The sequence below is a fragment of the Salinirussus salinus genome, from assembly GCF_009831455.1.
Lineage (GTDB): Archaea > Halobacteriota > Halobacteria > Halobacteriales > Haloarculaceae > Salinirussus > Salinirussus salinus.
The window spans coordinates 275,828-386,176 of sequence record NZ_WOWO01000004.1 but is presented as its reverse complement, the minus strand read 5'-3'; the positions used below and the strand labels follow the sequence as shown (position 1 = coordinate 386,176).

The following is a 110,349-nucleotide window of genomic DNA, read 5'->3' as shown; positions in this document are numbered from 1 at the left end:
ATGAAGCAGTGGACGAACCTCGGGCTGACGGGCCAGGAGATGGCCCGCGACCTCACCGCCCGGGTCTGGGCCTCCGAGGAGTTCCGCGAGCGCGCCGACACCTTCCTCGCCCGGGAGGCGTTCGAGCCCCGCCCGTTCCAGGGGACGCGGCCGCGTGACCCGCAAGCGGGGGGCGAATCCGAGGACTGAGCACCTCCGCGCCACGGCTACGGAGTGGGAGTCGAGCGACCCGAGACCGCCGGCTTCTATACCGTGCCGACCGGCGATAGGATATGGGACGCGGCGAGCAGCGGCCGGGGGACAACCCCTACGTCGAGGCGCCGGACACCGACTTCGCGCCGGCCGCCGAACTGAACGAGGAGCAGGCCCGCGAGCAGGCGGAGTTGCTCCGGGAAGCTATCCGGTACCACGACCACCGCTACTACGTCGAGGCCGACCCGGTCATCGGCGACCGGACCTACGACGCCCTCTTCGCCCGCCTGCGGGAGCTGGAGGAGGCCTTCGACCTCGATCGAGAGGGAAGCCCAACCCAGCGGGTCGGCGGCGAGCCGGTCGACGAACTCGACACGGTGGAACACGTCGCGCCGATGCTGTCGGTCGACCAGAGCGGCGATGCCGCGGACGTCCGCGCCTTCGACGAGCGGGTCCGGGGGGAGGTGGGCGAGGTGGAGTACTTCTGTGAGCCCAAGTTCGACGGGCTCTCCGTCGAGGTGGTCTACGAGGACGGCCGCTACGAGCGGGCGGCAACCCGCGGGGACGGCGAGGTCGGCGACGACGTGACAGCACAGGTCCGGACGATCCCCTCGGTGCCCGAGCGGCTGCGCGGGGACTACCCCGACCGGCTCGCCGTCCGCGGGGAGGTCTACATGCCCCGCGAGGCCTTCCAAGAGTACAACCGCGAGCGCGTCGAGCGCGGCGAGGACCCCTTCGCCAACCCCAGAAACGCCGCCGCCGGGACGCTCCGGCAGCTCGACCCGACAGTCGTGGCCGACCGTCCGCTCGCGGTCTTCTTCTTCTCGGTGCTGGCGTCGACGGCCGACTTCGCCACCAGCGCCGGGGTCTACGAGCGCCTGCCGGCGTGGGGGCTGCGCACGACCGACCGCGCGGAGCTCGTCAGCGACGTGGAGGCGGCCATCGACTACCGCGACCGGCTGCTGGCGGCCCGCGACGAACTGGATTTCGAAGTCGACGGCGTCGTCCTCAAGGTCAACGACCGGGCGGCCTGCGAGCGGCTGGGGACGACCTCCCGGGCGCCGCGCTGGGCTTTCGCCTACAAGTTTCCCGCCCGCAGCGGCGAGACCACGGTGAGAGACATCGTCGTCCAGGTCGGCCGGACGGGCCGGCTTACCCCCGTCGCGCTGCTGGACCCGGTGGAGGTCAGCGGCGTCGAGGTCTCGCGGGCCAGCCTCCACAACCCCGAGGAGATACGCCGGCTGGGCGTCGGCGTCGGCGACGAGGTCCGCGTCGAGCGGGCCGGGGACGTCATCCCCGACGTGGTCGAGGTGCTCGACGGCGGGAACGGCCACTTCGAGTTTCCCGAGACCTGCCCGGCCTGTGGCTCGCCTGTCGAGCGCGAGGGGCCGCTGGCCTTCTGTACCGGCGGGCTGGCCTGTCCCGCACAGCTCGAGCGGGCGGTCGAGTACTACGCCAGCCGGGAGGCGCTGGACATCGAGGGGCTGGGCGAAAAGGCCGTCGAGCAGCTCGTCGACGCCGGACTGGTCGAGTCGCTGCCGGACCTCTACGAGCTGACCGTCGGGGACCTGCAGGAGCTGGAGGGGTGGGGCGAGACCAGCGCCGAAAACCTCGTCCGCGAGATAGCGGCGACGACCGAGCCCGCGCTCGCGGACTTCCTGACGGCACTGGGCATCCCGGAGGTGGGTGACACGACCGCGCGTGCGCTCGCACGAGCCTTCGGCACCTTCGGGGCCGTCAGGGAGGCGAGCGAGGACCAGTTACGGGACGTGGAGGACGTCGGCCCGACGGTCGCGGCCGAGATCCGGGACTTTTTCGACAGCGAGCGAAACGCCGCGGTCATCGACGGCCTGCTGGAGCACGTCGACCCACGGCCCGCCGACACCGGTGACGGGGAGGCACTCGCCGGGGAGACGTTCGTGTTCACGGGGGCGCTGGAGCGGTTCACCAGGGACGACGCCCAGGAGCTGGTGGAGCGCCACGGCGGGTCGGCGACGGGTAGCGTCTCGGGCAACACCGACTACCTCGTGGTCGGCGAGGATCCCGGCCGGACCAAGCAGGAGGACGCCGAGGCCGAAGGGGTCCCGCAGCTGGACGAGGCGGCGTTTCTGGAGCTGCTGGCCGAGCGCGGGGTCGAAGTGGACGGCTGAACCGCGGGGGTCAGCCGCTTCAGAGGTCGTCGTCCCGGAACCGCAGGTAGCCCGCAAGCGGCGGGAGCGTTGCCCAGCCGGCGAGGACGGCGGCGGCGAGCGACGGCGAGTCGACGGCGCCGCCGATGAGCCCGGCGCCGACGCTGTCGGCGGCGAGCGAGTTACCGAGGACGCCGTAGGCCGCGACGGGGTTCAGCGACCGGAAGACCGGTGCCCACGCGGGCGGCTCCGGCGGAGCGGCGAAGCCGTTGAACACGTACGCGACCAGCCCGGGCACCTGCCACCAGAAAAAGAAAAACAGCAAGAAGAGCCCGAACGCGAGGATGGCGGCGGCCTGTGTCGAGCGGACGGCCGCCGAGAGGCCGACGCCGATGGCGACGAATGCGAGCCCCAGCGCTGCGGCGGTCGCGAGCGAGCCGGCGGCGGCAGCCGGCGAGACGACGACACCACGGAGCAGCGCCGCCAGCGCGAGCGCGACGAAGCCAGCGAGCACGGAGACCCAGACGATGGCCAGCCGGCCGGCATAGGTACCGAGGAGAACGTCCCAGCGGTTGAAGGGCAGCCCGAGCAGGAACTGGAGGCTCCCTCGCTCGCGTGGAGAGACGACGGCCTCGTAGCTGAACCCCAGCGCGACCACGGGGACGAAGAAGGTCAGCAGGCCGAGGGCGGCGGTGGGGAGCGCTCGCGCGGCGCCCCCGGTTGCGCCGCCGAAGTAGCCGGTGGCGCCACCGAGGATAGCGAACAGCGCGGTGGCGACGAACAGCGACCGGGTGCGGGCTGCGTCCCGGAATTCCTTCCGGGCGATGCGTGGCCACCTCATGTGTAGCGGGCGAACAGTTCGTCCAGCGAGGTCTCGCTGGTCTCGAAGCCGAGCACGGTCGCGCCGTCGGCCCGGAGCTCGTCGACGACGGCGGCTTTCGCCCGATTCTCGCAGGCGACCGTGACCGTCGTGCCCGCGGCGGTGGCCTCCGAGACGCCGTTGAGGCCGCGGACGGCGTCGAGCCGGGCCGGGGAGGGGTCGGCGTCGAGCGTGACCTCCAGCCGGGAGCCACCCCCGGCGGCGGCCCGGAGGCCGTCGATGGAGTCGACGGCGACGAGTTCGCCGCCACGGAGGATCCCCACCCGGTCGGCGACGGCCTCAACCTGGTCGAGGATGTGACTGGAGAAGAACACGGCCGTGCCGTCGTCGCGCAGGCTGGAGACGGTGTCGCGGATGAACCGTGCGCCGTTGGGGTCGAGACCGGTCGTCGGCTCGTCGAGCACGAGCAGGTCGGGGTCCCCGACGATGGCCATCCCGAAGGCCAGCCGCTGGCGCATCCCCTTCGAGTAGTCGGCGGCCCGGCGGTCGGCGACGGGTGCGAGCCCGACGAGGTCGAGTACGTCTGCAGGGTCCTCGCTGCCGCCTTTCGACTCGACGGCGAACGCGACGTGCTCGCGGCCCGTGAGTTCGCCGAGGACGCTGTACCCCTCGGGGAGAACACCGACGCGCTCCCGGACGGCGACCGGGTCGGCCTGTGCGTCGACCCCGAACACCTCGACGGAGCCGGTGTCGGGAGTGAGGTAGTCAAGCACGACGTTGATCGCGGTCGACTTCCCGGCGCCGTTCGGGCCGAGAAAGCCGAAGACCTCTCCCTCGTGTACCGTGAGGTCGAGGTCGCGGAGGGCGGTGACGCCACCGAAGGTCTTGGTGACGCCGGAGATCGTCAGGGCTGACATACGCCAGCCTGGGAGCGTGTCGATCAAGTGCATTGCGGTCGCCGGAGAGGACCCGACTGGAGCCCTCAGAGGTCCGCGCGGGCGAAGCGGCGGTAACCGAGCGCCAGGGGGACGACGACCCAGAACAGGAGCACGGCGAGCCCGAGCCAGGGCGTCCCGAAGAACGCCTCGACCTGACCGGCACCGGGGCCGGGGCCGGCCGCCGCGCCGGGTGCGTCTGGGATGACCGCCGAGAGGCTCGTCACGAAGGCGTTGCTCGGGGGGAGCTGGACGAGCGGGTAGGTCCACTCCGGCAGCGCGCCCGGACCCGATGGGAAGACGAACCCGTTGGCGACGAACACGAGCGCGATGACGACGGTGTCCCAGAGCAGCTCGAAGACGAGAAAGAAGCCGATCGCGAGCGCGGCCGCGCGGCCGGTCGAGCCGGTCGTCGCGGAGATCCCGACGACCAGCGCGGCGTAGGTGAGCGCGAACAGGAGGCCGACGAGCCCGAACAGCACCGTCGCGAGGGGGGCGACCTCGCCCAGAAGCGCCGTGCCGAGCCCGGCGCCCACGAGTAACGCGGCGACGATCGGGACCGCGAGCACGCCCGTCCGGCCGGCCACCTTCCCGAGCACGACGTCACGGCGGGTGTGTGGCAGGGCGAGCAACAGCTTCATGCTGCCGCTCTCGCGCTCGCCGGCGACGGACTTGTAGCAGGTGAGGATCGCCGCGATGGAGACGAACACGCCGATCGCGGTGGCGACGAAGAAGACGAGCCCCAGGGCCGAGGGGTCGCCGCCGGAGACCTCGTCGACCTGGGCGTAGGCGACCGACAGGCTGACCACGAGCAACAGGAAGAGCACGGAGACACCCCAGAAGGCCCGCGAGCGCAGCGCGTCCCGGAAGTCCTTCCGGGCGACGACAGTCCAGCTCATCGCCTCCCTCCTTCCCCGTCGCGCCCGACCGCTGTCCCCGTCGCCTCCCGCTCGCCGTCGCCGGTGTAGGACAGGAACAGCTCCTCCAGGGAGGACTCGGCGGTCTCGAAGTCCTCGACGTCGGCGCCCGCATCCTCCAGCGCCGAGAGGACGGCCGTCTTGGCGTCGTCCTCGACGTCGACGACCAGCCGGGAGCCGTCGACGGACACCGAGGCGACGCCGGGCGTCTCGCGGACCGCCTCGACGGCCCCGTCGGCCAGCGCCGCGACGGTGACCGTCAGCGTCGCCCGCGTCCCGGCGGCCTCGCGCAGCCCCTCGATGGTGTCGACGGCGACGAGCTCGCCGGCCCGGAGGATGCCCACCCGGTCACAGACTGCCTCGACCTGGCTGAGGATGTGACTGGAGAAAAAGACCGTCGTCCCGGCGGCGCTCTCCTCGCGGATGAGCTCGCGGATCTCGCGGGCGCCCGCCGGGTCCAGCCCCGTCGAGGGCTCGTCGAGCACGAGCAGGTCGGGGTCCCCGACCAGCGCCATCGCGAGCGCGAGGCGCTGTTTCATCCCCTTGGAGTAGCCCCCGGCAGCGCGGTCGGCGGCGTCGGCGAGGCCGACCCGCTCGAGGAGGCCGTCGGGGTCCTCGCTGGCAGCCTTCGATTCGACGGCGAACTCGACGTGTTCGCGCCCCGAGAGGCGGTCGTAGACGTGGTACCCCTCGGGGAGCACGCCCGTGCGTTCGCGGATCGCCAGCGACTGGGCCTGGGCGTCCATGCCGAACACGCGGGCCTCGCCGGCGGTCGGCCGGACGAAATCAAGCAGGATGCCGATCGCCGTGGACTTGCCGGCGCCGTTGGGCCCGAGAAAGCCGAAGATCTCTCCCTCCGGAACCGACAGGTCGACACCGGACAGCGCGGTCACGTCGCCGTAGGTCTTGGTCAGACCGCTGAGTTCGATCGTCGCCATACCGGCGGGTCGACCGGAGTGGGGATAAAAACGGGTGCGGAGGTGCAGGACCTGCAACTACGACGGAGGAACGCGACTACCGGAGCTCAGGCAGCTGGTGGCTGTTCGACACGCATTTGGGATGTATCGACCAGTGGTGGCATCAAATGGTATCAAATGGTAGTAAACGGAATATTTATGTGCCGCGGGGGTGTACGTGGTGGTACGATGACAGAGTACACCAGTCCCGTCACGACCGTCTTCGAACTGCAGCGCCGGAGCATCGAGCAGAGCCAGCGGGCCATGGAGCAGACCGTCGAGTTCCAGCACCGCGCCGGCCAGGCAATGCTCGACAGCATGGAGAGCACGGAGTCCGCCCAGCGCTCGACCGTCGAACTCCAGCAGCGCGCCACCCACAGCCTGCTGGACGCCCTCGAGGCCAACGTCCCCGGCATGGAAGACGCCGTCGCGGACGTTCGCGAGGCCGTCGACGAGGGGTACGAGACGCTGCTCGACAACCACGCCGAGGCCTTCGACCAGGTCACCGCCGAGTTCGAGCAGAGCATCGAGGCCGGCGAGGAGATGACCCAGGACTACCTCGACGCGCTCGACGAGCAGCTCGACCTCCTGCTCGAGGCCCACAGCGAACTCGAGGGCCAGTCCGTCGAGGCCGTCGAGGGCGTCTCCGAGCAGGTCGAGCACCTCCGCGAGCAGGTCACCGAGGCCCAGGAAGAGGTCGCCCAGCAGGTCGAGGAGATCTCCGAGCAGGCCGCCGACGCCGTCGAAGCGTAGCGCCGCTCCGCTGCCGACTGGAGACCCCTTTTTCTTTCGAAGGAACTGATTCGGTAGCCGCCGGTCCCGGACAGTCAGACCGGGTCGTCGGGGTCGTGGCGGTCGGCCATCCGTCCCGCCTCGGCGGCGTAGCGCTCCCGGTCGGTCCCGGGGGTCGGTTCGAGCCGGTCTGCCGAGACTACCCGGGCGGCCGTCACGGTGGTCCGCTGGAGCATCTGCCGGGAGAGTTCCCGCGTGAGGTGGCGGTCGCCGCCGGGCGTGGCGTAGACGAGCCTGACCAGCCCCTTCTGGTCGTAATCGCGTTCCACCAGCCAGACGCGCTCCTCGTCGTCGGCGTCGCCGCTCATACCGGAGGCTCGGACGGGAGCCTGTTGTATCTGCCGCGTCGGTCGGGAGCGTGGGCCAACTCTCGGGCTGAAATCCCCGGTCCGTCGGTCCGTTCTCGCATCAGACTCGACTATCCAGAGTAACTACCGGAGGCCACACACCTCCCCAGCCGACTGCGGTACTCACTCGCTGCGCTCGTTGCGTTCCTCATCCACCGGAAGACTCGCTTCGCTCGCCTTCCGAGCCTTCCTTCGTTGCACTCGGGAAGACCTCGCACGGCGCTCGTCGCGCGAGGATACGCGCGACAGCGCGCGCCGACCGGGATCAGTGGAGCGTCCAGGCTGCCAGTCACGCCGGCCGCAGCGTGAACGCCTTCTCCGCTCGGGGCGACTCGTAGTAGCGCCGCCGGAGGTCGGCCTCGGAGTCGAAGTCGTCCGTGACCGTTCGGACCGGGACGGTCACCCGGAGCGGCGCGGCCTCGAAGGGGTACGGGCCGAGGCGGTACTCGCCATCCCCGGAGCCGTCACGTTCGACCCGAACGGTCGTCTCCGCGTTCGGACCGGTCGGGACCCGCTCCAGGTCGGTCGCCCCCGGGGTGACCGCGGTGCAGAAAAACAGCGAGAGCGCGTCCCAGGCCTGCAGCCGCTGGTAGTTGCGCCACAGCCGGCTGTCCGGGTCGGCGGGCGGTCCGCCGGCCGCGTGGAGCGCGTCGAGCAGACCCAGGTCGGCATCGTCGAGCCGGCCGGCAGCCCGGAGGTCCTCGGCGAGGCGGGCCTGCCGGTCCTCCTCGCGGGCGACGTACGCTTCGAAGGCCGGCGGGGTGTCGGGCCAGGACGGCGAGAGCCCGTAGCGCCGGCGCCGAAGTCCGGCCCCGTGCAGCGAGCACAGCAGGCCGGCGTGGGCGTCGGCTGCGGCGACGGCGTCGACCCCCTCCCCGTAGAGGTCGACCCACACGTCGTCCGGAACGGAGCGGAAGTCGACGACCCGCCCGTCGTCGTGGAGGTGCGGGACCCGGTCGTAGGCGAGCCAGCCGTCGTCGTGGGCGTAGGCGGCGTGGACCGCGGGCGCCCGGGGCGACGGCGCCTCGACGGCCCCGCCCCAGCGGTCGGCGAACTGCCCCGCTAGAGCGGCGTGGGCCGGCTGCGTGACGAACTGGACCGTCCCGTCGGCCTCGGCGACGATCATACCGGAGGTTGGACGACCGGACACATAGCCGTCGGGGGTCGGCGCCACAGACACCGCCCAGGAGGACGGAGAGCGTGAGGCTGATTGCCGGCGGCACCCAACCGTCTCTATGGACCGGGAGGCGGTCCTGGAGCGAGCGGCCGGACTCCCCGACGAGCCCGGCGTCTACCAGTTCCTCGCCGGTGACCGCGTCCTGTACGTCGGCAAGGCCGTCTCGGTTCGCGACCGGGTGCGCTCCTACGCCGAGCCGAGAAGCGAGCGGATCGCCCGGATGGTCGCGGAGGCCGAGCGGATCGAGCCCGCCGTCACCGACACCGAGACCCAGGCGCTGCTGCTCGAGGCGAACCTGATCAAACGCCATCGGCCCCGGTACAACGTCCGGCTGAAAGACGACAAGTCCTACCCCCTCGTGCAGCTGACCGACCACGACGCCCCTCGGATCGAGGTGACACGCGACCCCGAGGAGGGCGCGACGGTCTTCGGCCCCTTCACCGACAAGGGCAGAGTCGAAACCGTCGTGAAGGCCCTGCGGGAGGTCTACGGCGTTCGCGGGTGTTCGGACCACAAGTACCGCAACCGGGACCGGCCCTGTCTGGATTACGAGGTCGGGCTGTGTACGGCCCCCTGTACCGGCGAGATCAGCGGCGAAGACTACCTCGCGGACGTCGAGGCCGTCGAGCGCTTCCTCGAGGGCGAGACCGGCGTCCTCGCCGGGCCGCTGCGCCGGGAGATGGAGGGGGCCGCACAGGACCAGGCATACGAGCGGGCCGCGAACCTCCGGGACCGGCTGGCAGCCGTCGAGTCCTTCCACGGCGAGGGCGGCGGCGCCGTGGCCGCCCGCGAGAGCGAGGGCCGGACCGTCGACGTGCTCGGAGTTTCCCTCGAAGGTAGCGGCGCCACGGTCGCGCGCCTCCGCGCGGAGGACGGCAAGCTCGTCGAGCGCGACCGGTACCCCCTGGACGCGCCCGAGAGCGCGGGGGCGGCGGACGTGCTTGGCGCCTTTATCACCCAGTACTACGCCGAGCGGGAACTGCCGGCGGCGGTGCTCTGTCCCGAGTACCCGCGGGCGAGCGATGACGCCGAGAAAGCAGGCGACGGCGCGGGCGAGGACATCGAGGCCTGGCTGGCCGGCGCCGGGACCGACCTCCGGGTGCCGGGCGCCGGTCGGGAGGCGACGCTGGTCGACCTCGCGACGAAGAACGCCCGCCGGGGTCACCCGACCCGGGACGGGACGGAGGCCCTGGCCGGGGCGCTGGGACTGGACGCCGCCGCGCGGGTCGAGGGCTTCGACGTGAGCCACGCGCAGGGCCGGGCGGTCGTGGGCAGCAACGTCTGCTTCGTCGGCGGCGAGCCCGCCAAGGAGGGGTACCGCCGCAAGAAGCTGGCGGAGCGAAACGACGACTACGCCAACATGCGGGCGCTGGTGCGGTGGCGCGCCGAGCGGGCCCGCGAGGGACGGGACGACCGCCCGGACCCGGACCTGCTTCTGGTCGACGGCGGCGAGGGACAGCTCGGCGCGGCCCGGGATGCGCTCCGCGAGGTCGGCTGGGACGTGCCGGTCGTCGCCCTCGCGAAGAGCGAGGAGCGGGTCGTCACCCCGGACGGCGTCGAGGACTGGCCCGACGACGCCCCCCACCTGCATCTCCTCCAGCGGGTCCGCGACGAGGCCCACCGCTTCGCCCGCCAGTACCACGAGACGGTTCGCGACGAGGTCTCGACCCCGCTCGACGGCGTGCCCGGCGTCGGCCCGGAGACCCGCAGGCGGCTGCTCGGCCGCTTCGGTAGCGTCGCGGGAGTCCGTGAGGCCTCGCTCGAGGAACTCCGGGACGTCGAGGGCGTGGGTGAGCAGACCGCCGCCCGGATCGACGACCACCTCTGATTCGATATCGCGACATGCGGTATATTTTGTGAGCCCGGCGGACCGCGTCGTCCGCCGGGAAGCGGCGCGTGAACTGTTGAAGCCGGAAGATGCGGGCCATTCGGTGGATGGACGACACAGGGGTAGGCTGTGCCGTGGACGATGGCCGGCTACCGGTAGCGGGAGGACCTCTGGGCGCCACCGCGCGAGTGCGTGCACACGCTCTCGCGAGCGCGGGACCGTCCTGGCGGGCGCCGCCGTCGGACCGGGGGAGGGTGGCGACCACGAGCCCCGGAGCCTCCGGAGTTCCGACGGCCGGCCGCGAGACTCCGGGCGCGAAGGGATGGCACTGGCCGGCGGGCCGCAGCGAGTGTCGGACCCCACGCCGCCGCCCCGGTGAAACCGGAGCCACGGGCCGCGTCTGGAGCGAGCCAGGCGATCGTAAATCGCATTTCGCGATATAGAATACGCGAGCGCTCTCACATCGAGTCGGGGCGGAAAGAAGATCCGACAGGAGGTGAGGGTCGACAGACGGGGCTCAGAGCACTTCACGGAGCAGTTCGCGGGACCGCTCGGGAAGCTCCAGCGGCGGGATGTGGCCACACTCCTCGAGCACGAACAGTTCGGAGTCGGGAACCCGCTCGTGGGCGCGCTCGGAGACCGCAAGCGGGATCAGGTCGTCCTCGCGGCCGTGGACGAACCGCGCGGGCACCGCAAGCTCCCCCAGCCGGGGAGAGTAGTCCGTCCGGTAGCCCTCGCGTGTGACCTCGTAGTCGCGGAGCTTCCGGAAGGCTGCACCCGCGTTCGGCCGCTGGACCTCCTGGAAGACCCGGTCGACCGTGACGTCGCTGACCTCGTTTCCCTCGTAACAGAGCCCGTTGACGGAACGCTCCACGAACCCCCGGCTCCGACGCATCAGGGCGACCGCGGCGTGGTTGGTGACCTGTACCTTCGCCAGCAGCCAGGACAGACGGCCGTTCGGCAGCCCGCCGCCGAGCGCGAAGGGGTCGAACGCCACCAGCCGGTCGACGCGCGCGGGAGCCGCAAGCCCGACCCCGACCGCGACGCCGCCACCCATCGAGACGCCCGCGAGCACCGCGTCGTCGACGTCCAGCTCATCGAGCATGGCCGCGACGGTGTCGACGTGGTGGGGGACCGACCACTCGCCGTCGGGCAGCGGGCTCGCGCCGTAGCCCGGCAGGTCCGGCGCAACCACGGTGGCGTGCTCGGCCAGCGGCCCGACCTGCTCGCCCCAGGTGACGTGGGCGGCGTCGATGATCCCGCCGTGGAGCAGGAGGAGTGTCGGGTCGCCATCGCCGGCGGTCAGGTAGTGGACCTGCTGGCCGTTGGCGGTGACGGTCCGCTCGGTGGCGGCGTCCGGAATGTCGACGCCGGCGTCCGTCTCGGTGGCTGCCATATCCGGATGTCAGGCCCCGTGACAAAGAAGTCTGCCGCCGGAAAACGGCGAGCCGGCTACTCGAAGTCGGGTTCCGGAGCCGGAACCCCGTCGTCCTCGCTGGTCCCGTTGAGGTCGTGTTCCTGCCGGAGGTCGCGGATCCGGTCGCGGATGTCGGCGGCGAGTTCGAACTCGAGGTTGTCGGCAGCCTCCTGCATCCGGGCCTCCAGTTCGTCGATGGCCCGGGCCGCCTCCTCGGCGTCCTTGGGGTCGAGGCTGGCGGCCTCGCCGGTGTCGGTCTCGGCGCCGGGGAGGTTCGTCTCGCCGACCGGCTTGTCGATAGTCGTCGGCTCGTAGCCGTGTTTCTCGTTGTACTCCCGCTGGATCTCCCGGCGCCGCCGCGTCTCTTCGATGGCCGATTCCATGGCGTCGCTGGGGTCGTCGGCGTACAGCACCACCTCGCCGTTGACATTGCGAGCTGCTCGCCCCATCGTCTGGACGAGCATGGTCTCCGACCGGAGAAAGCCCTCCTGGTCGGCGTCCAGGATCGCAACGAGGGAGACCTCCGGGATGTCGAGCCCCTCGCGCAGGAGGTTGATCCCGACGATACAGTCCAGCTCCCCGAGCCGGAGCTTCCGGATGAGTTCGTGGCGCTGGAGGGTGTCGGTCTCGTCGTGCATGTACTCGACGTCGATGCCCGCCTCCCCGAGATACTCGGTGAGGTCCTCGGCCATCCGCTTTGTCAGGGTGGTCACGAGCGCCCGCTCGTCGTCGGGCAGCGCCTGGAGCCGCTCGATGACGTCGCTGACCTGTCCCTCGGCGGGGGAGACCTCGACCGCGGGGTCGACGAGGTGGGTCGGCCGGACGATCTGCTCGACGACCTGGGCGCTCGTCTCGCGCTCGTAGTCGGCCGGCGTCGCCGAGACGTACAGCGTCTGGCCGGTCTTCGCCTCGAACTCCTCGAAGGTCAGCGGGCGGTTGTCGTACGCGGTCGGCAACCGAAACCCGTTCTCGACCAGCGAGTCTTTCCGTGACTTGTCACCCTCGAACTGCCCGCGGATCTGGGGCAGCGTCTGGTGGGACTCGTCGACGACCGTCAGGAAGTCGTCGGGAAAGTAATCAAGCAGCGTGTAGGGGGCCTCGCCGGGCTCGCGGTCCGAGAGGTGGACCGAGTAGTTCTCGATGCCCGAGCAGTAGCCCGTCTCCTCCAGCATCTCGAGGTCGAAGGTGGTGCGCTCCTCGATACGCTGGGCGGCGACCATGTCGCCCTGGCGCTCGAAGTGGCGCACGCGGTCCTTCTTGAGGTCGCGGATCTCCTCGATGGCCTGCTCGAGCCGGTCCTCGGGGATCGAGTAGTGCTCGGCGGGGTGCAGCAGGACGGCGGGTTCCTCGCTCACCACCTCCCCCTCCAGGGGGTCGACCTTCCGGAGGCGGTCGACCTCGTCACCCCAGAACTCCACCCGGACGGCGTAGCGGCCGTACATCGGGTAGATTTCGACGGTGTCGCCGCGCACCCGGAAGGTACCCTGCGTGAAGTCGACGTCGTTGCGCTCGTAGTTGAGGTCGACCAGCCGTCCCAGCAGCTCCTCGCGGTCCAGCTGCTGGCCGCTCTCGACGCGCAGGGACATGTCGACGTAGTTGCGCGGGTCGCCGAGCCCGTAGATCGCCGACACCGAGGCGACGACGATGACGTCCTCCCGTGTCAGCAGCGACCGGGTCGCGGAGTGGCGCAGCCGGTCGATCTCGTCGTTGATCGAGGCGTCCTTGTCGATGTACGTGTCTGTTTGCTCGACGTAGGCCTCGGGCTGGTAGTAGTCGTAGTAGGAGACGAAGTACTCGACGGCGTTGTCCGGAAAGAGCTCGCGGAACTCCTCGTAGAGCTGGGCCGCCAGCGTCTTGTTGTGGGCGATCACCAGCGTCGGCTTCTGGATCTCCTCGACCACCCACGAGACGGTGTTGGTCTTGCCCGAGCCCGTCACCCCGAGCAGCGTCTGCTCGTCCATCCCCTGCCGGAACCCCGCGGCCAGTTGCTCGATAGCCTCTGGCTGGTCGCCGGCGGGCTCGAAGGGGGCGTCGACGCGGAAGGCCTGCTCGGCGTCCGGGCGGTCGGGCGAGAGAGGGCCGGACTGTGAGTCGCTCATCGGGAGAACGGTGGGGCCGGACGGACTTGAGCCGTGCGCTCTACCGGTTGGCCGGCGCGAGCGCCTCGACGGTCGAGTCGGCCACCTCGTCGCTCGCTCCGCCGGGAATCACCACGATCGGTTCGTCGATGATGTCGCGGCCCGCGACCTCGGCCAGCTGCTCGCGGGCTTCCTCTGGCGTGCCGGCGACGGTCAGCCCCTGGAGCATGTCGTCGGTCACGGCCTCGCGTGCGCCCTCGCGGTCGCCCTCCCGCCAGGCTTCCGCGACCGCGTCCGCGCCGTCGTAATGGGCGGCGACGGCCGCCCGATAGCCCTCGCCGCTGCCCACGTAGTAGGCGACGTGGCCCCGGGCCGTTCGGAGGGCCGCCTCGCGGTCCTCGCTGACCGCCGAGGGGACGTAGGGCGCGACCGTGATCGAGCCGGGGTCGCGGTCCGCCTCCCGGGCCGTCTCGGCGATGGTCTCGAAGGCGTTCGCGAGGTCGTGGAAGGGGATGTTGTGGGGCAGCCACCCGTCGGCGACGCGGCCGGTCACGCGCCGCATCGCGGGCCCGAGCGCGGCCGTGTACACCGGCACGTCCGTACCCAGAGAGGGGAAGTCGGCGACCGAGAACAGCTCGCCGTCGTAGGAGACCCGGCCCTCGGCGGTGAGGAACTCCCCGGCGAGTTCGGCGGTCTCGTGGGTCCGCCGGGGCGGGTTCTCGAAGGACATCGAGTGCAGGTCCTCGACGACCTTCGCGGTGCTCGTTCCGAGCCCCAGCCGGAAGCGCCCGCCGGAGGCGTTGTCGAGGGTCGCGGCCGCCTGCGCGAGCGTCGCAGGGGTGCGCCCGTAGACGTTGACGATCGCAGTCCCGAGGCCGAGGTCGTCGGTCGCTTCGGCGGCCCGGGTCAGCGCCACGAAGGAGTCCCGGCCCCAGAGTTCGCCGGTCCACAGGGAATCGTACTCGAGTCGTTCGACCCGCTGTGCGAACGTCGCCACGTCGTCGGTCGGCTCCAGCGCGAGGATGCCTGTCATACGCCCACAACCGACGACTAGGATAAAAAACAGGGGGACAAACCCGCGGCGGGTCGACACAACGGCTTTGCCGTCGGCCACCCGACCCCCGGTATGGAGCTGACCGACCGGGAGTGGCGGCTCGTCCCCGAGGAGACGCGACCGGGGCCGGTGCAGATGGCCCTGGAGGAGGTCGCCGCCGAGACGGTCGCGGCGGGCGGGCCGGCGACGGTGCGGGTCTTCCGGTGGGAGCCGAGCACGCTCTCGCTTGGCTACGGCCAGGACTCCGCCACCGTCGACTGGGAGTTCTGTGCGCGCAACGGTATCGACGTGACTCGGCGGCAGACCGGCGGCGGCGGCATCTACCACGACCACGCTGGCGACATCTCCTACTCGGTCATCGCACCGGCCGAGGCGCTCCCGGGCGAGCTGGAAGCCGCGTACAACCGGCTCTGTGAGCCGGTACTGGCGGGGCTGGACCGGCTCGGCGTCGGCGCCGGCTTTCTCGACGAGCCCGCGCCGGCCGTCCACCGGCCGGCCTGCTACCTGCGCGCACTCGACCCCGCTCACGACATCGGAGTTGACGGGAAGAAGATCAGCGGCAACGCCCAGTACCGCCAGCGCGAGGCCGTGATCCAGCATGGGTCGGTCACGCACAGCCGGGCGGTCGAACCACACCTCGGCGTCTTCGCGGCCGACCTCTCGCCCGACCGGTTTCGCGAGCGCGTCACCTCCGTCCGCGCGGAGTGTGGCGCCGACCGCGAGGAGACCGTCGCGGCGCTCGAGGCGGCGCTGGTCGAGTGGTGCGGGGCCGAGGAGGGGGGGTGGACCGATGGGGAGCTGGCGCGGGCACGGGAGCTTGCAGCGCGGAAGTACGCGAGCGACGCCTGGGTCCACGAACGAACCACCCCGGAAGCGTGAGTGGTACCGTCAGGGATTTGACGACCCTGCCGGCCACGAGTCACAGCCGCTAAGAGCCGGCGGGCCCGACGGGCCGGTATGACACTCCGCGTCGGTGCGCACGCCTCGGTCGCCGGCGGCGTCCACAACGCCGTCGACGAACAGCGGGAGTTCGGCGGCAACTGCGGGCAGATCTTCTCACACTCCCCGCAGGTCTGGCAGGACCCGGACATCGACCCCGACAACGCCGCGCAGTTCCGCGACATCTCCGAAGAGGACGACATCGGCCCATGGGTCATCCACGCCTCCTACCTCGTGAATCTCGCGACGCCCAAGGACGACCTCCGGGAGAAGTCCGTCGCGTCGATGCAACGGGAGGTCGACGCGGCCGAGACCCTTGGGGTCGAGTACGTCAACGTCCACCTCGGCGCGCACACGGGTGCGGGCGTCGAGGGTGGGCTGAACAACGCAGCGAGCGCACTCGACGATCTGGACGTTCCCGAGGGCGTGACTGTCCTCGTCGAGTCGGACGCCGGCAGCGGGACGAAACTCGGCGGCGACTTCGACCACCTGCGGGCGGTGCTCAACCGCTCGGCGCAGGACCTGGAGGTCTGTCTCGACACCGCCCACGCGTTCGCGGCGGGGTACGACCTCTCGACGCCGGAAGCGGTGGAGGAGACCATCGCGGAGTTCGACGACGTGGTCGGGCTGGAGAACCTGGCCTGTGTCCATCTCAACGACTCGAAACACGAGTGTGGCACCAACAAGGACGAACACGCGCACGTCGGCGAGGGACTGATCGGCGAGGACGGGATGCGCGCGTTCGTCAATCACGGGGCTATCCGTGAAGTCCCGCTAGTGCTAGAGACTCCGACAGAAGACGGCAAGGACTTCGCCTGGAACATCCGGCGGGTGCGGGAGCTGCGGGAGTGAGTGCAGGGAATTTTACCGCAGAAGCCAGTAGCGAACGTGTGCGCGAGTTCACCGCCGAGTATCTGACTGCCACCCGCGAGGGGATGTGGGCAGACTCCCGGGAAGCGCTGGAACCACTGGGCCTAGAGCGGTGCGAGTACGCCCTCGACGTGGGCGCAGGGACCGGCGAGTTGACCCGCGTCTTGCGCGAGGAGAGCCCCGGCGAGGTGGTCGCGGTCGACGCGGACGCCGACCTGCTGGCTCACGCCGGCGGCCCCAGCGTCGTCGGCGATGCCGTCAGTCTCCCGTTCGTCGACGACAGCGTCGGCCTGGTGGTCTGCCAGGCGCTACTGGTGAACCTCCCGGACCCAGAGCGCGCCGTCCGGGAATTCGCTCGCGTCGCCAGCGAGCGCGTGGCCGTCATCGAACCGGACAACAGCGCCGTCACCGTCGACTCGACGGTCGAGACGGAGGTGCCCCTGGCGCGCCGAGCGCGGGAGCTGTACCTCGCTGGCGTCGGGACCGAGGCGAGTTTCGGCGCGGCCCGCGGGCTGTTCGAGCGGGTCGGCCTGTCCGAGGTCAAGGTTCGACAGTACGACCACGAGCGAACGGTGAGCCCGCCGTACACCGAGCGGGACATCGAGAGCGCGCGGCGGAAGGCCAGCGGCGAGGGGTTGAGTGGAGACCGTGCCGAAGTGCTGGCCGGCGGCGCGACCCCGGAGGAGTTCGACGACCTCAGAGCGGAGTGGCGGGCGATGGGGAGAGAGGTCGTGGCACAGATGCAAGCGGGGGAGTATCGCCACCGTGAGACCGTCCCCTTCTTCGTGACTGTCGGACAGGTATAGCGAGCAGGTGACCCGACAGGGCCGGCGGCGGACCCCGTAGCGCGGAGCGGTCGGTCACGCTATCGCGGGCCGCTCCGCAGTAGCTCGTCAGGACATACCCGGGAGTGGTCCCGCCCTCCGGTTTCAAACTACGTCCCCCCGCACTGAGGGGCCGTCCTGCTGCTTCCGGTACTGCTCGACGGCCTCGGCAGCCTCCCGAGATTCGTCGGCCTCGAGTCCGAGCATCTCCAGGGCGTCGGACAGAGTGGGAAAGACGAAGTCGCCGGCCCGGAGCTTCTCGAAGGCTTCCTCGGAGCGGTGACCGTCGACCCACAGACACGCCCCGCGGGGGTCGAGGATCTCGCCGTAGTTCTCCCGGGCCATCGCGCCCTCCAGGCGCTGGCGGACGTTGTCCTCGAAGCTCGCGTTGCAGACCTCCAGGTGGACGGGCTCGTCGTCGGCCAGGAGGTGGGCAGCGAGACACTTCTCCGGGGCGGCGTGCCCGCTGGCGTTCGCCCGGAGATACTCCGGGAATTCGTCGGCCCACTCGGCCCGGACGGTCTTGCCGACGCCCTCGACCCCGTGGGAGTCGATGAACTCCGCCTCCCGGTCCTCCTCCCCGTGAAAGAGGATGTCCTTGGTGAGGTAGATGTCGAGGCGTTCGACGGGGTCGAGGCCGAGCGCGGCGTCGCCGTAGACCCACACCTCGCGGACCGGGACCGGCATGAGCTCCTCCTCGATGCGGGCGACGACCTCCTCGACACGGGCGACGGCTTCGCTGCGAGGCCAGTCGGTCATCGCCGTCGGGTATGACGGGAGCAGACAAACGGCTTGCGCTCCGTGGAACCGGCAGCCGGGCCGAGCCACATCGGGAGCGAAACGGTCAACGGCGTGGGACGCCGAGCCGACGGTAATGGACTGCGACAAGTGCGGCGCCGACGCCGTGTTGCACGCCGCCTACTCCGGGCTTCACCTCTGTGAGGACCATCTCTGCCAGTCCGTCGAGAAGCGGGTCCGCAGGCGGGTCCGCGAGGACAACCTCCTGCCCGACGACGCCACCGCCGGGGACCCGGAGACGTGGGTCGTCGGCCTCTCCGGCGGCAAGGACAGCGTCGTCCTCACGCAGATCCTCGCGGAGACGTTCGGCCGTGACCCCCGGGTCGAGCTGGTCGCGCTCTCGGTCCACGAGGGGATCGACGGCTACCGCGACGAGTCGCTCGCGGCCTGCCGGGAACTGACCGCCGACCTCGGGGTCGCTCACGAGGTCGTCTCCTACGACGAGGAGTTCGACGTCCGGATGGACGAGGTGGTCGAGGAGGACCCACACGACATGTCGGCCTGTGCGTACTGCGGGGTGTTCCGCCGGGACGTGCTGAGCCGGTACGCGGCCGACCTCGGTGCTGACAAGCTTCTGACTGGTCATAATCTCGATGATGAGGCCGAGACCGCGCTGATGAATTTTCTGGAGGGCGATATCAGAAAACTGTCACAGCAGTTCGACGCCAGCCTCGGCCCCTTCGAGGGGGCCGACGCGGAGCGCACCCGCGAGGGGGGCGAGGAGTTCGTCCCGCGGGCGAAGCCGCTGCGGGACGTCCCCGAGCGGGAGGTCGCCCTGTACGCCCGCGTCCGCGACCTGCCGGCCCACATCACCGAGTGCCCCCACGCCGAGGAAGCCTACCGCGGGGAGATCCAGCAGCTGCTCTACGACCTGGAGGAGCGACACCCCGGGACGCGCCACTCCATCATGGCGGGCTACGAGGAGCTGGCGGCGCTGGCCGCGGGCGAGTACGACGCATCGGACGGCGACGGCGACCTCGGCGAGTGTGCGGAGTGTGGGTCGCCGACCGCCAGAGAGGTCTGCCGGAAGTGTGGCCTGCTGGACGCGCTCACCTGAAACGCGGAAGTGGGGGGGTAACCGGGTCGCCGGACTCAGTCGTTAGTGCGGACGACGTCGAGTCCGTTGTTGGTCTCGACGCTGCTGCGGCCGCCGTCGGTCTCGCCGAACTCGCGACTTTCGGCCACGTTCGTCGCGGCGTCGAAGGCTTCGTCGTCGACGCCCTCAATGGCCTGGCGGGACTTGTCGGCCTGCTTCTGGGTCGTCGGGCCGAGCACCTGGGCGCTCTGGACGCCGGTCATGATCGCCATCACGCGGACCTTCCCCTTGTACTGCTCCTGGATGCGCGCGCCCCAGATGACGTTGGCGTCGGCCTCCAGGCGGTCGGTGATGTTCTGGGCGATCCCCTCGGCCTCCTTCAGCGTGAGGTCGGGGCCGCCGGTGATGTGGACCAGCCCGCCGGAGGCGCCGCGGTAGTCGACGTCCAAAAGCGGGTGGTTCATCGCGTCCTTGACGACCTCATCGGTCTTGTTCTTGTCCTGGGTCTCGCCGACCAGCATGACCGCCACGCCACCCTTGTTCATGATCGAGGTCATGTCGGCGTAATCGAGGTTGATCAGCGAGGGCTGGGTGATGGTCTCGCTGATCCCCTTGACCGTCTCGGCGATGATCTGGTCCATCACCGAGAACGCCTTGCCGATCGGGAGGTTCGGGACGTAGTCGAGCAGCCGGTTGTTGTCGAGCACGATGATGGAGTCGGCCTCGTCGCGGAGCCGCTCGAGGCCCTCCTCGGCTTTGACCGTGCGCGCGCGCTCGACGTTGAACGGCGTCGACACCATGCCGACGACGATAGCGCCCTGCTCTTTGGCGATCTTCGAGACGACCGGCGCCGCGCCGGTCCCCGTGCCACCACCCATGCCGGCGGTGACGAAGACGAGGTCGGCGTCACCGAGCACCTCCTTGATGGTCCCCTGAGCCATCTCGGTGGCGCGCTCGCCCATCGAGGGGTCGCCGCCCGCGCCGAGCCCGTTGGTGAGGGACTTGCCGACCAGGATCTTCGTGTCGGCCTCGATCATCTGCAGGTGCTGTTTGTCGGTGTTCAGCGCGATGGTCTCCGCGCCGTCGACGCCGATGTTGTAGAGGCGGTTGACCGTGTTGTTGCCGGCGCCGCCACAGCCGACGATCACGATCCGCGGATCGCCAAAGCCGTCGACGTCGTCCATCTGTTTCTGTTCCTGCTCGTCGCGTTCGAGGGCCTCGTTGACGATATCCTGCATAGTTACACCTTGGCCCACGAGCGCTTGCGGCGCTGGCGTTTCTCGGAGGGACGCTCCTTGCCGGCGTCCTGCTCGTCGAGCATCTCCCGAACGGCGGCCCGGATCGCCTCGCTCCGGTTGGGGTACTCCCCCGTCTCGACCATCCGTTCGACCTCTTCGACCTGCTGTTTCGGAATCCGTAGTGTCACACGCTCCATGTTGTGTTCCCCTTTGTGGGTAAGACGGGGACCGGGACACCCCCGGCCCGCACGTTTTACACACCGAAACCGCACGACAGCGGCGGAATGCGTGCCGCGCGTCGCGGTGTGTAAGACGGCCGTCTTACGCACAACATACCACAGACTGGTATGTAATAAAGGTTGGGGGTTGCGTAAGACATCAGGGCGTTTACCGGAGTAAACCCACTGAGATGGCTGTTTACGGGCGGTTAGCCCTGGTCGAGAACGTCCGCTGCGGGGGTGCGGCGGCCACAGCCGGGACAGAATCCCCAGTCAGAGCGGAGTTCGTCCCCGCAGTCACAGAACACCCGCCGCGCCGTCTTCTCCCCACAGTTCGGACAGTAAACGTGGGACGGCGACACGGTTTCCCCGCACTGCGAGCACGTCTTACTCTCGTTTGCAGCCGCGTTTTCGTCGCCCCCGTCACCCGTCTTACGCGTTTCCGGCGTGTGTGACGCATCGGCCGGCGAGTCGTGTGACGCGCCCGCGGTGGTGTTTACTGAGCCGGCCTGTTCGTCGCTGACGGCCGCAGAATCGCCGTCGAGCGTGATGTTTACGTTGACGTCGCGGGGCTGGCGTGGCGTAAACGCCTCCTCGAGCCGGTCGGCGATGAGCGCGTCCACGCGGTCGGCGACGGCCTCGTCGAGGGTCTCGGGTTCGGGGTCGGCACTGGGCCGCGTGTCGGACGTCGAGGCGGTGGCGCCGTCGAGATACTCGCGCAGGGCCTCCCGCATCACCTCGCTTTTCGAGGCGTCGAACTCCTCGAGTCGCCTGATGAGCTCGTCGTCGGCGCGGAACGTGATCTTGCTCATCGCGGTCGTCATACACGTTGTCTGTCGGGGTATATCAATCTTCCCGAGGTGTCTGACGCCCGTCTGTCGGGCGTCGGTCGCTCTCCGAATGATAATGGTTAAGTCCGGCTCGTGTCCTATCACCGGACGCCCGCCCTTAGCTCAGACTGGTAGAGCAGTCGACTGTAGATCGACTTGTCCCCCGTTCAAATCGGGGAGGGCGGACTTTTCCTGCGAACGATAGTGAGCAGTGAAAAGGTCCATCCTGACACGGTTTGAACGCGGGGAGAGTCCCGCGTGCGCGGGCGGGGCGGGACCGCCCCCGTAGGTATATGAGACCCGGGATGCACGCTAGAGACACCCATGAGCGAGAGCATCAATCTCCCCGGGTCGGACGGGGAGTCGACATCGGAGGCGACATACGCCGACCGCATCGACGACCTCGAGGGCAAGACCCTCGCCTACGTCGACTGGGGCAAGCCCAACGGCGAGGAACTGTACGACTGCTTCGAGCGCCGCTTCACCGAGGAGTTCGGCATCGAGGAGCTGCTGTACTACCGGAAGCCGACGCCGTCGAGCCCGGTCCCGGGCGACCTGATGGAGGAGATCATGGCGGCGGATCCCGACGGGGTCATTCTCGCGATCGCCGACTGCGGGTCCTGTAACTCCTCGGTCGTCGTCGACGCGAAGACCTTCGAGGAGAAGGGAGTCCCGACCGTCCAGGTCATCACCGACAAGTTCCTCGACCTGAACACCAGGATCTCGGAGAGTTACGGCTACGAGAAGCTCCCGCTCATCACGGTCGACCACCCGACCCGCTACCTCGACAGCGAGGAGGTCGACGCGCTGGCCGAACGGATCCAGTGGAGCGTCCACACCCAGCTCACCTGCGAGGAGTGTCTGCTCGCTGGCGACGATGGATAACGTCCCGACCGAGCCCGAGGAGCTCTTCGAGTACCTCCACGAGAACGAACTCTCGGACGGGCTACCCGTGATCCCGCCGACCGACGAGCGCGTCGCGGACACGCTGGCCACCGTCGACCGGCCGGGCGGCGAGACCCTCATGCAGATCCCCACGAGCTTCGACGAACTCACCGTCGAGTCGCTTGCCAGCTGCGCGGTCATGGCCGGCTGCCGGCCGGAGTATTTCCCTGCCGTGCTCGCCGCGATGGAGGGGCTGGCGGAGTGGCCGAACCTCCGGGCCGTGATGGCCACCACCAGCGGCTTCTGCCCGGCCGTCATCGTCAACGGCCCCGCGAGAAACGACCTCGACGTGAACTGCGGGACGGGGCTGTTCGGCCCCGGCTACCGCGCCAACGCGACCATCGGCCGGGCGGTCAGCCTCGCGTTCATCACGGTCGGCCGGGTCTACCCCGGAACCGGGACGAAGGCGACACACGCGCACCCGGGGCGGTACACCTACTGTTTCGGCGAGTTCGAGGAGGAGAGTCCCTGGGACCCGCTGCACACGGACACCGCGGACCTGGACCCCGACACCAGTGCCGTCACCGTCTACCCCGCCCACTCGCCACACCTGCTCGACGAGGGGATCGGACCGGACCCCGACGACGAGGACATCCTCGAAGGGCTGGCCCACGGCGCCACCGAGTCAGCGATGGGCCCGTCCACGATGCCCGGCCCGATGCTGTTCGTCCTGGGCCAGGACCACGCGGGGCGTCTGGGGCAGGACTACGAGAAACAGGAGGTCAAGGAGTACCTCCACGACCACTGCCGGTGGGGCGACGACAACCCGCTGTTGCGCTCGCCCGACGACGCTCTCGTCATGGTCGCCGGCGGGATCGGGAACTACTCCTCGGTGATCCACTCGATGACGGCCGCCGGCAACGACGCGGTCACGACGCCGATACCGGAGTGAGAAGCCGGGCCACACCACCCCGCGTGTCGGCTCACGGACCGGGATGACGGCCGCTCGTCTGGACGACCGTCCGAGCACCGAAATAAACATATCCAGACAGGTATAGAATGTTTAGTTATATATCATATATATTCGTATACATACATAGGTGACAGTCGCGGATCGGGCTATCCCGAACGATCAAATCATCGAAGAGATATGTCCCGTCCGGGACACGGGCAGTCCGCGGGTCAGTCGGTCGGCTCTCGGGGTGGGTCGTCCACATGATACCGAAACAGAACGAGATGCCAAACCGCAAAAGGGAGGCAGGAAAAAATGGGATAAACTATCGGTCCTCTTTTTGTCGCTCCCGTCCGACCGGGCAGGTGTGGTCGCGATGGGTGTCCTCGACAGGGCCAAGGAAGTGTCAGGTATCTCGGACGGGGGTGGGGAGCCGATGCCCTATGTCTGTCTCGCCTGCGAGACGCCGTTCGAGGTCCAGCACCACAGCTGTCCTGTCTGCGGGAGTTTCGATGTCCGCCGGTCGAAGTGGGTCACGGAGTGAGGGTCCACGCGGCCCCGCCGTGTCCCACCGGCCCGCAGCCGCGGGTGTGGACCGGTCAGCCCTCAGCCAACGATTCAAGTGAGCCCCTGGCAAGAGGGAGGTAGTGGCAGTCTCGTTCGACCTCTTCGGCACGCTGGTCACGCAGGAGCGACCGGACGACCCGTGGGACGCTGTCGCCGCGGAGCTGCGGGCGCGCGGGGTTCCCGTCCCCGACGACTGGGAGGCCGCCTACCGCGAGTCCCACGCGGACCTGGAGCCCGGCCGCGAGCAGTCGCTGGTCGACCACTCCCGCGCCGCGCTCGCGAGCCGCGGGGTCGAGGCGGAGGTGGACGTCGTCCGCGACGCGCTGCTGGCCGCCTTCGACGTTCCTGTGGAGGTACGACCGGGCGCACCCGAGGCGCTCGCGGCCGCACGCGAGCGCGGGCCCGTCGGGGTGCTCTCGAACTGCAGCCTGCCCGGGCTCGTCGACCGGACGCTCTCGCGGGCCGATGTCGGAGTGGACACCGTCGTCACCAGCGTGGGCTGTGGCTGGCGCAAGCCCCACGACCGGGCCTTCGAGGCGGTAGCCGACGAGCTGGGCGTCGGCGTCGGGGAGCTGGTCCACGTCGGAGACGACCCCCGGGCCGACGGCGGCGGACGGACCACCGGGGTGACGGTCGTCCTGACCGAGGACGTCCCGCTGTCGGCGTTCCCCGGGTGGCTGGGGGAACGGTGATGGCTCTGGGCGCGCTGGCCGTCGGAGGGGCACTCGTTCTCGACGGCGCCGTCGGCGAGCCGCCCGACCGCCTGCACCCGGTCGCCTGGTTCGGGCGGGCGGTTCCCGACCGGGCGTTCCGGCGGCCGGTGCTCGCGGGGGGAGTGCTGGCGCTCCTGTGGCCGCTGGCTGCCGCGCTGGCAGTCGGTGGGGCGGTGGCGCTCGCGGGGCTGGTCGACCCGCTGGCGGCCGCCGCTGTCGGCGCGCTGGCGCTGTTCGTGACGACCAGCCTGCGCCGGCTGCTCGCGACGGTCCGCCGCGTCGTCGCGCTCACCGAGTCGGACCTCGCGAGCGCGAGAGCCGAACTCCGGGCGCTGGCCGGCCGCGACGCCGCGGCACTCTCGCCCGGCCAGGTGCGGAGTGCGGCCGTCGAGAGCCTCGCGGAGAACCTCGCGGACGGGCTGGTCGCGCCGCTTCTGTGGTACGGCGTCTGTGCGGCCGCGGCGGGGCTGGCGGGCGTCGGGGCTGTCGGGGCGCTGGCCGTCGGCTGTGGCGCGGCCGCGTGGGTGAAGGCGGTGAACACGCTCGACTCCATGCTCGGATACCGGGGACGGCCGGTCGGGCGCATCCCCGCGCGGCTGGACGACGCGGTCATGTGGGTGCCCGCCCGCGCGAGCGCGCTCCTGCTCGCGGCCGCGACCGGCCGACCGGGGGCGCTCCTGCGCGCGCGGTCGTGGCTCTCCGCGGTCCCCTCGCCGAACTCCGGGTGGCCGATGGGGACGCTGGCGGCGGCCCTGGACGTCCGCCTGGAGAAGCCCGGGGTCTACACCCTCAACCCCGAGGGGCGATTCCCGGACGCCGCGGCGACCCGGACGGCGCTGGTCCGGACCGGCGTGGCCGGCCTGCTGGCCTACGGGCTCGCGGCGGTGGTAACGTGGTCCTGAGCGGGCTGCGCGGCGCGGTCGGCTTTCTGACTCGCGTTCCGGTCGGCCACGACGAGCGCGCCTGGGAGGGGCTTGCCGGCCGGCCGGCGCTGTTCGTCCCCGTCGGCTACGCCGTCGGGGCGGTCGCGGGGCTGGCACTCGCCGCTCCGCTCCCGACGCCGACCGCCGCCCTCCTCTACCCTCTCGCGCTGGTCGCGCTCACCGGCATCAACCACGCCGACGGGCTCGCGGACCTCGGCGACGCCGCCGTCGTCCACGGCGGCCCCGGGCGCCGCCGCGAGGTCATGGCCGACACGACCGTCGGGGTCGGCGCGGCCGTCGCCGTCGGGCTCGCGCTCCTGGGGCTCGGGCTCGGCGCGCTCGCGGCTGCGAGCCTCTCCTGGCGGGTCGCGCTCGGGCTGGCTATCGCGAGCGAAGTGGCCGCGAAGCTCGCGATGGCGGTGCTGGCCGCCGCCGGCGAGGCTAGCCACGAGGGGCTCGGCTCGGCCTTCACCGGTGCGAGCGCCGGGTCGGTGTTCGTCGCGCTCGGGCTCGCGGCCCCGGCCGCGGCGGCGACCTGGCCCTCGCCCGCGGCCGCGGCGGCGGTCGCAGCCGGTCCGGTCGTGGCTCTTCTCCTGCTCGCGTGGGCGCGCCGGAACCTCGGCGGCGTCAACGGCGACGTCTTCGGCGCTGCCAACGAACTCGCCCGGGTCGCGGCGCTGCACGCGGGGGTGGTCGCGTGGACGCTCTCCTGATGTGTGGCGGCCGGGGGACCCGGCTGGACAGGGGCGAAAAGCCGCTGGTCGAGGTCGGCGGCGTCCCGATGGTCGAACGCGTCCGGCGGGTGCTGGCGGCCAGCCGGGTCGAGCGGGTCTACGCCGTCACCGCCCCCCACGCGCCCAGAACGGCGGGGTTGCTCGACTGCCCGCGGATCGAGGCACCTGGGGAAGGGTACGTCCCGGACCTCCAGCACGCGCTGGCCGACGACCGGGTCGCGGAGCCCGTGCTGACCGTGGCCGCCGACGTCCCGCTGCTGACCCCCGGGACTGTCGACCGCGCGCTCGACGCGGCTGAGGGTGCAACCACGGTCGCGGTGCCGGTCGGGCGCAAGCGCGCGCTCGGGGTGACCGTCGACACCGCGTTCCGGGCCGGCGGCCGGCTGCTCGCGCCCTCGGGACTGAACGTCGTCGGCGACGGGGAGGGACTCGCGGTCGCGACCGACCGGGGGCTGGCGGTCAACGTCAACCGTCGCCGCGACCTCCGGCGGGCCAGGTGGCTCGCCGGCGCGCCCGCCGCAAGCGATTAGTCCGCCGGGGCGCTCGTACGGACGATGGACAGCGAGGCCCTCGCGCGCCTGGAGGCGGGCGTCCACCACGGGAGTCGCGACGACCCCGAGCTGCTGGATTTCAGCGCCAACACCAATCCCCGAGTGCCAGAGGGTACCGAGCGCGTCTACGGGCGCGCGCTCGCCGCCGCCGGCTCCTACCCCGACGACGGCTACCCGGAGTACCGCCACGCGGCCGCCGAGGCCGTCGACTGTGCTCCCGGGGATGTCGTGCCGACGCCGGGCGGGCTGGCGGCCATCCGGCTGGCGGTGGCGGCCGCGGTCTCCCCGGGCGACACCGCGCTCGTCCCCGCACCGTCCTTCGCGGAGTACGCCCGCGAAGTCCGCCTCCAGGGCGGCGAGCCCGTCTTCCGCCCCCACGACAAACTTCCCGACGCCGACCCCGAGGGCCACGCGCTCGCGGTCGTCTGCACCCCCAACAACCCCACCGGCGAAGCCTACGCCACGGAGCGGCTCCGCGCGTTCGCCGACCGCTGCCGGGAGGTGGGGACGGTTCCGCTCGTCGACGAGGCTTTCCTGGGGTTCACCGACCGGCCCTCGCTTGCGGGTCGGGAGGGTGTGGTGGTGGCCCGCTCGCTCACCAAACTGTACGGGCTGCCGGGGCTGCGTGCGGGCTACGCGGTCGCGACCGGCGACCTCGGCGACCGGCTGAGAACCGCCCGGCCGACGTGGGCCCTGGGGACGCCCGCGGCGGCCGTCGGCGCCCACTGCATGCGCCAGCGGGAGTTCGTCGCCGCGACCCGCGAGCGCGTCCGCGAGGAGCGCGTCCGGATGCGCGAGCGCCTCTCGGCGCGGTTCGAGGTCCACCCCTCCGATGCCCCCTTCCTCCTGCTCGCGGTGCCGGACGTGGAGGCCATCCAGCGCGAGGTGGAGGCCGCGGAGATCGCCGTCCGGGACGCCCGCACGTTCCGGGACCTGGACAGCCACGTCCGCGTCGCCGTCCGGACGCCCGCGGAGAACGACCGGCTGCTGGAGGCGCTGGATGTTTGAGGCCGAGCGCAGGGAGGAGGTCTGCCGGCTCAGGTCGCCGGGCGCGCGGTGGCTTGTCACCGGACCCGAAGGTGGCTACCGCCGGGCCGACGCGGCCTACAACGTCTCGGTCCCGGAGGGGTTCGACCGCGAGGACCCCGCGGCCTACGCCGCCGAGCGCCGGCGGGCGGCCGGCTTCGAGGCGCCCGGCCCCGGACTCCTGACCGGCGTGGACATGCGCCACGCCCGCGGGGCCCGAGCCGGGGGAGTCTGCGTGGTCGCCACCGCGGGGCTCTCGAACCCCGTCGCCCTGGCCGGCAGCGAGGCCGCCGGCGGAGCGTCGGGGGAACGCACACGCGAGTCGGACGCGGGCCCTGGGACGGTCAACCTGCTGGTCGGGACCGACCGGGCGCTGGCCGACGGGACGCTCGCGACGCTTCTGGCGACCGTCGTGGAGACGAAAGCGGCGACCCTCCAGGCTGCGACCGGGTTCACCGGCACCACGACGGACGCGGTCGCGGTCGGCTGTGAGCCCGGCGGCGACCCGGCCCCCTTCGCGGGGAGCGCGACTCCGGTCGGGCGGGCGGCCCGGGCCTGCGTGCGCCGGGCCGTCGAGGCCGCGGTGGCGGCGCGCGGGTCGGTCCCCGACACCGTGGCCGGCGCCGAACACGGCGCGGTGCCGGCGGCGGAGCCGGACGTCTTCCGCGTCTGACGAAAGTGTCTTTTAGCTACCGCAACGTGAGTTGGTATGGCACGCACAGTCGACCCCCAGCCGATCGCGCCCGCGGCCCCCGAGGAGTTCGGTCTGGTGCAGGTCTGGTGGGGTACGGGCAAGGGGAAGACGACAGCGGCGCTGGGGATGGGGATGCGGGCGGCCGGCCACGGCTACCGCGTCCACGTCCTCCAGTTCATGAAAGCCGGGACGGGAACCGTCGAGGACACCCGCGGGGAGTACAACGCCATCGCGGCCCTGCCGGGGATGAGCTACGAGAACGCCGGCCACTACGGCTGGCACGGGATGCTCGACGGCTCCGACGACGAGGCCCACCAGGCCCGCGCCGAGGCGGCGCTGGCCCGGGCCCGGGACCTGCTCGAGGCCTCGACCCGGGCCGACCTCACCGAGCCCCTCGCGCTGGACGGACCACCCGAGGACGGCCTCCACATGCTCGTGCTCGACGAGGTGCTGTACGCCGCCAACCGCGGGCTCATCGCCGAGGAGGAGGTCCAGGGACTGGTCGACGGCAAGCCCGCCGACCTCGAACTCGTCCTGACGGGCGGCCACGAGCGCCCCGAGTACGCCACGGACGTCGCGGACCTGGTGACGAACGTCGACAAGGAGGTCCACCCGATGGAGGCCGGCCAGGGCGCGCGGAAGGGGACCGAATTCTAGAGGAGGTCGATGAGCCACTTCGCCAGGTTTGCGGCCACGAGCGCACCACCCTCGGCCCGCGAGATGCGCCGTCCGGTCGCCAGGAGCCCGACCGCGACGACTGTCAGGCCGACCAGCCAGAGGAGGGCCAGCGACGCCTCGCCGCCGACGGGAAGCGGGACGAGCACCGCCGCCAGCCCGAGCACCCCCAGGGCGTTGAAGATGCAACTCCCCACGAGGTTGCCCGCGGCGATGTCCGCCAGCCCCTCGCGCGCGGCGGCAGCCGCCGCGGCGACTTCGGGCGCCGACGTGCCGACGGCGACGACCGTCTCGCCGACCAGCCACTCGGAGGCCCCGAGCAGCCGGGCCAGGTCGGCCGCGGAGGAGACCAGGAGGTTCGCACCCCCGACCACAAGCGCCAGCCCGACGACCACCCAGACGGCGGCCGGCAGCCGCTGGGGTCCGGGGTCCGGGGCCGGGGTCGGGACCGCTGTCCGGTCGGCACCGCGAAAGAGGAGGCCGAGATACGCGAGAAACGCGCCCAGGAGAAGCGCCCCCTCGGCGCGGCCCACGGTCCCGCTGCCCCCGACCGCGACGAGCCCGACCGTCGCCAGGATGGCGACGACCCCGTCCCGGCGGACCAGCGCCCGGCGCCCGACGATGGGGCGAAACAGCGCCACCCCGCCCAGGACCAGCCCGAGGTTGAAGACGTTCGAGCCGACGACGTTGGCGAGCGCGATGGTCGGCCGGCCGGTGACGGCCGCGTCGACGGTGACGGCCGCCTCGGGGGCCGAGGTCCCCAGCGCGACGACCGACAGCCCGACCACGAGCTCGGAGAGCCCGACCCGGCGGGCGAGCCGGGCGGCGCTCTCCACGAACCGCTGGGCGCCGACCCAGAGGACGATGACCGCGACGACGAGCAGGCAGACATCGATGACGACCGAGACGGACGTCACGACCGGGGAGAGGGCCGACACCGGAATAAAGCTCCCGTACCGGGGTCGTAGCGCCGGGCCAGACACAGCGCGCCGGCCGGGATAGCATGACGCGAACCCTGCTCGTCGCCGGCACCGCCAGCCACGTCGGCAAATCCACTGTCGCGGCAGGGCTCTGTCGCCTGCTCGCCGACCGCGGGGTCGACGTCGCCCCGTTCAAGGCCCAGAACATGTCGAACAACGCCCGCGCGGTCCCGCGGGCGGGTAGCGGCGACCGCAGCCGCGACGGCGAGGTCGGCGTCTCCCAGTACGTCCAGGCCCGCGCGGCCCGGGTGGCGCCGACGACCGACCACAACCCCGTCCTCCTGAAGCCCACCGGCGACGGGCGCTCCCAACTGGTCCTCGACGGCGAGGCCGTCGGCCACGTCGAGGCCGGGAGCTACTACGGGGAGCGCTGGGAGCGAGCCCGCGGGGTCGCCCGCCGTGCCCACGCCCGGCTCGCAGACCGCCACGACGTCATCGTCGCGGAGGGCGCCGGCTCCATCGCCGAACTCAACCTCCAGCATCGAGACCTCGCGAACGTCGAGACCGCCCGCTTCGCCGACGCCGACATCCTGCTGGTGGCGGACATCGAGCGCGGCGGCGTCTTCGCCCACGTCTACGGCACGCTGGAGCTGATGCCGGAAGCCCTCCGCGAGCGCGTGGTCGGCGTCCTCGTCACGAAGTTCCGCGGGGACCGGACGCTGCTCTCCGACGGGGTCGCGGAACTCGAGGAGCGGACTGGTGTTCCGGTCCTGGGCGTGCTCCCCTACGAGGACCCCGGGCTGCCCGAGGAGGACAGCGTCGCCCTCCCGGCCGCGGGCGAGCGGGCGGTCCGCGGTGCCGACGACGGCGTGCCCGGGGAGCGCGCGGTCACCGTCGCAGTCCCCCGCCTGCCCCGGATATCGAATGTCACCGACTTCGGCCCGCTGGCTCGCGAGCCCGGCGTCCGGGTCGCCTTCCTCCCGCTGGACGGCCGGCTCGACGCCGGCGGGGACGCGGTCGACGGCGCGGCCGCGGAGTACGGGGCGGACGCGGTCGTCCTCCCGGGGACGAAACATACGGTCGCGGACCTGCGTGCGCTCCGGGAGGCCGGGATGGCCGAGCGGATACGAGCCTTCGACGGCCCGGTGGTCGGGCTCTGTGGCGGCTACCAGCTGCTCGGCGAGCGGGTCGTCGACAGGGGCGTCGAGTCCGGGCGCGAGGCGGCCGTCGAGGGGCTCGGACTCCTGCCGGTCGAGACGCGTTTCGAGGCCGAGAAGGAGGTCCGGCGGGTCACTCGCGACCTCCGGCCGGTGGAGCCGCTCGCGGGCGCGACCGGCGAGGTGTCGGGCTACGAGGTCCACCTCGGTCGGACGGAACTGACCGGCGACGCGGCCCGGCCGTTCGAGGGCGAGGGCGCTGCGACCGACCGGGTGCTGGGGACGTACGTGCACGACCTCTTCGCCAACGGGGTCGCCCGGGAGGGGTTTCTCGACCGGGTATTCGACGCTGCGGGGGTCGAGCGGCCGACCGACGCGGGAGCGGCGGCCGAGGGAGGGGCCCTCTCCCCGCACGACCGCGCGGCACGGCTCGTCGGCGAGCACGCCGACCTCGGCGCCGTCTTCGAGGCTCTCGGCCGGCCGGCGGGGAGTGCCGGGGAGCAGTCGGACGTTTAGAACCCGTCGAGGACCTGCTCGGCGAGCTCGGGGTCCTCGAGGTCGAGCGCGAGCGAGACCCGGTCGGCGAGGTCGCCGTAGGTCTCGACGAGCGCGTCGGCGAGCTCGTCGGGGTGGGCCTCGACGGCGAACGCGTCCATCATCTCGTCGGTGACCAGCCCGGCCATCTCCTGCCACTTGCCCTCCTTGGAGAGTTCGTGGAGTTCGCGGCCGGTGTCGACCCAGCCGTGGTGGGCCATGACGTCCTTGTAGGTCGGGGTGGAGGCGTAGAAGGCCACCCGCTGGCGGACCTCCTGGCGCTGGCGCTCGCGCTCTTCCTCGTCGCGGCCGGTGACCACGAAGGGGCTGGCGGAGACGCTAACCTCGTCGACCGACCGGCCGGCGCGGTCGGCGCCCTGCTGGAGTTTCGGCGCGACGACCTCCCGGGTGTAGGAGGGCGTGTTGAACGAGTGCAGCGCGATCCCGTCGCAGATCTCCCCGGCCATCCTGATGTTGTACTCGTTGACCGCGGCGGTGTAGATGGGGATGTCCGGGTCGTCGATGGGGCCGGGGTTGAACGTGTCCGTCAACAGCGAGAAGTCGTAGAACTCCCCCTCGTAGTCGAGGCTCTCCCGGTTCTCCTGGAACGCCTCCCAGATGTGGCGCAGCGACTCGATGACCTCACGGAGGCGCGGGCCGGGCGACTCCCACTCGAAGTCGACCGAAAAGCGGCGCTCGTTGTGTGCCCGGACCTGTGTGCCGAGCCCGAGGATGAAGCGGCCGTCGCTGTAGGCCTGCAGGTCCCAGGCCTGCTGGGCCAACACCATCGGGCTCCGGGTGAAGGCGGTCGCGATCCGGGTGCCGAACTCGATGTCCTCGGTCCGGTCGGCGACCACCGGCAGCGGCGCGAAGGAGTCGTGTTCGGTCTCGGGGTTCCACAGGCAGTCGAACCCGACCTCGTCGGCCCGCTCGGCGGTCTCGCCGACACCTTTTGTCAGTCCGTTGATGCTGGCATCGACCTGTAAGTCAGCCATACCCCTGGCCGACGCGGACCAGCGGTAAAAAATCACGGGACCCGGGGGTCAGGTGTGGCTACAGGTCTCACACGAGACCTCGGGAGCTGACGGAACGTGGCGACCGGAAACGACACGTAGCCCGGGGGCGAGAACGGAGACGATGAGCCACACCGGACGCGACCGACCGATGGGAGCGGCGAGCCGGCCGACCGCAGTCTGCAGGGGGGAGAGATGGACATCCTGCTGACCAACGACGACGGGATCGACGCGCCGGGCATCAGGGCGCTCGCGGACGCGCTCTCCGAGCTGGGCGAGGTGACGGTCGTCGCCCCGGCGCGCAACCAGAGCGCGGTGGGGCGCGGGCTCTCGTATGGTCGGATGGGACCGGACCAGGGCAACGAGGGCGACATCGGCATCGACGAGGCCGACGAGGAACCGTTCACCGTCACCATCCCCTACGAGGAACACGACCTGGGCTACGCCATCCACGGGACTCCCTGTGACTGCGTGATCGTCGGGGCGCGGACCTTCGAGCCGGACGTGGTGGTCTCGGGCTGTAACCCCGGCGCGAACCTCGGGGTTCACGTCCTCCCGCGGTCGGGGACGGCGAGCGCGGCCGAAGAGGCGGCCTGTCTGGGCGTGCCCGGTATCGCGGTCTCGATGAACGGGCTCGGACACGACCGCGAGGAACTCGCAGTGCCGGACTTCGAGCGGGCCTGCCGGGTGGGACGACGGGTCGTCGAGCGCGCGGTCGGGGGCGACGCCTTCGCACACACCGACTACCTGAACGTCAACGTTCCCGGGCCGGACGAGGCCATCACCGGGGTGGCGGTGACCCGGGCCACTCCGGAGTACGACATGCACGCGGACCTGACCGACGGGAGCTTCCGGCTGCACAACCCGCTGTGGGCCGGGATGGCTGCCGGCGACATCCCCGACGGCCGGGGGACCGACCGGCACGCGCTGCTGGAGGGGCGTGTCAGCGTCTCGCCGCTGTCGCTTCGGTCGGCCGACGAGGCAGGGTTCGACGAGCTGGAGCCGCTGTTCGCGGGTGTCACGGACTGACCGGCCGGAGGGTCGTGCCCGGGCCGCGCTGGCCGCTAAGTACGTAGCGTCCGTCCTCCCGTGAGAGCGGCGGCCTCTAGATACGTAGCGACCGGATTCACGACCGTCCAGCGGATACACGATCGTGGCGGGACAGACAGGAAGGGGGAAGCCGAACCGTCCCGCCCGACACGGGGGAGAGCGGCCGACGACTGCCCGTGCGGGACGACACACCCGCGCGGGCGTCCCGGCGGCCGGCCATCCGGGCGGCCCGGGGGAGTCGCCCGACGCCCCGTCGCCGGGGTCGGTCCCCGGGAAGAGCGGCGTCAGTTGTTGAAGAAAGTTTCGACCAGCCGGTTCTCGGCCTTGCGGAGGTGCCCGTGCAGCGTCGGGGAGGCGATGTCCAGCGACGCCGCGACCTCCTCGGCGGTGGAGTCGCGGGGCCACTCGAAGTAGCCGGCGCGGTAGGCGGCTTCTAACGCCTCGCGCTGGCGGTCGGTCAGGTCGGCCTCGTCGGGCAGCGCGGCCTCCCCCGTCGGTTCGACCTCGCGTTTCGCCAGCAGCTCCGTCTCCGGGAACTCCTCCTGGAGCCGCTCGACGACCGCCCGGACGTTGGCCTCCGGCGATATCTCGGCGACGAGCCGGCAGCTCCCGTCGGCCGCGGTCGCCGTACGGACGTTCGCGCCGAACTCGACCAGCGGGTGTGCGAGCATCCCCTCGGCCGCGGTCACCTCCAGCGTCGTCCCGCCGTCGGTTGCCAGCCGGCGGGTGTCGACGACGCCGGGATGGGAGACGGCGGCCGCGGCGTCGACTCCCTCGTCGGTGCTGAGGTAGGCGATGAGGTCGCCGTCGTCGGCGGGGACGAGGCCGTCGAGAGTCCACTCGACCCCGGTCTCCCCGGCGAGCGCGACCAGCAGGGCGTCCCCGTCGGTCGACCGGAAGTCCAGTTCCACGTGCGTGTCCGCGACGAGCAGGCGGGTGTGCTCGACGGCGTTGAGCGCGTGACCGACCGTCTCGCCGAGTTCGTCCAGGACGGAGAGTTCCCGCTCGCCGAAGCCGGCCTCCCGGTCGCTGTGCAACGCGAGCACGCCGTAGACCGTCCGGCCGTACACCACCGGGACGGTCGCCCAGTCACCGCCGTCGGCCTCGGCGGGGTCGGCCGGGAGGTCGGTCCCGGCGACATCGGGGTCGTCGGCGACGAGCGGCGGGGGGAGCTCCCCGAATTCGGCACCCTCCTCGACCGTCCGGGCGCTGTCGTCGTCGGCGACCATCCTGACCGGGGGGCCGTCGCTGGCGGTCGTGTTGAGCCAGACCGTGTCGTACAGCCCCGGAGTCGCGAGGGATTCGACGACCGCCCGCTCGAGTTCGTCGACCGTGGTGGCCCCGACGAGCGCCTGGTTCACCTCGCGGATGACGGTGTTGATCCGCTCGAGGCGCTGGAACCGGTCGCGCTGGGCGCGCAGCTCCCGCTCGCGGCGCTTGCGTTCGGTCACGTCGTACAGGAGGACGGTGTGCCCCACCTCCCGGCCCCGCCGGTCGGCGACCGGCGCGGTCTCGACCTCGTAGGTCCGGCCGTCCACGGAGAGTTCGGCCAGCCGGTCGGTCGCCGCGAGGTCGAGCTCTTCGTCCCCGACGAGCCGGTCGGCGGGCTCGCCCAGCGCCCCGGTCGGGTCACGGTCGAGGATCTCCCCCGCGGCGGCGTTCATGTACAGTACCTCCCGGTCGGTGTCGACGATGACGACCCCGTCGTCGAGGGCCGCCAGGGCCGCCTGCCGGCCGAGCTGTCGGGTCGCGGGCAGCAGGTCGAAGAGTCGGTACCGGAACAGGGCGTTCCCGAAGGCGACACCCGTCACCGCGAAGCCGTAGGGCGTCAGGTCGAGTCCGGGCAGCGGCGTCAGGCCGAACACCCTGGCGGCGTTGCCCGCAAGCGGTGCGAGGAGCCCGACGACGATCAGCACGCTCTGGTCGAAGTAGAGGTACTCCGACACCGCGACCAGCCGCAACAGCAACAGGAACCCGACGATGAGCAGCGAGTAGGCGTAGACGAAGTAGACCCAGAACCAGGGGCCGAAGGTCTGGTCGAGTGTCACCACCCCGCCGGCCGCGATGTGGAACGGGTCGGTCCACATCAGCCCGTGGGCCGGGTTGGTCCAGACGAGGGCCACGGTGACTGCCGGGACCACGAAATACAGCGGGAGCAGCCGGCGGGAGAGCACCGAGTCGTACCCGGTGAAGTCGACGATGAAGAGGAAAAACAGCACCGGGACGACGGCGATCGCGAGCCACTGGACCCGTTCCCAGAACAGGTGCGGCCCCCAGGTCTGGGAGAGGGCGAACATCTCGGTGACACCCCAGAAGGTGACGCCGACCATCGCCGCCGAGAGCGGGACCGCGCCCGGCTGCTCGCGGTGGCGCCAGGCGTAGCCCGCCAGCCCGCCCGTCACGGCGGCCGCGCCAGCGAGCAACAGGAGGTGAAACAGCCCCGAACCGACCATAGCAACTGCTGTCATCAGGTGGATATAAATAACTATCCACATTTCTGAGTGATGTTTGTGAGACAGTTTCAGGGAGTGGCTGCCGGCACCGGCCCCCCTGGCTGCGCCGGAGCGGGAGCGAGCCGAGGGTTTTTGTACGAAAGGGCGGCAGGTGCCGCCATGGTGGAGACGTTCGCCGTCGCCAGCGGGAAGGGGGGGACAGGCAAGACCACCACCACGCTCGCGCTGGGGATGGCCCTGGCCGAGGAGTACGACGTGACCGTCATCGACGCCGACACGGGGATGGCGAACGTCCTCTTCCACGCCGGGCTCGCCGACGTGGAGACGACGCTGCACGAGGTGCTCGCCGGCGAGGCGCCCGTCGAGGAGGCCGCCTACGACCGCTTCGGGATGCGGGTGGTCCCCTGTGGCACGTCGCTGGCGGGCTTTCGGGACAGCGACCCCACACGCCTCCGGGAGGTCGTCGCGGACCTCGCCGCCGACACGGACGTCATCCTGCTGGACGCGCCGGCCGCGCTGGGCAGCAGGCAGGGCGTGTTGCCGGTGGTGCTCGCCGACCGGGTCGTGGTGGTGCTCCAGCCCACGATCCCCTCGCTGTCGGACGGGCTCAAAGCCCAGGAGTACGCCCACACCTACGAGACTGGAGTTGCGGGGCTGCTCTTCAACCGCGTGACCGACGACGCCAACATCGAGGCGGTCAGCGAGCGGGCCGAGCGGTACTTCGAGGGGGAGACGCTGGCGACGGTCCCGGAGCGGGAGGTCGTCCGGGCGGCCAGGCGGGCCGGCGAGCCGCTGCTCGCGCACGCACCGGACTCCGAGCCTGCGGCAGCCTACCGGGAGGCGGCGGCGGCACTGGAGGTCCGCGAACGCGATTCGGGGGCGGTCGCCGACCGCTTCCGGAACGCGGTCGTTCCCGAACAGCCATGAAGCTCCCGCAGGGACGGCTCGTCCGCCAGCGGGTCGTGGCCGACCCCGGGACGCCGCTCGCGAACGCGCTCGACGCCGAACTCACGGGCTACGCTCGCCTGGAGTCACAGGACGCGCTGTTGCTCGACGGCGAGGGAGTGGGTGTACTCACGTTCGAGGCCGGTGTGCCGGTCGTCGCCTACCACACCGGCACCGACGCCGCGGGCCCGGCGGCCCTGGCGGACATCGCGGTCGCCGGCCCCTACCGGCTGGAACTGTACGAACTCGACGCCGAGGTGCTGGAGGACGTTCACGCCGCCGAGGAGTTGCGGGTCCCGCCGGACGCCCCGGCGGACCGGCTGGCCGGTGACCCCGCGCTGGCCGAGCGGACGCGCAGGGCTGCCCCCGACTGGCGGGCCGAGGATACCGACCGGGACGCCGGCGCCGTCGTGGCTTTCCTCGAAGACGAAGAGAAGATCGAGGCCATCCGCAAGCAGGCTCGTGAGGAAGCCGAGCAACGGGCCGAGGAGTGGAACTTCTGAGCGCGGCAACGGTGCGCTCGGACCTGCCGATGTACGCATAAATAGCTTGTGGCCAGATCGAGCCGGGACACGAGCCGGATGTTTGTACTGTGCGAAGAACAGGAAGACGTATGAGGAGCCGCGGGATCAGCAAACCGGTCGGGGTCGTCCTCCTCGTCGCGATCGTGTTGTTGCTGTCCGTTTCGGTTGCCTCGCTGGCACTCGGGTTCTCGCTCCAGACGCCGACGCCACAGGTTGCGGTCGAAGACGAGTTCTACACCGTCTACGACAACAGCACTGGGGAGATCTACCAGTACGCCAGAGTCCAGCACGAGGGTGGTGACTCATTGGAACCGGAGGAGTTGCGGCTCGTCATCGAGGTCGACGGGGAGCGCATCGACGACCCGGAACGAACGGGCTCGGTTACCGGACCGTACCGTGCGGGCGACCGGCTAGAGTTCAACCTCACCGAGGCAGACCTGTGCGGGGTATCGGCCGATGCGTTTAGTATGTCCATCGTCCATGAGCCGTCGAACGGAATCGTGGCCGAGCGGACCGTCCCGATCGAGCGAGGGGCAGACGTCCAGGTCGTCGACAACGCAGTGGTCACGGACCGGCCCTTCGTCGCGACCCTCACAGTGGTTGGAATTGCCGCAAGCGCCAGCAGTGGCGACGATATCCAGCCCGACATCGTCTACGGGCGCGTCGTCATCAGCTATCCGAACGGAACGACAGAGACGCTTACGCCGTGGCCCGACGGGAACGGAACCGACGGGGTCGAGCTGTGGGAAGATGACCTCAACCACCCGACGTTGCCGGGAAGTTACTCGTACACGACGGGGCAACTCCCGGCGAACGCGTCGGTGACACTGGAGATGCGTGCGCCGAAGCCGGACGGATGGCAGGAAGTACCGGCCGCGGACGGCGGTCCGGTCGACGAGACGATCGACGGTACCCAGTATGACATCCTCGAACCCGACCCCGGTGCCGGGATCCAGGACCCCCGGTTCTGGATCGATGCCAGCGACCCCGATAACCAGAATATCATCCTGCTCCGCGACGGGGAGTCGGTCCCGACGTACGGGGTCGCGGCTTCCCACCAGCCGTCGCTGGGGGGCATGCTCGGCTCGCAACTCGGACCTTCGGGGACGCTCGCTCTCGACGACCGCGAGGTCGCAGTCCTGTACGAACTGTCAGAATCGGACGCGGAGCCGTCGAACGCGCCGCCGGCGAACGGCGGCGGTGGGAATCCCGACTACAACGACGCCGTCGGGCTGATCGACATCGAACCAGTAGAGGTTTCACTGGACAGGGAAGGCGGCGATCCAGTCCTGAAATGTTCGTGAGCGGTCAGACCTCGACCGGGATCCACCACACCCGACTGCGACCGCCGACTTTCTTGCTCGTCAGGTCGGTCTCCTCCTGGAGTTCGTGGAGCTTGTTCAGCGCCGTCCGGCGAGAGCAGCCCAGCTGGTCCGCGACCTCACTCGCGGTGAGCGGTTCGGCGTAGTCCTTCCGGTCCTCGAACACTGCGGTTACCTCGGCGAGACCGAACTCGGTATCCCGTCCCTGTGACATGAGTCGACAGTCGTCCGCCAGGGACTTGTTTCCTACGAGCGAATCGCGTGCGTGACGACCGCAGTCCCGCGGCGCTCGGCTGCCGGGCTGCTGACGCGGACGTCGACGGCCACCGCGAGGACGTGTGTTTCACCCGCTCGCTCCTGGACGACGACTCCGCGGTCGGCACGGCAAGGGCCGAACGCTCGGCCCGGTCCACCGGGACAGTCGGCGCTCGCCCACCTACTGGCCCGGCTGGCGTTGTACGTCACCGCGAGCGCCGTGTCGTCGTCGAGACGGGACCGGTTGAGCGTCGACAGTGTGGGCCGGAGCCGCTGTCGCACCGTGTCGACGGCTGCCCCGCGGTCGCTCCAGGCGTAGCTGTCCGGGACCCCGTCGGCCGCGTCGACGAGCGCGCGCTCGAGCGTGTCGGTCACGTCCCGGACAGGGTCGTCGTCGACCGGAACCGATGCGCCGTACCCGAGCTGGAGGTACGCGAGCGCCAGCGGGACGAGTGCGGCAGTCATGACGACGGCCGCGACCAGCACCAGCTGGGCGCGGTTCCGGTATCGGTCGCAGCCCCGGCCGGCCTGAGGACGGGGCGTCACGCGTACCACACCCTGACCGTGACGTCGCCGTTGACCGTCGAGACGGTTGCCGTCCCCGTCTGTACGTCAGCGGGGAGCGGATGTCCGACGGTTCCGTACCGTGCCTCGACCCGGTAGAGCACGTTCGCCGGGAGCAGCCGGTCGAGCCGCCGCTCGAGTGCCCCCCGCTCGCGCTCGAAGCTCTCCCGGGAAGCGGCGAGTTCGGCCAGCCGGGTCTGGTCGGCGTGGCGGGGCCCCTCCGAGGAGAGCACCGTCGCTGCGTCGGAAGCGTACAGCTCGAGCTGTGTCTCGTCGGCCGGGCTCGCGGGCAGCCCGAGGACGAACACGAAGGCCACGCTGGCGAGCAGAAGAACGCCGAGTGCCGCCTCGACGGCGGTCAGCGGCGCCTGCCCCCTATCCATCGACGGTCACCTCGAGTTCGGCCGGTCGGGTCCGCTCGGGGAAGTAGACGACCCTGACGCTCCCGCGGTCGAGGGCGCCAGTCGCCTCGAACCGGAGCGTGACGGTCTCGTACGGCGAGACGGCGGCGTCGTAGGTGCCATCGAGGCCGCCGGGGTCCCGGAGGACGACGCGACCGTTGGCACGGACCTCGCTGACAGTGGTTCCGGGTGGTGGGGCGAGCGTCACCAGCACGCGGTCGGTCCGGCGCGGGAGTGTGACCCGACGGGAGCCGGTGAACTCGGGTGTGAGGGTTCTGCGCTGGCGCGTCTCGACCAGGACGACCCGCCGGACCGTCCGCCCCTCGCGCGGGCTACCCGCAGCAGCGAGCGTCCGGCCATCGAGCCGGACCCGGACGGCGGCGTCGTCGGCGAGACCGTACGTCGAGCGCAGCGCCGCCGCGTCAAGGCCGACCAGCCGGGACTCGTTGAGCACGTTCGGACGGGTGGTCAGGGGGGCGTGGTCGGCGGTGAGCCGTTCGGAGAGCCCGACCGCAGCCTGCCGGTCCAGCGCCGCCCGGTCGGTCGAACTCAGCGAGCCCTCCGCCGCCACGAGCCCGACGAACACCGCCGCCGTGAGCAACAGGAAGGCGACCCCGAGACCGGGCAGGGACGTCTGTGCGCGCCTCGCCATCAGTCGCCCTCCAGCCACAGCGTCCGGTTGTCGGGCGGCCCGGTCACGCGGACCACCAGCCGGTCGGTACTCTCCCAGTCGCCGTCGGCGACGGTGACGTTCGCCGGCAGCGACAGCCGCGTCTCGCGGTCGAGCGCGTCTACCGGGTGGTCGAGAACGAGCCGACCGGCGCGGAGTTCGAGCGCGTACCCCGCGTTCCGGATGGTGGCGGGCATCGGTACCTCGGTTCGGGTGTCGACGCGGCGGTCGCCGTCGGGGAGAGAAGATTCGATGTGACCGGCAGCCGTCGCGAGCACCCGCTCGCCGAGTTCCCCGCCGGCGGCCGTCCGGCCCGCCGGCACCGGGCCGTTCAGCAGGAGCGCGGTCATCCCGGCGACGTACAGCACCGCGAGGCTCGCGGCGAGGGTCTTGCCGACGACCGGACTGAGCCCGCGGTTATCCATCGCCCACCTCCAGCGCGAGGTCGTGGACGACGAGATACCCCTGCCGGCGACCCGGGTACCGCGCGACGACGCTCGGCGTTCCGTCGCCGTCGAAGTCCTGCCGGGAGACCGTCGCGTTCTCCTCGCGGAAGTGACGCGCCAGCGCGTCGGGCGTTGCGGTCTCGATAGCGACAGCGAACTCCCCGCGGCCGAGGTCAAGCCGACTGTGGGTGACGTTCGTTTCCAGTGTCACCGCGGTCCCGCCAGTCCCGCCGACACCGACCTCGTCGGCCCCGAGCCGCGGGACGCCGACGACGACCACGCCGTTCCGCTCGGAGCCCGTCACCGACGGGGCCTCGGTGAGCCAGGCGCCTCCGCCGCGGCCGCGGACGACCGCCCCCGCGACGTAGGCGGCCCGGCGGTCGCCGGACTCGAAGACGAGGCCGCCGGCGTCGACCTCGCCGACGACCGACCCGTTGCGGACCACGCGCACCGTTCGGTCGACCGTCGAGAGCGACCCCTCGGAGAACCGGACGTGGCCGCTGTGGTAGCCGTGTGCCCGTTCGTCGAGCGCGGCGTCGAGGTCGCTTGCGACCCGGTTCGCGTCGGCGGCCGCAGCCTGTGACTCCAGCACCGTGCCGACACCGGCAGTCAGCGCGCCCAGCGCCGCGACGGTCAGCCCGAGCATGAGTGCGACGCCGACGACGTGTGACTGTCCACGGGCGGACACTCAGACCACCCCCAGTCCGGTGAAGACGACGTAGGTCAACACGACCAGCGCCCCGGAGTGGAGCAGTGCCTCGTACCGGCCGCGGCTGGCCGTGCCGGCGAACCACCCGCAGGCGAGGACGGTCGCCTGCGCCACCAGGTAAAAGCGCCAGCGGTCACGGGCCGGGTCGACCGCGTTCGGGTCCAGGGCCATCCCCGTGTTCGTGTCCGCGACTGTCGACAGCTGCGCGAACCCGTCGAGTACCGAGGCGTTGACCGCGACGACGATCCCGACCACCAGCAGGGCGGTCGTCCACCCGACGGCGACGTAGACCAACAACCGCGAGCGGAGCTCCTTCCGTTCGTGGTAGAGTCGCCCGATTTCTGTCTCCAGGGTCTCGAAGACCTCCTCGGTGTCGCTGCCGGCTTCCAAGGCGCCGACAACGAGTCCGACGGTCTGTGAGGCAAGCGGCGTGCCGACCCGCTCGACGAAGCGGTCAAGCGCACTCGCCCGCACGTCGCTGGCGTCCTCGGGGCCGGTCGTCAGCCCGAGGTTGAACGCCAGGTCCTCGACATCCGGCTGGAGCGCCCCGAGGTCCACATCGCTGGCGACCCGCCGGACTGCCTCGGGGAACGGGCGGCCGAGGCTGACGTGACCCGAAACCGCGTGGACGAAGTCGCGGATCTCGCGGTCCTTGGCGTCGTCCCGGCGGGCCCGTCGGACGGCAATCACCCCGACTGGCAGGCCGTAGGCGGCGTAGGACAGCAGAGCGACGTTGACTGGAGGCGACCCCAGCCACCAGAGGACGAGGCCGACGGCCACGCCGACGGGCAGGAGTGTGACTGCCGCGCTCGCCGGGTTCGACGGCGTCGACGCGAGCATCGCCCGGACGGTCTCGGGCCGGTCGTAGGTCGGCACCGAGTGGTCGGTCGGGCGCAGCGAGGCGACCGCGAACGCCGCACCGACGCCGACGAGGAGGACGAAGCCCACGGCGGCGTAGACCAGAAGCGCCCGGGTGGTGACCGTCCCGAAGGGAGTCGAAATAGGGGCGGAGAGCCCGGGAGCGAGCGCGCTGGCGACGGTGAGGATCAACACTGCGAGCGCCGGGAAGATCAGGAGGACGACGAACAGCTCGGCGAGCAGCTCGAGATAGCCGCTGGCACGCTCGTGGACGCGAGCCTGGCGCTGTGAGAGCAGCCGTCCCTCCATCTTGAGGTAGCTCTCCAGGGCGTCGGTCCCTTGGGCGGCGTGTTCGCGGAACTTCAGCAGGAACGGAGAGAGCAGGTCCCGCGAGGGCGTCTCGCGGGCGACCATCGACAGCCCCTCGTCGAGACTGCCCGTGAGGGCGGCCTTGTTCAGCGCCGCACGGAAGGAACCGGCGGTCGCGCCGTAGGCCTCCTGGTCGGCGACCCGGGCGAGCATGTCCCGCTGGTCGCTGTCCCCGGAGGCCAGAACCCGGAGATACCGGACGGCGCCCGGGAGCGTGCGCTCGATCTCCTCGCGTCGGACGGCAGCCACCCGACTCAGATAGACGCCGCCGCTCCTGACGACGAGCCACCGGACCAGGGCGGCGAGCAGGACTGCAAGCGCGAGGGCGGGGTAGACGCGCGGGACGGAGGGAAGGGGGAGTCGGTTCAGTACCGGGAGGCCGCTCCCCAGGAAGGAAAACATCGCACTGACGGCCGAGGAGGGGACGAGTACGGCACCGGCGAAGGTCCCGAGCGCGGTGAGCAGCCCGAGTGCCCACGCCAGCCCGTAGACCCTGGCGATGTAGACGTCGAAGCTGGTCGAGAGCCCGGCCGCGCGGTAGCGGCGCCGGTCGCGCTCGTGGCTCTCGCTGTCGGCGTGCCGGGAGAACAGGGCGTAGAGCCCCCGGTCCACCCGGCTCAACGCGCGGTCACTCATCGTCCCGCCGGCGGAGCCGCTCGACGGTCGCCGCTTCCTCGGTGCGCAGGTCCGCGAGCAGGTCGAACAGCTCTTCGAAGTCGTCGATCCCCTGGCGGACGAAGTACTCGACGTACCGGTGTTTCCGGTGGAACTCCTCCTCGACGGCCGTCACGGGCCGGTCGGTGAGGTTCGCGACGCGGTGGAGGGTGCGTAGTTCTACCGCACGCGTTTCGTCGCCCAGGTCGGGGTGGTCGTAGCCAAACCGGAACTCGCCGCCCTCCGTGCGCTCGGCGACGGTGTTCCAGTAGACTGCCGTGCCGTTCTTGCGAACCGACCCACAGCCGGTCTCGCGGTCGAGGTCGCGGAACTCCCCCTCGCTCAGGAGCTCGACCACCTGCCCGACGTACCGTTCGCCGTCGACGTGGCGCGGGAAGACGACCAGGTCGAGCTCCCGCAGCAGGTACGGCGGCAGCCCCTGCTCGATGACGCGGTTGACCAGCGACTCGACGTCCTCTGCGTGGGTGGTGCCGATCAGGCCGTGGCCCGTATTCAGCGACTCCGCGAACGTCTCGAAGCTCTCGGTGGTGTTGACCTCGGCGATTATCTCCACGTCGGGGTTCAGGTAGTTGGCCTGGGTCATCAGGTCGGCCATCGTCACCCGCTTGTAGCTCTCCTGGTGGTCCCGCGTCGTCAGCGAGACGCCGGTCTCGTGGGGCAGGCGGACCTCCCGGGAACCCTCGTCGATGCTGATCGGACGGTCCCGGAACGGGACGAAGGGCATGTGGGCGTTCATCAGTGTCGTCTTCCCGACCCCGGTCGGGCCCGAGAAGAGGACGACCCCGTGGTGTTCGTAGACCAGCCACAGAAGCGCCACCAATTCGGTCGGCAGGCTGTCCGAGCGGACGAGGTCGACCGGCGTGAGCGCGTCCGCGGACTGCTTGCGGATGGAGATGTGGGGGCCGCCCTCGCTGACCGTCGGGAGCCCCACCGCACACCGGATCGTCTCCTCGACCCCCTCGGGGCTGAGGTTCACCTTCGCGCTGGGCGTCGAGGCGTTGAGTTCCGTGCCGTCCGCAGCCGCGAGTTGCGTGACGACGTTGACGAATGCGCTCTCCTCCTCGAAGACGAGGTTGGTAGGGACCCGCTCGTCGTGGCCGGTGTCGGTCCGCGGGACGACCTTCACGCGCTCGCCGACGCGGTTGGCCTCGATGTCCTCCAGGGTCGGGTCCCGGACCGGGATGGTGAGTTTTCCGTAGCCGACGTAGTCACGGAGGACGTAGTAGACCAGGTCGGAGAGGCGGTCGTCGGCGTACCGGCGGTCGACCGGCGGGACTGCGAGGTCGTACTCCGCGAGCGCCGAGCGCAGGCGGTGGCGGGCGGCATCGACCCAGGCGCGGGTGTTCCGGCTCCGCAGCCGCCGGGAGAGCAGCGCCTCCGCACGCTCGCGGACGAACGCCCGCTCGTCCTCGATGACGCCGTCGACGGAGGCCTCCCAGAGCCGCTCCTTGCACTCGGCGATGAGCTGCTCGTCGCCGGGCAGCAGGTCCGGCTCTTGGACCGCGTACTTGGTCGTAAACGGGTCCGCACCGAGCAGGTTCTCGCGGTAGAGGACGACCGGTATCTCGAACCCCTCGAACGCGACGGTGTGGCGGTCCAGCCGCTCGCTGGCGAACCGCTCGATGTACTCGGGGTCCTCGAGGTCCGTCACCGCCGGCGCGTAGTCGCTGGTGTGGACGACCAGGCCGTCGTCGGTGTCGGCCACCTCGATGTTGGAGTCGAGGGCGTACGGCGTCAGCTCGCCGAGGCAGGCGATCCGGGCCAGGGCGTGGTAGTCGAGGCGGCGGCGGGCGGGTGCCGACCGGTCGACCAGCCGGTCGATGACGCGCCCGTGTTTCCGGTCAAATCCCCCGTTCATCACCTCGACAGCCCCTTCCCGGGTTCGCGGGCGTTCGAGGTGGGCGTCGGCGAAGTGCGCTTCGACGCGCTCGACCGCTGCGCGGTCGCCCGCGGTGAGGACGGGCTCGCGCACGTCGTAGGTGAAATCTGCCTCGCGCTCGGTGACGGTGACCACGACGCCGGGGTGAACCTCGTACTGTGCCTGCACGTCCGGCGCGTACCACGCCTCGGGGTCGTCGGGCGGGAGCGGCGACGGGACCAGCCCGCGACCCCCCGACCCCCCGGCCGGTGCCTCTGCCAGTTCCAGCCGCGCGTCGGCCATGCCGGCGTTGGTCGGCCCTTCGGACTTAAAATCTTGTGCGCAGGAATGATCGTCCAGCGGACATGCGAGCCGGTGGGTGCAGAGGGTCATGGTACTGTAGACGTTCGGACCAACAGCGCTCACAGCCGAACACGGCGGTATCTGACGGTGAGACGCCACACGCCAGTGACTGTCCGCGGAGGAGCACTCTCGCGAACAACGGCGTGAGCGAGAAGATTCCAGCGGATTACGTTCGGCTTCAGCGCCCGGGAGCCGTCGTCAACTGGAGCGATACGCGGTGGCTTCCGTTGGAGCCAACCAGTCGTTCGCGCGGATTTGAATCGTCAGGTTCCTGTCGAGGTCTTGAAAGTCATTGTGCACCCGACCGCACGGCCGCGGTGCGGTCGACGTGTGACTCGGTTCAACACCTACGATAGCCGAGGCTCCGCTCGACGGCCCGTTCGACGTGGAGGGCCGTCGTGTCGAACATCGGGAGCGCCGGTCGGTCGTCCTGGCCGATCAGCAATTCGATCTCGGTGCAGCCGAGGACAAGCCCCTCCGCTCCGTCCTCGACCAAGTCGTCGACGACCCGGAGATAGGTCCGCCGTGATCGTTCACTGGTTTCCCCGTGAGTCAGTTCCTCGAAAATGATCTCGTCGACAGTCTCCCGGTCGGCCCGGTCGGGAACGACCACGTCGACCCCGTGTTCTGCGAGGCGGTCACGGTAAAAGGGCTGCTCCATTGTGGGTTGCGTGCCGAGGAGGCCGACGGTTTCGAGCCCGGCGTCGGTGATAGCATCGGCGGTCACGTCGACCAGGTGGACGAACGGAATCGTGACCGCGTCGGCTATCGCCGGGGCGACCTTGTGCATCGTGTTGGTCGCCATGACAATGAAGTCTGCACCGCCGGCTTCGAGTTCCTGTGCGGCCGCCGCGAGGCGCTCGCCGGCCGTCTCCCACTCCTGATTCCGGATGAACCGCTCGATCTCCCCGAAGTTGACGCTCCGTATCAGGACCTCGCCGTCGTTGTGGCCGCCGAGCTCGTCGTTGATCGACTGGTCGATGAGGCGGTAGTACTCGACAGTAGATGCACTGGCCATCCCGCCGAGCACGCCGATCGTATCGAGCTCCGGTGACATGCTGTCATCCTGCTATCGAACCGGCTTAACCGTTCGGTGGGTCCGTTTCCCCCACCACGCGAGGATTTGCTCTGGTCGGGCTCGCTCAACGGTGCAGGAGTGGCACACGGACCGCGAGCCCTTCACAAAGAGGACGGTTTATATACACTCGCCTGTCCCCACCAGATACGGATGCCAACACGCCCCATAGCGGAACTCCGGTCCATGGTCGGCGAATCGAAACGGTCCGTCGAGGGATTGACTGTCGAGGCCGGCAAAGTCGAGGAGTTCGCCCGTGCGCTGAAAAACGACAATCCCGCGTACCGGTCACGGGAGGCGGCAAGAGCACAGGGGTTCGAACGCGTTCCAGCCCCCATCACGTTCCTCCGGACGGCACTGTTCCCCCGCTACGGCCCCGGCGAGACCGAGACGGGTGCCGACCGGTTCCCGCTCGGGTTCGACATCGGCTTCGACCTGCGATACCGCGTCCACGGCGGCCAGGAGTACGAGATCGAACGCCCGCTGTACGTCGGCGACAGGGTCGACGGGACGACGACACTCGTCGACGTCTCCCAGCGAGCGATCGACGACGGAACCCTGACGCTGCTGGTGCTGGAGACGGAGTACACCGACCAGGACGGAGGCCTCATCGCGACGGAGCGAAAGACCATCCTGGAAGCCCCCGGCGGTATCGAGGCGACGCCCCCCGGGAACCAGGAGGAGGGAGAGGACCCAGCGGCGTCGGTGTCGGACGCCGCCACAGGTGCGTACCGGACCACGAGATACGCGGAGGACCTCGCCGTCGGTGACACCGGTCCGGAGGTAGTCGAGACGTTCGACCTGAAGGATTTCGTCAGGTACGCGGGCGCGAGCAACGGCCTGGACCGGATCCACTACGACCGGGACTTCGTCCGCGAGGCCGGCTACCCCGACGTCTTCGCCCACGGGATGCTCACCGCTGGCGTCGTCGAGCACATGGTCACGGACTGGCTGGGGCTGTCCAGGGTCTCCCGGTTCGGAACGCGCTTCACGGCCCCGCTCTGGGCCGGAGACACCCTGACAGTCCGCGGCACGGTCGTCGACAAACGGGACCGGGACGATGGTGCTGCCGTCGACGTCGAACTCGACGGCCTGAGCCAGCGGGGCGAGACTGTCGTCGAGGGGGAGGCGACTGCGGTCCTCCCGAGCCGCGACGCCTCCTGAGTGTCGTACTCCGGGACGACTGGCGGAAACCCGTAGCGTCCTCAGGCAGTATCGGACGAATCCGGCGGTCCGTCCCCGAGTTTCTCCCGTTGAACTTTTCCTGTCGAGGTTCGCGGAAGTTCGTCGGCGAATTCGATATCGCGAGGGTATTTGTGACGGGCAAGTGCCTGCTTGACGTGGTCCTGGAGCGCCTCCTCAAGCCTCTCGCTCGCCTCATAGGCATCGGCCAGCACGACCACTGCCTTCGGGATTTCGCCCCGGTCCTCGTCCGGAATCCCGACCACTCCGGCGGCCTTGACGGCATCGTGCGTCCCGAGCGTCCGCTCGATCTCTGCTGGCCCGATCCGGTACCCGGAACTGATGATGACATCGTCAGCCCGGCCGATGTATTCGATGTACCCCTCAGCGGTCCGGCGACCCAGGTCGTTGGTGAGTAGCCAGCCGTCTCGCAACGCCTCGTTCGTCGCTCCCGGCTTCTGCCAGTATCGGTCCATGCAAACCGGGTCGGACGCAGCACGCACCGCGACCTCGCCCACGTCGCCGCGTGGGACGGCTTCGTGGTCGTCGGTGTCGGGGTCGACGAGTCGGAGTTCGTGGCCAGGTTGGGGGACCCCGATCGTGGCAGGCCGGTACGACTTTCCGAGGGCTTCACAGTTGCCGGAGACGAGCGCGGCTTCAGTAAGGCCATAGGAGACGTGCACGGAGACGGGTCCGAACTTCTGTCGTGCCCACTCGACTGTTGGTTCCCGGAGCAGCGACCCACCGCTGAACACGACGCGGACACTATCGACCGAGCGAGCGGCCGGTGCATCACGGAGCCGGCGCAGCGCAGCCGGTGCCGCCGAGAGCGACGTCACACCGTACTGGTCGAGGAAGTGCCAGACCTCGTCGGCGTCGAAGGCACCCCGGTCGTACGCCAGTACCGACATTCCATAAAACCAACTCGTAAAGACAGTAGAGTACAGCGCGATCCAGGACCACTCGGAGGCCGTCCAGAAGTGGTCGTCAGGGGAGAGTTCGAGGTCACACTTGAGCGTGAGATAGGAGGGCAGTATGCCCAGCAGCGTCCGGTGCGGGAGGACGACACCTTTCGGGTCACCAGTCGACCCGCTCGTGTAGAACACACTCGCGGGCTCGTCTGCAGCGGTATCGACCGTCTCGAACGCAGCCGCCCCCTCATCAAGCAGCGGCTGGATAGCACGCGAGCGGTCGAGGGGGGATTCGCCATCCACCGCGTATACTGGGTCGAGTGATAGTGACGGTGAATCAATGTCGTCCAGCGTTTCGAGTAGCGACGACCCGAAGACGGCTGCCGTCGCACCGGAATCCTGGAGCCGATATCTCAGGCCCCCAGTCCCCAGAAGCGGACTCACTGGAACCGTAACCGCACCGCATTTCCAGGCGGCGAGGTGGGCGGTCGCCACGACCGGGTGCTGTCGCCCCGTAACCGCGACCCGGTCGCCGCGCTCGATACCGTCCGCGACGAGGGCGTTCGCTAACTGATCGGCTGCCCGGTCCAGGTCAGCGAACGTGTACCGTCGGTCGGCCCCCCCTTCTTCGGCGGCAACGAGTGCGAGCCGGTCGCTCCCGCGCCACCGTTCGGTCGTATACGCGGCGATGTTGAAGCGGTCCGGAACCCGCCAGTCGAACTCAGTGTAAAGCTGCTCGTACCCGGCCCACTCCGTTTCGTGGAGGCAGTAGGCGTCGGTCCACTGGTCTGCAGTCATCGGCGGGCTCCCCGTACGCCCGGGTGCCGGCGTTCAGGCGGCATCCCGGTTCACCTCTTCTCCGCGTTGTTCATCCACTCGATCGCCGCCTCTAGCCCCTCTTCGGACTGTATCTGGTGGAACGTCTTGTTCACCGTGGTGTTGGAGGAGAACGCCCAGAGATACCTGTCGAGTCGCCCGTCGGGTGCCTGGTATCCCATCTGACGCATCGCGTCGTTGAGCATGTACTTCGAGAGTGTCACGGTCGACGATGGCGTCAGTTTGATCCGGTCGACCTGGTGCATGACTTCCTCCCAGAGGTCGTCCGCGGGAACGGCCCGGTTGATGAGGTCGATCCGCTCGGCCTCGGCAGCGTCGATATGCTGGCCAGAGAAGAGCAGTTCCTTGGCATGTCTGATGCCGACGCCGACGTACGGGTGAACGAGTATCCCGGGCAACGACCCCATGCGAACGTCGGGATAGCCGAACTCCGCGTCCTCCGCTGCGATGGCGATGTCACAGAGGCACGCGACGTTACACGCCGCCGCCAGCGCGTAGCCCTCGATAGCGGCGATGACGGGGAGCGGAGACTGGAAGATCGCTTCGTAGTGGCCGATATACCCGGGCCGTTGTTGCGTGTCGCCCGTATAGGCTTCCAACCGCTCTGCGGGTCCATCGAGGTCGTGCTCCTCGCCGAAGTCATTGCCTGCCGAGAAGACGCCGTCCGCCCCCCGGAGAACGATGGCCCGGATACCATCGCTCTCTTCGGCCCGTTCGATCCCGGCCTCGACCTCGCTGAGCAGCCCCGTATTGAATGCGTTCAGGGTCTCCGGTCGGTCGAACGTGATGACTGAGGCGCCGTCTTCTTCCTCGTACCTGATGTAGTCGTATTCGGTCACGTCCTCCGAATTGACAGTCTCGTGGCTTAATTACTAGTCTCGGCAGGAGAGGACCGGCGAGAACGAGCTGGGATGGGCGGGCCGGGAGGCATCGACGGTACCAAGCCGACCAGCGCGTGGAACCGTTCGCACCCGGCCGAGGAGACGGGATGTGTGGCCGGTTTCAGGTACATACCCGGGAGCTGCGCGTACGGCCTCGGATCCGGCCTCGACTGTCGGTTCACCTGCGACAGCGCGACTGCTCACTCGAAGAGTTCACCCTGGTCGCGCTCGGCGACTGCCTGCTGGAAGCCCACCTCTTCACACCGCTCCTTGAACGCGACGCCTTCGGGGGTGTGGCGGGTCATTCCGTCGAAGATCGTCGCGAACATCTGTGTCGTCTCACGGCCCATATTCTCGTAGGCCTGGTTGATGGCCAGTTTCTGCATCATGAGCTGGTTCTGCGGGATGCCCGCGATCCGATGGGCGAGTTCGTCGACCCGGTCGTCGAGTTCGTCGCCGGGGACTGCCTCCCAGACCAGCCCCATGTCAGCCGCCTCGTCACCCTCGACGAGGTCACCCGTGAACAGCATGCGCTTGGCACCGGCGGGCCCGAGCCGGTAGACCCACATCATCGTCGTCGGGCAGCCCCAGACCCGCGCCGGCGGGTAACCGATCCGGGCGTCTTCGTCCATGATTATCAGGTCCGCACACAGGGCGATATCGCTCCCGCCAGCGACAGCGGGGCCGTTGACCTTGCAGATGACCGGGGTGTAGCTGCGCCACAGGCTCATGAAATCCTCCGTGTTCGACTTCATCATCCGGTAGTCCTGCATGGGGTCCCACGGCATCTCCTGGCTCCCCATCGTCGGTCGGGGGTCCTCGGCGTAGTGTTTGAGGTCGTACCCCGAACAGAATGCCTCGCCCGCGCCGGTCAGCACGGTCACATGGATGTCCTCGTCTTCGTCCGCCCGTTCGACGGCGGCCCGGAGTTCGCCGGGCATGTCGTCGTCGATGGCGTTGTACCGCTTCGGCCGGTCGAGCGTGATTGTCGCTTTCCGTCCGCTGGTCTCGTAGCTGACTGTCCCGCTCATGCGCCAGTCTGTCACAGACCGGTCGCTTCAGTCTACCGCTGAATCGGGTCGGTCGCCATCCGTCCACGTCGGCACGAACTTTGATGTGGTGTATGGTACCACATTGATGCATGAATGTCGCTGTCAGATTCGAACACCGGCTGGCCGAGCGCGGGACCGACACTGCCATCGTCAGCGCCGACGGTACCACGACCAGTTACGAGGAACTCGCCGCTCAGACTCGACGGGTCGCAGCCTGGGTCGACGCCCAGGGATTCGGCGTCGGGGACCGGGTCGCGGTCTATCTCCCGGACACTCCCGCCTACCTTCCGGCGATGCTCGGCGTCTGGCAGACGGGCGCAATAGCGAGTCCGATCAACACGCGGTTCGGCCTCGATGAACTCGAGTATACGCTCTCGGATCTCGACCCGACGGCGCTGGTCGGGTCGGATGCGTTCGGCGAGAACATCCGCGCACTCGAAGACCGCATCGATGGACTGGACGAGGACAGTGTCGTCGAGGTCGACAGCAAGGGTGCCTTCGACGCAGGGAAATTACCAGAGCCAGACACAGCGCCCGAGCCGGTTCGCCGTCTCGATGACGAGGCCGCCGTCGTGATGTATACCTCCGGAACGACGGGGCGGCCGAAAGGTGTCATCCAGACGCACCGAAACGTCGGGGCCCAGCTCGACGTCAACGTCACTCACTTCGACCTCTCGCCGTCGGACGTCTCGCTGGTCGCGGTCCCGCTCTTTCACGTCGGGGGACTCTACGGCGGGGCGTTGCCGGCCCTCCTCGAAGGGGCGACTGTGGTCGTCCAACCGGCCTGGGACGCCGCTCAGTGGGCGGAACTGGCCGAGACACACGGAGCGACCTTCTCCGGACTCATTCCCACGATGATGCTCGATGTGCTCAACACCGAAGCCGCCCGGGAACGGGATACGTCCTCGCTCGAGCAGGTCGTCTACGGTGGGTCGCCAGCAACCGAGGAGACGCTCGACTCGTTCCAGTCGGTCTTCGATGTCGGCGCGCTGCGCAACTACTACGGGCAGACCGAGAACACGGGGCTGAGTGTCACGTTCGACACCGACACCGAGCGCCGGCCGGGCTTGCTCGGTCGCCCGGTTCAGGCCGTCGAGCACCGGGTCGTCGACGTCACTGCCGACGACCTCACCGACGTCCCGCCGGGCGAGGAAGGTGAACTGCTCCTCCGGGGAGACATTATCACGCCCGGCTACTGGGACGAGTCGCTGAATCCGGACTACTTCACCGACGGCTGGCTGCACACCGACGACGTCGTCCGTGCCGACGAGGACGGGCTGTTGTACTACGTCGACCGGGTCGACGACATGGTCATCTCCGGGGGGGAGAACGTCGCCCCCAGCGAAGTCGAGAACGCGCTCCAGGCCCATCCCGGGATCGAAGCCGTTGCCGTGTTCGGAACGGACCATGAGCGGTGGGGCGAGGCCGTCACAGCGGCTATCGTGCCCGCCGACCCGGACCTCACGGAGGAGGACGTCACTGAGTGGTGGGAGGTAAACGCCGGTCTTGCGGGGTACAAACGGCCCCGCCGTATCGAGTTCGTGTCGGAGTTCCCGCGGACGGCGACCCAGAAGATCGACAAAGTCTCGCTCCGGGACCAGGTGGGCGAGTAAGCGCCGACCCGTCCCGTCAGTCCGCGCCGTCGGACAGGTCGAACTCCCCGTGGTCCAGCATCTCCTGCCCGTCGAAGACCACGACGACGTGGAGCGGGCCGTCGCCGGCTCCGTCGGGGAGGTCGACGGTGGTCGTGTCGCCCTCGGTCACCTCGGTCCCCGACTGACCCCAGGCTTCTTCGAGGTGGCTCCCGCGAGCGCCGTGGACCGCGACCGACAGGTCGTCGGCGTCGACCGCGCTCCCGCCGTCGTGTTCGACGGTCACCGTCTCCCCGTCGCCGCTCAGCTCGAATTCGAACTCGGCGTCGGGGGCGACGACGTGGCTGTGCACCTCGCGTGGCTCGTCGGGCACGACCCACTCGGCGGTGACTTCGGTACCGGCGCCGAGCGAGCCGAGTTCGACCTCGTCACCGCGCTCGAGCGTGTCGTGGACGTCCGCCGGCTGCGTGTCGGCCGGCTCGCCGTCAACGAGCAGCCGGAACGAGTCGGCGTCGCGCTGGCTCTCCCCGGTGTAGACCGCGACGACCGTTCCCTCGCGCTGCTCGAAGGAGAACGCCCACCGCGGCCGCGGCGTGAAGGTGAACAGGGGGCGGCGCCGCTCCCCGTCCGTGAGAACGACCTCGAGGCGCTCGTCGACGTCGACGCCGTCGACCCGGACGCTGTCCCCCTCTGTCAGCGTGTCGTGTTCGGCCTCGAAGGCCGTCGTCCCGCTTCCGTCGCCAGCCTGGGGCCGGCGGCCGCGAACGACGTCGACGCGGCCGGGGTCGGCCGGCTGTTGCCCGACGTAGACGAACTCGACGGCGCCCTCGTCGGGGTCGTAGCTGGCCTCGACATCCTCCCGGCCGGTGACCGCCTCCGCGAGTTCGTGTGTCGCCTCCCCGCGCTCCCAGCGGAGTTCGACGACCACGAACGGCGGCGCGTCGACGGTCAGGGTGTCCTCCGGCGTGAACTCGTCGTGCTCGTCGGCGGGCTGGACGGGAGCCCGGTCGCCGTCGACCGTCAGCGAGAGCGTCTCCGCCGGGAGGGCGGGGCCCTCGCGGTAGGTGAGGGTGACCGTTCCCTGCTGGCCGTCGTAGGTGGTCTCGACGTGGCCACGCGGCACCACGACCTCCTGTGCGACCTCGACCGGCTCGTCGGGCTCGGTCCACTCGACGGTCACCTCGCTCCCGAACGGGGGCGTCTCGAGCAGCAGGTCGTCGCCCCGCGAGAGCGTGTCGTACTCGTCGGCGAACTGGCGGTCGGCGGCCTCGCCGTCGACCAGGACCTCGAACTCCGCGGCGTCGCGGTCCGCGTCGTCGTGGTATCTCACGACCACGCCCTCCCGGTGCTGGTACGCGTGGAGCCGCGGCGGGGCGGCGCGGAACCGGACGAGCGTGGTCGGCGCCCCCTGCGGCCGGGGCGGCACGTCCAGCGACACCGTGACCTGGTCACCCATCCCGACGCCCTCGACGGTCGCGGTGTCACCGACGGTCAGCTCGCCGTCGCCGAACTCCGCCGCGGACGTCCGGCTGCCGTCCTCGCCCCGGTGGCGCACCGTCAGTTTCGCCGGGTCCGCCGGGCGCTCGCCCGCGTAGGTGACCCGGAGCCGCTCGGCGTCGACGTCGTACGCCGTCTCGAAGGCGCCCCCGCCGAACAGCCGCTGGACGTAGTCGTAGTAGACGTTCTCCCCCTCGTCGAACCAGCGGAGGGTGACTGTCGTCAGCGTGTCCGTCTCGACGGTGAAGCTGTCCCCGTCGGTGAAGCGGTCGAACTCGTCTGCTGGCTGTGTCGGCGGGCGCTCGCCGTCGACCCACAGGTCGAGTTCCTCCGCGGGCACGGGCTCGCCGCCCGCGTGCGCGAAGGAGACCGACCCGTCCTCCCGCGTGGCCTCGATGTGTGCGTCCGGGGCCGCCTCGCGGTCGTGGCGCGGCGGCTCCGTCGAGACGACTGCGGCGTGGACGACGCCGTCCTCCCGGCCGAGTTCCAGGTCGACGACCCTGCCCGGGTCGAGCTGTCGCACGACCCGCTCGGCGGTCGCGTCGTCGAGCCGGCGGGCGGTGAACAGCAGATACTCGTTTTCGACCCGTCCCTCGAAGTCGTTGGGGTCCTGACTGAAGCCCGCGGCGACCGCCTCGACGGCCCCGGACAGCGGAACGAACCCCCCGTCGACGTTGCGCAGGAGGAAGGCGAGGCGCTTGTCCCCGAACCGCCCGAAGGCCTCGGCCGCGTGGTCGGCGGTATCGAGCAGGGTGTCGGTCTCGCCGCGGGCCGCCGTCACCGCCGCCTCGACGGCGCCGACCCGGGCCTCCCTGTCCCCGCTCGCGAACGCGAGCCGGCCGTCGGTGCTCGCGACTGCGACCTCGCCGGTGTCGGCGACCCGCCAGTCGCCGTCTGTCCCGACGCGTTCGCCCGGTTCCAGGTCCTCGAAGGAGCCGACGACAGCGCCCAGCAGCCCCGGCGGGTCCGTGCGGGCCGAGACGACGTGACTCACCGCACCCGCCTCGAGGCCGTCGACGCTGTCGACGACCTGCCGGGTCTGGTAGGTGAACTCCTCTGTGGTCTCGACCCCGGAGGCGTCCGCGAGAGCCACGACCTGGTACTCCCGGTCGACCGCGGACCCGGCGGGGACGAGGTCGAAGATACCGTCGAGGTCGGCGACGGCGTCCTTGGGGAGGTCCTCGGGGTCGACCCGTACCGCCCGTGAACGGTCGGCGGCGCTGCCGCGGAGACCGTACGTCAGACCGGCTATCGTGGCGAAGCTCCCGCTCAGGAAGGTTCGCCTGGAGGGCTCTTCCATGCGTTACTCGTCTCGGAACTGTCATAAGTATCTTCTGTGATTGCCACGGACGGCGCCCGTCTTCCTGCAGCGATGCGGGTGCGTGACAGTGACAGGCCCCCACACACCGGACCTCCCGGCCGGTGGCGACCGGTTCGAGGGACGCGTCTACCGTGCGGGTGGTGGTCGGCCGGCCGAAAAATTCGCGTCGGTTCGGTCGAAACGGCGGGCGGTCAGTCGTCGGCCGGGGCGCCGCTCTCGTCGTGTTGCTGCTTGACGTGGGTCAGCTTGCCGCCGTCCGCGAGGATCTCGCGTTCGCGGGCGGAGGCGTCGAGCATGCCCGTCGCCTCCCAGTCGTCGTTGACGCGGATGGTGAACTCCTCCTGGCCCGACCGCACAGCTTCGGAGACATCGTCGACGATCTCGATGTCGTCGCCCTGGTCGATCTGCTCGTAGGTCTCCTCGTCGATCTCCAGGGGGAGCAGGCCGAAGTTGAAGAGGTTCGCCTTGTGGATGCGGGCGAAGCTCTGGGCGAGCACGCCCTCGATGCCCAGGTACATGGGACAGAGGGCGGCGTGCTCACGCGAGGAGCCCTGGCCGTAGTTCTCGCCGGCGACGAGGAAGCCGCCGTCGGACTCCAGGGCGCGCTCGGCGAAGCTGTCGTCGACCCGCGAGAGGGTGAACTCCGACAGCTTCGGGATGTTCGACCGGTACATCAGGATGTCCTGTGTCGCGGGGATGATGTGGTCGGTCGTGATGTTGTCTTCCATCTTCAGCAGCGCCGGCCCTTGCAGGTGGGCGTCGAGCGGGTCCTTCAGCGGCACGTCGCCGATGTTGGGGCCCTTGACGAGGTCGTCGTCGACCGGGTCGTCCGGCGTGATGATGTCGTTCTCGGCGCCCTCGTACTCCTCGGGCAGCTCGAAGCCGGGGTCCTCGAGGTCGCCCAGCTCGTCGGCCAGGTCGCGCGGGTCGACGATCTCCCCGGCGATAGCCGCGGCGGTGGCGACCTCCGGCGAGCACAGGTAGACGTTGTCGTCCTCGATGCCGGAGCGACCCTCGAAGTTGCGGTTGAACGTGCGCAGGCTCACCGAATCGGAGCCGGGGACGTGGCCGATGCCGATGCAGGCACCACAGGTCGACTCGGAGTAGTTGACGCCGGCGGCCATCATCTCCGCGGTCCAGCCCTGGCGGGCGAGCATCTCGCTGGCCTTCTTCGAGCCGGGCGCGACGATCATCTCGGTGTCCCGTTTGATCGAGCGGCCTTCGAGCATCTTCGCCGCGGGCAGGATGTCCTCGTAGCCGCCGTTGGTACAGGAGCCGATGATGACCTGGTCGACGTCCTCGCCCGCGACCTCGCGGACGGGGACGACGTTGTCGGGCATCGACGGCGTCGCGATCAGCGGCTCGATCTCCGAGAGGTCGATGGTGATCTCGTCGTGGTACTCGGCGTCCTCGTCGGGCTGGAGCTCCTCGAACTCGTCGGCGCGGCCGACCTTCTCGAGGTACTCCTTGGTGCGCTCGTCGGTCGGGAAGATGCTCGAGGTCGCGCCGAGCTCCGTCCCCATGTTGGTGATGGTCATCCGCTCGGGCGCCGACAGCGTCTCGACACCGGGGCCGGTGTACTCGAAGATCTTGCCGACGCCGCCCTTCACGGAGAGGCGACGGAGCATCTCGAGGATGATGTCCTTCGCGGTGGCCCACTCGGGCAGCTCGCCCTCGAGCCGGACGTTGGTGACCTCGGGCATGTCGATGTAGTAGGCGCCACCGCCCATCGCGACGGCGACGTCCAGCCCGCCGGAGCCGATGGCGAGCTCGCCGAGCCCGCCGGGCGTCGGGGTGTGCGAGTCCGAGCCGAGCATCGTCTTGCCCGGGGCGGCGAAGTTCTCGCGGTGGACGTTGTGGCAGATGCCGTTGCCGGGACGCGAGAAGTAGGCGCCAAAGGTACCGGCCGCAGAGCGCAGGAAGCGGTGGTCGTCGGTGTTCTTGAAGTCGAACTGGTATGTCTGGTGGTCGCAGTACTGGGCCGCCAGTTCCGTCTGGACTTCCTCGAGGCCGAGCGCCTCGAACTGCAGCCAGACGAGCGTCCCCGTCGTGTCCTGGGTGAGAACCTGGTCGATCTCGATCCCGATCTCCTCGCCGGGCTCGAGTTCGCCCTCGACGAGGTGGTCGTCGAGGATCTTCTCGGTGAGCGTCTGTCCCATAGCGTCCGAACTTCGACTATCCGCGGATATAAATCATGTGTGTTGGAGGGCGAGCCCGGACGGCCGTGGAGAACTGGGGGCGACCGGCAGCGTTTTTTCCCGGCTCCGACAGGGGAGGATATGTTCAGGAGCGGCCAGTTCGTCGCCGACCAGCTCGGGGGCGTCCGCCAGGAGCAGGTCCAGCCCAACGGCGTCGACCTCACGCTCGGGGCCGTCTTCGAGCAGGTCGAGCCCGGCCGGGTCGGCCGCGAGGGCAAAACAGTCGGTGACCGGCGGGAGTGCGAGCCGGTCGAAGACGACCCGGCGGTCTACCGCCTCGACCCCGGCGGCTACGTCCTCCGGTACGCCGACCGCGTCCGGATCCCGGAAGGCCACGTCGGCTTCATCTACCCCCGCTCGTCGCTGCTGCGCAACTCCTGTATGCTCGACACCGCCGTCTGGGACGCCGGCTACGAGGGGCGCGGCGAGGGGTTGCTCGAGGTGTACCACACCGTCGAACTCGAGGCCGGGGCCCGCGTCGCACAGCTGGTGCTCGCCCGCGCTGACCACGAGGACACCTACGACGGCAGCTACCAGGGCGAGGGGCTGTGACCGCGGGATCGTTGCATGACATATCAGGCAATACGGCTATGTGTCCGCGCGTCGAACACCGTGTGACGCGTTGGGGGAGTCCCGTCCGACCGTGCCTCTGACACCTTCCTGAGCCGGGTTTTCCCTCCAACGGGTCTCCGGACGCCGCCGAGTCGCGGACCCGTGCGCCGTCAGTACTTAACATCTGGCTGTGTTACGTCCGAGACATGATCGCGGAGTTTCAGTTCGAGACGGGCGTGCTCGGCCCGGCACTCGACGCGGCGTCGGCGGAGGCGGCCGACATCTCCTCGCTCGACTCGACGGGGGAGGTCCCGCTCTGTGCGGCGCTGTGGCTCGGCGGGGCCGGGACCGACGTCCGGGACCCGCTGGTCGAGCGGGAGGTCACCCGGACCACGACGGAGGTGGCCGCGGGGCAGCGGGGCTCGCTGTACCGCGTCCGGTACGGCCGGGCCTTCGACGGCACGGACGTCTACCGCGCTGCGGTCGAACACGAGGGGGTGTTCGTCTCCGGGCGAGCCGGAACGGGCGTCTGGGCGCTGCGGCTGCAGTTCCCGGACCGTGACGCCGCGGCGGCGTTCCGGGAGCGGTGCGAGGCCGCCGGCGTCGCCGGGTCCGTCGAGGCCCTCTACGAGTGTGAGGGGTCGCCGCGGGCTGCCCGGTTCCGGTTGACCGAGCCACAGCGGCGGACGCTGGCGGTGGCCGCGAGGCGCGGGTACTTCGACGTCCCCCGGCAGGCATCGCTCGCGGAGCTGGCCGACGAACTCGACGTGTCGAGCCAGGCGGCCTCCGAGCGGGTCCGGCGTGGCCTCGACTCGCTGGTCGAGGAGGCGCTGCTCTCGCCCGCGGACGGCTCCTTCACGCGCTGAAACCGGCCCGGCCCCTTTTGTACTGGCTCCGCGATAGTCCGGCCATGGAGACCGACGACGCCGAACTGTACGTCGTCCGGACCCGGGAGGGGGACGGCGCGGAGTGGGTCCGCCCGGCCTCCGTCGAGGAGGCCGTCGTCGACGCGCTCACCGAGACGACCGCGCTCACGGCCGGCGACATCGGCCCCCTGGGGACGTACGTCGACGCCGCGGACCTGCGGTCCGTGCTCCGCGCCACCGGCGGGACGGTGACCTTCCCGGTCGAGGAGTACGAGGTGACCGTCCACAGCAGCGGCCGGGTCACTGTCCGGTAGCCGGGTCGTCGCACGGCCCACCGCACGGGCCCGACGGCTCAGCTGTCCGCCAGGCGGGCGCTGGCAACGAAGACCGTCCCCCAGACGTAGGTGTCGAGGTCGACCTCGTCGAAGGCGGTCGCGAGCGCCCCCGTGACGTCCGCGTCGGGGTTCCAGTCGGTCGCCCACCGCGAGACCGGGACGACCAGGCGGTTGAGCGCCGTCCACGGCTCCCCGAACGGCCGCGCGTCGAGCAGCGCCATCCGCCCGCCGGGCCGCAGCAGCCGGCGGGACTCGCGGGCGACCGCGTCCGGGTCGGCCATCGCGCTGGCGGCCATCGACGCGTAGACCGCGTCGACGGGACCCACAAGCGGCAGACGGCTCGCGTCGGCCCGCAGGACGTGGACGTTCGTCCAGCCGGCCTCGCGGACGCGCTCGCGGGCCCGGCGGACCATCCCCTCGCTGTAGTCCAGCGCGACGACACGCCCCCGCGGACCGACGCGCGTGCGCAGGCGGTGGAGGCTGCGCCCGTCGCCGCAGCCGAGTTCGAGGACGGTGTCGCCGGGCGACAGCGCCAGCGCGTCGACGCTTTTCGCGCGCAGCTGTGCCTGCCTGCACAGAAAGGCCGCGTCGTACAGCCCGTCCAGCAACTCCCCGTGGCGACTCCACCAGTCGTAGAGCCGCTGGCCGCGCCGGCCGGACATACCCGGCCTTCGGCGGCCCGGGTCTTGTGGTTGCCGGCGGCGTTTCCCGGAAGCTTCTCGCATCCTGGCCCGCCGGACTCGCCACGGCCCCGCGGGCCGCCCCGTTTATGTCCCGCCGTCCCGAGACCCGGGTGTGGAGTACGCTGCGCTCGTGGAGGTGTACGACCGGCTGGCGGAGACCCAGTCGACTCACGGGAAGGTCGCCATCGTCGCGGAGACGCTGGCCGAGACCTCCCACGAGGACCTCCCGATGGTCCTCAGACTCCTCCGGGGAGAACTGTTCGCGCCCTGGGACCCGGCGGAACTCGGCGTCTCCTCCAGCCTCGCGAGCCGGGCGGTCCAGCGGGCGACCGGCGTCGCCGCCGAGGACGTGGAGGCCGGCTGGCGCGAGACCGGCGACCTGGGCAGTGCCGCCGCCAGGGCGGTCGAGCGGCAGGTCCAGCAGACGCTCGTCTCGGAGACGCTGACCGTCGAGGGGGTCTACGAGGAGCTGCGGAGTCTCGCCGGCTACGAGGGCGCGGGAAGCGAGGACCGCCGGGTGGACACCGTGGCGGGGCTGCTGGCCGACGCCGACCCCGACGAGGCCACGTACGTCGTCCGCACGGCGCTCGGTCACCTCCGACTCGGCGTCGGCCGCGGGACCGTCCGGGACGCCATCGCCGCGGCCTTCCTCGGCGGCGACCCCGACGAGCCCGGCGAGACCCCCGGGGCGGACGTCGAGGCCGTCGAGCACGCTCTCCAGGTCACCAACGACCCCGGACTCGTCGCACAGACAGCCGCGGACTCGGGCCGCGCTGGGCTTGCCGACCTGGACCTCGAAGTCGGCCGGCCGGTGGAGGTGATGCTCGCGGAGAAGACCGACTCCGTCGAGGCGGCCGTCGCCGACGCGCTCGAAGCGAGCGACACAGGCGCCGCCGGCGGGAGCGAGGGTGACGGCGGGAGCGGCGACACCCCGCCCGCCCCGCTCGCGGAGTACAAGGTCGACGGCTTCCGCGCGCAGGTCCACTTCGAGGCCGGAGCGAGCGAGGGGAACGACGGGAGCGCGGGAGGGGGTGACGGAGGAGACGGCAGCGGGGGCGGGACCGGCCCGCAGCTGTTCACCCGCCGGCTGGAGGACGTGACCGCGCAGTTCCCCGACGTGGTCGACGCGATGGCGGGGTTCGACGCCGACTCCTACATCGTCGAGGGGGAGGTCGTCGCCCACGACCCCGAGACCGGCGAGCCGCTCCCCTTCCAGCAGCTCTCCCGGCGGATCAAGCGCAAGCACGACGTCGCGCGCCTCGTCGAGTCGGTCCCGGTCGTCATCTACCTCTTCGACCTCCTCTACCTGGACGGGGAGTCGCTGCTGGAGCGGAGCCTGCTCGAGCGGGTCGACGCACTGGAGGGGCGACTGACCGAACGCACTCGGGAGGTCGAGCGGATGCCGAGCCTCCGCAGTCGCGACCCGGACCGTGTCCGGGCGTTCTACGAGGAGGCGCTCGCGGCCGGTCACGAGGGGCTCATGGTCAAGACTGCCGACGCGACCTACCAGCCCGGCAAGCGGGTGGGCTACACCCGGAAGGTCAAACCCACGATGGAGTCGCTGGACCTGGTCGTCACTCGCGCGAAGTGGAGCGAGGGGCGGCGCTCGAACAACCTCGGCCGGCTCTACCTGGCCTGCCGGGACGGCGACACGTTCCGGGAGGTCGGACGGCTCTCGACGGGCTTCACCGACGAGCAGCTCGCGGAGCTGACCGCCCGGCTCGAACCCCACATCCTCGAGCAGGACGGCCGGGACGTCGACCTCGAGCCCACCGAGGTGCTGGAGGTGGGCTACGAGGGGGTCCAGCGGTCCCCGGAGTACGACTCGGGCTATGCCCTGCGCTTTCCCCGCTTCGAGGGGTTCCGCGACGACTTCGATACGGCCGGCGCCGACAGCCTCGACCGCGTCGAGTCGCTGTACGAGAGTCAGACCGACACGTAGCGAGCGGAGCCGGGAGGCAGTCAGGACCCGACACGCGAGGGGGACGCGAAGACACAAGCCATCCCGTGGCGTATGTCATCGTATGTCACTCGACGTCGAGCCCCCCGACCCGCCGGCGCTCCGGGGCCCGCAGTCCCGGGGCGAGTACGACGCCATCGACATGACCGACCAGGAGGTCACCGACGACTACCGCCGGGAGGAGGTGGCGGCGGTCCTCGAAGACGGGGCGTGGGCCGACGCCTTCGAGGAGTGGAGCGAGCACACATACCTCTCGGCGGCGGAGTTCGAGACAGCGCGCGAACGCGGGCTGGTCGAGCAGTTCGACTTCTACTGGGACCCCGCGACCGACGAGGTCGGCTACCGCAGCCCGACCGTCCCGGAGGGGAGCCGCGACGCGTTCGAGGACCCCGACGGCGTCGCGGAGGAACTCGACGCGCTCGGCCGGGTCGTCTCCGAAGTCCTCGAGAACGACTACCTCCGGCGCGACGAGAACGACTTCGGCTTCTTCGACGACGAGACCGAGGCGGAGGACGGCGAGGACCGGAGCCGGAACCAGGGCCGGGGCCGGGAACTGGACCGGCGGTGACAGCCCCCCGAACCCCGAATAGGTATTTCGCAATATTGTGGAATCTACGGAATATTTTTGAGGTCGCCGCACCAACCACGAGACATGAGCGACACGTTCGTGGTCGTCGGCGGTGACGCTGCGGGGATGAGCGCCGCGAGCAAGGCCAAACGCGAGAACCCGGAGCTGGACGTGGTCGTCTTCGAGAAGGGCGAGTGGGTGTCCTACGCCGCCTGCGGGATGCCCTACTACGTGAAAGGCGAGGTCGAGGACCTGGAGGACCTGGTCGCCGTGACGCCCGAGGAGTTCCGCGAGGAGCGCGACATCGACCTGCGGACCGGCCACGAGGTCGTCGGGGTCGACCCCGGGGCCGGGACCGTCACGGTCGAGGGCGAGGGAGAGACGTTCGAACAGCCCTACGACCACCTCCTCGTCGCGACGGGGGCGACCGCGGTCGAGCCGCCGTTCGACGGCCTGGACCTCGACGGCGTGTTCACCATCCACGACATGGACGAGGCCGGCGCCATCGAGGACTACGTCACCGAGCGCTCGCCCGACACCGCGGCGGTCGTCGGCGGCGGGTACGTCGGCATCGAGATGGCCGAGGCGCTGTCGGCACGCGGCGCCGACGTACACCTCTACGAGATGCTGCCACACGTCCTCCAGCCGTTCGGTGACGCGGTAGCCGAGGTCGTCGAGGAACACCTGCGAGCGCAGGGCGTCCACTTACACCTCGACACCGCCGTCTCGGGCTTCGACGGCGAGGGGAGCGTCGAGCGCGTCGGCTTCGAGGGCGAGTCCCGCCCCGCCGACATCGCGGTCGTCGGCGTCGGCGTCGCGCCGAACACACAGCTCGCGGCGGACGCCGGCATCGAGCTGGGCGAGACCGGCGCCATCGCGACCGACGAGTACGGCCGGACGAACTACGGGAACGTCTACGCCGCGGGCGACTGCGCGGAGGCGCGCAACGTCGTGACCGGCGAACCGGACCACGTGCCGCTGGCGCTGACGGCCAACCGCGCCGGCCGCGCCATCGGCCAGACCGTCGCCGGCGACCCGGAGCCGGTCGGCGGGACCGCCGGAACGGCCATCGTCAAGGCGTTCGACCTCGGCGCCGCCCGGACCGGGGTCGTCGACGAACAGCGGGCGCGGGAGGCCGGCTTCGACCCGGTCTCGGTCTCGATCTCGGCTCCGACGCGGGCCCACTACTACCCCGGCGGCGCCGAGCTCACCGTCACGCTGGTGGCCGACGGGGAGTCCGGCCGGCTGCTGGGCGGGACGGTGGTCGGTCGGGAGGGCACAAAGCGGGTCGACACGGTCGCGACGGCGCTCGCGGCGGGCATGACGGTCTCCGAACTCCAGAAGGCCGACCTGGCCTACGCGCCGCCGTTCAGTCCCGTCCGTGACCCGATCCTGACGGCGGCGAACGTCCTCGAGGGCAAACTCGACGGGGAGTAAGCGACGCGGCCGGCTTCCGGGCACGCTGGCGGCGTGAACCGGGTCGGCGCGAGGGGCTGCAGCGGGACCCGACAGTCGCTGTCGAGTCCGTCCACGAGCCGCTTTCCGGGAACCCTCCTCACCCGTATATTGTACAAGCCATACATCCAATCGGGTCGGATAGGCGAGAACAGAGAGACGTTCCGGCTGTCCACGACCGAGAGACGTTCCCACTGCCCGCAATCGCCCCTTGAAGTTGTGTAGTATTGTATATTCTATCCAAAACCTTAACTGCCGCTGGTGCCTACGAACCGGCGATGGCAACCGACACTGCATCCGACGCCGGCACCGCCACCGCGAACGAACCGCTCTACGTCGACGGCCGGGCACAGCTCGACGACGTCGTCGCCGAGAACGATGTCGTTCTCACCGATTTCTACGCGGACTGGTGTGGCCCCTGCCAGATGCTCGAGCCCATCGTCGAGACACTGGCCGCGGAGACCGACGCGGTCGTCGCGAAGGTCGACGTCGACGCCAACCAGGAACTCGCGGCCGCCTACGGCGTCCGCGGCGTGCCGACCCTCGTCCTGTTCGCCGGCGGCGAGCAGGTCGAGGAGGTCGTCGGCCTCAGAGGGGAAGAGGAACTCCGGGCGCTCGTCGAGTCCTACGCAGCGTAGATGGCCGGGGACGTACACGACCTCGTCGTCGCCGGCTCGGGGGTCGCTGGCCTCTCGGCGGCGGTCTACGGCGCTCGCTCCGACCTCGACCCCCTCGTGCTCGAGGGCGACGAACCGGGCGGCCAGCTCACGCTGACGACCGACGTCGAGAACTACCTCGGGTTCCCCGACGGCGTCGGCGGGATGGAACTCATCCAGCGCGGGAAAGAGCAGGCCGAGCAGTTCGGCGCACAGTTCCGGCACGGCAGCATCGAGTCCGCCGACCTGGACGGGCAGCCGCTGGCGCTGTCGCTCTCGACCGGCGAGACGGTCCGGACCCGCGCGCTGGTCGTCGCGACGGGCGCGAGCGCCCGCTGGGTCGGCGCCGACGGCGAGGACGAACTGATGGGCTACGGTCTCTCGACCTGCGCGACCTGCGACGGCGCGTTCCACCGCGGGGACGACGTCCTCGTCGTCGGCGGCGGCGACAGCGCGATGGAAGAGGCGCTCTTCCTCGCGAAGTTCGCCGATTCCGTGACAGTCGTCCACCGCCGGGACGAACTCCGGGCGTCGGAGATCATGGCCGAGCGCGCCCGTGACCACGAGGACGTCGCGTTCGCCTGGAACACCGAACTCGTGGCGATCGACGGGTCCCGGGAGGAGGGCGTGACCGGTGCGACGCTCGTCTCGCACCCGGACGGGTATCCACGAGAAAAGTACGAAGCCGGCGAGGACGTCGACGTCGAAGCGGTCGATGTCGGCGGCGTATTCTACGCCATCGGCCACGAACCCAACACTGCCTTCCTCCGGGACACGCCCGTGGCCCTCGACGGGGACGGGTACGTACAGACCGCTCCCGACGGGGACGCGTGGGCGACGACGGAGACGGCGGTCAGTGGGGTCTTCGCGGCGGGTGACGTGATGGACCCCGACTACCAGCAGGCAGTGACTGCCGCCGGCACGGGCAGCATGGCTGCCCTGGACGCAGAGGAGTGGCTCGCCTCGACCGACGCGACGGCCGCCGGTGCCGCCGAGCTGGTCCCCACGGAAGCCGGGGACTGAGGGGCACACTTCGCTGAGGGGGGCTCTGAAGGGTCGAGCCCCAGGTCGGTCGCGACCTCGTCGCTCTCACCTGCCCGGCGGTCACGGCGGCCACGGGGTCGGCCCACCCGAACCTATTTTTCCGGGTCGACGGTAGACGCCGGGGATGGTCCGCGAGCGGGTCCGGCGGCTGCTGTTGCGCTTTCCCGACGCACTCGCGCGGGTCGGGCTCGTCAGCCGCAGGCGGGCCCGCGACACCTTCGAACTCGCCGTCCCGTCGATGGTCTCGGCGGGCATCTGGACCGTCCTCCGGATCACCGACTTCTTCATGGTGAGTCTCGCCCTGCCCGACGCCGCGGTCGCCGCCCTCGAGATCTCCTTTCAGTTCTACTTCGTGGGCTTCAGCCTGGCCATCGCGGTCTCCAGCGGGACCATCAGCCTCGTCTCGCGGTTCAAAGGCGCCGGCGATGACGACGCCGCCGACCTCGCGGTCAAGCAGTCGGTCTGGTTCGCGGTCCTGATATCGGTGCCCCTCACTGCGGTCTCCTGGCTGTTCGCCGACGAGCTCATGGGGCTGTTGAGCGCCGACGCCGCCGTCGTCGAGTTCGGCGCGGCCTACCTCCAGGTCGTCATGCTCGCGCTGGTCTTTCGCTTCGTGAGCATGATCGGCTCGCGGGGCCTGCAGGGATGTGGCGACACGGTGACGCCGATGTACGTCAACCTCGTCGTCATCCCCATCAACATCGTCCTCAACGCCGTGTTGATCTTCGGACTCGGCCCCGCGCCGCGGCTGGGGATCACCGGCGCCGCCATCGGGACCGCCGTCGCGAACGTCTTCGGCGCGACCGTCTTCACGGCCATCTACCTCTCGGGGCGGTTCCCGCTGCGCTTCCGGCCCGGCGGGACCCAGGTCGACCTCGCGATGGCCGGCGAGATCCTCCGGGTCGGGCTGCCGCTGGCCGGCCGGCGGCTGGTCGCCACGCTCGGGCGCTTTCCCTTCCTGTACCTGCTCGGGATCCTCGGCACGCCCGTCGTGGCAGCCTTCGCCATCGGCCGCCAGATCGTCCAGCTGGCGATGATCCCCGGGTGGGGCTACGCCACCTCCGCCAGCACGCTCGTCGGCCAGCGGCTGGGCGAGGGTGCCGAGGACGAGGCGACCGCCTACGGCTGGGAGACCGTGACGGTCGCGCTCGCCACCCAGCTACTCGTCGGCGCCGCCTTCGCCGCCCTCGCCTACCCCATCGCCCGCCTGTTCGGGACGGCGTCGGTCGACCTCACTGCGGCGTTCATCTGGGTGTTCGTCCTCGGGATCGCCGGGACGAGCGTCGCCCAGACCCTGGAGGGAGGACTGCGGGGCGCCGGGGACACCACCTGGCCGCTGTACGGGATGGCGCTGGGGACGGCGCTCCGGCTCGGGGTCGCCGTCCTCGCGGTGCCGGCAGGGCTCACGCTGGCGACCGTCGGCGGGGTCGAGTTCGCGCCGGGGCTCGGCCTCGGGGTCGTCGCCGTCTTCGCCGCGATCCTCGTGGACATGTACAGCCGGGCCGCGGTCAACGCGGTCCGGTTCCGGAGCCGCCGGTGGCAGGCAGTCGCCCGCCGGTCGGCCGACCGGCAGGCCGCGAGCGAGGACTGACCCGGCGGCTCCGAACCGGAGAGGGGGAGCTTACTTGCTGGCGGGCTCCGAACGCCGGGGCATGACCGACACACCGGACCTGGTCGTGTTGCGAACCGGCGTCCACGGGATGCCCGTCGCCGACTACGCCGCGGCGCTGCGCGAGCGGCTCCCCGACCGGCGGGTGGTCCACGCCCGGACCCCGAGCGAGGAGCGGGAGCTGGTCGCCGACGCGCCCGCCGCGACCGGCCGGACCATCGACGACGGCGTGCTCGCAGCCGCCGAAGCGCTGGAGCTGTTCGCTTGCTCGTGGGCCGGGACGGACCACCTCCCGACCGACCGGTTCGAGGAGCGCGGGGTCGCGGTCACCAGCGCCGCCGGCGTCCACACCCCCAACGTCGCCGAGCATGCCGTGGGGGCGATGCTGACCTTCGCGGCCGGCCTTCTAGAGGGACGCCGCCGGCAGGGCCGTCGGGAGTGGCGCCACTACCGGACCCGGGAACTCCAGGGGAGCACCGTTACGGTGGTCGGCCTCGGCGCCATCGGGACGGGCGTCGTCGAGCGGCTGGAGGGCTTCGGCGTCGACACGGTCGGCGTCCGGTACACGCCCGAGAAGGGCGGCCCGACCGACGAGGTGGTCGGCTTCGACGGTCCCGGGTTCGAGGACGCGCTCGCCCGCAGCGAGTATCTCGTGCTGGCGTGCCCGCTGACCGACACCACCCGGGGGCTGGTCGGCTGGCCGGAACTGGAGACACTGCCCCACGACGCGGTCCTGGTCAACGTCGCCCGCGGGCCCGTGGTCGAGACCGACGCGCTCGTCCGGGCGCTGCGGGAGGACCGGGTCGGCGGCGCCGCGCTGGACGTCACCGACCCCGAGCCGCTGCCCGCCGACCACCCGCTGTGGGGCCTGGAGAACGCCCTCATCACCCCTCACAACGCCGGCCACACCCCCCACTACTACGACCGGCTGGCCGACATCGTCGCGGAGAACCTCCGGCGGCTGGAGGCCGGCGAGGAGCTGCGGAACCAGGTGGTCTGAGCGGGAGCGGGGCTCGGCCGGGAGTCACGGCGGCCGGCCACCCGCACCGTAACCGTCTTTTCGGCGCTGGCGTAACTCCGGGCATGCACTCGACCCGCCGCGCGCTCGCCGCGGCGCTATCCGTTCCCGTCCTCGCGGGCCTCGCGAGTCCCGCGGCGGCCCACGCCGGGACGACGCACGCCGGGACGCCACACTGGGTGTTGCTCCTCCTGGTGCTCGTGGGGCTGGCCGGCGTCGGACTCGGCGTCCGGGCGGTCCGCCGCGGCGGCCGCGAACTCGGCGCCCTCGCTATCGGCGCCGGGACGCTCTTTCTGGTCGGCGGGGGGATCGGGCTCGTCGAGATCCAGGTCACGCCGGAGGTCGCCCCGGCCTGGAGCGAGTGGTTCACCCTCCTGAACGTCGGCGTCGCCGTCGCCCTCGCGCTGGGGAGCCTAATTGTCGTGCGCTGGCGCTGGTCCGAGCGCCCCCGGTACGTCGCGCTCGGCGGACTGCTGGCGGCGTGGACGGCCTACCCGGCGGTGATGCCCAACGGCGGGCTGACCCACCCGCTGGGCTACCTGGTCGTGCTCGGCCTGCCGCTCGTCGTCGTGTACGTCCTCGTCCGGGACGCCGGCAGCCGGCTCCGGCGGGCGCTCGCGGACCGGAAAGCGCGGGTCGGGGCCGGGCTGACCTTCCTGGCTTTCACCCTTTTCTTCGCGGTCTCCTCCGGGACGCTGACGCTCAACCCCGACACCGGCGTGGGCCTGCCCGACCACGCCTTCCTGACCGTCCAGGGGGTGGCCTCGCCGCTGGTCTACTGGCCGGCCGTCGAGTTCTACGCCCCCTCCGTTCCGGTGGCGGGCTACGTCTCCGTCGGCTCCCTGGTCCTGCTCGCGGTGCTGGGCGGGCTGGTGGCGCTCAATGCGGGGCTCGTCCTCCGCCAGTGGTCCCGGGGAGAGAGCGGGTCGCCGCGGGCGATGGCCGGGGCGCTTGCCTCCTCCGGCGCGACCGCCTGCTGTTGCTGTGCGCCCGCGCTGTACGGCGTCGTCGGCGCGGCCTTCGGGACTGCCGCCAGCCCGGTCTACTGGGCCTTCCTCGACCCAACCTCTCCCGTCGGGGGGCTGTTCCTGTCGGCGAGCGTTATCCTCCTGACGGGGAGCGCGATACGAAGCGCCGAGGACGCCTGCCGTCTCCCCGGCTCCGCCTCCGGGGTCGACGCCGCGGCGGCCGACTGAGCGGGCGGCGGCGCAGGGCCGAGATGCGGCGCACGGGAACAGGTGTCGCGTGTGCGCCCTGCGCACGCCCGGTCCACACCCGCCCGCACGCCTGCTCGTGTACCCGCCCGCGTCCCGCGCACACCCGCGCTGTCCTGCGGTTCCCGAAAGGCTTTAGCCGAGCAGGGGGTAGGGACGGGTAGATGACAGGAGGTGAGCGGCGGTGGAGCTGATCGTCACGGAGAAGGAAAACGCCGCCCGCAGGATCGCGGAGATACTCAGCGAGGGTAGCGCCGACGCCGAGCGGCGAAACGGCGTGGGCGTCTACCGCTGGGGCGACACGCGCGTCGTCGGCCTCTCGGGACACGTCGTCGGCGTCGACTTCCCCCCGGAGTACGAGAACTGGCGGGACGTCGAGCCCGTCGAACTGATCGACGCCGATGTCGTCACGGAGCCGACCCAGGAGAACATCGTCCGCACCCTGCGCGAACTCGCCCGCGAGGCCGACCGGGTCACCATCGCGACCGACTACGACCGCGAGGGCGAACTCATCGGCAAGGAGGCCTACGAACTGGTGCGGGAGGAGACCGACGCGCCCGTCGACCGCGTCCGGTTTTCCTCGATCACCGACCGGGAGGTCCGGGAGGCCTTCGCCGAGCCCGACGAGATCGACTTCGACCTGGCGGCCGCGGGGGAGGCCCGCCAGACCATCGACCTGGTCTGGGGCGCCGCGCTCACGCGCTTTCTCTCGCTGTCGGCCCGCCAGCTCGGCAACGACTTCATCTCCGTCGGGCGGGTGCAGTCGCCGACGCTGAAGCTGATCGTCGACCGGGAACGGGAGATCCAGGCCTTCGACCCCGAGGACTACTGGGAACTGTTCGCCGACCTGAGCCGGGACGGCGAGTCCTTCGAGGCCCAGTACTTCTACGACGACGACGGGACCGAGGCCGAGCGGGTCTGGGAGGAGTCGGCCGCCGAGGCGGCCCACGAGCGGCTGCGGGCCGCCGACGCCGCCGAGGTGACGAGCGTCCGCCGGCGCACCCGGACCGACGAGCCCCCAGCGCCGTTCAACACCACCGCGTTCATCTCCGCGGCCGGCTCGCTGGGCTACTCGGCCCAGCGCGCGATGTCGGTCGCCGAGGAACTCTACACTGCGGGCTATCTCACCTACCCCCGGACCGACAACACCGTCTATCCCGAGGACCTCGACCCGGAGGAGCTACTCGATGCCTTCGTGGGCAGCCGCGCGTTCGGCGAGGACGCCGAGTCGCTGCTCGACCTCGAGGACCTCGAGCCCACGGAGGGCGAGGAGGAGACCACGGACCACCCGCCGATCCACCCCACCGGCGAGGTGCCCGACCGCGGGGACCTTGGGGAAGACGAGTGGGAGCTGTACGAGCTGGTCGTCCGGCGCTTTTTCGCCACCGTGGCGGAGCCGGCGACCTGGGCCCACCTGCGGGTGGTCGCGGAGGCGAACGGCTGCCAGCTCAAGGCAAACGGCAAGCGGCTGGTCGAGCCCGGCTACCACGAGGTCTACCCGTACCCGAGCACCAGCGAGACCGTCGTCCCCGACGTCGAGGAAGGCGACCGGCTGGATATCGCCGACGTTCGCCTGGAGGCCAAACAGACCCAGCCCCCGCGGCGGTACGGCCAGTCCAGACTTATCAAAAAGATGGAAAGTCTTGGACTGGGCACCAAGGCTACGAGACACAACACCCTCGAGAAGCTGTACGACCGCGGCTACATCGAGGGGGACCCGCCCCGGCCGACCAGGCTGGCGGAGGCGGTCGTGGAGGCCGCCGAGGCCTTCGCGGACCGCGTGGTCAGCGAGGAGATGACCGCCCAGCTGGAGGCGGACATGGACGCCATCGCGAGCGGCGAGGCAACTCTGGAGGAGGTGACTACCGAATCCCGCGAGATGCTCGGGGAGGTCTTCGAGGACCTCCGCGAGTCACGGGAGGCGGTCGGCGACCACCTCCAGGAGTCGCTGAAGGCCGACCGCCGGCTCGGTCCCTGTCCGGAGTGTGGCGAGGACCTGCTTGTCCGGCAATCCAGGGACGGCTCCTACTTCGTGGGCTGTGACGGCTTTCCGGACTGTCGGTTCACGCTGCCGCTGCCGAGCACGGGCGAGCCGCTGGTGCTCGACGAGGTCTGCGAGGAACACGACACCCACCACGTGAAGATGCTCGCCGGCCGGGACACCTTCGTCCACGGCTGCCCGCGGTGTGCGGCCGCCGAGGCCGACGACAGCGACGACGAGGTGATCGGGCCGTGTCCGGAATGTGGGGAGAGCGTTGCTCCGGACGAGCAACGAGGTGGAGGCGGCGAGGCCGCCGAAGCGCACGGCGGCGAGCTCGCGATCAAACACCTCCGGTCGGGCTCGCGGCTGGCCGGCTGTACCAGATATCCGGACTGTGAGTACTCGCTGCCCCTGCCCCGCAACGGCGAGATCGAGGTGACCGACACCTACTGCGAGGAGCACGACCTGCCCGAACTGGTGGTACACGACGGCGAGGACCCCTGGGAGCTGGGCTGTCCGGTCTGCAACTACCGGGAGTACCGCGCCGAGCAGGCCGTCGAGGACCTGGAGGACATCGACGGGGTCGGCGCGGCGACCGCCGAGAAACTCGAGTCGGCCGGCGTCGAGTCGCCCGACGACCTCCAGACGATCGACCCCGAGACCGTGGCCGACGACCTCCAGGGCGTCTCCGCCGACCGCCTGCGTGAGTGGCAGGAGCAGGTCGAGGCTGCCTGAGCCGCCGGCCGGGCGCGTGGCTGGCGCCGGTCCCGGGCACGCAGCCGGCACTCATCCTTATTCCCCGGGCGGGTGTACGTCGACCATGTCCCTCGACACGAGCGCGCAGGTCTACGACCACGAGGCGGCGGGCTGGCAGCGCGGCCTCTACGACGACGTCAAGCGCACCTTCCGGGCCCCGTTCGTCAACTGGATCTTCCGGACTGCGATGGCAAACGAGCCCGCCTTCCTGCGGTACACCTGGGGCCAGGTCGCTCCCGTCTTCGACACGCGGGCCTTCGCACAGTTCAGCGTCGACTACCGCGACGCGGTCCTCACGGAACTGGAGGTGCCGGTCCACGAGGGCCGGGACCTGGGCCTGCGGCCGCCGGAGTACCGCGAGCTCCAGGGACAGCTGGCGACGTTCGATATCGTCGGGCCGCGGCTGGCGGTGCTGTTCAGAACGCTGGCGCGAACGCTCGACGGCGAGCGGGTCGGCGGCGCCGCCGGCGGGGTCGACTCGACGGCCCCCTACCCTGCCGCCCTCGACCGCGACCGCGGCCGCGAGCCGACCATGGTCGGGCCCGGCGAGACTCCCCCGGGAACGGAGGAGACGCTGGCGGCGGTCCGGGAGGCCCACGACCTCGGCGACGGGCTTCCGAGCATCTACCGGTGTCTCGCGCAGTGGCCGGCCGCCCTCGACGCCGGGTGGGCGGCGGTGACGGCCGACGAGGAGGCGCTGGCGGCCGCCCGCGGGGAGGCCGACCGGCTGGTCGAGGACTTCGTCGGCCGGCTGGCCTACACGCCGCGGACCACGCCGGCGGACCTCCGGAGCGCGGGGCTGGGCGGGGCCGTCGAGGACATGGCGGCGCTGTTCGGCGGGTTCGACGCCGGAGGGACCGACCTGTTGCCGTTGCTCTCCGGCTACGCCGCGGCCGTCGGTGCAGAGGGCCGGCGCCGGCTCTGAGCCGTTCGCAGCCGAAAAGTCGCGGGGCCGCTCACTCCCGGCGGCCGGTGACGGCGACCGCGCGGTTGGTGTTCAGGAGGACGGACTGGGTGACGCTGCCGAAGAGGACCTTGCCGGCGGGGCTGCGCTTGCGCCCGCCCATCGCGATGAGGTCGGCGTCGATGTTCTCGGCCAGCTCGCGGATCCCCTCCGCGGGCGGGACGTCGGCCTCGCGGATCTCCGTTTTGACGCCCGCATCCTGGAGGGAGTCACGCGCCTCTCGAACGGCTCTGACCCGGGAGGGCGTGGCCATCGGCTCGGGAAGGTCCGCACCCTCGGTCTGGAGGACGTGGGTCAGCGTCGCCTTGACCTCCTCGTTCGCCCGCGGGAGGTTTGCGACGAACTCCGCCTGTGACAGGCCGCGCTCGACGTTGTCGTCGATGGGCACCAGTACCTGGTACATACCCCGGGATTCGCCGATGTGGTAGTTAAAGGTCCGGTTCTGGTGTCAGCAGACAGGAACGGGGTCGCGAGCCACGGCCGGACGCGCTCTACCGAGTCACAAAGACTGGCCTTAAGTCCGGGCCGCCCTCACCCGCGTCCATGGACGACCGCACCTACGCAGCCGACGCCGAGCCCGGCACGGACGCGACCGTCGCCGGCTGGGTCCACGAGGTCCGGGACCTGGGCGGCATCGCCTTCCTCATCCTCCGGGACAAGTCGGGCAAGATCCAGGTGAAATTCGAGAAAGACGAGATGGACGACGACCTCGTCGACACTGGACTGAGCGTCCACCGCGAGAGCGTCGTTCGCGTGGAGGGCACGGTCGAGGAAGAAGAGCGGGCCCCCACCGGCGTCGAGGTCGTCCCCGACTCGCTGGAGGTGGTCGCAGAGGCCGACCCCGAACTACCGCTGGACCCCTCGGGGAAGGTCGACGCCGACCTCTCGACCCGGCTCGACAACCGGACGCTCGACCTCCGCAAGGAGGAGGTCAAGGCCATCTTCCAGATCCGCGCGGAGATGCTCCGGGCGGTCCGCGAGCAGTTCCGCGACCTGGGTTGTACGGAGATCAACACCCCAAAGATCGTCGCTACCGGCACCGAGGGCGGGACGGAGCTGTTCCCGGTCACCTACTTCGGCCGGGAGGCGTTCATGAACCAGAGCCCCCAGCTGTTCAAGCAGCTGATGGTCGGCTCCGGCCTGGAGCGGGTCTTCGAGGTCGGCCCGATCTTCCGCGCCGAGGAGCACAACACCCCCCGCCACCTCAACGAGGCGACGAGCATCGACTTCGAGTCGGCCTTCTACGACCACACCGACGCGATGGACGCCTGCGAGGCAGTCGTCCGGGCGGCCTACGAGGGCGTCGCCGAGAACTGCGCCGAGGAGTTGGAGACGCTCGGACTCGAGGACTTCTCCGTTCCGGAGGCCGACTTCCCCCGGCTGAGCTACCAGGAGGCCATCGAGCGGGTCAACGCCACCGGCAAACTCGACGAGCAGCTGGTCTGGGGCGACGACCTCTCGACGGAGGCCGAGCACGCGCTGGGCGAGGACGTCGGCCGCCACTACTTCGTCACCGACTGGCCAAGCGAGGTCAAGCCGTTCTACATCAAGGACCACGACGACGACCCCGAGCTGTCGACGGGCTTCGACCTGATGCACCCCTCCCTGGAGCTGGTCTCCGGGGGCCAGCGCGAACACCGCTACGAGCACCTGATCGAGGGGTTCGAACAGCAGGGCCTCGAACCCGAGGCCTTCGAGTACTACACCAAGATGTTCCGCTACGGAATGCCGCCCCACGCCGGCTGGGGGCTGGGCGCCGAGCGGCTCGTGATGACGATGCTCGGGCTGGAGAACATCCGGGAGGCGGTCATCTTCCCGCGGGACCGCCAGCGGCTGAGCCCCTGAGCCACCTTTCCTTCGAGGGTATCAGTCGACCTCGCCGACCGCCCGCTCCCGCAGTCGCCCGGTCATCTGGAGGCCGTGACTGTCGGTCCGACGGATCACACGTTTGGCCTGGCTCGCCGGGAAGTACTTGTCCTCGCTGGCGGCGCGGGCCACCGTCCCGAACGTCCCGGTGACCGTCGCCCCGAGCCCGTCGGCGACGGCTCTGAGCCGGCGGTCGTCGGAAACGAGAGCGACCTCCTCGCCGCGGTCCCGGGCCGCGAGCACGGCCGCGACGAGGGCGGCGTCGACTGTCAGCGAGTCCACACCGAGCAGCGCCTGTGCGTCGGCCTCGAAGCCCCCGGCGTCGACCTCGGTGGCGACCTCGGCCTCCGCGAGAAACCGCGCGACGTTGGTCCGGGCGGGCTCGACGTCGACCGCCGCGGCGGCCGCCTCCGGAACGACGAGGTCGCCGTCGAAGGCGCCCAGCAGCTCGAGTTCGCCGACCATCCCGAGGTCGTACAGGACCGTCGGTCCGACGAGGATCATAGCTCGCGGGCGCGCTCGGCGTCGAACTCGAGGTCCGTGGGGTCGAGTTGGGTCGTGAGCCCGCGGTCGTGCGCGAGTTCGAGCCACTCCCCAACCGTCACGTCGGCCAACCGGGCAGCCTCCGTGACCGAAACGTCGCCGGCCTGGTAGCGCTCGACCGCGTGGTGGGTCCGTAGCGTCTTGATGCCCTCGGCCATCGCCTGCCGGAGGGTGCTGCTGCGGTCCTGCCCGAACAGCTCGGCCGCGTCCTCCAGCCGCTGCTTTTCCTCCTCGGAGAGTCTGACGCTCACCGTCGGCATGATACATTGTGATACGTCGTGGTACGTAAGCCTGCCGGGGGCGGACGGACCGCCCGGCGGCGGGCGACAGGCGCCAACGGTTATGTGGCTGGCCGGCACAGCCGGAGTATGACCGGAGTCCGCGACCCGGAGCCCGCACGGGCGTTCGTCCCCGGGCACGCGGCCGGCTTCGCGACCGTCGACCGCCACGACGACCCGACGAAGGCCGGCGCGCGGGGCGCGGGACTGGCGCTCTCGGATGGCGTGACCGTCACCGTCCGCCCGGCCGGGGAGCGCTCGGTCGAACTGGACGGCGAGCCCGTCGAGCTGGGTGCCGCCGAGCGCGTGCTGGACGCCCTGCAGGCCCCCGTCGCGGTCCGCGGGGCGAGTGACCTCCCGCGCGGGGCCGGGCTCGGCGTCTCCGGCGGGATGGCACTCGGTGCCGCGCTGGCGACGAACCGCGCGCTCGACCGGGGGCTCTCCGTCAACGAACTCGTGACGGTCGCCCACGGCGCCGAGGTCCAGGCGGGGACGGGCCGGGGCGACGTGGTCGGGGCGGCCCGGGGCGGCGCGCCGGTCCGGCTGGAGCCGGGCGGCCCCCACGAGAACGTCGTTGACGCCATCCCCGAACCGGCCCGCGTGGAGTACCACGCGCTCGGCGAGCCGGGCGGCGACACCGCCACGGAGGGTGACGGGGGCCTGCCCGTGGCCGACGACGAGCTGACAAGGGCCGGCGAGCGCGCGCTCTCGGCAGTCGTCCGGGACCCGACGCTGTCGACGGTCATGGAGGCCTCGCGGCGGTTCGTCCGGGAGACCGGCCTGCTGACCGACCGCGCCCGCGGCGTCATCGAGGACGTCGCGGCGGCGGGCGGGTCGGCGACGATGACGGTCGGGGGCGAGACCGTTCTCGCGCTCGGTCGCGGGCTCTCGGACGCGGGCTACGACCCGGCGGCCTGCCGGCTCCACCCCGGCGCGGCCGTCGAGGCGCCCGTGAGATAGGTGCACCTCCGACAGCCCCGACCGCCAGCCTGGCTGCCCCGTGGATTTATTCGCGCGCCGCGTCGGGTGGGCGTATGGGCGGTTCCGACGGCGGCCAGCCGGGCGACACGATGCGCGAGCGGGCCGGCGAGAGCCGGGTGAAGCTGTGGCTGTTGCTCGAGGCGAACCGGTGGGTGGTCGCCGCGGTCCCTGTCGTCGCGGTCTTCGCCGCCCTCGTCGTGCTCGGGACCGTCGACCCCTCGCCCCTGCAGGATGCCGTCGGCGGGAAAGACCCCATCGAGACCACCTTTCAGGGCTTTCTGACCGCCATCATCACCGGCGTCACCCTCGTGGTGACGCTGAACCAGCTCGTGCTCTCCCAGGAGCTGGGCGCGGTCGGCGACCAGCGCGAGCGGATGGACGAGGCGATGGCGTTCCGGGAGGACGTCGAGGACGCCATCGACGCGCCGGCCGCGCCACCCGAGCCAGCCGCCTTCCTCAGGTCGGTCGTGGACGCGACCAACGCCCGAGCGAACGACCTCGCCGACGCCGTCGCCGACAGCGACGACGACCGGCTCCGCGAGCGCGTCGACAACCTCGTCGACAGCATCGAGGGCAACGCCGACGCGGTGACCGACCGGCTGTCCGGCGCGCAGTTCGGCACCTTCGGGGTCCTCTTCGCCGCGCTGGACTACAACTACTCCTGGAAGGTCTACGAGGCCCGCCGGATCCGCAACACCCACGACGACCTCCCGGAGGAGGCCGACCGGGCGCTCGGCCGGCTGACCGAGGCGCTGACCTTCTTCGGGCCGGCCCGCGAGCACTTCAAGACGCTGTACTTCCAGTGGGAACTGGTCAACCTCTCGCGGGTGATCCTCTACGCCGCGGTGCCGGCGCTTCTGGTCTCGGTCGGCATGGTACTGTTCGTCGACGACGCGGCGACAGTCACCGGCGCGACGTTCGGCGTGAGCAATCTCCTCTGGCTTGTCAGCGCGGCCGTCGCCGTCGCGCTCGTCCCCTTCATGCTGTTGCTCTCCTACGTGCTCCGGATCGCGACGGTCGCAAAGCGGACGCTGGCTATCGGCCCGTTCGTCCTCCGGGAGTCCGACCGGAGCGCCGACATCGACTGGGACGAGTAGGCGCCGCCCGGACGCTCCGCCCGGTGGGGACGGCTTTTTATCCGGGCCGGGCCGGGTTCGGGTATGGAGGAGATCCCCGAGAGCCACCCCCGATACGAGTCGCTTCTGACCCGCCACCGGATCGAGGACGGCGTCGAGCGGGGGATCACCAGCCCGCAGGGGCTGATCGCCCAGGGGCGGGGCGAGGCCTTCGACTACCTGCTCGGCGAGGAGACCATCCCCAGCGCCGACGAGGCCGCCCGCGCCGCCGCCGCGCAGCTGTTGCTCGCCGACCACCCCGTCGTCTCGGTCAACGGCAACGTCGCCGCGCTCGTCCCCGGCGAGGTGGTCGAGCTTGCGGATGCGACCGGCGCCGACATCGAGGTCAACCTCTTCAATCGGACGGAGGAACGGATGGAGGCGATCGCCGACCACCTCCGCGAGCACGGCGCCGAGGACGTGAAGGGGCTGACGGCGGACGCCCGGATCCCCGGCCTCGACCACGAGCGTGCCAAGGTCGACGCCGACGGGATCTACGACGCCGACGTCGTGGTCGTCCCGCTGGAGGACGGCGACCGGGCGGAGGCGCTGGCCGCGATGGGCAAGACCGAGGTCGTCATCGACCTGAACCCGATGTCGAGGTCGGCACAGGCGGCCGCCGTCCCCATCGTCGACAACATCATCCGGGCGGTCCCGAATATGACCGCCCACGCCCGCGAACTGGCCGACGCGAGCCGGGAGGAGCTGGAAGCCATCGTGAAGGAGTTCGACCCCGACGCCGCCCGCGCCGCCGCCGAGCGAGCGGTCCGCGAAGGGGAGCTGGCGTGAGCGAGAGAGCGGGCGGGTGTCGACCCGCCCGGGGCAACCGCGCCACAACGCTTACCACCCGGTCTGGCGTATCGACGCACATGGCGGACACCGCTGTCGCCGGTTCGCAGGCCGCCCGCCAGGCAGCCGCCGCTCCCTGCTGTTGTTGCTGACCCGTACCCCGTCCGGCTCCCAGTCGGATGGTATCCGTGCGCACCGCTTGACCCGACTGACAGCAGTCACCAGAACCATGCCGAACCCGCTCACCTACGTCGTCGAGGACGTTCGCACAGCACTCGAGAAAGACCCCGCCGCCCGGAGCGTGCCCGCGGTGCTGACCTACCCCGGCCTGCACGCCGTCTGGGCGTACCGCCTCGCCCACGCGCTCTGGGAGCGGGGCTTCTGTCTGACCGCCCGCGTCCTCTCACAGTTCGCCCGCCTGGTGACCAGCGTCGAGATCCACCCCGGCGCCCGGCTGGGCCGGCGGGTGTTCATCGACCACGGGACGGGCGTCGTCGTCGGCGAGACCGCGGTGGTGGGCGACGACGTCCACCTGTTTCACGGGGTCACGCTGGGCGGGGACGACCCCCGGCCGGTGAAGCGACACCCGACCGTGGGCAGCGGGGTGACGCTCGGCGCGAACGCCACGCTCGTCGGCGACATCACCGTCGGCGCGGGTGCGACCGTCGGGGCCGGCGCCGTGGTCGTCGACGACGTGCCCGCGAGCGCGACGGTCGCGGGCAACCCCGCCGAGATGGTCGACCGCGGGGACGGCCGCCCGGCCGACGCGACCGACGGGCCGGAACGTGGACCGGCCCCTGACGCTGACACGAGAGGGGACGGGACAGCCGGCGTACCCGGGACCGGAGACGCTGGCGGGGGCGGCCTGACCTCCCGCGCGCGGGGGCTGCTCCCGGCCTGCTGAGTCCGGGAGCGTTCCCGGAGCCGTCCGCTGTCCCGGCGTTTCACCGGCGTCGCTCCGGTATATAGCCCTCAATAGCGGGAGAGAGCCGTACGTCCGGACCGGTGGGAGGGTGTGCCCGCACGTACATCTCATAGCAGCGTTTTTTCTCCCGGTCGGGCACGCCTACAGTGATGGGAACCGGCCACTCCAGGGACCGACAGCACCGTCCGGGGCGGCGAGGATGACCGGGACGAGACAGCCCCACATCGAGCGTGCGCTGGACGTCGTCGAGGCCGAGACCGCGCTGCTCCGGCGCGAGCGGGACGCCTTCGAACGCTTCCTCCGGCGGGTCGGAAACCTCCAGGTGAACACCCCCGCGACCGGAGCGGTCGGGCAGACCGCGCCGGAGGCGAGCGGCGCCGCTCCGGCACAGTCCACACTGATCACGGGCGACGCGCCGGACGGGCTCGAGGGGGTCCGGACGGCCTACCGGGAGACGGTGATGGCAGTCTCCCACTACGACCGCGAGTACGGCGAGAGCCTGGCCGAGCACGCGGCGGCGGAGCTGGGCGAGACCGTGGCCGCACAGCTCGTCAGTGGGGCCGCACCGGCTCCGGTCGTCGAGCGTGCCGTCGTCGAGGCTGCCGGCGAGGCCCGCGACAGTCGGAAGGAACTGGTCGCCATCCTGGAACGCGAGCGCGACTCCCTCGAGGGAGTCAAAGCCGACCTCGACGACCTCGAACGGTCGGTCTACGACCTCGGCCGGCGGGTCCCGAGCGCGACCCGCAGCGGTGAGCTGGCGGCCATCGACGCGGACCTCGAGGCAGCCGAACAGCAGTGTACCGACCTCCTGAACCGGCGCCAGGAGCTGCTGCACGGCCGGTCGACGGCGGTCGTCTCGGGCGTCGAGACCGACAGTCTGGTCCGGTATCTCTACGGGGGGCTGGAGACACACTGTCCCGCGCTCGCGGACATCGCGGCCTGTCTCGACAGCATCCGTACGCACCGGACGCGCTGTCTCCGCTGACGCGGACGCGGTCGGACGGGGGGGAGTCTGTGCCGCCACCGGCGACCCTGTCTTCAGTCCGAACGGGTCGCGCCCCTGCCCGCGTGCCATCGGCGTCGTCGCCACCTGCGGCATGAAAGCGCTTATGCATCTCTCGGTAATACCACTCGGTTGTATGAGCGACTCAGAGTACGGTCAGTTCAGCGACGTCGGTGAAGCAGAGGTCACACGGGCGATCGGCCAGGAGTGGACCGAGGAGTTCATGGACTTCTCGGACTCGGACGTGATCATCGTCGGCGGCGGCCCCTCGGGGCTGATGGCCGCAAAAGAGCTCTCCGAACGGGACGTGCAAACGATGGTCGTCGAGAAGAACAACTACCTCGGCGGCGGGTTCTGGCTCGGCGGCTTCCTGATGAACAAGGTGACGGTACGGTCACCAGCCCAGCACGTGCTGGACGACCTGGACGTCGACTACAAGCAGTCCCAGGACAGCGAGGGGCTGTACGTCGCCAACGGGCCGGAGGCCTGTTCGGGGCTGATCAAGGCCGCCTGCGACGCCGGCGCGAAGATGCAGAACATGACGGAGTTCACCGACATCGTGATCCGCGAGGACCACAGGGTGGGGGGGATCGTGATGAACTGGACCCCGGTCCACGCGCTGCCCCGGGAGATCACCTGCGTCGACCCCATCGCCGTGGAGGCCGACCTGGTCATCGACGCCACCGGCCACGACGCCGTCGCCGTCTCCAAGCTCCAGGAGCGCGGAGTGTTGGACGCGCCGGGCATCGAGCACGCCGACGAGCACAACACCGGGATGGACCAGACCGGCGACGATTCCTACGGCGCCCCCGGTCACGACTCGCCGGGCCACGACTCGATGTGGGTCGGCGAGTCCGAGGATGCAGTCGTCGAACACACCGGCCTCGCCCACGACGGGCTGGTCGTCACGGGGATGGCCACCGCGACCACCTACGGGCTCCCGCGGATGGGCCCGACCTTCGGCGCCATGCTCCTGTCGGGCAAGCGCGCGGCTCAGGCCGCCATCGACGAACTCGGCGTCGACGCCGAGGACGTCGACATGACGACGCGGGCGCCCGCCGACGACTGACTCCCTTTCGGGTCCGCCTGCGGCGACCCACTCGTGACAGGTGAATTACGGGACGAACCAGATCCCCTCCTCGCGGTCGAGTAGCGAGCCGACCACCACGTGGGGGAGCGCGATGATGCTCACGAAGACACTCCAGAAGGCGACCGCCCCGATAGCGAGGGGCGCGCCGCCGAGCGGTTGCGGAGCGACCCGGAACAGGACGCCCGCGATGAGGAAGGTGAGCACGGCGCCGGCGAGCAGGAGGCCGCCGGCAGCGAGGGTGACGTGTTCCGGCCGGTCGAACTCCAGCAGGTCCGGCCCAGCTTTCGGCCGCCGACCGTCGACCGCCAGCGACCGGGCGACCTGCCGGGTCGAGTACCACAGCGGGAAGTAGAGTCCGACGGCCACCACGACCGGAACGGCGAGGAAGTAGGCCCCCAGCAGGAGGGTCTCGCCGGCGTCGACCAGCCACGACCGGCCGCCGCCGCGGGCGTAACCCAGCCCGATGTGTGCGAGGGCGGCCAGCGCCCAGCCGCCACCGACCAGCCACCGGGTCACCTCGAAGTAGGGGGCGACCGCCGCGAGCGCGCCGGGCTGGAAGATGTTCACCATGTAGTGACTGAACATCCGGAACGTGTCCGGCCAGGCGAAGATCGGGACGGCCATCACCGCGCCGCCGCGGACCGCGGCCGCGAGCAGGCGCTGGGGCCGCGTGCGGAGGTGGCCGGTTCCCGTGGTCGCGTCGAGCACCGACACCCCACCGAGCCCCCCCTTCGCCACCGCCACCCCGATGGCCAGCGCCAGCCCGAGTACCGGCTGAAGAAAGAACAGGGCGACGAAGCCAGCGACGAGCGCCAGGTAGGCCCCGAGATACCGCCACCGGAAGTCGAGTTCCCGGCGCCGGAGGTTCGCGAAGTGCTCGTAGCCACCGTGAGGAAGGTTCAGCGCGACCATCCCGAACAGGTATATCCAGGCCTGGGTCTCGTAGGCCAGGGTCACGCCGGCAGCACCCAGCCCGACCGCCGCCGCCACGACGGCCAGCAGGCCGACCCGCGACAGCGCCAGCAGCCTGTACCGGGGCCGCCACCCGAGCGATACACCCACCGGTGGGAACCGTATCGACCGGCCACTCATACCTCCACGTTGGGGAGCGGCCCGGGTGTAGCTCCGGCCGAACGTTTGTGGCCGTTTAAGTCCCACCGGGCCGGGAGAGCGACGACCGGTCGGAATCTAAGTGAGTACTCACTAAATATAAGTGGCTGGAGCCGGTACCGGCAGGTATGCACGGACACGCGACACACGGATCCGGTGCAGGTACCGGTGCGGTCGTCTCGGGCGCGGTGCTCGTGGTCGGCCTCGCGGTGACGGTGGCGGACGTCCCGATGGCGTGGCTGGTCTGGCCGCTCGGTTACGGTGCCGTCCTCCCGCTCGCCGTGGCATACGCCAAGCGGAAGGGCGAACGCGACGCCGCCGCGCGGCAGGACGCAGGAGAGGAGTCCGGCGACCGCCTGACACGGGTAAAGGAGGCGTACGTGACCGGCGAGATAGGCGAGGCGGAGTTCGAGCGCCGGCTCGAGGCCGCGCTGGAGGACGATGCGGCTGCGTAGCGCCCTCTGGTGGCTGCTGGGGTTGCTGGGGTTGCTGGGGGCGTTGCGGCGCCTGCGCCGGAACAGCGGGGACCGGTTGGGCCGGGTCCACGCCGAGCGCGAGGACGACGTCGTCGTCTTCCTCATCGGGATGCGGGTCAACGCCGCCTGGAAGCTCCACCGGTGGCTGCCGGTCTTTCTCGTGGCCCCGCGGATGGTGCGGGAACTGCGCCGCGAGCCGGAGTCGGGGCTGCTGGGGAGCTGGGGCTTTCTGTCCCCGCCCCGGACCGTCGGGTTCGTCCAGTACTGGGACTCCTTCGAGTCGCTGCGGGCGTACGCCCGCGACAGCGACCACCTCCACCTCGAGGCCTGGGGGGAGTACAACGAGCGCGAGGCCGAGGCGGGCGACGTCGGCATCTGGCACGAGACCTACCGCGTGCCCGCGGGCGAGCACGAGTCGGTGTACAACAACGTCGCTCCCCGGGGCCTGGGTGCGGCGGCGGGGAGCGAGGTCGTTCCCGCGGCCGGCCGGACGAGTTCCGCGGCGGGCCGGCTCGAGGGGCGCGAGGACCCACACCCCGACGCGACCGCCGCCGTGGCCGCCGACGGCGGAGGGGAGCCAGAAGAGTGAAGCGCCCGAGCGAGGAGTCGGAAGCATGAGCCCCGACCCGGTTCCGGCAGAGGAGCGCGCGGCCATCGCCGACGCCGTCGGGATGGCGTTAGCCGAACACGGCTACGAGCGGCTCACGACCGCGAAGATCGCCGCCGAGTACGGCAAAAGCGAGGCGGGGCTGTACTACTACTACGACACCAAAGACGGGATGATCGCCGCCTTCCTCGAGCAGACCGCCGGCCAGCTCGGCGAGGACCTGGCCGCCCTCGAGGCCGACGACCCCGAGGCGGCGCTGCGGGCGGCCTGCGAACAGCTCTTTCTCTCCCCCGGGGAGGAGGGGGCCGGCCTCCACGTCGCCATCATGGAGCTGCTCTCGCACGCCCCGTACAACGACACCCTCCGTGAGCCGCTGATGGCCCTCGAATCCGCCACGCTGGAGGCGCTTGCCGACATCGTCCGCGCGGGCGTCGGCCAAGGCGTCTTCCGGGAGGTCGACCCCCGCGCGACCGCCGCGTTCCTCCTGGCCGCCGCCGACGGCTCGACCGGCTTCCACGTCGCCCTGGAGATGGACGTGGGCGACGACCTCCGCGCTGGCTGGGAGGAGTACGTCGACTCGCTGCTTGCAGAGGGGTGACCGTGTTCGGCGCTTCTTCTGCATCGGTCCGTCGAGCCGGTCGAGCGAGTGCACGCCCGACAGCGCTCGCCGGCCGGCCCCGGGACTGCCGTCGCAGGGCCTGGCCGGGGTCGCGGGGGTGGTCGGCGTGAGCCTCGCCGAGACCGCGACGCTGTGGCTGCACATCGGGGCCGGATTCGTCGCGCTGGGCGGCGGGCTGGGTGCGCTGACGACCGAGAAGGGCGGGCACCGCCACCGCCAGTTCGGCCGCGGGTTCCTGTACGCGATGGCGGTCGTCGCCGCCACGTCGCTGGCCCTGCTGGCGCTTTCCCCGACCGTCTGGCGGGTCTTTCTCGGGCTCGTGGCCGTGTTCAGCGTCTACTTCGCGTTCTCGGGATACCGGGCGCTGTCGCGCAAGCGGCCGGACGACGGCGCGGGGACCGTCGACTGGGTCGCCGTGGGGCTGTACGGCGCGGCGAGCGCGGGGCTGGTCGGGATGGCCGCGTGGTTCGCCATCCGCGGGGTCGACTTCGGTGTCGTGATGGGCGTCTTCGGCGGGATCGGCCTCGTGTTCTCGGCGGTTGACGTCCGGCGGTTCCGGCACGGCCCCGAGCCCGGTGACTGGGTCGGCCAGCACGTCGTCCGGATGGGGGCGGGCTACATCGCCGCCGTCAGCGCCTTCTCGGCGGTGAATTTCCTGTTTCTCCCGCCCGTGCTCCGGTGGCTGTGGCCGACGCTTCTCGGGACGCCCCTTCTCGTCTACCTGGTCCGGACCTACGAGGCGAGGTTCGCCCCCGGGTAACAGCGGACACCGGAGGCGCTACGGACACAGGACAGGCCAGCCACAGACACTTGTCGCCCGCGGCCGACGGACGCGTATGGACGACCGGATCCACGAGCACGCGGCGGTACTGGTCGACTGGAGCGCGCGGGTCGACGCCGGCGACGACGTCGTCGTCCGGGTCGGCGAGGGTGCCCACGACCTCGGGGTGGCCGTCGCCGGCGCGCTGGGCGAGCGCGACGCCAACCTGCTTGCCTGTTACGATAGCCCCGAACTCGAACGGGCCTACCTGCGGGCCCACGGCGGCGACTTCGAGTCCGACCCCGACTTCGAGCTGGCGCTGTACGAGCGCGCCGACAGCGTCCTCTCGCTGCGCGGGACGCGCAACACGAGCGAGCACGCGGACGTCCCCGGGGACCGCGAGCGGGCGTACAGCCGGGCCCGGCAGAGGATCCGGGAAGCCCGGCTCGCCACGGACTGGGTGTCGACGGTCCACCCCACACGGGCGATGGCCCAGGAGGCGGGGATGAGCTACGCCGCCTACCGCGACTTCGTCTACGACGCGGTCCTCCGGGACTGGGAATCCCTTGCTGACGAGATGCGCCAGCTCAAAGAGGTCCTCGATGCGGGCAGCGAGGTCCGGATCCGCAAGGAGGACGACGCGACGGACCTGACGCTGTTCATCGACGGCCGGACCGCGGTCAACTCCACGGCCAGCGTGGCCGACGACTCCCACAACCTCCCAAGCGGCGAGGTCTTCACCGCCCCATACGACACCGCCGGCCAGGCCGTCTTCGACGTGCCGATGACGGTTCGGGGACAGCGCCTCGAGGACGTCCGGCTCGTCTTCAAGGACGGCGTCGTGGTCGACTGGGAGGCCGGAGCGGGTGGCGACGTGCTCGGGTCCGTCCTCGAAACCGACGGCGGCGCGAAGCGGCTGGGCGAACTCGGGGTAGGGATGAACCGCGGGATCGACCGCCCGACCGGGCAGGTCCTCTTCGACGAGAAGATGGCCGGCACGGTCCACCTCGCGCTCGGGCGGGCCTACGACGCCTGTCTACCCGACGGCGAGACCGGCAACGACAGCGCCGTCCACGTCGACCTCATCACCGACATGCACAGGGAGGGAACCACCCTCGAAGTGGACGGCGAGGTCGTCCAGCGCAACGGCACCTTCCGGTGGGAGGAGGGGTTCGCGGAGGTGTAGATTCCTCGGCCGCGACAGTCGGTCGACGGCGGTGTCGGGAGCGTGCCGGCGGCGAGGTGACGCGGAATATCGGCGGGGTGGTGCGGTGAGGTACACCCCTCCAGCCGGCTTTCGCCCGCGAGGCTCCCGAAGGACCTAAATCCGACCACGCCGAAAGCTTGACACCAGATGTCCCGGAGTCCGTCGCTCCCAGAGCGCCCCCGTCTGGACCTGGACCCCGATATGCCGCCGGGCGAACGGCTTGAGGCGCTCCGGGAGCACTACGTCGAGGTCGTCAAGGTGCACCGGAAACTCAGCGAGCAACTCGACGGCGCCCGCGAGCGCCAGCACGAACTCACCGACGAGGTCGACCGCCTCGAGCGGGAGAACGACACGCTGAAATCCTCCTCGCTGTACGTCGCCACCGCCGAGGAACTGCTCGAGGACGGCGTCGTCGTCAAACAGCACGGCAACAACCAGGAGGTGCTGACGGAGGTCTCCCCGACCGTTCGGGACGACCTGGAGGCCGGGGACCGCGTGGCCATCAACGACTCCTTCAGCGTCCAACAGATCCTCGACCCCGAGACCGACGCCCGCGCCCAGGCCATGCAGGTCGACGCTTCTCCGGAGGTCACCTACGACGACATCGGGGGCCTCGAAGAACAGACCCGCGAGGTCCGCGAGGCCGTCGAGCAGCCGCTGATCAACGCCGACCAGTTCCGGGAGGTCGGTGTCGACCCACCCTCCGGCGTGTTGCTTCACGGCCCGCCCGGCACCGGGAAGACGATGCTCGCCAAGGCCGTCGCCAACGAGACCGACGCCACCTTCATCAAGATGGCCGGTTCCGAACTCGTCCAGAAGTTCATCGGCGAGGGCGCACGCCTGGTCCGGGACCTCTTCGAGCTCGCAAGCGAGCGCGAACCAGCGGTGATCTTCATCGACGAGATCGACGCCATCGCCGCCAAGCGCACCGAGTCCAAGACCTCCGGCGACGCGGAGGTCCAGCGCACCATGATGCAACTCCTCTCGGAGATGGACGGCTTCGACGACCGCGGCGAGATCCGCATCATCGCCGCCACGAACCGGTTCGACATGCTCGACCGCGCGATCCTCCGCCCCGGCCGCTTCGACCGCCTCATCGAAGTGCCCAAGCCGGACTGGGACGGCCGCAAGCGGATCCTGGAGATCCACACCGCCGAGATGAGTCTCGCCGACGAGGTCGACCTCGGCGAGCTGGCGGGCAAGACCGACGGCTTCACCGGCGCGGAGCTGGCCTCCCTGGCTACCGAGGCCGGCATGTTCGCCATCCGGGACGAGCGGACGACCGTCGAACCCCGGGACTTCGTGGACGCCCTCAAGAAGGTCGAGGAGGAAGAGGACGCCGCCGGGACGCCGATCGCGTTCGCCTAACGCTACCACCTTTTTCCGCTCGGGTTCGCTCACTCCGTTCGCGAACCACTCGCGGCAAAAACGTGGGCGAAAAAGGCCGGACGTTCCCTCGCTTCGCTCGGTCACGTCCGGTGAACCGCGCGCCGCAGGCGCGCGGATGCTGTGCTCAAAACTGTCGTGGCAGCCTAAGAAACGGGGGAGTCAGTCCTCGGTCGTCGTCTTGTCGGTGTCCTTCTCGCCGAAGTAGATTTCGACCCCGTCCTGGGCGACCTTCTCGGCCAGCACGGCACACTTGACCCGCATCGGCGAGATGTCGACGCCGAGCATCTCGGTGATGTCGTCGCGGTCCATCCCCTGCAGCTCCTCGACGGACATCCCCGCGAGCCGCTCGGAGAGCATCGAGGCCGAGGCCTGGGAGATGGCGCAGCCGTCACCCCGGAAGGCGACGCGCTCGATGGTGTCCTCGTCGTCGTCCAGCACGATATCCATCTCGATGGTGTCCCCGCACATCGGGTTCTCGCCGACGTGGGTGACCGTCGCGTCCTCGATTTCCCCGTAGTTGCGCGGGTTCTTGTAGTGGTCGAGGATCTGCTGTCGGTACATGTCCGAGCCGCCGATGCCCATAGTGGATACCGGTATGTGTGGCCGGCGGAAAAGGGTTCCGAGGGTGAACGGTAGAGTTTAGTCCGGGCGCCGGAAAGACCGGGTGAGGGCCCTTAGCTCAGTCCGGTAAGAGCCCCCGGCTCATACGGGAGCGAGTCACGGCTTCTCCCTGGGACACCGGGTATGCGGTGGTTCAAATCCGCCAGGGCCCACTTCTGATGTCGCCTGCGACGAACGGACGTGAGGAGCCAGCGACATCTGTGTGGTAGACCGGATTTGAACGAGAGAAGTCGCAACCGCGAGCCGTGCGAGCGGTCCGTCTTCGCGTAGTTCCACATCCGCCAGGGCCCATCTGCGAGGAACGAACGTGACGAGCTGATGGGCCCCACCAGGAGATCACAATGACTGATACCACACCGCCGCTGCATCCGATGGAACGTGAACAGCTTCGGGCTGAATCGACGCTCGTCGTGACCGTGAAGTCGGCCGAGGAGTTCCACGATGACGTGACTGCCAGCATCGAAGGTCTCGCGGCGGGCGACACGGCGGACTCGACGCCGACGCTCTCGTTCACCAGCTACGACGACCTCCTGGAGACACTGACGCCGCGCACCCTCGAACTCATCGAAGCCATCCGCCGCGATGAGCCAGCCAGCATCAACGAGGCGGCACGGGTCGTCGACCGGGACGTGAAGAACGTCCACGAGGAACTCAGTCTGCTCGCTCGACTGGGCATCATCTACTTCGAGGAACGCGGCCAGCGGAAACGGCCGGTCGTCTGGTTCGACGAACTCGTCATCAACCTCCCGTTCGATCCTGAGGCTACCGATACGGCGCCAGCGCCGTCGTGAGCGGCGGGAGTACCAGTTGATGAGCACGGCCCCGGCTTGTCGTCGCTCCGCGCTACTCGCTGGCGTTGCTGACAATGTCACGAACTGGTCGGAGAGAGCAGAGTGACCGGATTCGCGTCCTCTCTTGCGTGCTTTTGAATACCCGAAACGAGTGGCACCTGCGAAGAACGGAGGTAAGGAGCGCGACGGCGCCGGCTTCAGAGCCGCGAGAGCAGGATGTCGGGGTCCTCGACGCCCTCGATGACGTGCTCCATGAACTGCCCGGCGGTGACCCCATCCACGAGCCGGTGGTCGTAGGAGAAGCTGAAGCCGATCCGCTCTTGGACTGTGAGTTCACCGTCGACGGCGACCGGCTTCTCCTCGATGGCGCCGACGCCCATGATCGCCGCCTCCGGGTGGCGGATGATCGGTGTCCCGAAGGTGCCGTGGCCGCCGTGGCTCCCCGTGTTCGTGATCGTGAACGTGCCGCCCTGGAGGTCAGCCGGGCTGATCTCCCGTTCGCGTGCCGACTCGACGGTCGCGTTCAGCTCCTCGGCGACCTCAACCAGCGACTTCTCGTCGGCGTCCTTGACCACCGGGACGATGAGCCCGTCGTCGGTGTGAGTGGCCACGCCGATGTTGTAGGACTCGTATTTGGTGATCTCGCCGGCCTCCATGTCGACGGAGGCGTTGACCAGCGGGAACTCCTTCAGCGCCGGGACGACGGCCTTCACCAGCAGCGCCGTGTAGGTGATGTGGGCGTCGTGTTTCCCGTCGAGCCGTTCCTTGAGCTCGACTAGCTCGGTCGCGTCGGCCTCGAACCCGGAGGTGACGTGGGGGATCTCCTGTTTCGAGCGCTGCATGTTCTCGGCGATGGTCCGGCGCAGCCCCCGAAGCGGCTCGACCGTCTTCTCGCGGCCGGATTCGTCGACGGCAGCCGCCCCGGCCGCCTCGGCCTCGTCCGCCGTCGCCTCCGGCTCGGCGGCCGCGTCGGCGCCGGCCTCGGCAGTGGCATCGACCTCCGGCTCGGCCGCCTCCGCTGGCTCCGCTTCCTGGGCTTCGAGGAAGGCGTCGACGTCCTCCTGCAGGACCCGCCCGCCGGGGCCGGTCCCGTCGACATCGGCGAGGTCGACGCCCTGTTCGCGAGCGTACCGTCGAGTCGACGGGGCGGCGAACACGCGCCCGTCGCCGGCGTCCGCGCCCGCCGCATCCCCCTCCGCTTCGGCCCCGTCTCCGGCGTCGACGCGTCTGACCGCCGACTTTGGGGCTGTGTCGCCGTCCTCGGCGTCGCCTGCGGCCGCGTCCGCGGACGTGTCTGCACTCGCCTCCTGGTCGGCCCCGGACGCCGATTGCTCGGCCGCCGCTCCGCTCTGGGTCCCCTCGGCGCTCTGCTGGCGGGGCGGGTTCTCGGTGAGGAACACCGCGATGACATCCCCGACCTCGACGACGTCGCCCGGTTCGGCGACGACCCGCTCGAGGGTCCCCGTACACGGCGTGGGGATCTCGACGACGGCCTTGTCGGTCTCGACGTCGACGAGGGGGTCGTCCTCGCGCACCTCGTCGCCTTCGGCGTGGTACCACTCGATGATCTCCGCCTCGGTCAGCCCCTCGCCGGGGTCCGGCAGGCGAAAGTCGAACTCCTGGAGGCTTTCAGAACTCATAGTCCATCACCGCCTGGATCGCGTCTGTCGCGCGCTGTTCGTCCGGCAGGTAGGCGTGTTCGGTCTGGTGGCCGGGGAAGTGCACGTCGAAGCCCGTCGCCCGCTTGACCGGGGCCTTCAGCCGGTCGAGCGCGTACTCGTTGATCAGTGCGGAGACCTCCGCACCCATCCCCAGCGTTCTGCGGGCCTCGTGGAGTACGACCGCCCGGCCGGTCTTCTTCACCGACTCCAGAATGGTCTCCACGTCCAGCGGCGACAGCGTCCGCAGGTCGACGATCTCGACGTCGGCGTCGACGGAGTCGGCGGCGGCCTTGGCGTGGCGGGTCATCGCGCCGTAGGTGTAGACCGTGACGTCCTCGCCGCGGCGGACGTAGCGGGCCTCGTCAAGCGGCAGGGTGTACTCCTCCTCGGGCACCGGCTCCTTGCCCTCCCGGTAGATCTTCTTGGGCTCGAGGAAGAACACGGGGTCGTCGCTGCGGATCGACGCCGCGAGCAGCCCCTTGGTCTCGTAGGGGGTCGACGGGACGACCACCCGGACGCCGGGCGTGTGCACGAGGTACGTTTCCGTGGATTCGGAGTGGTACTCGCTGGATTTGATCCCGCCGGAGTAGGGCATCCGGACGGTCATCGGGACCTCCAGGTTCCCCCCCGAGCGCTCGTACATCTTGACGAGCGTGTACATGAACTGGCCGAAGGCGGGGTAGAAGAAACCCATGAACTGGATCTCGGGGACGATCCGGCAGTCCCGCATCGCCATCCCGACCGCGGTCCCGAGGATGCCGTTCTCCGAGAGCGGGGTGTCGATCACCCGCTCCTCGCCGAACTCCTCGAGCAGGCCCTGAGTCGCCCGGTAGACGCCGCCGATCGGGCCGATGTCGTAGCCCATCAGCCGGACCGACTCGTCGCGTTGCATCTCCTGGCGCAGCGTCGCGTTCACCGCTGTAACGAGGTTCATCTCCCGCCCGGCCTGGTCGCTGCGGGACTCAGTCGTGAGGCTCATTCCAGCCCCTCCCCGGTGAAGTCAGTGAACGGATTCTCCCCGTTGCGCTCGGCGCGTAGCTCCTGGCGCTGGTGCTCCTGTGCCCAGGACCCCCCCGACTCCTCGTGCAGGTGGTGCTCGAACATCGTCTCCGGGTCCGACACCGGCACCTCGCGGGCCTCGTCGACCGCGTCCTGGATCTCGTCGCGGACCTCCTCGCGGATCCGCTCGGGGTCGCCCTCCTCGAGTACCCCCGTCCGGAGGAGGAAGGTTTCGAGGCGGTCGATGGGGTCCTTGTCCTCCCAGTACTCCCGTTCGTCGGCGTCGCGGTAAACCGACTCCTCGTCGGCGGTGTTGTGCTCGACCATCCGGTAGGTGACGGCCTCGATGTACCCCGCGCCCTCCCCGTTGCGGGCCCGCTCGCAGTGTTCCTTGGCTTTCGCGTAGACGGCGAGGACGTCGTTTCCGTCGACGCGGTCGTAGGGGACGCCGTGGGCGACGGCCTTCTGGGCGAAGGTCTCGGCGGCGGTCTGGCGGTGGGCCGGGACGGAGATCGCCCACTGGTTGTTCTGGCAGACGGTGACCGCCGGGGCGTCGAAGACGCCCGCGAAGTTCAGCGCCTCGTGGAAGTCGCCCTGGCTGGTCGAGCCGTCGCCGATGTAGGACATCGTCACCGCGTCGTTGTCCCGGAACCGGTCGACCATCGCCGACCCGACGGCGTTGGTGACGTTGACCGCGAGCGGGACGTACACCGGCGTGAACGACACCGGCGGCTCCTCCTCGACGGGGAGGTGCTCGTCGACCGTCTCGGGTTCGGCGCCCATCATCCCCGCGACGGCCCGGGCCATATCCGCTCCCCAGTAGAGCGCGGCCGGCGTCTGCCGGTAGGAGGGGAAACACCAGTCCCCCTCCTCCAGGGCGGCCGCCGAGCCACAGGAGACCGCCTCCTCCCCGGTCGCGCGCGCGACGATCGACACCTCGCCGCGGCGCTGCATCCGCAGCGCCTTCTCGTCGAACTCCCGGGAGGTGACCATCGTGCGGTACATCCGTGTGAGCGTCTCCTCGTCAACGTCGGGCACCTCGCCGACGACGTTGCCGTCCGGGTCCAGCACCCGATAGAACTCCTCCGACGGTCGCTGTTCTTGCCACTGCGACATGAGAGACCCGTCCACCGCAACGCGAAAGTAGTTTTGGGATAGTGTCACACGCCGGTCCCTTCGGATCCTCCGCTTCGGACCCGTCACGTCCGGGATTTTTGTGCGTCCGGTGCTCAGATCGGCCAATGCTGGTCCTCCAGGGGCGGGCCGCGGACGTCGAGGCGGACCGCGAGGCCACCCGTCGGCTGGTCGAACACAGCGCCGCGGCCGGCGTGCCGGCGCTTCGGGTCTGGTACCCCCACCGGCAGGTCGCATTCGGCCGCCGCGACGCCCGCAGCGAGGGCTACGAGGAAGCCCGCCGCCGCGCCGACCAACAGGGGTTCGAGCCGGTCGAGCGGGCGGCCGGCGGCCGCGCCACCGCCTACACCCGGGGGACGCTGCTGTTCGCCCGGGCCGAGCCCGTTTCGGACCCGCGGGGCGGGCTCGACGACCGCTACGAGCGGACGCTCGGAGCACTCCAGGGCGCGCTGTCTGAGCTGGGCGTCGACGCGCGCCGCGGCGAGCCCCCCGACTCGTTCTGTCCGGGGACCCACTCCCTGCAGGCGGCGGGCAAGCTCGTCGGCCTCGCACAGCGGGTGCGACAGGACGTCGCACTGGTCGCCGGTGTCCTCACCGTCCGCGACCACGCCGCCGTCGCGAGGGTGCTCGACCCGGTATACGACGCGCTCGGCGTCCCCTTCGACCCCGACTCGGTCGGGAGCCTGGCCCGGGCCGGCGGGGAGACTGACCGCACTACTGTCCGGCGGGCTGTCGAGGCGGCGCTGGTCGGGGACGGGACGCCGCGGGTCAGGACTGTCGAGGAGTGGGAGCCCGTGCCACCCGACGGCTAGATCGGGTCGTCGGGCTGTGAGCTGTAATCGCCCGCGGCACCGCCCTCCTCGAACGGGTCCAGCTCCTCGCTGTCCTCCGTGTCGTAGGCGGCGATCCCGCGCTGCAGGAGGTCTTCGATGGCCTGTTCGCGGTTGAGGAACTCGCCGCGCTGGACGAGCTGGGTGATCTCCGTGTCGAGGTCGTCCCGGAGTGAGAGTTCGAGCGTCGGCACACCCCCCCGTTTGGAGTGTACCCTCTTAAATACATGCCTGGATCCGCGAGGATAGCGCCGACCGCCCGCTCGGCTCGTCGCTCCCAGTCGCCGGCTCGCCCCCCGCGGGTCCGTAGCTATATCCGCTACCCGTCCGACCCACCGGCCATGCCCGAGATCATCGGCAGGTCGGCGACGGCGCTCGCACGGGGGATCCGCCGCGGGGACCTGACTCCCACCGAAGTCGTCGACGCCCACCTCGACCGCATCGACGCCGTCGACGACCAGGTCAACGCGTTCGTGACGATCAACGACGACGCACACGCCCGGGCTCGCGAGGCCACCGAGGCCGTGGAGGCCGGCGAGTCGCTGGGGCCGCTCCACGGCGTTCCGGTCGCGATCAAAGACCTCTCGAACACCGCCGGGATCCGGACGACAATGGGGTCGGCTCTCCTCGCGGAGAACGTCCCCGAGGAGGACGACATCTTCGTCCGGCGGCTGAAAGACGCCGGAGCCATCGTCATCGGGAAGACCAACACCCCGGAGTTCGGCCGGCTCTCGACGGTGACCCGCAACGAACTGTTCGAGACGGCGCGCAACCCCTGGGACACCGCGAAGACGACCGGCGGCTCCTCGGGGGGGTCGGCCGCCGCCGTCGCCGCGGGGATGGCGCCGCTCGCCCAGGGGTCGGACGCCGCCGGCTCGATCCGCATCCCCTCCGCGGCCTGCGGCACCTTCGGACTGATGCCCGATTTCGGGCGGGTCCCCCACGGCAACGACCGCCCGGACGCCTTCGTCAACACCCACCCGTTCACCTTCCTCGGGCCGATGGCCAGGACTGTCGAGGACGCCGCGCTCATGCTGGACGTGATGGCCGGGCCCGACGACCGGGACCCCTTCTCGCGGCCGGCCCGCGAGGGGAGCTACCGCGGGGCGGTCCGCGATCCCGTCGCGGACCTCCGGGTCGCGTACAGCCCCGACCTGGGTATCTGTCCGCTCGTCGACGACGTCCGCGGGACCGTCGACGGGGTCGTCGACGAGCTCCGGGGGACGGTCGCGGCCGTCGACCGCGTCGACCCCGACCTCCCCGACTGGGAGGCCGCCCACCAGCCCCTGGCGACGCTGTTGCAGGCACGCTACCGGGGGCTCTACGACTCGATGAAGGAGGAGGGGGTCGACATCCTCGACCGCCGCGAGGAGGTCACCGACGAGGTGGTCAGCCGGGTCGAGAAGTCACTGGAGCTGTCCGCGGGCGACGTCCGCCGGGCCGAACGGCAGCGGACCGTGGTCTACGACGCCGTCCAGGACCTGCTCGGCGACTACGACCTCCTCCTCTCGTCGACGCTCTCGGTCCCTGCCTTCGACGTCGACTCACCGCCGACGGAGATCGACGGCGAACCGGTCCACCCGGTCCACGGCTTCACGCTCACCTGGCCCTTTAATCTCACCGGCAATCCGACCGCGTCGGTGCCCGCGGGCACCGTCGACGGGCTGCCGGTCGGCCTGCAGGTCACCGGCCGGCGCGGGGAAGACGACACCGTCCTCGCCGCCAGCGCCGCCTGCGAGCGGCTCGCGCCGTGGGACGGCGTTTATCCGGTCGACCCGCGGTAGCGACCCGCGGGGCGGGGTGAGGCGGCGCGTAACGGGGCGGCGCTGCCCGCCCCGCGGGGCGGTGCAGTCGGCTACTCCAGTTGCGCCGCGTGGGTCGCGAGGTAGGCGAAGATCATCCCGATGGCGATCATGCTCACGAAGGGGCCGCCGACCACGACCATCGTCCGGAGGACTGCCATCGGCTGGCCGGGCGTCGTGGCGAAACTGACCGCGCCGACCGAGCCGAAGATGACAGCCGCGATCACCAGAAAGCCGCGCACCCGCCGGGACTGGAAGAAGCTCCTGCCGTCGTCGTCGTACTCGGACATGGTGGGTGTGGTGTCGTGTCGTATCGCGTCTCGAGTGGTGGCCGTTACCGGGGCAAACGCTACGCTGGATTCGACGGCAGCGGGCATAAGTCATGCGGCGAGGGCGGCGCCGCCGACGTCTCCGGCCTCCGCAGCACGACCGTCGCGAGCGTGGCGCGGGGCCAACCTTTCTGTACCACCGTGGTGATCTATCACACGATGTCAGACCGACCCGCAGAACTCGACGAGTTGACAGCCGACCTCGTGAGCATCGAGACAGAGAACCCGCCGGGCAACGAGCGCCCCTGCGCGGAGTACATCCACGAGTGGTTCACCGAGCGGAACATCGAGGCCGACCTGGTCCACGAGCCGTACGAGGACCGCCCGCAGGTCGCCGCCACCGTCGGCGACGGCGACCCCACGCTCGTTCTCAATGGCCACATCGACGTGGTGCCGGCCGGCGACCGCGAGGGCTGGAGCCGGGACCCCTACGGCGGCGAGATCGAGGGGTCGACCCTCTACGGCCGCGGGAGTTCCGACATGAAGACGGGGGTCGCGGTCGCGATGCTGACCGCCGCCGACCTGGCCGAGGAACTGGAATCGGGCGACCTCGAGGGCTCGCTCGTGGTCCAGGCCGTGATGGGCGAGGAGACCGCCGAACCCGGCACGAAGACGCTGCTGGAGCAGGGCTACGACGGCGACTACGGGGTCGTGCTCGAACCCACCGAGATGCGGACGGCGACGAGCGAGAAGGGGCTTGCCTGGTACGAGATCACCGTCGAGGGCGACCCCTCCCACGCCAGCCGGCCGGACCAGGGCTCCAATGCCATCCTGAACGCCGAACCGGTGCTGGCGGCGCTGCAAGCGTACGACAGCCGCGTCCGCGAGCGCACCCACGAGTTGCTCGGGCAGGCCTACGCGACGGTCACGGGCTTCGAAGCCGGCACCAAGGAGAACGTCGTCCCCGAGCGGGCGACGCTGACGGTCGACCGCCGGTTTCTCCCCGACGAATCCGCCGAGGAGGTCGACGACGAGGTCGCGTCCCTCCTCGCGGAGGTCGAGGCCGAGCACGGGGTCACGACCGGCTGGGAGCGCACCCGGACCTACGAGTCCGCGGAGATCCCCGCGGACAGCCACCTCGCGGAGACGCTGCGGGCCCACAGCCACGAGGCCGCCGGCGTCCCCGATGAACCCTGGGGGGTGACGGCGTCGACCGACGTCCGGAACTTCGTCAACGACTTCGGCATCGAGGCGGTCACCTGGGGCCCGGGGCCGCTCGACCAGGCCCACACCTTCGACGAACACACGGACCTCGACCAGGCGGCGACCGCGCTGGGCGTCCTGAAGCGGACCGCGCGGGACCTGCTGGGGTGAGGCTGGCGCGGCGTCCTCACTCCGGCTGTACGGGCACCGCCTCGACGTACGGGTACTCGGCGAGTTCGCCGCGGTCGACCTCGCCCGGCGGCTCCGCGGGCACGACCTCGACGGGCGTCCCGACCGCCAGGTCGTCGTAGTCGGCCGCGACGGGAGTCAGCAGCCGCGGGCCGGCCGCGAGTTCGGTCAGGCCGACCACGAGCGGCGCGTCGAACCCGGGCGGCGTGACGTGCTGTCGCGTGAACGAGTAGAGCTGTCCGCGCGGGTCGACCTCCGCCCAGTCCACCTTGCGGCTGCCACAGTGCGGGCAGACCGGCCCGGGCGGGAAGAAGGCCCGCCCGCACCCCGACTCACACCGGTGGATGAGCAGGCGCCCGTCGGCCAGCCCCTCCCAGAACGGCAGGGTGTGCCGCTCGTCGGGAGGGGTGTCCGGGCGGTCACTTCCGCTCATCGGGCCACCTCCAGCACCGTGGCCGTGACGCCGTCAACGTGGCCGTGCTCGCTGGTCGTCAGCGCCCGCTCCGCACCGGGGACCTGGTTCGGGGCCTCCCCCCGGAGTTGCTCGACCGCGGCGGCGCAGTTCAGAAGCGGCGTCACCATCGCCGGATGGCCGCGTCCGAGACAGCCGCCCGAGGGGCTGACCGGGTGCGGGCCGTCGACGGCAGTCTCGCCGCGGACGCAGGCCGCCGCCCCCTCGCCGGGGTCGTACAGCCCCAGTTCCTCGGTGATGACCGCCTCGACGTGGGGGAAGGGGGCGTAGGGCTCGAAGACGTCGACGTCCGCAGCACCCGCGCCGGCGTCCGCGAGCGCCTCCCCGGTCGCCGTCCCGACCGCCGGGAAGCGGGCGAGCGAGCCGTCGCGGACCCCCAGGAGGTGGCTGGTCGCGTGGCCGGCACCGATTCCGCTCACCCGGACGGGCTGTCCGTCGCCGCCGGGCGCCGAAGTGACCACGAGCGCCGCCGCGCCGTCGCAGGGGGTCGGACACTCCAGCAGCCGCAGGGGGTCGGCGATGGGCCGGGAGTCGAGCACCTCGGCCGCCGACAGCTCCTCGCCGAAGACCGCTCCGGGATTCCCGGCGGCGTTCGAGCGGTTCTTCGCGGCGATGGCCGCGACGGCCTCGCGGTCGGCGCCGAACTCGTGGCAGTACCGCTGGAGGCTCTGGGCGTACATGCCCGGAACGGAGGGGCCCGCGGGGGCCTGGAACTCCCGGTCGAAGATACCCAGGATGTACTCGAAATAATCGGCCGTGTCGATGGTGGAGTTGCGTTCGACCGCAGCGACGACGGCCGTCTCCACCCGGCCCGCGCGGACGTCGCCCACGGCGGCGTGGACGGCGTTGCCGCCGCTGGTGCCGCCGGTGTAGACCTCCATGCGGCGGTCCGGCGCGATACCGAGCCGGTCGGAGAGTAGCGTCGAGAAGAAGCCCTGTTCGGCCCAGGGACGCGGCTTCGGGAGGTAGAGCCCGTCGATATCGGTCGGTTCCGCACCCGCACCGTCCAGCGCCTCGAGTATCGCGTGCAGCGCCAGGTCCCGCTCGGGCAGGTCGTACTCCCGGTCGAGGGTCGACGAGGTACCCGTGATGTATGCGTCGGTCACTGTGTGGCCTCGCCGCCGGCTTCGGAGCCGCCCGTCTAATAGGTCGGGCCCGACCAACCACCTGACGCTGCGCTGCCCGTGGGCCCCTGACCGCAGCCGAAATTTAAGAGCGTGGCCGACCCTGCAGAGACCATGGAGACACCATCGCCGGAGGCGCGACTCGGCGAGTTCGTCGCGGGCGTGGAGTACGAGTCCCTCCCGGAGGAGGGCGTCGACACCGTCACCCGCGCGGTCGTCGACACGGTCGGGGTGACGCTCGCGGGGACGACCGCCGACGCCGGCCGCCGGGCGGCGACCGCGGAGGGGGTCGACCCCGACGCGGCGACTGTCGGGGAGTTGCTCGGCGTCGAGGGCGACGACCGCCCCGAGGCCGCGGCGCTGCGGGTCGGGACCGCCAGCCACGCGCTGGACTACGACGACCTCTCGTGGGCGATGGACGGCCACCCGAGCGTGGCGCTCGTGCCGGGGTTGCTCGCGCTCGCACCCGAAGCCGGCGCGAGTGGCCGGGACCTCGTCGCGGCCTACGCCGCGGGGTTCGAGACGGCGTGTGCGGTGGCCGGGCCGGTCAGCCCCGCCCACTACGAGGCCGGGTGGCACGCGACGGCCACCTTCGGCACCTTCGGCGCGGCGGCCGCGGCGGCCCACCTGCTCGACCTCGACGCGAAGACGACGGCACGCGCCCTCAGTATCGCGGCCTCGATGCCCGCCGGCCTGAAGCGCAACTTCGGGTCGATGACGAAGCCGCTGCACGCGGGCCTGTGTGCCCGCTCGGGCGTGACCGCCGCACGCCTCGCCCGCGAGGGAATTACCGCCGACCCGCGTGCAGTCACCGGCGACAAGGGGTTCTGGGACCTGTACGGGCCCGAGGAGACCGGCGAGTTCTCCGTCGGTGACGGCTGGCGCCTGTGCGAGGAGGGGATCCACGTCAAGGCCTACCCCTGCTGTTATTTCACCCACAGCGCCATCGCGGCGGCGGCCGAACTCGGGGAGGAGGTCGCCCCGGAAGCGGTCGAGTCGGTCGCCGTCACCGCTTCACAGGGAGCGGCCGACGCCCTGCACCACGCCGACCCGGAGACGGGGCTGGAGGCGAAGTTCTCCATGGAGTACACCGTCGCCAGCGGGCTCGTCCGCGACCGGGTCGGCCTCGAAACCTTCGAACCCGACGCGATCGACGACCCGGCGGTCCAGCGGGTCCGCGAGCGCGTCGACTTCGCCGTGGACGGGAGCATGCCCTACGACTCACACGGGGCAACAGTCCGGGTCGAGACGGCCGACGGGGTCCACGAGCGGACCCGCACGGACCCGCCCGGAACGCACGACGACCCCCTCTCGGAGGAGCGCTTTCGCGCGAAGTTCGAGGAGTGTGCCGGGAGGGTGCTGGAGGAGCGGGCGGCGGCCGACCTCTACGACACCCTCTCCGCGCTCTCGGAAATCGAGAATCTCGCCGGCGCGTTCACGGCGGTGTGACCGGCTCGCTCGCCTGAGTTGTCGCGGCCGAACGGCGCTGGCCCCGCTTCCGCCCGGGGCCGTGGATTTAACACGGCTGCCACCCCAGACTCGGCCACTCAGATGGTCGACAGAGACACGGTCAGGCTGACCGAACAGCAGCAACTCGTCCGGAACTCTATCCGGGAGATCTGCGACGACTTCGACGCCGCCTACTGGCGCGAGCGCGACGAGCGCGGCGAGTACCCCCACGAGTTCGCCGACGAACTCGCCGAGAACGGCTGGTTCGGCGCGCTCATCCCCGAGGAGTACGGCGGCGCGGGGATGAGCACCGAGGAGACCGTCGTGATGATGGAGGAGATCGCGGCAAGCGGCGGCGGCTTCAGCGCCTCCCAGGCCGTCCACGGCGGGATCTACAACTCCGCCCCCCTGGTCAAGTACGGCAGCGAGGAGATGAAAGAGGAACTCCTCCCCGCGGTCGCCGCGGGCGAAACCTCGGTCCAGGCCTTCGGCCTGACCGAACCAAACGCCGGCTCCGATTCCACCTCGATCGAGACCACCGCCGAGAAGGACGGCGACGAGTACGTCATCAGCGGCCAGAAGATCTGGATCTCCCGGGTCGACGCCAGCGACTACATCGTCCTGATGACCCGGACCACCCCCCGCGAGGAGGCCGAGCGGCGAACCCAGGGCGTGACGATGTTCCTCGTGGAACTGGAGGAGGCCTTCGACCAGGGTGCGCTGCAGGTCGAACAGATCGACAAGACCGCCAGCAACGCCGTCCATTCCTACGAGATGTTCTTCGAGGACCTGCGCGTCCCCGAAACGGCGGTCATCGGCGAAGTCGGCGAGGGCTTCTACCAGATGCTCGACGGCCTCAACGAGGAGCGACTCGTGATCGCCGCCGAGTGTGTCGGCCTGGGCGAGGCCGCCATCGAGGCCGGCGCCGACTACGCGGGCGAACGGGAGGTGTTCGGCCAGCCCGTCGGTGCCAACCAGGCCATCCAGCACCCACTCGCGGAGGCCCACGCCCGCGTCCAGGCGGCGAAGGGGATGGTCTACCGGGCGGCGAGCAGCGCCGATGACCTCCCCAGGCAGGAACTGGGTGCGCGGGCGAACATGGCGAAGTTCCTGGCCGCCGACGCCGCCTTCGACGCCGCGGACGCCGCGGTCCAGACCCACGGCGGCTTCGGCGTCGCCCGCGAGTACGACGTCGAACGCTACATGCGCGAGGCCCGGCTCACCCGCCTGGTGCCGATCACCCAGGAACTCGCCCTGAACTACATCGGCGAGAACGTGCTCGACCTCCCGCGGTCGTACTGAGTTGGCGGGCGGGGGACGGCAGTCACTTCAGACGGCGCTGACGACGAGCGCCACACCGAACACCATCATCGCGAGGCCGACCACCCGACCGACGGCGACGGCCACCATGCTCATCTCGATCTCCGACGCGCGGCGGGTCGTCCCCGCGGCCTTGACGGTCCGGTTGAACCAGTCCACGACCGGATGGTCGACCGCTGCCAGCCCGCCCGCAACGGTGAAGAAGACCCCTAGCAAGACGTCACCGAGGGCAACCATACCGCCGGTCCAGGCGTTGCGGTTGAGTATCTTGTGTCCGCAGGCCGCCGTCGTCGCTCCGGCCGCCCGAACCGCTGCGTCCTCACTCCTCGCCGACGTACTCGGTCTGCTCCTCGGCGTAGTCCCAGACGTCCATCGCGACTGGGCGGGACTGCTCTTCGATGACCGCAGCCACGAGCCCCGCGGCGCGACTGACGATTGCGAGCCCGCGGGCGGCCTCCGGCGACAGGCCCATATCGGAGGCGACCGCGGCGATAGCACCAGTAATGTTGACCGGGAGGTCGAGCCCCGTCGCCTCCTCGAAGCCCGCCTGCACCTCCCGGACGAGGTCGATGTGGACGCCCGCGACGCCCTCCTCCTCGGCGACCTCGAACAGCCGTTCGGCGCGGGGGTCGACCGGCTCGTGGAACGGGTGGCCGATCCCCGGGAAGGGGTCGCCGCGCTCGCGGTACTCCGCGACGACAGCCTCGACGGCCGCCTCGCGTTCGTCCTCGGGCTCGCCGGCGAGTTCCTGGAGGACCGCCGCGGCCTCCTGCATCGAGCCGACGAACTGCGAGCCCACCCCCAGCAGACCGCTGGCGACCGCCCCCTGCAGCGAGTCGGGCGCGGAGAGGGCCGTCAGCCGCGACGCCAGCGCGTGGGGCGTCCGGCCGTGGACCATCAGCGAACTCAGCATGGCGTCGACCGTCCGGGCCTGGCCCTCGGTGGGGACCTCGCCGGTCCAGAGCAGGTAGACCGACCCGCCGAAGCTCAGCTCGCCCATGATCTCGTCGGCAAGGTCCCGGTCGCGGACCGTGATCGAGGTGGTGTCGTACGTCGACAGCTCCGTCGTGAGTTGCTCCGTCATGTCCGGCCGGTCGGGGGCATGGGGTGTAAATCCCGGTGTCGGTAGGCCGTTGGGGGGTGCCGGATTCCGTTTTATCTCCCCCGACGTACAGGAGTCGCGTGCTGAATACGGAGGGTGGCTTCATCAGGCTGGCCGGAGGCCGCCGATCACTGCCGTGAAAACACACGTCGATGCTTTGCCGTCCGCGTGCACGGGCATCGAAACTTTTGACCCACGGCTGCAGCCGCTTTCGCCCCTCACTCCAGGTGGTTTCTCACCCGGTCGGCCGAGTCCCGCAACAGCGGGACGTCGTCGGTGAACACCTCGACAGCGACGGCGCCGTCGAACGCCGACAGGAGACCGGCCATGAGTCCGTAATCCACTTCGCCGGCGCCGACCGGGAGGTGGGTGTCGCCGCGCCCGCGCACGTCGTGGACGTGGAGGTACGTGACGAGGTCGGCGTACTCATCGAGGAAGCGCTCGATGCCGTCGTCCCCGTCCTCCATGTATGCGTGGCCGACATCGAAACAGACCGCCGTCCCGGTCTCCCGTGCGATGTCGCCGAGGACAGAGAGAGGCAGCCCGCGGGCCTGATGGCCGACGTTCTCGACGACGAGTTCCACTCCCGCGTCGGCGCCGGCCCTCGCGATGGCAGACAGCTGGTCTGCGAAGACCTCCCGCTGGTCGGTGTCGTGTGGATTCCGCATCGTCCCGTGGAGGACGGCTTTCCGTGCGCCGAGTGTCCCCGCCCAGTCGAGTAGTTCCGTGAGATAGTCGACGATCGCGTCGTTGAGTTGCGGGACCGGCGTCGCGACGACCTGGTCGAACGGGAGGTGGACGCACAGCGCTGCGTCGACGGACTCGAGCACCGTCCGGAGGTGGCTGTCCGACGCATCGGCGGGGACGTATGCTCCCTCACCTATCGAGAGTTCCGCGAACGCGAACTCGGTAGCTGTCGCCTCCAGTCGCTCCACCGTGTCACCTACCGTGACTCCGATATCCATACCTGCACTTCTGTGGCCGACCGCCTAATACAGACTGCTGCCTGTCCGTTCTGCGTCGACTGCGCCCGGTCGTACAGAGGGGTTGTGGCGTGACCGACTCGTGCCCTCCACTCGACGCGGCTGCTGAACCCCGCCACCGCCCGGGAGTTCCGACGGTGCCGGATAGCGGAAGGGCGCCTCGCGGGGACTGAGCGCCGCCCCGGAACCGAGAGCCCCACGCTTAAGCCCGCGGCCGGACACCGACGAACGATGACAGAGGACACCGAGCGGCGACTCGTCGAGGGCTGGCAGGGACGGTACTACGAGGACTTCGCAGTCGGGGACATCTACAAGCACCCCTACGGGCGGACGGTGACAGAGACGGACAATGTCTGGGTGACCAACGTCACGATGAACCTCAACCCCATGCACTTCAACGAGGCCTACGCCGCGGAGACGGAGTTCGGCGAGCGCCTCGTCGACGGCACCTACGTCTTCGCGCTCGCGGTGGGGATGAGCGTCATCGACGTCTCCGCGAACGCCACCGCCAACCTCGGCTACGACGCAGTGCGCCACCACGCGCCGGTCTTCCACGGCGACACCATCTTCGCCGAGAGCGAAGTCATCGACAAACGCGAGTCCGACTCCCGCGACCACGTCGGCATCGTCACCACCGAGTTGCGGGCGTACAACCAGGACGACGAACTCGTCCTCTCGCTGGAACGGACGCCCATGGTCCTGAAACGCGAGCACGCCCAGCCCTCGGCGGCCGCGCCGACCGGCTGGCCGGAGGGTATCGGCACCCAGCCCGAGGACCTGGAGGACGACGGCGGGGACGGGACAGGTAGCGGGGAGTGAGATGGTTCCCGACGACCGCCTGCACGGCGACCTCCCGCTCACCGACGCCGAAAGCGCCGCCGGCGAGGTCGCGGCCGACGCGACCCTCCTCACCAGCGGCTTCGGCAGCGTCGGCTACCCCAAGGCCGTCCCCGAGGCGCTCGCCGAGTCGAGGCGGGACCTGGCGCTGACCGTCGTGAGCGGCGGCAGCGTCGGCCCGGAGATCGACACGGCGCTCGTTGAAGCCGACGCAATCGACCGGCGGTACCCCTTCCAGGCCCGCCCGGAGATCAACGAGGCCGTCAACGACGGCAGCGTGGCCTTCAGCGACCGCCACATCTCCTCGCTGGGCGACGAGGTCCGCTTCGGCGGGCTGGTCGACCCCGACGTCGCCGTCGTCGAGGCCGTCGCGGTCGGCGAGGACTGGCTTATCCCATCGACCTCGATCGGCCACACGCCCCCGTTCGTCGACGCGGTCGACAAGCTGGTCGTCGAGGTCAACCGCGCCCAGCCCCGCGAGCTGGCGGCCTTCCACGACGTCTACCGGCTCGGCGACCCGCCCGGCCGCGAGGGCGTTCCCCTCTCCGCGCCGGGCGAGCGGGTCGGCGACCCACGGGTAGGCTTCGACCCCGAGGCGCTCGCGGCGGTCGTCGAGACCGACCGCCGCGACGAGCCCTACACCTTCCGCGAGCCCACCGCAGTCGACGAGGCGATCGCATCGAATCTCGGGGATTTCCTGGAGCAGGAGGTCGAGCGTTCCCCCATCTTCGAGGAGTCCCTGCGGATGCAGTTCGGCGTCGGCAGCCTCGGCAACGCCCTGATGGCCGCACTCGCGGACGCCGACGTCGGCGACCGCGACCTCGTCTACTTCGGGGAGGTGATCCAGGACGGCCTGCTCGACCTGCTCGACGACGGTGACCTGCGAGTGGCGAGTGCCACCTCGCTGGCGCTCTCGGCGGAGGGCCAGGAGTGCCTCTTCGAAGACGCCGAGCGCTACGCCGAGGACGTCGTGCTCCGGCCCGCGGAGCTCTCGAACCGCCCCGAACTGGTCGACCGCTTCGGCGTCGTCGCGGTCAACAGCGCCGTCGAAGTGGACCTCTATGGCCACGTCAACTCCACGCACGTCGGCGGCTCGCGGATGATAAGCGGCGTCGGCGGCTCCGGTGACTTCGTCCGCAACTCCCCGCTCTCTATCATCGCCCTGCCCTCGACCGCCGGGGGCGGCGACGTCTCGAAGGTCCGCCCGATGGTCACCCACGTCGACCACACCGAACACGACGTGGACGTGATTGTCACGGAACACGGCGTCGCGGACCTCCGGGGGACCTCACCACGCGAGCGCGCCCGACAGCTCGTCGAGTGTGCCGATTCTGCCTTCCGGCCGGCCCTGGAGGACTACCTCGACCGGGCGGGCGAGGAGGGGCACACGCCACACGACCTCGACAGCGCGTTCGATTGGACTTAGGTCAGGCTGGCGAACTCGTCGAGGTAGTCGCCGTAGACCGACAGCGCGGCCTCGACGGGAGCGCTGTCGGTCATGTCGACCCCCGCGGTCTCCAGCAGCTCCAGCGGGTACTCCCGGGAGCCACTCGAGAGGAAATCGCGGTACCGTTGCGCGGCCGGCTCGCCCTCGTCTCGAATGTTCTCCACGAGCGCGACCGCGGCCGAGATACCAGTGGCGTACTGGAAGACGTAAAAGGAGCGGTAGAAGTGAGGGATCCGCATCCACTCGCGAGCGATCCGGTCGTCGACCGCGGCGGGCTCGTAGTAGTCGCTTTTGAGCCCGTGGTACAGGTCGTCGAGCCGGTCGGCGGTCAGTGGCTCACCCTCTTCGGAGAGTTCGTGGGCGCGGTGCTCGAACTCCGCGAACATGGTCTGCCGGTAGAGGGTCGACCGGAATCGCTCGAGGTACTCGTTGAGGATGTGCCGGCGAAAGCGCTCGTCCTCGACGGTGTCCAGCAGGTGATGCGTCAGGAGCGTCTCGTTGACGGTGCTGGCGACCTCGGCGACGAAGATGGTGTAGTCGGCGTAGACGTAGGGCTGCTCGTCGCTGGCGAGTTCGGAGTGCATCGAGTGGCCCAGTTCGTGGGCCAGGGTAAAGAGCGAGGGGACGTCCTCCTGGTAGTTCATCAGGATGTAGGGCTGGGAGTCGTAGGTACCCCCGGAGTAGGCGCCGGACTGCTTGCCTTTGGTCTCGTAGACGTCGACCCACCGCGACTCCAGGCCCTCGGCGACCCGCTGCTGGTAGGGCTCGCCCAGCGGCGCGACGGCGTCGACGACGTACTCCTTGGCGTCCGCGTAGGGGATCTCCGGCCCCTCGCCTTCGACGAGGGGGACGTACAGGTCCCACATCCGGAGCTCGTCGCCGCCGACCGCCTCCCGCTTGAGGTCGGCGTGGCGGTGCAGCCGGCCGAGGTTGTCGTGGACGGTGTCGACGAGCGTGTCGTACACCTCGACGGGGATGTTCGGGCCGTTCAGCGAGGCCTCGCGGGCGGTGTCGTAGTTGCGCGCCGCGGCCAGCTTCTCGTCGGTCTTGACGGACTTGCGGTAGGCCGTGGCGACGGCGTTGCGGTAGTCGGCCCACTCGTCGTAGAAGGACTCGTACACTCGCCGGCGAAAGTCGCGGTCCGGGTCCCGTTGCAGCGTCGTGAAGTTGTTGAGCGTCACGGGCTGAGTGTCGCCGTCCGGCCCCTCGACGGACGGGAACTCCATGTCGGCGTTGGTCAGCATGTTGTACACCTCGCCGGGCGCGCCGGTCACCTCGCCCAGGTCCGCCAGTAGCTCCTCGACCTCCGCAGAGCGGGTGTGGGGTTTCATCCGCAACACGTCGTCGACGTAGTGGTCGTACTCCGCCAGCGCGGGCTCGGCCTCGACGAAGGTCTCGAAGGTCTCCCGGTCGAGTTCCTGGAGTTCCGGCTCGATGAAGGAGGCCGCACTCTGCGCTTTGGAGGACAGCGACTGGGCACGGGCGGCCATCGCCTGGGCCTCGTCGTCGCGGGTGTCCTCGTCCTTGCGCATGCGGGCGTACGCGGAGACGTCGGCCACCTCGCGCATCACGTCCTCGTAGGTCGCCAGTAGCTCCCGCAGGGTGGCGGCGCTCTCGACCGCGCGGCCCTCGTAGGCCTGGAGGTCGGCGAGCATCTCGCTGGCCTCCTCGAAGGCTTCCTCCCACTCCTCGTCGTCGGCAAAGAGGGACTGGAGGTCCCAGGTGTACTCCTCGTCGATCTCCTCGCGCTCGGGGACGTCGGCCGAACTCATGGCCCCGCGTACGGGCGGCGGACCCGTAAGCCTTCGCGGTTCCGTGCTGTGGTGGGTGCCTGACTGCTCCTGTCACTGCGAGTGCTACGACTAGCAGGAAAGCCCCGGTTGGCTGCGCTCGCGCGCCTCGCTGCGCGCTTCCGTCACTCACTTCGTTCGCTCCGTCCAGTGCTTGCGTCACCGGGAGAGCAGAGCTCTCCCGAGCCCGCGGCGCAACGCGCCGCGGACGCCGTGCTTCCCGCAGTCAACCGCCCCTTTCAGTCCCACCCAGTACCACATACCTCCCCAGCCGACTGCGGTGCTCGTCGCTCGCCCTGCTCGCTCCTGTGCTCCTCATCCCTCGCACGGCGTCGTCGCGGACGGAGCCGCGACAGCGCGCGCCCTGCCTGGCTCGCCGCGACCACCGAACCCTGTCCGGGGCTGTGATGCCGCTACAGTACACGCGTCGCCTGTCCTGTCACGGGGATTTTAGCCCCGGCCGGTCGAACTCCCGCGAATGAGCTCCCTCACCTTCGCGCCCGCGACCGTCCTAGCCGAGCGCCTCCGGCGTGGCGACCTCACGCCCACGGAAGTCGTGGACGCGTACCTCGACCGCATCGCGGCAGAGAACGACCGGCTGAACGCCTACGTCACGGTCCGCCGGGAGGCCGCACGCGAGGAGGCCCGCGAGGCCGAACGCGCGCTCGCCGCCGGGGAGCCGGTCGGTCCGCTCCACGGCGTCCCCGTCGCCGTCAAGGACCTCTTTGCCTATCACGCGGGAACGCGTCACACCTACGGCTCGCGGGTCTTCGAGGACTACGTCCCCGAGCGCTCGGCACCGGTCGTCCAGCGCCTCGAAGCGGCCGGGGCAATCGTCATCGGGAAGACCAACACCCCGGAGTTCGGCAACCGGCCGACGACGGACAACGACCTCGTCGGGACGACCGTCACCCCATTCGATACCGACCGGACCGCGGGCGGGACCTCCGGCGGGTCGGCGGCGGCAGTCGCGGGCGGGCTGGCCCCGCTGGCCCAGGGCTCGGACGCCGGCGGCTCCATCCGCATCCCCGCCGCCTGCTGTGGCGTGGTCGGCTACAAACCCTCCTTCGGCCGGGTGCCGAAGGGGAACCGGCCGAACGCCTTCGACGGGCACTCGCCCTTCGTCCAGCACGGCCCGCTCGCCCGGAGCGTGGCCGACG

General features: G+C 70.5%; 107 protein-coding genes and 2 tRNA genes (2 of these 109 only partly in view). 62 read left to right on the top strand and 47 right to left on the bottom strand.

Annotation, left to right across the window (positions count from 1 at the left end; all coding sequences use genetic code 11):
- Together GN153_RS15820 and ligA are read left to right on the top strand one after the other, a co-directional pair.
- Positions 1-189, top strand: the 3' end of a protein-coding gene (locus GN153_RS15820; protein ID WP_159904498.1) for an enoyl-CoA hydratase/isomerase family protein. It extends 678 nt beyond the left edge of the window; 189 of the gene's 867 nt are visible here — the last part of the coding sequence; its start codon lies beyond the left edge, outside the window; the stop codon is at positions 187-189.
- An 83-nt stretch (positions 190-272) separates the two neighbouring features.
- On the top strand, positions 273-2,342 hold the full coding sequence (gene ligA, locus GN153_RS15815) for an NAD-dependent DNA ligase LigA (RefSeq protein ID WP_159904497.1): 2,070 nt from the start codon (positions 273-275) through the stop codon (positions 2,340-2,342).
- A 19-nt stretch (positions 2,343-2,361) separates the two neighbouring features.
- Here the strand turns inward: ligA and GN153_RS15810 are convergent, their stop codons facing one another.
- The 4 genes from GN153_RS15810 to GN153_RS15795 all read right to left on the bottom strand — a co-directional run bounded on the left by GN153_RS15810 (position 2,362) and on the right by GN153_RS15795 (position 5,931).
- Entirely contained in the window at positions 2,362-3,162 is an 801-nt protein-coding gene (locus tag GN153_RS15810) for an ABC transporter permease (protein WP_159904496.1), read from the bottom strand.
- Entirely contained in the window at positions 3,159-4,058 is a 900-nt protein-coding gene (locus GN153_RS15805; protein ID WP_159904494.1) for an ABC transporter ATP-binding protein, read from the bottom strand. Before GN153_RS15805 ends, GN153_RS15810 begins: the two co-directional genes overlap by 4 nt.
- Positions 4,059-4,123: 65 nt before the next feature.
- Positions 4,124-4,975, bottom strand: coding sequence for an ABC transporter permease subunit (locus GN153_RS15800; protein WP_159904492.1), 852 nt, complete (start codon positions 4,973-4,975; stop codon positions 4,124-4,126).
- Entirely contained in the window at positions 4,972-5,931 is a 960-nt protein-coding gene (locus tag GN153_RS15795) for an ABC transporter ATP-binding protein (RefSeq protein WP_159904490.1), read from the bottom strand. The genes GN153_RS15800 and GN153_RS15795 overlap by 4 nt, the downstream gene beginning before the upstream one ends.
- A 207-nt stretch (positions 5,932-6,138) precedes the next feature.
- On the opposite strand from GN153_RS15795, the gene GN153_RS15790 reads away from it, so the two are divergent.
- Positions 6,139-6,702 (top strand): hypothetical protein, encoded by a 564-nt coding sequence (locus GN153_RS15790; RefSeq protein ID WP_159904488.1) that lies wholly within the window; start codon positions 6,139-6,141, stop codon positions 6,700-6,702.
- 74 nt (positions 6,703-6,776) lie between these two features.
- On the opposite strand, the gene GN153_RS15785 is transcribed toward GN153_RS15790, so the two are convergent.
- Both GN153_RS15785 and GN153_RS15780 read right to left on the bottom strand, forming a co-directional pair.
- Positions 6,777-7,049: a hypothetical protein gene (locus tag GN153_RS15785; RefSeq protein ID WP_159904486.1), complete on the bottom strand. Its 273-nt coding sequence runs from the start codon at positions 7,047-7,049 to the stop codon at positions 6,777-6,779.
- A gap of 328 nt (positions 7,050-7,377) precedes the next feature.
- A complete protein-coding gene (locus tag GN153_RS15780) occupies positions 7,378-8,214 on the bottom strand; it encodes a DUF3891 family protein (protein ID WP_159904484.1) in 837 nt (278 codons plus the stop codon).
- Positions 8,215-8,323: 109 nt separating this feature from the next.
- On the opposite strand from GN153_RS15780, the gene GN153_RS15775 reads away from it, so the two are divergent.
- Positions 8,324-10,093, top strand: coding sequence for an excinuclease ABC subunit C (locus GN153_RS15775; protein ID WP_159904482.1), 1,770 nt, complete (start codon positions 8,324-8,326; stop codon positions 10,091-10,093).
- 517 nt (positions 10,094-10,610) lie between these two features.
- Here the strand turns inward: GN153_RS15775 and GN153_RS15770 are convergent.
- Genes GN153_RS15770 through GN153_RS15760 form a run of 3 tightly spaced genes read right to left on the bottom strand, consistent with a single transcriptional unit; the run spans position 10,611 to position 14,621 of the window.
- Positions 10,611-11,489 carry an alpha/beta fold hydrolase gene (locus GN153_RS15770; RefSeq protein ID WP_159904480.1) on the bottom strand — a complete coding sequence of 293 codons (879 nt, stop codon included), beginning with the start codon at positions 11,487-11,489 and terminating at the stop codon, positions 10,611-10,613.
- 56 nt (positions 11,490-11,545) lie between these two features.
- Positions 11,546-13,609 (bottom strand): excinuclease ABC subunit UvrB, encoded by a 2,064-nt coding sequence (gene uvrB, locus GN153_RS15765; protein ID WP_159904478.1) that lies wholly within the window; start codon positions 13,607-13,609, stop codon positions 11,546-11,548.
- Between the two features lie 40 nt (positions 13,610-13,649).
- Entirely contained in the window at positions 13,650-14,621 is a 972-nt protein-coding gene (locus GN153_RS15760; protein WP_159904476.1) for an LLM class flavin-dependent oxidoreductase, read from the bottom strand.
- 93 nt (positions 14,622-14,714) lie between these two features.
- Here GN153_RS15760 and GN153_RS15755 point away from each other — a divergent pair, with 93 nt between their 5' ends.
- From GN153_RS15755 to GN153_RS15745, 3 genes are all read left to right on the top strand, one after another.
- Positions 14,715-15,521: a lipoate--protein ligase family protein gene (locus GN153_RS15755; RefSeq protein ID WP_159904474.1), complete on the top strand. Its 807-nt coding sequence runs from the start codon at positions 14,715-14,717 to the stop codon at positions 15,519-15,521.
- Between the two features lie 78 nt (positions 15,522-15,599).
- The gene (locus tag GN153_RS15750; RefSeq protein ID WP_159904472.1) at positions 15,600-16,433 is read left to right on the top strand and encodes a deoxyribonuclease IV; all 834 of its coding nucleotides are present in this window, start codon (positions 15,600-15,602) and stop codon (positions 16,431-16,433) included.
- Positions 16,434-16,471: 38 nt separating this feature from the next.
- Entirely contained in the window at positions 16,472-17,257 is a 786-nt protein-coding gene (locus GN153_RS15745) for a class I SAM-dependent methyltransferase (RefSeq protein WP_159904470.1), read from the top strand.
- Positions 17,258-17,380: 123 nt separating this feature from the next.
- On the opposite strand, the gene GN153_RS15740 is transcribed toward GN153_RS15745, so the two are convergent.
- A complete protein-coding gene (locus GN153_RS15740; RefSeq protein ID WP_159904468.1) occupies positions 17,381-18,034 on the bottom strand; it encodes a DUF7095 family protein in 654 nt (217 codons plus the stop codon).
- Between the two features lie 115 nt (positions 18,035-18,149).
- On the opposite strand from GN153_RS15740, the gene ncsA reads away from it, so the two are divergent.
- A complete protein-coding gene (ncsA, locus tag GN153_RS15735) occupies positions 18,150-19,130 on the top strand; it encodes a tRNA 2-thiolation protein NcsA (RefSeq protein ID WP_159904466.1) in 981 nt (326 codons plus the stop codon).
- A 35-nt stretch (positions 19,131-19,165) separates the two neighbouring features.
- Here ncsA and ftsZ read toward each other — a convergent pair whose 3' ends face one another.
- From ftsZ to GN153_RS15720, 3 genes are all read right to left on the bottom strand, one after another.
- The gene (ftsZ, locus tag GN153_RS15730) at positions 19,166-20,347 is read right to left on the bottom strand and encodes a cell division protein FtsZ (protein ID WP_159904464.1); all 1,182 of its coding nucleotides are present in this window, start codon (positions 20,345-20,347) and stop codon (positions 19,166-19,168) included.
- 2 nt (positions 20,348-20,349) lie between these two features.
- Entirely contained in the window at positions 20,350-20,544 is a 195-nt protein-coding gene (locus GN153_RS15725; RefSeq protein ID WP_159904462.1) for a ribbon-helix-helix domain-containing protein, read from the bottom strand.
- A gap of 230 nt (positions 20,545-20,774) precedes the next feature.
- On the bottom strand, positions 20,775-21,377 hold the full coding sequence (locus tag GN153_RS15720) for a double zinc ribbon domain-containing protein (RefSeq protein WP_159905057.1): 603 nt from the start codon (positions 21,375-21,377) through the stop codon (positions 20,775-20,777).
- A gap of 130 nt (positions 21,378-21,507) precedes the next feature.
- Between GN153_RS15720 and GN153_RS15715 the strand changes: the two genes are divergently transcribed.
- The 11 genes from GN153_RS15715 (at position 21,508) to GN153_RS15665 (ending at position 29,097) form a co-directional block, all read left to right on the top strand.
- Positions 21,508-21,581, top strand: a tRNA-Tyr gene (locus tag GN153_RS15715).
- Between the two features lie 138 nt (positions 21,582-21,719).
- Positions 21,720-22,280: a UGSC family (seleno)protein gene (locus tag GN153_RS15710; protein ID WP_159904460.1), complete on the top strand. Its 561-nt coding sequence runs from the start codon at positions 21,720-21,722 to the stop codon at positions 22,278-22,280.
- Complete coding sequence (locus GN153_RS15705) at positions 22,273-23,232, top strand: hypothetical protein (protein ID WP_159904458.1); 960 nt, start codon at positions 22,273-22,275, stop codon at positions 23,230-23,232. Before GN153_RS15710 ends, GN153_RS15705 begins: the two co-directional genes overlap by 8 nt.
- 367 nt (positions 23,233-23,599) lie before the next feature.
- A complete protein-coding gene (locus tag GN153_RS15700) occupies positions 23,600-23,776 on the top strand; it encodes a hypothetical protein (RefSeq protein WP_159904456.1) in 177 nt (58 codons plus the stop codon).
- A gap of 103 nt (positions 23,777-23,879) precedes the next feature.
- The gene (locus tag GN153_RS15695) at positions 23,880-24,491 is read left to right on the top strand and encodes an HAD family hydrolase (protein WP_159904454.1); all 612 of its coding nucleotides are present in this window, start codon (positions 23,880-23,882) and stop codon (positions 24,489-24,491) included.
- Positions 24,491-25,414: a CobD/CbiB family cobalamin biosynthesis protein gene (locus GN153_RS15690; protein WP_159904452.1), complete on the top strand. Its 924-nt coding sequence runs from the start codon at positions 24,491-24,493 to the stop codon at positions 25,412-25,414. Before GN153_RS15695 ends, GN153_RS15690 begins: the two co-directional genes overlap by 1 nt.
- Complete coding sequence (gene cobS, locus GN153_RS15685; protein ID WP_159904450.1) at positions 25,405-26,148, top strand: adenosylcobinamide-GDP ribazoletransferase; 744 nt, start codon at positions 25,405-25,407, stop codon at positions 26,146-26,148. Before GN153_RS15690 ends, cobS begins: the two co-directional genes overlap by 10 nt.
- Positions 26,148-26,699 carry an NTP transferase domain-containing protein gene (locus GN153_RS15680; RefSeq protein ID WP_159905055.1) on the top strand — a complete coding sequence of 184 codons (552 nt, stop codon included), beginning with the start codon at positions 26,148-26,150 and terminating at the stop codon, positions 26,697-26,699. Before cobS ends, GN153_RS15680 begins: the two co-directional genes overlap by 1 nt.
- A 24-nt stretch (positions 26,700-26,723) precedes the next feature.
- Positions 26,724-27,728, top strand: a complete 1,005-nt coding sequence (locus GN153_RS15675; protein WP_159904448.1) for an aminotransferase class I/II-fold pyridoxal phosphate-dependent enzyme — start codon at positions 26,724-26,726, stop codon at positions 27,726-27,728.
- Positions 27,721-28,419, top strand: coding sequence for an adenosylcobinamide amidohydrolase (locus tag GN153_RS15670; RefSeq protein ID WP_159904447.1), 699 nt, complete (start codon positions 27,721-27,723; stop codon positions 28,417-28,419). Before GN153_RS15675 ends, GN153_RS15670 begins: the two co-directional genes overlap by 8 nt.
- A 36-nt stretch (positions 28,420-28,455) precedes the next feature.
- Complete coding sequence (locus GN153_RS15665; protein WP_159904445.1) at positions 28,456-29,097, top strand: cob(I)yrinic acid a,c-diamide adenosyltransferase; 642 nt, start codon at positions 28,456-28,458, stop codon at positions 29,095-29,097.
- Here the strand turns inward: GN153_RS15665 and GN153_RS15660 are convergent.
- Positions 29,094-30,032, bottom strand: coding sequence for a sodium:calcium antiporter (locus GN153_RS15660; protein ID WP_201287931.1), 939 nt, complete (start codon positions 30,030-30,032; stop codon positions 29,094-29,096). The genes GN153_RS15665 and GN153_RS15660 overlap by 4 nt on opposite strands.
- Positions 30,033-30,118: 86 nt before the next feature.
- Here GN153_RS15660 and GN153_RS15655 point away from each other — a divergent pair, with 86 nt between their 5' ends.
- Complete coding sequence (locus tag GN153_RS15655) at positions 30,119-31,708, top strand: cobyric acid synthase (protein ID WP_159904443.1); 1,590 nt, start codon at positions 30,119-30,121, stop codon at positions 31,706-31,708.
- On the opposite strand, the gene GN153_RS15650 is transcribed toward GN153_RS15655, so the two are convergent.
- Positions 31,705-32,721, bottom strand: a complete 1,017-nt coding sequence (locus tag GN153_RS15650; protein WP_159904441.1) for a TIGR03617 family F420-dependent LLM class oxidoreductase — start codon at positions 32,719-32,721, stop codon at positions 31,705-31,707. The genes GN153_RS15655 and GN153_RS15650 overlap by 4 nt on opposite strands.
- Positions 32,722-32,934: 213 nt before the next feature.
- Here GN153_RS15650 and surE point away from each other — a divergent pair, with 213 nt between their 5' ends.
- A complete protein-coding gene (gene surE / locus GN153_RS15645; RefSeq protein WP_159904439.1) occupies positions 32,935-33,768 on the top strand; it encodes a 5'/3'-nucleotidase SurE in 834 nt (277 codons plus the stop codon).
- Between the two features lie 305 nt (positions 33,769-34,073).
- Here surE and GN153_RS15640 read toward each other — a convergent pair whose 3' ends face one another.
- On the bottom strand, positions 34,074-36,257 hold the full coding sequence (locus GN153_RS15640) for a histidine kinase N-terminal 7TM domain-containing protein (RefSeq protein ID WP_159904437.1): 2,184 nt from the start codon (positions 36,255-36,257) through the stop codon (positions 34,074-34,076).
- Between the two features lie 144 nt (positions 36,258-36,401).
- Here GN153_RS15640 and GN153_RS15635 point away from each other — a divergent pair, with 144 nt between their 5' ends.
- The 3 genes from GN153_RS15635 to GN153_RS15625 all read left to right on the top strand — a co-directional run bounded on the left by GN153_RS15635 (position 36,402) and on the right by GN153_RS15625 (position 39,015).
- Positions 36,402-37,169 carry a nucleotide-binding protein gene (locus tag GN153_RS15635; protein WP_159904435.1) on the top strand — a complete coding sequence of 256 codons (768 nt, stop codon included), beginning with the start codon at positions 36,402-36,404 and terminating at the stop codon, positions 37,167-37,169.
- Positions 37,166-37,690 (top strand): hypothetical protein, encoded by a 525-nt coding sequence (locus GN153_RS15630; protein WP_159904433.1) that lies wholly within the window; start codon positions 37,166-37,168, stop codon positions 37,688-37,690. The genes GN153_RS15635 and GN153_RS15630 overlap by 4 nt, the downstream gene beginning before the upstream one ends.
- Positions 37,691-37,800: 110 nt before the next feature.
- Positions 37,801-39,015 (top strand): type IV pilin, encoded by a 1,215-nt coding sequence (locus GN153_RS15625; protein WP_159904431.1) that lies wholly within the window; start codon positions 37,801-37,803, stop codon positions 39,013-39,015.
- 4 nt (positions 39,016-39,019) lie between these two features.
- Here the strand turns inward: GN153_RS15625 and GN153_RS15620 are convergent, their stop codons facing one another.
- The 9 genes from GN153_RS15620 to GN153_RS15580 form a co-directional block, all read right to left on the bottom strand.
- Positions 39,020-39,247, bottom strand: coding sequence for an HTH domain-containing protein (locus GN153_RS15620; protein ID WP_159904429.1), 228 nt, complete (start codon positions 39,245-39,247; stop codon positions 39,020-39,022).
- Between the two features lie 32 nt (positions 39,248-39,279).
- Positions 39,280-39,834: a DUF7261 family protein gene (locus GN153_RS15615; protein WP_236544830.1), complete on the bottom strand. Its 555-nt coding sequence runs from the start codon at positions 39,832-39,834 to the stop codon at positions 39,280-39,282.
- A complete protein-coding gene (locus GN153_RS15610; RefSeq protein ID WP_159904427.1) occupies positions 39,831-40,235 on the bottom strand; it encodes a DUF7262 family protein in 405 nt (134 codons plus the stop codon). Before GN153_RS15610 ends, GN153_RS15615 begins: the two co-directional genes overlap by 4 nt.
- Positions 40,228-40,905 (bottom strand): DUF7263 family protein, encoded by a 678-nt coding sequence (locus GN153_RS15605; protein WP_159904425.1) that lies wholly within the window; start codon positions 40,903-40,905, stop codon positions 40,228-40,230. Before GN153_RS15605 ends, GN153_RS15610 begins: the two co-directional genes overlap by 8 nt.
- On the bottom strand, positions 40,905-41,348 hold the full coding sequence (locus GN153_RS15600) for a DUF7266 family protein (protein ID WP_159904423.1): 444 nt from the start codon (positions 41,346-41,348) through the stop codon (positions 40,905-40,907). The genes GN153_RS15605 and GN153_RS15600 overlap by 1 nt, the downstream gene beginning before the upstream one ends.
- Positions 41,341-42,057, bottom strand: coding sequence for a DUF7289 family protein (locus GN153_RS15595; RefSeq protein WP_159904421.1), 717 nt, complete (start codon positions 42,055-42,057; stop codon positions 41,341-41,343). The genes GN153_RS15600 and GN153_RS15595 overlap by 8 nt, the downstream gene beginning before the upstream one ends.
- Positions 42,058-43,941 (bottom strand): type II secretion system F family protein, encoded by a 1,884-nt coding sequence (locus tag GN153_RS15590; RefSeq protein WP_159904419.1) that lies wholly within the window; start codon positions 43,939-43,941, stop codon positions 42,058-42,060.
- Entirely contained in the window at positions 43,934-46,141 is a 2,208-nt protein-coding gene (locus GN153_RS15585) for a type II/IV secretion system ATPase subunit (RefSeq protein ID WP_159904417.1), read from the bottom strand. The genes GN153_RS15590 and GN153_RS15585 overlap by 8 nt, the downstream gene beginning before the upstream one ends.
- A 400-nt stretch (positions 46,142-46,541) precedes the next feature.
- Positions 46,542-47,258 (bottom strand): aspartate/glutamate racemase family protein, encoded by a 717-nt coding sequence (locus tag GN153_RS15580; protein ID WP_159904415.1) that lies wholly within the window; start codon positions 47,256-47,258, stop codon positions 46,542-46,544.
- Between the two features lie 171 nt (positions 47,259-47,429).
- On the opposite strand from GN153_RS15580, the gene GN153_RS15575 reads away from it, so the two are divergent.
- On the top strand, positions 47,430-48,440 hold the full coding sequence (locus GN153_RS15575) for an FAS1-like dehydratase domain-containing protein (RefSeq protein WP_159904413.1): 1,011 nt from the start codon (positions 47,430-47,432) through the stop codon (positions 48,438-48,440).
- Between the two features lie 41 nt (positions 48,441-48,481).
- Here the strand turns inward: GN153_RS15575 and GN153_RS15570 are convergent, their stop codons facing one another.
- From GN153_RS15570 to GN153_RS15560, 3 genes are all read right to left on the bottom strand, one after another.
- Positions 48,482-50,167 carry an acyl-CoA synthetase gene (locus tag GN153_RS15570; RefSeq protein ID WP_159904411.1) on the bottom strand — a complete coding sequence of 562 codons (1,686 nt, stop codon included), beginning with the start codon at positions 50,165-50,167 and terminating at the stop codon, positions 48,482-48,484.
- Positions 50,168-50,217: 50 nt separating this feature from the next.
- Complete coding sequence (locus tag GN153_RS15565) at positions 50,218-51,045, bottom strand: enoyl-CoA hydratase/isomerase family protein (RefSeq protein WP_159904409.1); 828 nt, start codon at positions 51,043-51,045, stop codon at positions 50,218-50,220.
- Positions 51,046-51,287: 242 nt separating this feature from the next.
- Complete coding sequence (locus GN153_RS15560; protein WP_159904407.1) at positions 51,288-52,118, bottom strand: crotonase/enoyl-CoA hydratase family protein; 831 nt, start codon at positions 52,116-52,118, stop codon at positions 51,288-51,290.
- 110 nt (positions 52,119-52,228) lie between these two features.
- Between GN153_RS15560 and GN153_RS15555 the strand changes: the two genes are divergently transcribed.
- Positions 52,229-53,752, top strand: a complete 1,524-nt coding sequence (locus GN153_RS15555) for a class I adenylate-forming enzyme family protein (RefSeq protein ID WP_159904405.1) — start codon at positions 52,229-52,231, stop codon at positions 53,750-53,752.
- Between the two features lie 16 nt (positions 53,753-53,768).
- On the opposite strand, the gene GN153_RS15550 is transcribed toward GN153_RS15555, so the two are convergent.
- Both GN153_RS15550 and GN153_RS15545 read right to left on the bottom strand, forming a co-directional pair.
- Positions 53,769-56,528: a hypothetical protein gene (locus GN153_RS15550; RefSeq protein ID WP_159904403.1), complete on the bottom strand. Its 2,760-nt coding sequence runs from the start codon at positions 56,526-56,528 to the stop codon at positions 53,769-53,771.
- Between the two features lie 212 nt (positions 56,529-56,740).
- Entirely contained in the window at positions 56,741-58,708 is a 1,968-nt protein-coding gene (locus GN153_RS15545; protein WP_159904401.1) for an aconitate hydratase, read from the bottom strand.
- A gap of 120 nt (positions 58,709-58,828) precedes the next feature.
- Between GN153_RS15545 and GN153_RS15540 the strand changes: the two genes are divergently transcribed.
- The 3 genes from GN153_RS15540 (at position 58,829) to GN153_RS15530 (ending at position 60,479) form a co-directional block, all read left to right on the top strand.
- Positions 58,829-59,299, top strand: coding sequence for a deoxyuridine 5'-triphosphate nucleotidohydrolase (locus GN153_RS15540; protein ID WP_159904399.1), 471 nt, complete (start codon positions 58,829-58,831; stop codon positions 59,297-59,299).
- Between the two features lie 206 nt (positions 59,300-59,505).
- Entirely contained in the window at positions 59,506-60,165 is a 660-nt protein-coding gene (locus GN153_RS15535; RefSeq protein ID WP_159904397.1) for a helix-turn-helix domain-containing protein, read from the top strand.
- 44 nt (positions 60,166-60,209) lie between these two features.
- On the top strand, positions 60,210-60,479 hold the full coding sequence (locus GN153_RS15530; protein WP_159904395.1) for a HalOD1 output domain-containing protein: 270 nt from the start codon (positions 60,210-60,212) through the stop codon (positions 60,477-60,479).
- Positions 60,480-60,517: 38 nt separating this feature from the next.
- On the opposite strand, the gene GN153_RS15525 is transcribed toward GN153_RS15530, so the two are convergent.
- Positions 60,518-61,162 (bottom strand): class I SAM-dependent methyltransferase, encoded by a 645-nt coding sequence (locus GN153_RS15525; protein WP_159904393.1) that lies wholly within the window; start codon positions 61,160-61,162, stop codon positions 60,518-60,520.
- A 133-nt stretch (positions 61,163-61,295) separates the two neighbouring features.
- On the opposite strand from GN153_RS15525, the gene GN153_RS15520 reads away from it, so the two are divergent.
- The 10 genes from GN153_RS15520 to GN153_RS15475 all read left to right on the top strand — a co-directional run bounded on the left by GN153_RS15520 (position 61,296) and on the right by GN153_RS15475 (position 74,369).
- Positions 61,296-63,125 carry an ATP-dependent DNA ligase gene (locus GN153_RS15520; protein WP_159904392.1) on the top strand — a complete coding sequence of 610 codons (1,830 nt, stop codon included), beginning with the start codon at positions 61,296-61,298 and terminating at the stop codon, positions 63,123-63,125.
- 82 nt (positions 63,126-63,207) lie between these two features.
- Entirely contained in the window at positions 63,208-63,711 is a 504-nt protein-coding gene (locus GN153_RS15515) for a hypothetical protein (protein WP_201287930.1), read from the top strand.
- Between the two features lie 84 nt (positions 63,712-63,795).
- Entirely contained in the window at positions 63,796-65,148 is a 1,353-nt protein-coding gene (locus tag GN153_RS15510; RefSeq protein WP_159904391.1) for an FAD-dependent oxidoreductase, read from the top strand.
- A gap of 296 nt (positions 65,149-65,444) precedes the next feature.
- Entirely contained in the window at positions 65,445-65,804 is a 360-nt protein-coding gene (trxA, locus tag GN153_RS15505; RefSeq protein WP_159904390.1) for a thioredoxin, read from the top strand.
- Positions 65,805-66,845 carry an NAD(P)/FAD-dependent oxidoreductase gene (locus tag GN153_RS15500; RefSeq protein WP_159904389.1) on the top strand — a complete coding sequence of 347 codons (1,041 nt, stop codon included), beginning with the start codon at positions 65,805-65,807 and terminating at the stop codon, positions 66,843-66,845.
- A gap of 145 nt (positions 66,846-66,990) precedes the next feature.
- A complete protein-coding gene (locus tag GN153_RS15495; RefSeq protein WP_159904388.1) occupies positions 66,991-68,457 on the top strand; it encodes an MATE family efflux transporter in 1,467 nt (488 codons plus the stop codon).
- A gap of 61 nt (positions 68,458-68,518) precedes the next feature.
- Positions 68,519-69,475: a D-2-hydroxyacid dehydrogenase gene (locus GN153_RS15490; RefSeq protein ID WP_159904387.1), complete on the top strand. Its 957-nt coding sequence runs from the start codon at positions 68,519-68,521 to the stop codon at positions 69,473-69,475.
- Between the two features lie 83 nt (positions 69,476-69,558).
- Positions 69,559-70,689: a hypothetical protein gene (locus tag GN153_RS15485; RefSeq protein ID WP_159904386.1), complete on the top strand. Its 1,131-nt coding sequence runs from the start codon at positions 69,559-69,561 to the stop codon at positions 70,687-70,689.
- 202 nt (positions 70,690-70,891) lie between these two features.
- On the top strand, positions 70,892-73,423 hold the full coding sequence (locus GN153_RS15480; protein ID WP_159904385.1) for a DNA topoisomerase I: 2,532 nt from the start codon (positions 70,892-70,894) through the stop codon (positions 73,421-73,423).
- An 85-nt stretch (positions 73,424-73,508) separates the two neighbouring features.
- Positions 73,509-74,369: a halocarboxylic acid dehydrogenase DehI family protein gene (locus tag GN153_RS15475; RefSeq protein ID WP_159904384.1), complete on the top strand. Its 861-nt coding sequence runs from the start codon at positions 73,509-73,511 to the stop codon at positions 74,367-74,369.
- A gap of 31 nt (positions 74,370-74,400) precedes the next feature.
- Here the strand turns inward: GN153_RS15475 and GN153_RS15470 are convergent, their stop codons facing one another.
- Positions 74,401-74,811 (bottom strand): universal stress protein, encoded by a 411-nt coding sequence (locus GN153_RS15470; protein ID WP_159904383.1) that lies wholly within the window; start codon positions 74,809-74,811, stop codon positions 74,401-74,403.
- 140 nt (positions 74,812-74,951) lie between these two features.
- On the opposite strand from GN153_RS15470, the gene aspS reads away from it, so the two are divergent.
- Positions 74,952-76,253, top strand: coding sequence for an aspartate--tRNA(Asn) ligase (aspS, locus tag GN153_RS15465; RefSeq protein WP_159904381.1), 1,302 nt, complete (start codon positions 74,952-74,954; stop codon positions 76,251-76,253).
- A gap of 21 nt (positions 76,254-76,274) precedes the next feature.
- Here the strand turns inward: aspS and GN153_RS15460 are convergent, their stop codons facing one another.
- Both GN153_RS15460 and GN153_RS15455 read right to left on the bottom strand, forming a co-directional pair.
- Entirely contained in the window at positions 76,275-76,778 is a 504-nt protein-coding gene (locus GN153_RS15460) for a hypothetical protein (RefSeq protein ID WP_159904379.1), read from the bottom strand.
- A complete protein-coding gene (locus tag GN153_RS15455) occupies positions 76,775-77,077 on the bottom strand; it encodes a DUF6290 family protein (RefSeq protein ID WP_159904377.1) in 303 nt (100 codons plus the stop codon). The genes GN153_RS15460 and GN153_RS15455 overlap by 4 nt, the downstream gene beginning before the upstream one ends.
- Positions 77,078-77,185: 108 nt before the next feature.
- Between GN153_RS15455 and GN153_RS15450 the strand changes: the two genes are divergently transcribed.
- From GN153_RS15450 to GN153_RS15425, 6 genes are all read left to right on the top strand, one after another.
- Positions 77,186-78,055, top strand: a complete 870-nt coding sequence (locus tag GN153_RS15450) for a pantoate kinase (RefSeq protein ID WP_159904375.1) — start codon at positions 77,186-77,188, stop codon at positions 78,053-78,055.
- Positions 78,056-78,129: 74 nt separating this feature from the next.
- A complete protein-coding gene (locus GN153_RS15445) occupies positions 78,130-79,173 on the top strand; it encodes a hypothetical protein (RefSeq protein ID WP_159904373.1) in 1,044 nt (347 codons plus the stop codon).
- A 63-nt stretch (positions 79,174-79,236) separates the two neighbouring features.
- Positions 79,237-79,980, top strand: coding sequence for a 4-phosphopantoate--beta-alanine ligase (locus GN153_RS15440; RefSeq protein WP_159904371.1), 744 nt, complete (start codon positions 79,237-79,239; stop codon positions 79,978-79,980).
- A gap of 229 nt (positions 79,981-80,209) precedes the next feature.
- Positions 80,210-80,884, top strand: coding sequence for a serine O-acetyltransferase (cysE, locus tag GN153_RS15435; RefSeq protein WP_159904369.1), 675 nt, complete (start codon positions 80,210-80,212; stop codon positions 80,882-80,884).
- 220 nt (positions 80,885-81,104) lie between these two features.
- Positions 81,105-81,890, top strand: a complete 786-nt coding sequence (locus GN153_RS15430) for a DUF7260 family protein (RefSeq protein ID WP_159904367.1) — start codon at positions 81,105-81,107, stop codon at positions 81,888-81,890.
- Between the two features lie 154 nt (positions 81,891-82,044).
- Positions 82,045-82,977: a sulfide-dependent adenosine diphosphate thiazole synthase gene (locus GN153_RS15425; RefSeq protein ID WP_159904365.1), complete on the top strand. Its 933-nt coding sequence runs from the start codon at positions 82,045-82,047 to the stop codon at positions 82,975-82,977.
- Between the two features lie 45 nt (positions 82,978-83,022).
- Here the strand turns inward: GN153_RS15425 and GN153_RS15420 are convergent, their stop codons facing one another.
- The gene (locus GN153_RS15420) at positions 83,023-84,090 is read right to left on the bottom strand and encodes a Brp/Blh family beta-carotene 15,15'-dioxygenase (RefSeq protein ID WP_159904363.1); all 1,068 of its coding nucleotides are present in this window, start codon (positions 84,088-84,090) and stop codon (positions 83,023-83,025) included.
- A 146-nt stretch (positions 84,091-84,236) separates the two neighbouring features.
- On the opposite strand from GN153_RS15420, the gene GN153_RS15415 reads away from it, so the two are divergent.
- The 6 genes from GN153_RS15415 (at position 84,237) to pan2 (ending at position 89,145) form a co-directional block, all read left to right on the top strand.
- Entirely contained in the window at positions 84,237-84,563 is a 327-nt protein-coding gene (locus GN153_RS15415; RefSeq protein WP_159904361.1) for a hypothetical protein, read from the top strand.
- Complete coding sequence (locus tag GN153_RS15410) at positions 84,550-85,173, top strand: DUF4188 domain-containing protein (RefSeq protein WP_159904359.1); 624 nt, start codon at positions 84,550-84,552, stop codon at positions 85,171-85,173. Before GN153_RS15415 ends, GN153_RS15410 begins: the two co-directional genes overlap by 14 nt.
- A gap of 25 nt (positions 85,174-85,198) precedes the next feature.
- Positions 85,199-85,789: a TetR/AcrR family transcriptional regulator gene (locus tag GN153_RS15405; protein ID WP_159904357.1), complete on the top strand. Its 591-nt coding sequence runs from the start codon at positions 85,199-85,201 to the stop codon at positions 85,787-85,789.
- Between the two features lie 127 nt (positions 85,790-85,916).
- Positions 85,917-86,570, top strand: coding sequence for a DUF2306 domain-containing protein (locus GN153_RS15400; protein ID WP_159904355.1), 654 nt, complete (start codon positions 85,917-85,919; stop codon positions 86,568-86,570).
- Positions 86,571-86,646: 76 nt separating this feature from the next.
- Positions 86,647-87,756, top strand: coding sequence for an aminopeptidase (locus GN153_RS15395; protein ID WP_159904353.1), 1,110 nt, complete (start codon positions 86,647-86,649; stop codon positions 87,754-87,756).
- A 168-nt stretch (positions 87,757-87,924) separates the two neighbouring features.
- The gene (gene pan2, locus GN153_RS15390; RefSeq protein WP_159904351.1) at positions 87,925-89,145 is read left to right on the top strand and encodes a proteasome-activating nucleotidase Pan2; all 1,221 of its coding nucleotides are present in this window, start codon (positions 87,925-87,927) and stop codon (positions 89,143-89,145) included.
- A gap of 180 nt (positions 89,146-89,325) precedes the next feature.
- Here pan2 and sufU read toward each other — a convergent pair whose 3' ends face one another.
- Entirely contained in the window at positions 89,326-89,748 is a 423-nt protein-coding gene (gene sufU / locus GN153_RS15385; RefSeq protein ID WP_159904349.1) for a Fe-S cluster assembly sulfur transfer protein SufU, read from the bottom strand.
- 86 nt (positions 89,749-89,834) lie between these two features.
- On the opposite strand from sufU, the gene GN153_RS15380 reads away from it, so the two are divergent.
- Together GN153_RS15380 and GN153_RS15375 are read left to right on the top strand one after the other, a co-directional pair.
- A tRNA-Ile gene (locus tag GN153_RS15380) sits at positions 89,835-89,939 on the top strand.
- Between the two features lie 189 nt (positions 89,940-90,128).
- Positions 90,129-90,578, top strand: a complete 450-nt coding sequence (locus tag GN153_RS15375) for an HVO_A0114 family putative DNA-binding protein (RefSeq protein ID WP_159904347.1) — start codon at positions 90,129-90,131, stop codon at positions 90,576-90,578.
- Between the two features lie 197 nt (positions 90,579-90,775).
- Here GN153_RS15375 and GN153_RS15370 read toward each other — a convergent pair whose 3' ends face one another.
- The 3 genes from GN153_RS15370 to GN153_RS15360 are packed head-to-tail and all read right to left on the bottom strand — an operon-like array spanning position 90,776 to position 94,354.
- Positions 90,776-92,218, bottom strand: coding sequence for a dihydrolipoamide acetyltransferase family protein (locus GN153_RS15370; RefSeq protein ID WP_159904345.1), 1,443 nt, complete (start codon positions 92,216-92,218; stop codon positions 90,776-90,778).
- Complete coding sequence (locus tag GN153_RS15365) at positions 92,208-93,218, bottom strand: alpha-ketoacid dehydrogenase subunit beta (RefSeq protein ID WP_159904344.1); 1,011 nt, start codon at positions 93,216-93,218, stop codon at positions 92,208-92,210. Before GN153_RS15365 ends, GN153_RS15370 begins: the two co-directional genes overlap by 11 nt.
- Positions 93,215-94,354: a thiamine pyrophosphate-dependent dehydrogenase E1 component subunit alpha gene (locus GN153_RS15360; protein ID WP_159904343.1), complete on the bottom strand. Its 1,140-nt coding sequence runs from the start codon at positions 94,352-94,354 to the stop codon at positions 93,215-93,217. Before GN153_RS15360 ends, GN153_RS15365 begins: the two co-directional genes overlap by 4 nt.
- 125 nt (positions 94,355-94,479) lie before the next feature.
- On the opposite strand from GN153_RS15360, the gene GN153_RS15355 reads away from it, so the two are divergent.
- Positions 94,480-95,184, top strand: a complete 705-nt coding sequence (locus tag GN153_RS15355) for a lipoate--protein ligase family protein (RefSeq protein WP_159904342.1) — start codon at positions 94,480-94,482, stop codon at positions 95,182-95,184.
- Here the strand turns inward: GN153_RS15355 and GN153_RS15350 are convergent.
- Positions 95,181-95,396, bottom strand: a complete 216-nt coding sequence (locus GN153_RS15350; protein ID WP_159904341.1) for a DUF7120 family protein — start codon at positions 95,394-95,396, stop codon at positions 95,181-95,183. The two genes, GN153_RS15355 and GN153_RS15350, sit on opposite strands and share 4 nt — an antisense overlap.
- Positions 95,397-95,543: 147 nt before the next feature.
- On the opposite strand from GN153_RS15350, the gene GN153_RS15345 reads away from it, so the two are divergent.
- Positions 95,544-96,986 carry an amidase gene (locus GN153_RS15345; RefSeq protein ID WP_159904340.1) on the top strand — a complete coding sequence of 481 codons (1,443 nt, stop codon included), beginning with the start codon at positions 95,544-95,546 and terminating at the stop codon, positions 96,984-96,986.
- 71 nt (positions 96,987-97,057) lie between these two features.
- Here the strand turns inward: GN153_RS15345 and GN153_RS15340 are convergent, their stop codons facing one another.
- The gene (locus GN153_RS15340) at positions 97,058-97,294 is read right to left on the bottom strand and encodes a hypothetical protein (protein WP_159904339.1); all 237 of its coding nucleotides are present in this window, start codon (positions 97,292-97,294) and stop codon (positions 97,058-97,060) included.
- Positions 97,295-97,492: 198 nt separating this feature from the next.
- Here GN153_RS15340 and GN153_RS15335 point away from each other — a divergent pair, with 198 nt between their 5' ends.
- On the top strand, positions 97,493-98,647 hold the full coding sequence (locus tag GN153_RS15335) for a M20 family metallopeptidase (protein ID WP_159904338.1): 1,155 nt from the start codon (positions 97,493-97,495) through the stop codon (positions 98,645-98,647).
- A 16-nt stretch (positions 98,648-98,663) separates the two neighbouring features.
- Here the strand turns inward: GN153_RS15335 and GN153_RS15330 are convergent, their stop codons facing one another.
- Together GN153_RS15330 and GN153_RS15325 are read right to left on the bottom strand one after the other, a co-directional pair.
- Positions 98,664-99,098: a Zn-ribbon domain-containing OB-fold protein gene (locus tag GN153_RS15330; RefSeq protein ID WP_159904336.1), complete on the bottom strand. Its 435-nt coding sequence runs from the start codon at positions 99,096-99,098 to the stop codon at positions 98,664-98,666.
- Positions 99,095-100,243, bottom strand: coding sequence for a thiolase family protein (locus GN153_RS15325; RefSeq protein WP_159904334.1), 1,149 nt, complete (start codon positions 100,241-100,243; stop codon positions 99,095-99,097). Before GN153_RS15325 ends, GN153_RS15330 begins: the two co-directional genes overlap by 4 nt.
- Positions 100,244-100,375: 132 nt before the next feature.
- Here GN153_RS15325 and GN153_RS15320 point away from each other — a divergent pair, with 132 nt between their 5' ends.
- Complete coding sequence (locus GN153_RS15320) at positions 100,376-101,710, top strand: MmgE/PrpD family protein (protein ID WP_159904331.1); 1,335 nt, start codon at positions 100,376-100,378, stop codon at positions 101,708-101,710.
- Between the two features lie 102 nt (positions 101,711-101,812).
- Positions 101,813-103,012: an acyl-CoA dehydrogenase family protein gene (locus GN153_RS15315; RefSeq protein ID WP_159904329.1), complete on the top strand. Its 1,200-nt coding sequence runs from the start codon at positions 101,813-101,815 to the stop codon at positions 103,010-103,012.
- A gap of 27 nt (positions 103,013-103,039) precedes the next feature.
- On the opposite strand, the gene GN153_RS15310 is transcribed toward GN153_RS15315, so the two are convergent.
- The 3 genes from GN153_RS15310 to GN153_RS15300 all read right to left on the bottom strand — a co-directional run bounded on the left by GN153_RS15310 (position 103,040) and on the right by GN153_RS15300 (position 105,097).
- Positions 103,040-103,267, bottom strand: coding sequence for a hypothetical protein (locus tag GN153_RS15310; RefSeq protein WP_159904327.1), 228 nt, complete (start codon positions 103,265-103,267; stop codon positions 103,040-103,042).
- 82 nt (positions 103,268-103,349) lie between these two features.
- Positions 103,350-104,114 carry a citryl-CoA lyase gene (locus GN153_RS15305; protein WP_159904325.1) on the bottom strand — a complete coding sequence of 255 codons (765 nt, stop codon included), beginning with the start codon at positions 104,112-104,114 and terminating at the stop codon, positions 103,350-103,352.
- A 236-nt stretch (positions 104,115-104,350) separates the two neighbouring features.
- Positions 104,351-105,097 (bottom strand): sugar phosphate isomerase/epimerase family protein, encoded by a 747-nt coding sequence (locus tag GN153_RS15300; protein WP_159904323.1) that lies wholly within the window; start codon positions 105,095-105,097, stop codon positions 104,351-104,353.
- Positions 105,098-105,346: 249 nt separating this feature from the next.
- Here GN153_RS15300 and GN153_RS15295 point away from each other — a divergent pair, with 249 nt between their 5' ends.
- Complete coding sequence (locus tag GN153_RS15295; RefSeq protein WP_159904321.1) at positions 105,347-105,934, top strand: MaoC family dehydratase; 588 nt, start codon at positions 105,347-105,349, stop codon at positions 105,932-105,934.
- Position 105,935: 1 nt separating this feature from the next.
- Positions 105,936-107,378 carry an acetyl-CoA hydrolase/transferase C-terminal domain-containing protein gene (locus GN153_RS15290; protein ID WP_159904319.1) on the top strand — a complete coding sequence of 481 codons (1,443 nt, stop codon included), beginning with the start codon at positions 105,936-105,938 and terminating at the stop codon, positions 107,376-107,378.
- Here GN153_RS15290 and pepF read toward each other — a convergent pair.
- Positions 107,375-109,171, bottom strand: a complete 1,797-nt coding sequence (gene pepF, locus GN153_RS15285; RefSeq protein ID WP_159904317.1) for an oligoendopeptidase F — start codon at positions 109,169-109,171, stop codon at positions 107,375-107,377. The genes GN153_RS15290 and pepF overlap by 4 nt on opposite strands.
- A 496-nt stretch (positions 109,172-109,667) precedes the next feature.
- Here pepF and GN153_RS15280 point away from each other — a divergent pair, with 496 nt between their 5' ends.
- Positions 109,668-110,349 carry the beginning of an amidase gene (locus GN153_RS15280; protein ID WP_159904315.1) on the top strand. Its footprint extends 764 nt past the window's final position, so only the first 682 of its 1,446 coding nucleotides appear in the window; the start codon lies at positions 109,668-109,670; its stop codon lies off the right edge, out of view.

What these genes read in the sequence shown, in the direction of transcription:
- ligA (WP_159904497.1), top strand. Translation starts at nt 273, where the DNA reads ATGGGACGCGGCGAGCAGCGGCCGGGGGACAACCCCTACGTCGAGGCG.
- GN153_RS15810 (WP_159904496.1), bottom strand. Translation starts at nt 3,162, where the DNA reads ATGAGGTGGCCACGCATCGCCCGGAAGGAATTCCGGGACGCAGCCCGC.
- GN153_RS15805 (WP_159904494.1), bottom strand. Translation starts at nt 4,058, where the DNA reads ATGTCAGCCCTGACGATCTCCGGCGTCACCAAGACCTTCGGTGGCGTC.
- GN153_RS15800 (WP_159904492.1), bottom strand. Translation starts at nt 4,975, where the DNA reads ATGAGCTGGACTGTCGTCGCCCGGAAGGACTTCCGGGACGCGCTGCGC.
- GN153_RS15795 (WP_159904490.1), bottom strand. Translation starts at nt 5,931, where the DNA reads ATGGCGACGATCGAACTCAGCGGTCTGACCAAGACCTACGGCGACGTG.
- GN153_RS15790 (WP_159904488.1), top strand. Translation starts at nt 6,139, where the DNA reads ATGACAGAGTACACCAGTCCCGTCACGACCGTCTTCGAACTGCAGCGC.
- GN153_RS15785 (WP_159904486.1), bottom strand. Translation starts at nt 7,049, where the DNA reads ATGAGCGGCGACGCCGACGACGAGGAGCGCGTCTGGCTGGTGGAACGC.
- GN153_RS15780 (WP_159904484.1), bottom strand. Translation starts at nt 8,214, where the DNA reads ATGATCGTCGCCGAGGCCGACGGGACGGTCCAGTTCGTCACGCAGCCG.
- GN153_RS15775 (WP_159904482.1), top strand. Translation starts at nt 8,324, where the DNA reads ATGGACCGGGAGGCGGTCCTGGAGCGAGCGGCCGGACTCCCCGACGAG.
- GN153_RS15770 (WP_159904480.1), bottom strand. Translation starts at nt 11,489, where the DNA reads ATGGCAGCCACCGAGACGGACGCCGGCGTCGACATTCCGGACGCCGCC.
- uvrB (WP_159904478.1), bottom strand. Translation starts at nt 13,609, where the DNA reads ATGAGCGACTCACAGTCCGGCCCTCTCTCGCCCGACCGCCCGGACGCC.
- GN153_RS15760 (WP_159904476.1), bottom strand. Translation starts at nt 14,621, where the DNA reads ATGACAGGCATCCTCGCGCTGGAGCCGACCGACGACGTGGCGACGTTC.
- GN153_RS15755 (WP_159904474.1), top strand. Translation starts at nt 14,715, where the DNA reads ATGGAGCTGACCGACCGGGAGTGGCGGCTCGTCCCCGAGGAGACGCGA.
- GN153_RS15750 (WP_159904472.1), top strand. Translation starts at nt 15,600, where the DNA reads ATGACACTCCGCGTCGGTGCGCACGCCTCGGTCGCCGGCGGCGTCCAC.
- GN153_RS15740 (WP_159904468.1), bottom strand. Translation starts at nt 18,034, where the DNA reads ATGACCGACTGGCCTCGCAGCGAAGCCGTCGCCCGTGTCGAGGAGGTC.
- ncsA (WP_159904466.1), top strand. Translation starts at nt 18,150, where the DNA reads ATGGACTGCGACAAGTGCGGCGCCGACGCCGTGTTGCACGCCGCCTAC.
- ftsZ (WP_159904464.1), bottom strand. Translation starts at nt 20,347, where the DNA reads ATGCAGGATATCGTCAACGAGGCCCTCGAACGCGACGAGCAGGAACAG.
- GN153_RS15725 (WP_159904462.1), bottom strand. Translation starts at nt 20,544, where the DNA reads ATGGAGCGTGTGACACTACGGATTCCGAAACAGCAGGTCGAAGAGGTC.
- GN153_RS15720 (WP_159905057.1), bottom strand. Translation starts at nt 21,377, where the DNA reads ATGAGCAAGATCACGTTCCGCGCCGACGACGAGCTCATCAGGCGACTC.
- GN153_RS15710 (WP_159904460.1), top strand. Translation starts at nt 21,720, where the DNA reads ATGAGCGAGAGCATCAATCTCCCCGGGTCGGACGGGGAGTCGACATCG.
- GN153_RS15705 (WP_159904458.1), top strand. Translation starts at nt 22,273, where the DNA reads ATGGATAACGTCCCGACCGAGCCCGAGGAGCTCTTCGAGTACCTCCAC.
- GN153_RS15690 (WP_159904452.1), top strand. Translation starts at nt 24,491, where the DNA reads ATGGCTCTGGGCGCGCTGGCCGTCGGAGGGGCACTCGTTCTCGACGGC.
- GN153_RS15680 (WP_159905055.1), top strand. Translation starts at nt 26,148, where the DNA reads ATGTGTGGCGGCCGGGGGACCCGGCTGGACAGGGGCGAAAAGCCGCTG.
- GN153_RS15675 (WP_159904448.1), top strand. Translation starts at nt 26,724, where the DNA reads ATGGACAGCGAGGCCCTCGCGCGCCTGGAGGCGGGCGTCCACCACGGG.
- GN153_RS15670 (WP_159904447.1), top strand. Translation starts at nt 27,721, where the DNA reads ATGTTTGAGGCCGAGCGCAGGGAGGAGGTCTGCCGGCTCAGGTCGCCG.
- GN153_RS15665 (WP_159904445.1), top strand. Translation starts at nt 28,456, where the DNA reads ATGGCACGCACAGTCGACCCCCAGCCGATCGCGCCCGCGGCCCCCGAG.
- GN153_RS15655 (WP_159904443.1), top strand. Translation starts at nt 30,119, where the DNA reads ATGACGCGAACCCTGCTCGTCGCCGGCACCGCCAGCCACGTCGGCAAA.
- GN153_RS15650 (WP_159904441.1), bottom strand. Translation starts at nt 32,721, where the DNA reads ATGGCTGACTTACAGGTCGATGCCAGCATCAACGGACTGACAAAAGGT.
- surE (WP_159904439.1), top strand. Translation starts at nt 32,935, where the DNA reads ATGGACATCCTGCTGACCAACGACGACGGGATCGACGCGCCGGGCATC.
- GN153_RS15640 (WP_159904437.1), bottom strand. Translation starts at nt 36,257, where the DNA reads ATGACAGCAGTTGCTATGGTCGGTTCGGGGCTGTTTCACCTCCTGTTG.
- GN153_RS15635 (WP_159904435.1), top strand. Translation starts at nt 36,402, where the DNA reads ATGGTGGAGACGTTCGCCGTCGCCAGCGGGAAGGGGGGGACAGGCAAG.
- GN153_RS15630 (WP_159904433.1), top strand. Translation starts at nt 37,166, where the DNA reads ATGAAGCTCCCGCAGGGACGGCTCGTCCGCCAGCGGGTCGTGGCCGAC.
- GN153_RS15625 (WP_159904431.1), top strand. Translation starts at nt 37,801, where the DNA reads ATGAGGAGCCGCGGGATCAGCAAACCGGTCGGGGTCGTCCTCCTCGTC.
- GN153_RS15620 (WP_159904429.1), bottom strand. Translation starts at nt 39,247, where the DNA reads ATGTCACAGGGACGGGATACCGAGTTCGGTCTCGCCGAGGTAACCGCA.
- GN153_RS15610 (WP_159904427.1), bottom strand. Translation starts at nt 40,235, where the DNA reads ATGGATAGGGGGCAGGCGCCGCTGACCGCCGTCGAGGCGGCACTCGGC.
- GN153_RS15605 (WP_159904425.1), bottom strand. Translation starts at nt 40,905, where the DNA reads ATGGCGAGGCGCGCACAGACGTCCCTGCCCGGTCTCGGGGTCGCCTTC.
- GN153_RS15600 (WP_159904423.1), bottom strand. Translation starts at nt 41,348, where the DNA reads ATGGATAACCGCGGGCTCAGTCCGGTCGTCGGCAAGACCCTCGCCGCG.
- GN153_RS15590 (WP_159904419.1), bottom strand. Translation starts at nt 43,941, where the DNA reads ATGAGTGACCGCGCGTTGAGCCGGGTGGACCGGGGGCTCTACGCCCTG.
- GN153_RS15585 (WP_159904417.1), bottom strand. Translation starts at nt 46,141, where the DNA reads ATGGCCGACGCGCGGCTGGAACTGGCAGAGGCACCGGCCGGGGGGTCG.
- GN153_RS15580 (WP_159904415.1), bottom strand. Translation starts at nt 47,258, where the DNA reads ATGTCACCGGAGCTCGATACGATCGGCGTGCTCGGCGGGATGGCCAGT.
- GN153_RS15575 (WP_159904413.1), top strand. Translation starts at nt 47,430, where the DNA reads ATGCCAACACGCCCCATAGCGGAACTCCGGTCCATGGTCGGCGAATCG.
- GN153_RS15570 (WP_159904411.1), bottom strand. Translation starts at nt 50,167, where the DNA reads ATGACTGCAGACCAGTGGACCGACGCCTACTGCCTCCACGAAACGGAG.
- GN153_RS15560 (WP_159904407.1), bottom strand. Translation starts at nt 52,118, where the DNA reads ATGAGCGGGACAGTCAGCTACGAGACCAGCGGACGGAAAGCGACAATC.
- GN153_RS15555 (WP_159904405.1), top strand. Translation starts at nt 52,229, where the DNA reads ATGAATGTCGCTGTCAGATTCGAACACCGGCTGGCCGAGCGCGGGACC.
- GN153_RS15550 (WP_159904403.1), bottom strand. Translation starts at nt 56,528, where the DNA reads ATGGAAGAGCCCTCCAGGCGAACCTTCCTGAGCGGGAGCTTCGCCACG.
- GN153_RS15545 (WP_159904401.1), bottom strand. Translation starts at nt 58,708, where the DNA reads ATGGGACAGACGCTCACCGAGAAGATCCTCGACGACCACCTCGTCGAG.
- GN153_RS15540 (WP_159904399.1), top strand. Translation starts at nt 58,829, where the DNA reads ATGTTCAGGAGCGGCCAGTTCGTCGCCGACCAGCTCGGGGGCGTCCGC.
- GN153_RS15535 (WP_159904397.1), top strand. Translation starts at nt 59,506, where the DNA reads ATGATCGCGGAGTTTCAGTTCGAGACGGGCGTGCTCGGCCCGGCACTC.
- GN153_RS15530 (WP_159904395.1), top strand. Translation starts at nt 60,210, where the DNA reads ATGGAGACCGACGACGCCGAACTGTACGTCGTCCGGACCCGGGAGGGG.
- GN153_RS15525 (WP_159904393.1), bottom strand. Translation starts at nt 61,162, where the DNA reads ATGTCCGGCCGGCGCGGCCAGCGGCTCTACGACTGGTGGAGTCGCCAC.
- GN153_RS15515 (WP_201287930.1), top strand. Translation starts at nt 63,208, where the DNA reads ATGTCACTCGACGTCGAGCCCCCCGACCCGCCGGCGCTCCGGGGCCCG.
- GN153_RS15510 (WP_159904391.1), top strand. Translation starts at nt 63,796, where the DNA reads ATGAGCGACACGTTCGTGGTCGTCGGCGGTGACGCTGCGGGGATGAGC.
- trxA (WP_159904390.1), top strand. Translation starts at nt 65,445, where the DNA reads ATGGCAACCGACACTGCATCCGACGCCGGCACCGCCACCGCGAACGAA.
- GN153_RS15500 (WP_159904389.1), top strand. Translation starts at nt 65,805, where the DNA reads ATGGCCGGGGACGTACACGACCTCGTCGTCGCCGGCTCGGGGGTCGCT.
- GN153_RS15495 (WP_159904388.1), top strand. Translation starts at nt 66,991, where the DNA reads ATGGTCCGCGAGCGGGTCCGGCGGCTGCTGTTGCGCTTTCCCGACGCA.
- GN153_RS15490 (WP_159904387.1), top strand. Translation starts at nt 68,519, where the DNA reads ATGACCGACACACCGGACCTGGTCGTGTTGCGAACCGGCGTCCACGGG.
- GN153_RS15485 (WP_159904386.1), top strand. Translation starts at nt 69,559, where the DNA reads ATGCACTCGACCCGCCGCGCGCTCGCCGCGGCGCTATCCGTTCCCGTC.
- GN153_RS15475 (WP_159904384.1), top strand. Translation starts at nt 73,509, where the DNA reads ATGTCCCTCGACACGAGCGCGCAGGTCTACGACCACGAGGCGGCGGGC.
- GN153_RS15470 (WP_159904383.1), bottom strand. Translation starts at nt 74,811, where the DNA reads ATGTACCAGGTACTGGTGCCCATCGACGACAACGTCGAGCGCGGCCTG.
- aspS (WP_159904381.1), top strand. Translation starts at nt 74,952, where the DNA reads ATGGACGACCGCACCTACGCAGCCGACGCCGAGCCCGGCACGGACGCG.
- GN153_RS15460 (WP_159904379.1), bottom strand. Translation starts at nt 76,778, where the DNA reads ATGATCCTCGTCGGACCGACGGTCCTGTACGACCTCGGGATGGTCGGC.
- GN153_RS15455 (WP_159904377.1), bottom strand. Translation starts at nt 77,077, where the DNA reads ATGCCGACGGTGAGCGTCAGACTCTCCGAGGAGGAAAAGCAGCGGCTG.
- GN153_RS15450 (WP_159904375.1), top strand. Translation starts at nt 77,186, where the DNA reads ATGACCGGAGTCCGCGACCCGGAGCCCGCACGGGCGTTCGTCCCCGGG.
- GN153_RS15445 (WP_159904373.1), top strand. Translation starts at nt 78,130, where the DNA reads ATGGGCGGTTCCGACGGCGGCCAGCCGGGCGACACGATGCGCGAGCGG.
- GN153_RS15440 (WP_159904371.1), top strand. Translation starts at nt 79,237, where the DNA reads ATGGAGGAGATCCCCGAGAGCCACCCCCGATACGAGTCGCTTCTGACC.
- cysE (WP_159904369.1), top strand. Translation starts at nt 80,210, where the DNA reads ATGCCGAACCCGCTCACCTACGTCGTCGAGGACGTTCGCACAGCACTC.
- GN153_RS15430 (WP_159904367.1), top strand. Translation starts at nt 81,105, where the DNA reads ATGACCGGGACGAGACAGCCCCACATCGAGCGTGCGCTGGACGTCGTC.
- GN153_RS15425 (WP_159904365.1), top strand. Translation starts at nt 82,045, where the DNA reads ATGAGCGACTCAGAGTACGGTCAGTTCAGCGACGTCGGTGAAGCAGAG.
- GN153_RS15420 (WP_159904363.1), bottom strand. Translation starts at nt 84,090, where the DNA reads ATGAGTGGCCGGTCGATACGGTTCCCACCGGTGGGTGTATCGCTCGGG.
- GN153_RS15415 (WP_159904361.1), top strand. Translation starts at nt 84,237, where the DNA reads ATGCACGGACACGCGACACACGGATCCGGTGCAGGTACCGGTGCGGTC.
- GN153_RS15410 (WP_159904359.1), top strand. Translation starts at nt 84,550, where the DNA reads ATGCGGCTGCGTAGCGCCCTCTGGTGGCTGCTGGGGTTGCTGGGGTTG.
- GN153_RS15405 (WP_159904357.1), top strand. Translation starts at nt 85,199, where the DNA reads ATGAGCCCCGACCCGGTTCCGGCAGAGGAGCGCGCGGCCATCGCCGAC.
- GN153_RS15395 (WP_159904353.1), top strand. Translation starts at nt 86,647, where the DNA reads ATGGACGACCGGATCCACGAGCACGCGGCGGTACTGGTCGACTGGAGC.
- pan2 (WP_159904351.1), top strand. Translation starts at nt 87,925, where the DNA reads ATGTCCCGGAGTCCGTCGCTCCCAGAGCGCCCCCGTCTGGACCTGGAC.
- sufU (WP_159904349.1), bottom strand. Translation starts at nt 89,748, where the DNA reads ATGGGCATCGGCGGCTCGGACATGTACCGACAGCAGATCCTCGACCAC.
- GN153_RS15375 (WP_159904347.1), top strand. Translation starts at nt 90,129, where the DNA reads ATGACTGATACCACACCGCCGCTGCATCCGATGGAACGTGAACAGCTT.
- GN153_RS15370 (WP_159904345.1), bottom strand. Translation starts at nt 92,218, where the DNA reads ATGAGTTCTGAAAGCCTCCAGGAGTTCGACTTTCGCCTGCCGGACCCC.
- GN153_RS15365 (WP_159904344.1), bottom strand. Translation starts at nt 93,218, where the DNA reads ATGAGCCTCACGACTGAGTCCCGCAGCGACCAGGCCGGGCGGGAGATG.
- GN153_RS15360 (WP_159904343.1), bottom strand. Translation starts at nt 94,354, where the DNA reads ATGTCGCAGTGGCAAGAACAGCGACCGTCGGAGGAGTTCTATCGGGTG.
- GN153_RS15355 (WP_159904342.1), top strand. Translation starts at nt 94,480, where the DNA reads ATGCTGGTCCTCCAGGGGCGGGCCGCGGACGTCGAGGCGGACCGCGAG.
- GN153_RS15345 (WP_159904340.1), top strand. Translation starts at nt 95,544, where the DNA reads ATGCCCGAGATCATCGGCAGGTCGGCGACGGCGCTCGCACGGGGGATC.
- GN153_RS15340 (WP_159904339.1), bottom strand. Translation starts at nt 97,294, where the DNA reads ATGTCCGAGTACGACGACGACGGCAGGAGCTTCTTCCAGTCCCGGCGG.
- GN153_RS15335 (WP_159904338.1), top strand. Translation starts at nt 97,493, where the DNA reads ATGTCAGACCGACCCGCAGAACTCGACGAGTTGACAGCCGACCTCGTG.
- GN153_RS15330 (WP_159904336.1), bottom strand. Translation starts at nt 99,098, where the DNA reads ATGAGCGGAAGTGACCGCCCGGACACCCCTCCCGACGAGCGGCACACC.
- GN153_RS15320 (WP_159904331.1), top strand. Translation starts at nt 100,376, where the DNA reads ATGGAGACACCATCGCCGGAGGCGCGACTCGGCGAGTTCGTCGCGGGC.
- GN153_RS15315 (WP_159904329.1), top strand. Translation starts at nt 101,813, where the DNA reads ATGGTCGACAGAGACACGGTCAGGCTGACCGAACAGCAGCAACTCGTC.
- GN153_RS15310 (WP_159904327.1), bottom strand. Translation starts at nt 103,267, where the DNA reads ATGGTTGCCCTCGGTGACGTCTTGCTAGGGGTCTTCTTCACCGTTGCG.
- GN153_RS15305 (WP_159904325.1), bottom strand. Translation starts at nt 104,114, where the DNA reads ATGACGGAGCAACTCACGACGGAGCTGTCGACGTACGACACCACCTCG.
- GN153_RS15300 (WP_159904323.1), bottom strand. Translation starts at nt 105,097, where the DNA reads ATGGATATCGGAGTCACGGTAGGTGACACGGTGGAGCGACTGGAGGCG.
- GN153_RS15295 (WP_159904321.1), top strand. Translation starts at nt 105,347, where the DNA reads ATGACAGAGGACACCGAGCGGCGACTCGTCGAGGGCTGGCAGGGACGG.
- GN153_RS15290 (WP_159904319.1), top strand. Translation starts at nt 105,936, where the DNA reads ATGGTTCCCGACGACCGCCTGCACGGCGACCTCCCGCTCACCGACGCC.
- pepF (WP_159904317.1), bottom strand. Translation starts at nt 109,171, where the DNA reads ATGAGTTCGGCCGACGTCCCCGAGCGCGAGGAGATCGACGAGGAGTAC.